At 33.2% G+C, this 115,343-nt stretch carries 91 protein-coding genes and 1 tRNA gene (2 of these 92 cut by a window edge); 33 read left to right on the top strand and 59 right to left on the bottom strand.

Annotation, left to right across the window (positions count from 1 at the left end; all coding sequences use genetic code 11):
* The 27 genes from ACUN3A_RS12745 to ACUN3A_RS12615 all read right to left on the bottom strand — a co-directional run.
* A protein-coding gene (locus tag ACUN3A_RS12745) for a hypothetical protein (protein WP_445551666.1) crosses the window boundary here: on the bottom strand, positions 1 to 314 show its 5' portion. Its footprint begins 88 nt before the window's first position; the window shows 314 of its 402 coding nt (coding positions 1-314); it begins with the start codon at positions 312 to 314; the stop codon falls past the left edge of the window.
* Between the two features lie 456 nt (positions 315 to 770).
* Positions 771 to 2,825, bottom strand: a complete 2,055-nt coding sequence (locus ACUN3A_RS12740; protein WP_445551665.1) for a family 2A encapsulin nanocompartment cargo protein cysteine desulfurase — start codon at positions 2,823 to 2,825, stop codon at positions 771 to 773.
* Positions 2,809 to 3,726 (bottom strand): family 2A encapsulin nanocompartment shell protein, encoded by a 918-nt coding sequence (locus ACUN3A_RS12735; protein ID WP_445551664.1) that lies wholly within the window; start codon positions 3,724 to 3,726, stop codon positions 2,809 to 2,811. Before ACUN3A_RS12735 ends, ACUN3A_RS12740 begins: the two co-directional genes overlap by 17 nt.
* A 140-nt stretch (positions 3,727 to 3,866) precedes the next feature.
* A complete protein-coding gene (cysK, locus tag ACUN3A_RS12730; RefSeq protein WP_445551663.1) occupies positions 3,867 to 4,787 on the bottom strand; it encodes a cysteine synthase A in 921 nt (306 codons plus the stop codon).
* Positions 4,788 to 4,956: 169 nt separating this feature from the next.
* Positions 4,957 to 5,781, bottom strand: a complete 825-nt coding sequence (gene epsC, locus ACUN3A_RS12725; protein WP_445551662.1) for a serine O-acetyltransferase EpsC — start codon at positions 5,779 to 5,781, stop codon at positions 4,957 to 4,959.
* A gap of 65 nt (positions 5,782 to 5,846) precedes the next feature.
* Positions 5,847 to 7,109, bottom strand: a complete 1,263-nt coding sequence (locus ACUN3A_RS12720) for a YeiH family protein (RefSeq protein ID WP_445551661.1) — start codon at positions 7,107 to 7,109, stop codon at positions 5,847 to 5,849.
* Between the two features lie 13 nt (positions 7,110 to 7,122).
* Positions 7,123 to 8,775 carry an arylsulfatase gene (locus ACUN3A_RS12715; protein ID WP_445551660.1) on the bottom strand — a complete coding sequence of 551 codons (1,653 nt, stop codon included), beginning with the start codon at positions 8,773 to 8,775 and terminating at the stop codon, positions 7,123 to 7,125.
* 22 nt (positions 8,776 to 8,797) lie between these two features.
* Positions 8,798 to 9,880: a formylglycine-generating enzyme family protein gene (locus tag ACUN3A_RS12710; protein WP_445551659.1), complete on the bottom strand. Its 1,083-nt coding sequence runs from the start codon at positions 9,878 to 9,880 to the stop codon at positions 8,798 to 8,800.
* Positions 9,881 to 10,140: 260 nt separating this feature from the next.
* A complete protein-coding gene (locus ACUN3A_RS12705; RefSeq protein WP_445551658.1) occupies positions 10,141 to 11,760 on the bottom strand; it encodes a sulfatase-like hydrolase/transferase in 1,620 nt (539 codons plus the stop codon).
* A gap of 441 nt (positions 11,761 to 12,201) precedes the next feature.
* On the bottom strand, positions 12,202 to 12,912 hold the full coding sequence (locus tag ACUN3A_RS12700; RefSeq protein WP_445551657.1) for a thioredoxin domain-containing protein: 711 nt from the start codon (positions 12,910 to 12,912) through the stop codon (positions 12,202 to 12,204).
* Between the two features lie 25 nt (positions 12,913 to 12,937).
* Complete coding sequence (locus ACUN3A_RS12695; protein ID WP_445551656.1) at positions 12,938 to 14,893, bottom strand: alkyl/aryl-sulfatase; 1,956 nt, start codon at positions 14,891 to 14,893, stop codon at positions 12,938 to 12,940.
* Positions 14,894 to 14,935: 42 nt separating this feature from the next.
* Positions 14,936 to 16,348: a DUF1254 domain-containing protein gene (locus ACUN3A_RS12690; RefSeq protein WP_445551655.1), complete on the bottom strand. Its 1,413-nt coding sequence runs from the start codon at positions 16,346 to 16,348 to the stop codon at positions 14,936 to 14,938.
* Between the two features lie 17 nt (positions 16,349 to 16,365).
* Complete coding sequence (locus ACUN3A_RS12685) at positions 16,366 to 17,436, bottom strand: sterol desaturase family protein (RefSeq protein WP_445551654.1); 1,071 nt, start codon at positions 17,434 to 17,436, stop codon at positions 16,366 to 16,368.
* A gap of 67 nt (positions 17,437 to 17,503) precedes the next feature.
* Positions 17,504 to 18,562 (bottom strand): sterol desaturase family protein, encoded by a 1,059-nt coding sequence (locus ACUN3A_RS12680; RefSeq protein ID WP_445551653.1) that lies wholly within the window; start codon positions 18,560 to 18,562, stop codon positions 17,504 to 17,506.
* Between the two features lie 202 nt (positions 18,563 to 18,764).
* On the bottom strand, positions 18,765 to 20,687 hold the full coding sequence (locus ACUN3A_RS12675; protein ID WP_445551652.1) for an arylsulfatase: 1,923 nt from the start codon (positions 20,685 to 20,687) through the stop codon (positions 18,765 to 18,767).
* Positions 20,688 to 21,023: 336 nt separating this feature from the next.
* Positions 21,024 to 22,928 carry an arylsulfatase gene (locus tag ACUN3A_RS12670; protein ID WP_445551651.1) on the bottom strand — a complete coding sequence of 635 codons (1,905 nt, stop codon included), beginning with the start codon at positions 22,926 to 22,928 and terminating at the stop codon, positions 21,024 to 21,026.
* Positions 22,929 to 22,995: 67 nt separating this feature from the next.
* Positions 22,996 to 24,564, bottom strand: coding sequence for an arylsulfatase (locus ACUN3A_RS12665; RefSeq protein WP_445551650.1), 1,569 nt, complete (start codon positions 24,562 to 24,564; stop codon positions 22,996 to 22,998).
* Between the two features lie 14 nt (positions 24,565 to 24,578).
* The gene (locus tag ACUN3A_RS12660) at positions 24,579 to 26,051 is read right to left on the bottom strand and encodes a RagB/SusD family nutrient uptake outer membrane protein (RefSeq protein WP_445551649.1); all 1,473 of its coding nucleotides are present in this window, start codon (positions 26,049 to 26,051) and stop codon (positions 24,579 to 24,581) included.
* 20 nt (positions 26,052 to 26,071) lie between these two features.
* The gene (locus ACUN3A_RS12655) at positions 26,072 to 29,203 is read right to left on the bottom strand and encodes a SusC/RagA family TonB-linked outer membrane protein (protein WP_445551648.1); all 3,132 of its coding nucleotides are present in this window, start codon (positions 29,201 to 29,203) and stop codon (positions 26,072 to 26,074) included.
* Positions 29,204 to 29,914: 711 nt separating this feature from the next.
* A complete protein-coding gene (locus ACUN3A_RS12650) occupies positions 29,915 to 30,070 on the bottom strand; it encodes a hypothetical protein (RefSeq protein ID WP_445551647.1) in 156 nt (51 codons plus the stop codon).
* A 73-nt stretch (positions 30,071 to 30,143) separates the two neighbouring features.
* Positions 30,144 to 31,577 carry a phytoene desaturase family protein gene (locus ACUN3A_RS12645; protein ID WP_445551646.1) on the bottom strand — a complete coding sequence of 478 codons (1,434 nt, stop codon included), beginning with the start codon at positions 31,575 to 31,577 and terminating at the stop codon, positions 30,144 to 30,146.
* Between the two features lie 12 nt (positions 31,578 to 31,589).
* The gene (locus tag ACUN3A_RS12640; protein WP_445551645.1) at positions 31,590 to 33,128 is read right to left on the bottom strand and encodes a hypothetical protein; all 1,539 of its coding nucleotides are present in this window, start codon (positions 33,126 to 33,128) and stop codon (positions 31,590 to 31,592) included.
* Between the two features lie 15 nt (positions 33,129 to 33,143).
* Positions 33,144 to 34,700, bottom strand: coding sequence for a hypothetical protein (locus ACUN3A_RS12635; RefSeq protein WP_445551644.1), 1,557 nt, complete (start codon positions 34,698 to 34,700; stop codon positions 33,144 to 33,146).
* A 28-nt stretch (positions 34,701 to 34,728) separates the two neighbouring features.
* Entirely contained in the window at positions 34,729 to 36,063 is a 1,335-nt protein-coding gene (locus tag ACUN3A_RS12630; RefSeq protein ID WP_445551643.1) for a hypothetical protein, read from the bottom strand.
* A 33-nt stretch (positions 36,064 to 36,096) separates the two neighbouring features.
* Positions 36,097 to 37,473 carry a RagB/SusD family nutrient uptake outer membrane protein gene (locus ACUN3A_RS12625; protein ID WP_445551642.1) on the bottom strand — a complete coding sequence of 459 codons (1,377 nt, stop codon included), beginning with the start codon at positions 37,471 to 37,473 and terminating at the stop codon, positions 36,097 to 36,099.
* A gap of 21 nt (positions 37,474 to 37,494) precedes the next feature.
* Complete coding sequence (locus ACUN3A_RS12620) at positions 37,495 to 40,533, bottom strand: SusC/RagA family TonB-linked outer membrane protein (protein ID WP_445551641.1); 3,039 nt, start codon at positions 40,531 to 40,533, stop codon at positions 37,495 to 37,497.
* 999 nt (positions 40,534 to 41,532) lie between these two features.
* Complete coding sequence (locus ACUN3A_RS12615) at positions 41,533 to 42,387, bottom strand: leucine-rich repeat domain-containing protein (RefSeq protein WP_445551640.1); 855 nt, start codon at positions 42,385 to 42,387, stop codon at positions 41,533 to 41,535.
* A gap of 184 nt (positions 42,388 to 42,571) precedes the next feature.
* Here ACUN3A_RS12615 and ACUN3A_RS12610 point away from each other — a divergent pair, with 184 nt between their 5' ends.
* Positions 42,572 to 43,060, top strand: a complete 489-nt coding sequence (locus ACUN3A_RS12610; protein ID WP_445551639.1) for a DUF1761 domain-containing protein — start codon at positions 42,572 to 42,574, stop codon at positions 43,058 to 43,060.
* Between the two features lie 56 nt (positions 43,061 to 43,116).
* On the opposite strand, the gene ACUN3A_RS12605 is transcribed toward ACUN3A_RS12610, so the two are convergent.
* From ACUN3A_RS12605 to ACUN3A_RS12560, 10 genes are all read right to left on the bottom strand, one after another.
* Positions 43,117 to 43,395, bottom strand: a complete 279-nt coding sequence (locus tag ACUN3A_RS12605; protein WP_445551638.1) for a 4a-hydroxytetrahydrobiopterin dehydratase — start codon at positions 43,393 to 43,395, stop codon at positions 43,117 to 43,119.
* 266 nt (positions 43,396 to 43,661) lie between these two features.
* Positions 43,662 to 45,449, bottom strand: a complete 1,788-nt coding sequence (locus tag ACUN3A_RS12600; protein ID WP_445551637.1) for a fasciclin domain-containing protein — start codon at positions 45,447 to 45,449, stop codon at positions 43,662 to 43,664.
* A gap of 779 nt (positions 45,450 to 46,228) precedes the next feature.
* The gene (locus tag ACUN3A_RS12595; protein WP_445551636.1) at positions 46,229 to 46,462 is read right to left on the bottom strand and encodes a YtxH domain-containing protein; all 234 of its coding nucleotides are present in this window, start codon (positions 46,460 to 46,462) and stop codon (positions 46,229 to 46,231) included.
* Between the two features lie 22 nt (positions 46,463 to 46,484).
* Positions 46,485 to 46,637 carry a lmo0937 family membrane protein gene (locus ACUN3A_RS12590; protein WP_445551635.1) on the bottom strand — a complete coding sequence of 51 codons (153 nt, stop codon included), beginning with the start codon at positions 46,635 to 46,637 and terminating at the stop codon, positions 46,485 to 46,487.
* 19 nt (positions 46,638 to 46,656) lie between these two features.
* Positions 46,657 to 47,097, bottom strand: coding sequence for a hypothetical protein (locus ACUN3A_RS12585; protein ID WP_445551634.1), 441 nt, complete (start codon positions 47,095 to 47,097; stop codon positions 46,657 to 46,659).
* Positions 47,098 to 47,254: 157 nt separating this feature from the next.
* A complete protein-coding gene (locus ACUN3A_RS12580; RefSeq protein ID WP_445551633.1) occupies positions 47,255 to 48,019 on the bottom strand; it encodes an MlaD family protein in 765 nt (254 codons plus the stop codon).
* A 14-nt stretch (positions 48,020 to 48,033) separates the two neighbouring features.
* Positions 48,034 to 48,771, bottom strand: coding sequence for an ABC transporter ATP-binding protein (locus tag ACUN3A_RS12575; RefSeq protein WP_445551632.1), 738 nt, complete (start codon positions 48,769 to 48,771; stop codon positions 48,034 to 48,036).
* A 4-nt stretch (positions 48,772 to 48,775) separates the two neighbouring features.
* On the bottom strand, positions 48,776 to 49,534 hold the full coding sequence (locus tag ACUN3A_RS12570) for an MlaE family ABC transporter permease (protein WP_445551631.1): 759 nt from the start codon (positions 49,532 to 49,534) through the stop codon (positions 48,776 to 48,778).
* 236 nt (positions 49,535 to 49,770) lie between these two features.
* Positions 49,771 to 50,244 (bottom strand): Dps family protein, encoded by a 474-nt coding sequence (locus ACUN3A_RS12565; protein WP_445551630.1) that lies wholly within the window; start codon positions 50,242 to 50,244, stop codon positions 49,771 to 49,773.
* A gap of 203 nt (positions 50,245 to 50,447) precedes the next feature.
* Positions 50,448 to 52,850 carry a glycosyltransferase gene (locus tag ACUN3A_RS12560; RefSeq protein WP_445551629.1) on the bottom strand — a complete coding sequence of 801 codons (2,403 nt, stop codon included), beginning with the start codon at positions 52,848 to 52,850 and terminating at the stop codon, positions 50,448 to 50,450.
* Positions 52,851 to 53,232: 382 nt separating this feature from the next.
* Between ACUN3A_RS12560 and ACUN3A_RS12555 the strand changes: the two genes are divergently transcribed.
* Positions 53,233 to 54,384 (top strand): 8-amino-7-oxononanoate synthase, encoded by a 1,152-nt coding sequence (locus tag ACUN3A_RS12555; protein ID WP_445551628.1) that lies wholly within the window; start codon positions 53,233 to 53,235, stop codon positions 54,382 to 54,384.
* Positions 54,385 to 54,391: 7 nt separating this feature from the next.
* Here the strand turns inward: ACUN3A_RS12555 and ACUN3A_RS12550 are convergent, their stop codons facing one another.
* Positions 54,392 to 55,261 (bottom strand): diacylglycerol/lipid kinase family protein, encoded by an 870-nt coding sequence (locus ACUN3A_RS12550; protein ID WP_445551627.1) that lies wholly within the window; start codon positions 55,259 to 55,261, stop codon positions 54,392 to 54,394.
* Positions 55,262 to 55,323: 62 nt separating this feature from the next.
* Between ACUN3A_RS12550 and ACUN3A_RS12545 the strand changes: the two genes are divergently transcribed.
* Positions 55,324 to 56,286 (top strand): App1 family protein, encoded by a 963-nt coding sequence (locus ACUN3A_RS12545; protein ID WP_445551626.1) that lies wholly within the window; start codon positions 55,324 to 55,326, stop codon positions 56,284 to 56,286.
* On the opposite strand, the gene abc-f is transcribed toward ACUN3A_RS12545, so the two are convergent.
* Positions 56,281 to 58,194: a ribosomal protection-like ABC-F family protein gene (abc-f, locus tag ACUN3A_RS12540; protein WP_445551625.1), complete on the bottom strand. Its 1,914-nt coding sequence runs from the start codon at positions 58,192 to 58,194 to the stop codon at positions 56,281 to 56,283. The two genes, ACUN3A_RS12545 and abc-f, sit on opposite strands and share 6 nt — an antisense overlap.
* A gap of 75 nt (positions 58,195 to 58,269) precedes the next feature.
* Between abc-f and ACUN3A_RS12535 the strand changes: the two genes are divergently transcribed.
* Positions 58,270 to 58,653 (top strand): DUF983 domain-containing protein, encoded by a 384-nt coding sequence (locus ACUN3A_RS12535; protein WP_445551624.1) that lies wholly within the window; start codon positions 58,270 to 58,272, stop codon positions 58,651 to 58,653.
* 2 nt (positions 58,654 to 58,655) lie between these two features.
* On the opposite strand, the gene ACUN3A_RS12530 is transcribed toward ACUN3A_RS12535, so the two are convergent.
* The 7 genes from ACUN3A_RS12530 to topA all read right to left on the bottom strand — a co-directional run bounded on the left by ACUN3A_RS12530 (position 58,656) and on the right by topA (position 68,537).
* Complete coding sequence (locus ACUN3A_RS12530; RefSeq protein ID WP_445551623.1) at positions 58,656 to 59,708, bottom strand: NAD(P)/FAD-dependent oxidoreductase; 1,053 nt, start codon at positions 59,706 to 59,708, stop codon at positions 58,656 to 58,658.
* 81 nt (positions 59,709 to 59,789) lie between these two features.
* Complete coding sequence (gene porN, locus ACUN3A_RS12525) at positions 59,790 to 60,779, bottom strand: type IX secretion system ring protein PorN/GldN (protein ID WP_445551622.1); 990 nt, start codon at positions 60,777 to 60,779, stop codon at positions 59,790 to 59,792.
* Positions 60,780 to 60,826: 47 nt separating this feature from the next.
* The gene (porM, locus tag ACUN3A_RS12520) at positions 60,827 to 62,386 is read right to left on the bottom strand and encodes a type IX secretion system motor protein PorM/GldM (protein ID WP_445551621.1); all 1,560 of its coding nucleotides are present in this window, start codon (positions 62,384 to 62,386) and stop codon (positions 60,827 to 60,829) included.
* Between the two features lie 51 nt (positions 62,387 to 62,437).
* Positions 62,438 to 63,070: a type IX secretion system motor protein PorL/GldL gene (gene porL / locus ACUN3A_RS12515; RefSeq protein ID WP_445551620.1), complete on the bottom strand. Its 633-nt coding sequence runs from the start codon at positions 63,068 to 63,070 to the stop codon at positions 62,438 to 62,440.
* Positions 63,071 to 63,120: 50 nt separating this feature from the next.
* A complete protein-coding gene (porK, locus tag ACUN3A_RS12510; RefSeq protein ID WP_445551619.1) occupies positions 63,121 to 64,524 on the bottom strand; it encodes a type IX secretion system lipoprotein PorK/GldK in 1,404 nt (467 codons plus the stop codon).
* Positions 64,525 to 64,790: 266 nt separating this feature from the next.
* Positions 64,791 to 65,942 (bottom strand): formimidoylglutamase, encoded by a 1,152-nt coding sequence (locus tag ACUN3A_RS12505; RefSeq protein ID WP_445551618.1) that lies wholly within the window; start codon positions 65,940 to 65,942, stop codon positions 64,791 to 64,793.
* Positions 65,943 to 66,017: 75 nt separating this feature from the next.
* Positions 66,018 to 68,537: a type I DNA topoisomerase gene (gene topA / locus ACUN3A_RS12500; RefSeq protein ID WP_445551617.1), complete on the bottom strand. Its 2,520-nt coding sequence runs from the start codon at positions 68,535 to 68,537 to the stop codon at positions 66,018 to 66,020.
* Positions 68,538 to 68,925: 388 nt separating this feature from the next.
* Here topA and ACUN3A_RS12495 point away from each other — a divergent pair, with 388 nt between their 5' ends.
* The 10 genes from ACUN3A_RS12495 (at position 68,926) to ACUN3A_RS12450 (ending at position 80,693) form a co-directional block, all read left to right on the top strand.
* The gene (locus tag ACUN3A_RS12495; protein WP_445551616.1) at positions 68,926 to 70,509 is read left to right on the top strand and encodes a glycerol-3-phosphate dehydrogenase/oxidase; all 1,584 of its coding nucleotides are present in this window, start codon (positions 68,926 to 68,928) and stop codon (positions 70,507 to 70,509) included.
* 411 nt (positions 70,510 to 70,920) lie between these two features.
* Positions 70,921 to 72,366 (top strand): tRNA (N6-isopentenyl adenosine(37)-C2)-methylthiotransferase MiaB, encoded by a 1,446-nt coding sequence (gene miaB, locus ACUN3A_RS12490; protein WP_445551615.1) that lies wholly within the window; start codon positions 70,921 to 70,923, stop codon positions 72,364 to 72,366.
* A 58-nt stretch (positions 72,367 to 72,424) separates the two neighbouring features.
* Complete coding sequence (locus ACUN3A_RS12485) at positions 72,425 to 72,559, top strand: hypothetical protein (protein ID WP_445551614.1); 135 nt, start codon at positions 72,425 to 72,427, stop codon at positions 72,557 to 72,559.
* Between the two features lie 70 nt (positions 72,560 to 72,629).
* Positions 72,630 to 73,892, top strand: coding sequence for a sigma-54 interaction domain-containing protein (locus ACUN3A_RS12480; RefSeq protein WP_445551613.1), 1,263 nt, complete (start codon positions 72,630 to 72,632; stop codon positions 73,890 to 73,892).
* A gap of 89 nt (positions 73,893 to 73,981) precedes the next feature.
* Positions 73,982 to 74,485, top strand: a complete 504-nt coding sequence (locus ACUN3A_RS12475) for an LptE family protein (RefSeq protein ID WP_445551612.1) — start codon at positions 73,982 to 73,984, stop codon at positions 74,483 to 74,485.
* 52 nt (positions 74,486 to 74,537) lie between these two features.
* A complete protein-coding gene (locus ACUN3A_RS12470) occupies positions 74,538 to 75,530 on the top strand; it encodes a tetratricopeptide repeat protein (protein WP_445551611.1) in 993 nt (330 codons plus the stop codon).
* A gap of 11 nt (positions 75,531 to 75,541) precedes the next feature.
* On the top strand, positions 75,542 to 75,886 hold the full coding sequence (gene secG / locus ACUN3A_RS12465; protein ID WP_445551610.1) for a preprotein translocase subunit SecG: 345 nt from the start codon (positions 75,542 to 75,544) through the stop codon (positions 75,884 to 75,886).
* A 138-nt stretch (positions 75,887 to 76,024) separates the two neighbouring features.
* Positions 76,025 to 76,300 carry a co-chaperone GroES gene (locus tag ACUN3A_RS12460; RefSeq protein ID WP_445551609.1) on the top strand — a complete coding sequence of 92 codons (276 nt, stop codon included), beginning with the start codon at positions 76,025 to 76,027 and terminating at the stop codon, positions 76,298 to 76,300.
* An 89-nt stretch (positions 76,301 to 76,389) separates the two neighbouring features.
* Entirely contained in the window at positions 76,390 to 78,018 is a 1,629-nt protein-coding gene (gene groL / locus ACUN3A_RS12455; RefSeq protein ID WP_445551608.1) for a chaperonin GroEL, read from the top strand.
* Positions 78,019 to 78,290: 272 nt separating this feature from the next.
* On the top strand, positions 78,291 to 80,693 hold the full coding sequence (locus tag ACUN3A_RS12450) for a hypothetical protein (RefSeq protein ID WP_445551607.1): 2,403 nt from the start codon (positions 78,291 to 78,293) through the stop codon (positions 80,691 to 80,693).
* 165 nt (positions 80,694 to 80,858) lie between these two features.
* Here the strand turns inward: ACUN3A_RS12450 and ACUN3A_RS12445 are convergent, their stop codons facing one another.
* From ACUN3A_RS12445 to xrtF, 6 genes are all read right to left on the bottom strand, one after another.
* Positions 80,859 to 81,545: a DedA family protein gene (locus tag ACUN3A_RS12445; protein WP_445551606.1), complete on the bottom strand. Its 687-nt coding sequence runs from the start codon at positions 81,543 to 81,545 to the stop codon at positions 80,859 to 80,861.
* 174 nt (positions 81,546 to 81,719) lie between these two features.
* Entirely contained in the window at positions 81,720 to 82,061 is a 342-nt protein-coding gene (locus tag ACUN3A_RS12440) for a heavy-metal-associated domain-containing protein (RefSeq protein WP_445551605.1), read from the bottom strand.
* A 57-nt stretch (positions 82,062 to 82,118) separates the two neighbouring features.
* On the bottom strand, positions 82,119 to 84,131 hold the full coding sequence (locus ACUN3A_RS12435; protein WP_445551604.1) for a TonB-dependent receptor plug domain-containing protein: 2,013 nt from the start codon (positions 84,129 to 84,131) through the stop codon (positions 82,119 to 82,121).
* Positions 84,132 to 84,197: 66 nt separating this feature from the next.
* Positions 84,198 to 84,614, bottom strand: coding sequence for an HYC_CC_PP family protein (locus ACUN3A_RS12430; RefSeq protein WP_445551603.1), 417 nt, complete (start codon positions 84,612 to 84,614; stop codon positions 84,198 to 84,200).
* Positions 84,615 to 84,875: 261 nt separating this feature from the next.
* A complete protein-coding gene (locus ACUN3A_RS12425; protein ID WP_445551602.1) occupies positions 84,876 to 85,319 on the bottom strand; it encodes an exosortase F system-associated membrane protein in 444 nt (147 codons plus the stop codon).
* Positions 85,309 to 85,845 carry an exosortase family protein XrtF gene (xrtF, locus tag ACUN3A_RS12420; protein ID WP_445551601.1) on the bottom strand — a complete coding sequence of 179 codons (537 nt, stop codon included), beginning with the start codon at positions 85,843 to 85,845 and terminating at the stop codon, positions 85,309 to 85,311. Before xrtF ends, ACUN3A_RS12425 begins: the two co-directional genes overlap by 11 nt.
* Positions 85,846 to 85,917: 72 nt before the next feature.
* On the opposite strand from xrtF, the gene ACUN3A_RS12415 reads away from it, so the two are divergent.
* The 19 genes from ACUN3A_RS12415 to ACUN3A_RS12325 all read left to right on the top strand — a co-directional run bounded on the left by ACUN3A_RS12415 (position 85,918) and on the right by ACUN3A_RS12325 (position 108,267).
* The gene (locus ACUN3A_RS12415; RefSeq protein WP_445551600.1) at positions 85,918 to 86,373 is read left to right on the top strand and encodes a GAF domain-containing protein; all 456 of its coding nucleotides are present in this window, start codon (positions 85,918 to 85,920) and stop codon (positions 86,371 to 86,373) included.
* Positions 86,374 to 86,409: 36 nt separating this feature from the next.
* The gene (locus tag ACUN3A_RS12410; RefSeq protein ID WP_445551599.1) at positions 86,410 to 87,348 is read left to right on the top strand and encodes an energy transducer TonB; all 939 of its coding nucleotides are present in this window, start codon (positions 86,410 to 86,412) and stop codon (positions 87,346 to 87,348) included.
* A 14-nt stretch (positions 87,349 to 87,362) separates the two neighbouring features.
* Positions 87,363 to 88,355, top strand: coding sequence for an energy transducer TonB (locus ACUN3A_RS12405; protein ID WP_445551598.1), 993 nt, complete (start codon positions 87,363 to 87,365; stop codon positions 88,353 to 88,355).
* A 419-nt stretch (positions 88,356 to 88,774) separates the two neighbouring features.
* Positions 88,775 to 89,740: an energy transducer TonB gene (locus ACUN3A_RS12400; RefSeq protein ID WP_445551597.1), complete on the top strand. Its 966-nt coding sequence runs from the start codon at positions 88,775 to 88,777 to the stop codon at positions 89,738 to 89,740.
* A 107-nt stretch (positions 89,741 to 89,847) separates the two neighbouring features.
* Positions 89,848 to 90,117 carry a 30S ribosomal protein S15 gene (gene rpsO / locus ACUN3A_RS12395; RefSeq protein WP_077374687.1) on the top strand — a complete coding sequence of 90 codons (270 nt, stop codon included), beginning with the start codon at positions 89,848 to 89,850 and terminating at the stop codon, positions 90,115 to 90,117.
* 219 nt (positions 90,118 to 90,336) lie between these two features.
* Positions 90,337 to 92,472, top strand: coding sequence for a polyribonucleotide nucleotidyltransferase (locus ACUN3A_RS12390; protein WP_445551596.1), 2,136 nt, complete (start codon positions 90,337 to 90,339; stop codon positions 92,470 to 92,472).
* Positions 92,473 to 92,589: 117 nt separating this feature from the next.
* Positions 92,590 to 93,857 (top strand): IS3 family transposase gene (locus tag ACUN3A_RS12385; protein ID WP_445550800.1). Its coding sequence is split into 2 segments (ribosomal slippage): positions 92,590 to 92,929 and positions 92,929 to 93,857, totalling 1,269 coding nucleotides; the frame shifts between segments, so codons are not numbered across the junction.
* A gap of 262 nt (positions 93,858 to 94,119) precedes the next feature.
* Positions 94,120 to 94,539, top strand: coding sequence for a hypothetical protein (locus tag ACUN3A_RS12380; RefSeq protein WP_445551595.1), 420 nt, complete (start codon positions 94,120 to 94,122; stop codon positions 94,537 to 94,539).
* Between the two features lie 75 nt (positions 94,540 to 94,614).
* On the top strand, positions 94,615 to 96,339 hold the full coding sequence (locus ACUN3A_RS12375; protein WP_445551594.1) for a tetratricopeptide repeat-containing sensor histidine kinase: 1,725 nt from the start codon (positions 94,615 to 94,617) through the stop codon (positions 96,337 to 96,339).
* Positions 96,340 to 96,629: 290 nt separating this feature from the next.
* Complete coding sequence (locus tag ACUN3A_RS12370; protein WP_445551593.1) at positions 96,630 to 98,852, top strand: peptidase domain-containing ABC transporter; 2,223 nt, start codon at positions 96,630 to 96,632, stop codon at positions 98,850 to 98,852.
* Between the two features lie 17 nt (positions 98,853 to 98,869).
* On the top strand, positions 98,870 to 100,159 hold the full coding sequence (locus tag ACUN3A_RS12365; RefSeq protein ID WP_445551592.1) for an HlyD family secretion protein: 1,290 nt from the start codon (positions 98,870 to 98,872) through the stop codon (positions 100,157 to 100,159).
* Between the two features lie 414 nt (positions 100,160 to 100,573).
* Positions 100,574 to 100,738 (top strand): hypothetical protein, encoded by a 165-nt coding sequence (locus tag ACUN3A_RS12360; RefSeq protein ID WP_445551591.1) that lies wholly within the window; start codon positions 100,574 to 100,576, stop codon positions 100,736 to 100,738.
* A gap of 159 nt (positions 100,739 to 100,897) precedes the next feature.
* On the top strand, positions 100,898 to 101,062 hold the full coding sequence (locus ACUN3A_RS12355) for a hypothetical protein (RefSeq protein ID WP_445551590.1): 165 nt from the start codon (positions 100,898 to 100,900) through the stop codon (positions 101,060 to 101,062).
* 159 nt (positions 101,063 to 101,221) lie between these two features.
* Positions 101,222 to 101,368 (top strand): hypothetical protein, encoded by a 147-nt coding sequence (locus ACUN3A_RS12350; protein ID WP_445551589.1) that lies wholly within the window; start codon positions 101,222 to 101,224, stop codon positions 101,366 to 101,368.
* Between the two features lie 449 nt (positions 101,369 to 101,817).
* On the top strand, positions 101,818 to 102,564 hold the full coding sequence (locus ACUN3A_RS12345) for a LytR/AlgR family response regulator transcription factor (RefSeq protein ID WP_445551588.1): 747 nt from the start codon (positions 101,818 to 101,820) through the stop codon (positions 102,562 to 102,564).
* A gap of 415 nt (positions 102,565 to 102,979) precedes the next feature.
* On the top strand, positions 102,980 to 103,219 hold the full coding sequence (locus ACUN3A_RS12340) for a hypothetical protein (RefSeq protein ID WP_445551587.1): 240 nt from the start codon (positions 102,980 to 102,982) through the stop codon (positions 103,217 to 103,219).
* Positions 103,220 to 103,589: 370 nt separating this feature from the next.
* Positions 103,590 to 104,453 (top strand): sigma-70 family RNA polymerase sigma factor, encoded by an 864-nt coding sequence (locus ACUN3A_RS12335; RefSeq protein WP_026707723.1) that lies wholly within the window; start codon positions 103,590 to 103,592, stop codon positions 104,451 to 104,453.
* A gap of 275 nt (positions 104,454 to 104,728) precedes the next feature.
* Entirely contained in the window at positions 104,729 to 105,391 is a 663-nt protein-coding gene (rpe, locus tag ACUN3A_RS12330; protein ID WP_445551586.1) for a ribulose-phosphate 3-epimerase, read from the top strand.
* A 197-nt stretch (positions 105,392 to 105,588) separates the two neighbouring features.
* Positions 105,589 to 108,267 carry an SdiA-regulated domain-containing protein gene (locus tag ACUN3A_RS12325; protein ID WP_445551585.1) on the top strand — a complete coding sequence of 893 codons (2,679 nt, stop codon included), beginning with the start codon at positions 105,589 to 105,591 and terminating at the stop codon, positions 108,265 to 108,267.
* Between the two features lie 180 nt (positions 108,268 to 108,447).
* Here ACUN3A_RS12325 and ACUN3A_RS12320 read toward each other — a convergent pair.
* From ACUN3A_RS12320 to murG, 7 genes are all read right to left on the bottom strand, one after another.
* Positions 108,448 to 108,521, bottom strand: a tRNA-Arg gene (locus ACUN3A_RS12320).
* Positions 108,522 to 108,577: 56 nt separating this feature from the next.
* Positions 108,578 to 109,027 (bottom strand): GatB/YqeY domain-containing protein, encoded by a 450-nt coding sequence (locus ACUN3A_RS12315; protein ID WP_445551584.1) that lies wholly within the window; start codon positions 109,025 to 109,027, stop codon positions 108,578 to 108,580.
* A 318-nt stretch (positions 109,028 to 109,345) separates the two neighbouring features.
* On the bottom strand, positions 109,346 to 111,295 hold the full coding sequence (gene ftsZ, locus ACUN3A_RS12310; protein ID WP_445552836.1) for a cell division protein FtsZ: 1,950 nt from the start codon (positions 111,293 to 111,295) through the stop codon (positions 109,346 to 109,348).
* A gap of 96 nt (positions 111,296 to 111,391) precedes the next feature.
* Positions 111,392 to 112,783 carry a cell division protein FtsA gene (gene ftsA / locus ACUN3A_RS12305; RefSeq protein WP_445551583.1) on the bottom strand — a complete coding sequence of 464 codons (1,392 nt, stop codon included), beginning with the start codon at positions 112,781 to 112,783 and terminating at the stop codon, positions 111,392 to 111,394.
* 6 nt (positions 112,784 to 112,789) lie between these two features.
* Positions 112,790 to 113,512 carry a cell division protein FtsQ/DivIB gene (locus ACUN3A_RS12300; RefSeq protein WP_445551582.1) on the bottom strand — a complete coding sequence of 241 codons (723 nt, stop codon included), beginning with the start codon at positions 113,510 to 113,512 and terminating at the stop codon, positions 112,790 to 112,792.
* Positions 113,499 to 114,848 carry a UDP-N-acetylmuramate--L-alanine ligase gene (murC, locus tag ACUN3A_RS12295; RefSeq protein ID WP_445551581.1) on the bottom strand — a complete coding sequence of 450 codons (1,350 nt, stop codon included), beginning with the start codon at positions 114,846 to 114,848 and terminating at the stop codon, positions 113,499 to 113,501. Before murC ends, ACUN3A_RS12300 begins: the two co-directional genes overlap by 14 nt.
* Before the next feature lie 44 nt (positions 114,849 to 114,892).
* A protein-coding gene (murG, locus tag ACUN3A_RS12290; RefSeq protein WP_445551580.1) for an undecaprenyldiphospho-muramoylpentapeptide beta-N-acetylglucosaminyltransferase crosses the window boundary here: on the bottom strand, positions 114,893 to 115,343 show its 3' end. Its footprint extends 638 nt past the window's final position; only the last 451 of its 1,089 coding nucleotides appear in the window; its start codon lies beyond the right edge, outside the window; the stop codon is at positions 114,893 to 114,895.

The following is a 115,343-nucleotide window of genomic DNA, read 5'->3' as shown; positions in this document are numbered from 1 at the left end:
TTTCTGGCTTTTTCATTTAAGATCTGTTGTGTTTCCAGAGATTCAAATCCGTCTCTAAAATAACAATTAATTTCTATTTGAAAACTCGGGTTAACAACTACAGCAGCAAAACCTATTACTTCATTTCCAGATTTTCCAAATACTAAAGGCAGTCCAAAATTTTCTTTTAGAGAAACGACATCACTTTGCAGCAAATCGGTATCCAAAGCAACTTTTGCTTTTACATTGTTGTAAATAGCTCCTACTTCTTGTAATTCGGTCAGGCTTACATCACCGTATTTTATTTCCTTCTTAATAATTGCTTGCTCTTTCATAACTGTTTTTCTTGAAATACAATATTAAGCACTTAATAAAAAAAGACACAGATACAGAAATACATTTATTTAAGGATACAGATTTGCGATTAACATAGAAAAGAGTAAAGTATAATTCAAAAATTAAAGTCTAATTTATGACATCTATCAATTTTTCACATCACGCTAAATTTGATTTAAATATCGAACATTTAAAAACAAAAAAGCTCAAGAACTAAATCCTTGGAATATTGGATTTTATTTCCCAGAGGGTTTCTTAAAAAAAATTGCAACACTTCATTTCGAAGTGTTGCAATTACAAAAAAAAAAAATCAAGTAAAATAAATTAACTAACTAATCTATACCGATAGAAGATGAGGCTTTTACTTCTTGACTTTGAATGTTTTTAATCATCCAAACTCAAATTATCAACCTCAGCAACTGTAATTTTATTTAAAATAAACTGAATCAGTTTTATTAACTTTTTATACTTTTCTCCGTCTTTAATTTCCATAGCGTTTCTATAAAAACATCCACATCTTGGGTCGTGTTATAAAAAGCTAAAGACGGTCTAACAGCGGTTTCTACTCCCATTCTTCTCAAAATAGGCTGAGCACAATGGTGCCCAGTTCTCACAGCAATTCCTTCTTTATTTAATGCCTGGCCAACCTCATCATTGGTAAAACCCTGCAAGTTAAAAGAAAGCACGCTTGCTTTATGGGCAGCAGTTCCTATCAATCGAACACCTGGAATTTGTTTCAGCAAATTGGTGGCATATTCTAATAAATAATGCTCGTATTGCCCGATTGCTTCTATCCCGATTTTCGAAACATAATCAATCGCAGCTCCAAGACCAATAGCATCGGCAATGTTACCTGTTCCTGCTTCAAAACGATTCGGTGCTTTGTGGTATTTAATCTCCTCAAAAGTCACATCCTGAATCATATTTCCGCCTGATTGATACGGTTCCATTTCATTTAGCAAATCTTCTTTGCCATAAACAGCACCAATTCCCGTTGGTCCAAATAATTTATGACCAGAGAAAACCAACCAATCAGCATTCAGATACTGAACATCAACTTTCATATGCGAAACAGATTGCGCTCCATCTAACAGCACTTTAGCACCAACGGCGTGAGCCATTTCGACCATTTGTTTGGCTGGAGTTACCGTTCCTAAAGCATTTGAAACTTGTGTAAAAGCAACTAATTTTGTTTTAGAATTTAGCAATTTAGCATATTCGTCCAACAGAATTTGTCCATCATCGTCCACAGGAATTACTCGCAATTTCAAGCCTTTTTTATCTGCTAGACGTTTCCAAGGCACAATATTAGCGTGATGTTCTAAATTACTAACGATAATTTCATCACCCGAAACCAAATTATGATCTCCCCAGCTTTGAGCTACTAAATTGATTCCTTCTGTTGCGCCGCGAACAAAAATAATTTCGTTTACGGATTTGGCATTCAGAAACACTTTCACTTTTTCACGAGCGGCTTCATACGCATCCGAAGCTCTCGCTGCTAATTCGTGTGCGGCACGGTGAATATTAGAATTTTCATGTTCGTAGAAATAACTCACACGGTCAATTACTGATTGTGGTTTTTGAGTTGTCGCTGCATTGTCAAACCAAATTAAAGGTTTACCATTCACCGTTTCTCTCAGAATTGGAAAATCTTTCTTGATGATATGCGGATTGAAATTCGTTCCACCAAAACCTTCAAATTCATTGTGACCTACAGGAGCAACATCTGCTTTTTTAGAATCAAACCCAAAAGGATTTTCATTTAAAAAATAATAAGAACCCGGAGTATCAATAATTCCCGGAGTTGTTACCAAAGATGGAATTCCAAAACTAGAATTAAGTGCTTCCAAAGCCGTTTTCAATTCCGCTTCAAAAGAAGTGTGTTCGAATTCAAATGGCAAATAATTCTGATTCAAATTTGTTGACGAATTACCGCCGCTATTTTTCAGATTCGGATCACTGAAACCTGTTTGCGGATCAGCCGCATTGATATTATTTCCGTTATTTACCGCAAAGGGATCGGCGCCAGCTCCTGAAACAGGAGAAGATCCAAATCCTTCGTTGATATCCACGTTCAAATCACCTAGTTGCGAAATATTTTCGATAGTTGGATCGGAAAAAGCATTGTTATACCCTCCAAAACCTGGCGATTTTCCATACTGTGCCACCGAAGGCGATCCGCCAAAACCACCAAACGAAGGCGGTGTTTGTACAGAACCTATCGGACTGGCTGAAACCGCTGGAGTTGCCAATGGTGCAAAACCAGATTGTCCCAACACCGTATCGTGATTGCTAACTGGAAACGCCGCTTCTACTCCACCTAAATTACCCGCTGCAAGCAGTGTTTCGGCAATTTTGGTAGCACGAGGATGTTCACTGGCATTTGGACTCAATGAAATTTCTTTTGGAAATTCATTGGGCAAAGCACTGAACAGCTCATTGGCTAACTTTTCCAAGTCATCAATATTAGGCAATCCCGTACCTGTTGTATTAATATTTGTACTCATGATACTTACCTATTTCTACATCCTCTAATACCGCGATAGCGTCATCAACAGTTACTGCCAATGAGCAATACAACGATACTAAATAAGAAGCAATGGCTTTTTCGTTTATTCCCATAAAACGTACAGATAATCCTGGAGATTGTTCTCCTTGTAATCCTGGTTGGATAAGACCAATTACACCTTGACGGCTTTCTCCTGTACGTAATAAAATGATTTTAGATTTACCATCTTTGATTGGCAATTTATCAGAAGGAATAAGTGGAATTCCTCTCCAAGTTAAAAATTGAGATCCAAACAAAGAAGTTGTTGGAGGTGGTACCCCGCGACGTGTACACTCACGACCGAAAGCTGCAATAGCTAAAGGGTGCAACAAGAAAAAACCAGGTTCTTTCCAAACTTTTGTCAATAATTCATCTAAATCGTCTGGAGTTGGCGCTCCTGATCTTGTTTTTATAATTTGAGAAGGCGCAACACTATTCAACAAACCGTATTCTTTGTTGTTGATTAATTCGCTTTCCTGACGTTCTTTGATTGTTTCGATAGCCAAACGCAATTGCTCTGAAATTTGGTTGTATGGTTTGCTGTACAAATCAGAAACACGAGTATGTACATCAACAATAGTCTGAACCGCTGCTAAATTATATTCTCTTGGATTGTCAATATAATCCACAAATGTATTTGGTAAAATACGCTCATCTCTAGCCGAACAATCTACTTCAATGTGATTGGCATCTTTTACTTTATTCAAACGATACACCCCAGATTCTACAGGAACCCAGTGTAATAGATGTGTAAGCCATCTTGGGCTTGTTGCCATTGTAGGTACCGAACGTGTAGCGATTGCTAATTGCCTTGCAGCTACGTCTCCTAACGCAGTTTGCTGTTTTTTTACTTCTGCCATTGTGTTTGTTTTAATTTATATTTATTTATACTTGAATTTTTATTTTAAAAAAATACTGTTACGCTAATTTAATGTATTACAAACAATTAACAACAATATCAATTCTTTATTTGATGGTTAAAAACAAACCACTTAAATCATTACAAAGCAGTATCAAATAGCTCATCTACAGATAAATATCTTTCTCCTGTATCGTAATTAAAGGTTAAGATTACTGCATCTTTAGGTATTTCACTTAATTTTTGACCAACCGCAGCCAAAGCCGCTCCTGTAGAAATACCCGAAAAAATTCCTTCCTCTTTAGTTACTTTTTTTGAAAAAGCAAAAGCATCTGATTTTTCAACCGTAATAATCTCATCTATATATTCTCTATTAAAAACAGCTGGAACAAATCCAGCACCAATCCCTTGAATTGGGTGAGGCGAAGGCAAACCACCACTTAAAACTGGTGATAAAGAAGGTTCTACCGCAAATGTTTTTAATTTAGGAAAATGTTGTTTTAGAATTTTTGAAACTCCTGTGATATGTCCGCCTGTTCCCACTCCAGTAATTAAATAATCAATACCTTCTGGAAAATCATTTAAAATTTCCAATGCCGTTGTTCTTTCGTGAACAGCAACATTTGCAGGATTATCAAATTGCAATGGCACAAACGAATTTGGAGTTGAAGCTGCTAATTCATGTGCTTTTTCTACCGCTCCTGCCGTTCCTTTTTCTCTTGGTGTTAAGACAAACTCAGCACCATACGCATTCATTATTTTTCTTCTTTCGATACTCATCGATTCTGGCATTACCAAAATCACTTTATATCCTTTAACAGCTGCTACCAAAGCCAATCCAATTCCTGTATTTCCAGAAGTTGGTTCTATAATAACTGAATCTGGATTTAGAAGTCCTTTTTTCTCAGCATCTTCAATCATTGCCAAAGCAATTCTGTCTTTGATACTCGAACCTGGGTTTGATTTTTCTAATTTAATCCAAACATTATGCGTTGGAAAAAGTTTATTCAATTTGATGTGGGGAGTGTTCCCTATAGTTTCTAAAATGCTTTGATATTTCATAGTAAATTATTTTTTTGCCACGAAGGTCGTCCGTTTCTTTTCACGCAGATTCCGCAGATTTTCGCAGATTTTTTAAAAAACATTTATTCGAATCACACAATCTGCTAAATCTGCGTGCTTATTTTTTTACAGATTTGTTCTAAAAATCTTTGTGTCAATTTTCAACTCCTTAAATCGAATAAAAAATAGGTTCCGGAAAAGGATTATTATCCTTGATCTTTATTTCATTTTTATGATATACTACTGAATTGGATGGAATAGTATAGGTAAGCCAAACATTTCCTCCGATAATAGAATCTCTTCCTACGGTTGTTTGTCCTCCAAGGATAGTACTATTGGCATAAATAATTACGTTATTTTCAATCGTGGGGTGTCTTTTTATAAAGGCTTCTTCTTTCTTTACACTCAAAGCTCCAAGGGTAACTCCCTGATAAATTTGAACATTATCCCCAATGATAGCCGTTTCTCCAATTACAATTCCTGTACCGTGGTCTATAGCAAAACCATCCCCTATTTGTGCTCCAGGATGAATTTCTATACTGGTTTTACTATGTGCATATTCCGAAATAGTTCGTGCCAAAAGCTTCAAATCCTGCTGCCATATTTGATGTGAAAAACGATAAATCGCTATTGCAAAAAAACCAGGATAGGCATATAAAACTTCTTCTAAAGATTTGGCTGCTGGATCTTTTGCAAAAATTGTTTTAGCATCCTTTAGAGCCTGTTTGTATAAACTTGGTAATGAATCGAAAAAAAATTTAGTCTGCTGCTGGCTTTTGTTATTATTGGGAGCAAAATCCAACACTAATTCAGAGAATTGTCTTTCTAATTCGGCAAACTTGTCTTCAATGATAGTTACATCACCAAAAGATTTTGACGTATTCGAAAACAAAACAGAAAACAACTCATCTATAAATTGATGGATTAATTTCTTTTTTGGCAAAATCAATAAATCTTGATGTTGTTGCGCTATTTCCTGATAAAAAGATTTCATAATAATTATTTTATAGTTGAAAGATACCTTTTATTAATCTTACTATTCTGATAAAAATACTAATTTTATTTACCAAATAATAAGAAAGCAATGATTAATGTAATAATAACATTAAACAACTGCGCTATCAAAAAAGCATACAATGGCTTTTTGCTGTTATTACTAAACAAATCCTTAAAATTGGTTTCTAAACCAATACTGGTAAATGCCAAAGCAAACCAAAGTCCCTGTAAATTCTTCAAACTATCTTTAACAGCATCTCTTGTCTCGGATGGAATTAGAAAAGAAAAAATCAACGAAGCAGCAATAAAACCAATGACAAACTTTGGGAAACGCTCCCAAATAATTCCTAAAGTGGGTTTCGATTCTACCGCTTCAGCCGATTTATTATGCGTGTAAGTCCAATAAACTGATATTGCAAAAGCAGCGATCCCTAATAAGACGTTTTGCGAAAATTTCACAATCGTACTGATTTTCAGCGCCGTTTCTCCAACCAATGAACCCGAAGCCACAACAGCTCCCGAAGTATCAATACTTCCTCCCAGCCAGGCACCAGTTACTTCTTCTGGAAAATTGAAATACTTAGCAATAATTGGCATAAAAATCATCATTGGAATGGCGGTTACCAATACCATCGAAATAACATAAGACAATTTTTTAGAATCTCCTTTGATCGCACCAGATGTAGCAATCGCTGCAGAAACACCGCAAATGGAAACCGCACTGGAAATCATCATCTTTAACTCATCATCTACTTTTAATTTTCCACACAGCCAGAAAGCAAAATACCAAACCGATAATACCACTACCAAAGCCTGAATCAATCCTAAAGAACCTGCTTTTAATATATCAGAAAAAATGACACTGGTTCCTAATAACACTAATCCAATTTTTACAAAAATTTCGGTTGAAAGTGCTGTGCGAAACCATTCTGGAAGTTTGAAAAAATTACCAATAGACAAGCCAATAGCTAAACTAAAAATAACTGCTTCCAAATTAAGTCCTTTTACAAATGTATTACCTGCAAGAATTAAGGCTATAACGGTTAACACATACACTACTGGAAAGCCTAATAAAAAGTTTTTAATTGATTTACCTACTAAAAAAGCACCTGTAAGTCCGATAACCAAAAAGTAAACAAATTGCAGAAAAAGATCAATTATATTACCATAACTAAATACCTCATTTCGTAAATCCGTACCATTCGACCACTTGAACACAGGAACTGAAGGCAAATAAATAAAGAGAGAGATTCCTATTATCAAAAATCCTAAGATTACTACTGTCCAATCTTCGTGAATGCTGAATTGTTTTGTTTGTGATGACATTTTAAAAAAATTATTAATTTTTACTGACTGCTCCTGGTATATTTTCATTTCCTGGGCTGATTTTACTAAACTCGACAACTCCTGTTTTATCTGCCCATACATTATACGCAGCAGAAAGTTTATTGACAATATCTGGGTTGGCATCGGCGATATCCTGAGTTTCTCCTCTGTCTTTTTCGAGATCATACAATTCCCATTTGTACTTTGGATAAATCGAAACAATTTTCCATTTTCCATCTCTTACCGCTCTGTTTCCTGCTCTTTCCCAAAAAATAGGCTCTCCTCTATTTACTTCCGAAGCATTTTCGAATAATACTGGCAAAAGACTTTTTCCAGCCAATGGATTTGTTTTTACTCCATTGTATTCTTTTGGATATTCAATGCCTGCCAATTCATAAAAAGTAGGAGCTAAATCGATAATATGCCCTGTTCCTTTTTCAATTCTTCCACCTTTAATTTTTGATGGAAACCAAGCTATGAAAGGAGAACTGAAACCACCTTCGTGCATATCATTTTTATATTGACGGTAAGGTGTATTCGATAATGAAGCCCAATTTTGCTCCTGATAATCGAATGAACCTGAAGTTCCTATTGGTCCGTCATTTTTTACTAAACCTCTTTTCAAAGGATTATATGTGTTGAAACCGCCTTGCGCTCCATTATCAGAAATAAATACGATGATGGTATTTTGATCTTTTTTCAAGTCTTTCAATTTCTTCAAAACCTTGCCGACGTTTTGATCCATATTATCGACCATCGCGGCATACACTTCCATTTTCGTTTTCCAAAATTGCTTTTCGTCATAGGTTAATTTATCCCATTCTGGCACTTCTGCATCTCTTTTGGAAATAGTTTGATTTGGCAGAATGATTCCGCTTTCTTTTAATTTTTGGATTCTGTTTTCTCTCAAAACATCCCATCCTTTATCAAATTTGCCTTTGTATTTGGCAATATCTTCCGGTTTGGCTTGCAATGGCCAATGTGGTGCTGTAAAGGCGAGATACAAAAAGAAAGGTTTGTTTTCTTTGTTTTGTTCATCCAAAAATTCAACTGCATTTTTTCCTATTTCATCTGTAAAATAATAAGAATCATCTTTTGGATTTTGCTTTTCATTATTTTTCAAAAGTGTTACTGGATATCCTGTTTTTCCAAAAGGCAAAGGTTTCGTATCAAAATAATTGGAAGCTCCTTTTAAGATGCCGTAGAATTTATCAAAACCTCTTTGGTTTGGCCATTGCGCCTGATCTTCAGAACCGACGTGCCATTTTCCAGACAATAAAGTACTGTAACCACCACTTCTAAAAACTTCACCCAAAGTCAAAGATTCTTTGTTCAAATAGCCCTGATAGGCTGGTAATCCTAAATTCACGTCAAAATAACCTACTCCCGCTTTGTGCTGGTATTGCCCCGTTAACAAAGAAGCTCTGGTTGGTGCACAAATAGAATTATTGTAAAACTCTCTCAATCGCAAACCTTCTTTAGCCAATCTGTCTAAATTAGGTGTACTGATTTCTGACCCGTAATTTCCCAAATCGGAATAACCCATATCATCCACCAAAATCAGAATAACATTTGGTTTTGAAGTTTGTGTAGTCGTTTTATTTTGAGCTTGCCCTAAAAAAGTAAATGCTAATAGCAAGTTTAGGGTTATAACTGTTTTCTTCATTTTTTAATCTTTAAAATCTTATTTATTTATCCTTCACACAACGAAATCCCAAGTGATTACAAGCACTTGTCGTTTCTCCTTTTCCTCTGCTTCCAGCCACATAACGGATACAATATTGGTCACTACATAAATAAGAACCTCCTTTTTGAACGTGCTTTTCTACTCCGGGCTCTTCAGGATCATTACTTGTTGAAGGCCCTTGTGGATTATCTTTAGCACTGCTTTTATAATAATCATCACGGTATAAATCATTACACCATTCCCATACATTTCCTTCCAAATCATAAATTCCAAAAGGGTTTTTAGGAAAAGATTTCACTGGAGCGGCACCTACAAAACCATCTTCGGCTGTATTGTTATTCGGGAAAGTCCCTTGAAAGATATTGGCAGCCCATTTTCCATTTGGTTTGAGTTCTGAACCCCAATAATATTTGGTTGCAGGTCTTGTTGCTCTAGCTGCAAACTCCCATTCTGCTTCTGTTGGAAGGCGTTTACCTGCCCATTCAGCATAAGCTTTAGCATCTGGATAACTAACCTGAACCACTGGATTATTTTCTAATCCAACAATGCTACTTTCTGGTCCGGTAGGATGTTGCCAACTTGCACCTGGAACATATTGCCACCATTGTTGCATATTCTCTAGAGAAACTTTCCCTGCGGGTGGCACAAATACTGCCGAACCTGGTACTAAATTCTCTAGCGGAACACCTGGATAATCCTTTGGATCTAATGGTCTTTCGGCAATTGTTACATAATTTGTTGCTTTTACAAAAGCAGCAAATTGAGCATTTGTTACTTCGTGTTCATCAATCCAATAGCCTTTTACAGTTACTTTATGGACGGGTTTAGCATCGGGATAATCAGAAGTTCCCATATTAAATTCACCACCAGCAACCCAGACCATTTCATTGGTTGAACCCGTTGGATTTTCTTTAGAAGTAGCATTAATTGATTGCAACAACAATGCTTTTTTGGATGTATTTGCCTTGCACATCGCAAGACAGTCAGTTGTAGAAATTGCTACAGTCTTACTTTCTTGACTGTAAATAGGAGTTAAACTTGTAAAACTAATTGCAACAATTAAATTATATATTTTTTTATACATGATTGGTAAGCTCAAAATAATCTGGAATCTATCTATTAAAATTTCAATAAGTAAAAAAACAACAACAGCAACAATACATCAGGCAAGGTATCCCAAATACCAAGTAACCTTGCCTTTTCTCGAAAGAGATGTATTGAATCGCCACCATTTTATTTTTTACTTTTTGTAAAATATAAATTCTACTTATTCCATAGAACAAAGATATATTAAAAAGACAAACTTCCAAATTTTAAATTAATTTTCTTTCAAGAAAATTAAAATCATAAATCGACAAAGTATTTTTGCTTCCCAAAATCAAATTCATAATACGTTAAGTTTGGCCATAATGGCTTGATCAAACCTTTTTCCCAATTTTGTAAAGCGACTTGTAATTCTTTTACTTTTTCTGGATTTTTTTGAGCAAGATCAGTAGTTTCAGATTTATCATTTGCCAAATTATAAAGCCATTGCTTGTGTGTTTTTCCACTAATGATTAATTTCCAATCACCACTTCGAATCGCTTTAGCATCTCCTGAACGCCAATACAAATTATGATGAGCCACTTTATTGTCATTAACAGTACTCACCAAATCTACCCCATCATAAACCCTATCTGTTGGTAGTTTTGAATGAATGGCAGCAGCTATCGTACTAAAGATATCCAAAGAAATAACAGGAGTATTATAGACCGTGTTTGGTTTAATCTTTCCTTTCCATGATAAGGCAAAAGGCACATTGATTCCACCTTCAAAATGAGAAAATTTTCCACCTTTAAAGGGAGCATTTGTAGTAGCGAATGTATAATCGGCACCACCATTGTCACTTGCAAAAAAGATAAGTGTATTTTCTTCTAAACCCTCTTTTTTAACCTTGGCTACAATTCGCCCAACAGCATCATCCAATGCGCTAATCATAGCAAAATACACTCGTTTGTTTTCATCTTTTACATTTGGAAAACGATCATAATACTTTTTGCGAACCTGAAAAGGAGTGTGAGGCGCATTAAACGGAACGTATAATAAAAACGGTTTTGTTTTATTTTTATCGATAAAAGCTTCTGCTTCCTCAGCAAATTTTTCTGTTAAATAGGCTTTCTCTTTTATGATTGTAGTATCTCTACGAATCTCACCAATTCCGACACGTCCATTTCCCCAAATCGTTTTATCAGTGAAATCTTTATGATGATGATTGATAATATCTGGATTATCATCTTCTGGAGTGTAAAGAGAAAATGCCTGATAAAATCCATAATGATAATCGAAACCTCTATCCAACGGAAAAAAACCTTTGTTATGTCCCAAATGCCACTTTCCGACAATAGCAGTACTGTATCCTTCTCTTTTTGCTAAGTCTGCAAAAGTAATCTCGGATTTTGGCAATCCCTGAGTTGCTATTGAAGCTTCATTTGGATATTCAATTTTTGGATTTAATTTCCAACTATTGGTATTAATCAAATACTTGAAACCATAATATTCTAAGTTATTTTTTGGATAACGATCGCCTGGCTGAAATTCGTGACCAAATCGTTCTTGGTACCTACCCGTAAGTAAACCTGCTCGCGAAGGTGAACAAATTGGAGCAGAAACATAACCATTGGTAAAAGTCACTCCCGAAGCTGCCAAAGCATCAATTTGAGGCGTTGGAGTTGATTTTCCTCCATATAACGAGATATCATATTTCCCTAAATCATCGGCCAATAAAATAATAATATTGGTTTTCTTTCCAGAATCTGCAGATGAATCTTTGGTAGCTAAAAACTCCTTTTTCCCTTCTGATAATTTTTCATCAACCTGAACCAGAGTTCCATTTGTATTTATGGGCCAAAATAAAAATGCTAGAACTATTAAAAATACTCCTAGAATCGGAAAAACTATTTTTTTATTTACTTTAAATTTTGCCATAATTTTTTATTGTTTTAAACTCAATTCTACAATAAACAGCATTTTAAAAACATTATTTAAACATAATAAGTCATATAAGTTTAATTAGAATAAAATGAAGTAAAAACTATAGTTCATTTAAGTAAAATCAAAGAACCTTACAAAGAACATTTTTAACTTATACTCCCTTTTAAACACTAATTTCACTAACTTTTTTTGACTTATATGTTTAAAATTATATGACTATCCGTGACTAGTACCATTTCACAGAAAAATTAGTTATTGAATGTTTTTCGCAAACTTTGTCCTTCCTATACTTTGCGTCTCCGCGTCTTTGCGAGCCAAATTTCACGCAAAGGCGCAGAGACGCAAAGCATGTTTTTAATATTTAGACTCTTGGTATGAGTTACGGACAGTCATATAAAATTAAATACTGTTTATTTTAGAATATAGTACTATTATCTAATGAGCTAAAGCCACATCAACATCTTTTTTCAAATCAGCCGAACCGTCTTTTTTGAAAACAATTTTGTTGTTTTTATATAAAATCAAAGTTGGAAAAACCTTTACCGTTTTTAAATCGGCTATGATTTGTGGATTATCTTCCAAATCAATTTCTACTATTTTTAAATTAGTCCCATAGTCTGCTCTGATAGTTTCTAAAACTGGTTTTACTTTTTTACAAGCTCCACAGTATTGAGATCCGATATCTACCAAAACAGTATTATTTTCGGCAATGATTTTTTTGTATTCTGCCAATGTCAATTTACTTTTTGAATTGGAATAAAACGGTTTTCCAGCACCTATCCAGGCTGCTATTCCACCCTGTAAATCGTTTACTTGAGAGAAACCATTTTTTAGTAATTCTTTTGCCAATTGTCCGCTTCTTCCTGAGGCAATCGAATATATAAATACTGGTTTTGATTTATCCAATCGAGCTACATATTCAGCATAATTCTTTGTCTCCAAATTAAAATTAACTGACCCATTAATATGGTTTATAGCAAACTCATCTGAACTTCGGGCATCAATTATCTGTGGATTTTTCTGCTCCTTAACTTTCGCATAAAACGAATCTATTGGTAATGTAAATGTGTTTTGATTTTGAGCAAAACCTGCAATTGTAAAAAGGAATACAAATGCTTTGATACTGTTTTTTAAGATTTTTTTCATAGTTATTTATTTGTTTGTTTGTTAATTATGGTGTTACAATATTCCAATGTGGATTCGCAGGTTCAAAAACACTTGCCAGTTCTCTGAATTTAAAAGGATCACCCTCAAAAATCACCCCTTCCGAAGTTAAAATTTCTCTTGCTTTATCTGGGTTTGTAAGCAAATCGGCAAATTTCAATTTTGAGATAGCCAAAGTAAATTCAGCTTTTTCATCTACACGAGTACTGCTTTGATGCAAAACGCCATTTTTAAGATAAACCAAAATATTTTTGTTTAATTCAGGGAAAAGAAAACGCAGTTTAATATCTTTTCCAGCAGCTTTAGTTCCATCAACAGTAACCGATAAGTAATCGAATATAGCTTCTGGAGTCAAATTGGCATAGAAATTATTGCTTCCACTCACTGGATTTTTAGGTGTACTAACATCCTGACGAAGCTCTTTGGCTCCTGATAAATATAAATCTCTCCAAATAGCCGATTCACTTTGATACGCAATCTGCTCGAAAGCATCTGCTTGTAAATTTTTAGCGGCTGTATTAGCTGGATTTGCAAAAACAACGTGTTTCAAAACTTCGGCAACCCAACGGTACTCTCCTTTATTATAACTTTCATTCGCTTTTTTCAAAACAGCCGCTTCACCACCAAACCATTCAACATATTTTTTGGCAGCTTCAACTTGTGGTAATTTGTCGTAATCAGCTGGGTTTCCATCCCACCAACCTAAATAAAATTGGTATGTAGCTTTAGCATTATGCTTTACTGTTCCATAAAAATCACGGTTGTACCATTCTTTGGCTAATTCTGCCGGGAGTTTTATTTCATCGGCAATCTCGTCTGGATTTAGACCTTTATTCGCCAAATGAACCGTTTGATCGTGAACGTATTTGTATAAATCGCGTTGTTTTTCCAAGAAAGTAATTCCTTTGTCGTGACCATAAACCGGCCAGGTATGAGAAGGAACTATGAATTCGGTTTTCCCTCCAAATAAATCAATGGCTTCATCCAAATATCCTGCCCAAGCTTTGGCATCTCTGGTTTTGGCACCACGAGGCGTTAAAACATTATGATAAGTATGGCTGGCAATTTCAGCAGAGAAAAATACTTTTTGTGCAGGAGCAAAAACCGTTAATTCGGCAGGTGCTTCAGAATTTGGCGTAAGCTGAAAAACTAATTCTAAACCATCAATATTAAGCGTTTGCCCTGTTTTTTCTATTTCGAAATTAGGCTGTAAAAGCGATGAACCTCCGCCTCCGCCAGAAAATGGTTTTCCGATACCAACATCTATCTGACCTGTTTCACTTTTTGGTAAACCTGCCCCAAATTGATAACCTGCTCTGCGTTTCATTACGTTTCCTAAAAGTACATTTTCGCTAACCGCTTCGTCATAAAAACCTTTTGGAGTGATGAACTTCACTTTACCTGATTTTATATCTTCGGCACTTATCAAACCTTCTAAACCGCCATAATGATCGGCATGACTGTGTGTTACAATTACAGCTAAAATAGGTTTGTTTCCAACATGTTTTTTTACTAATTCATAAGCTGCAAGTGATGTTGTGGCACCACTCAATGCATCAATAACTACGTAACCGGTTTTAGTTTCTATAAAAGAAATGTTAGCTATTGCAAACGAACGAACCTGATATACCCCATCGGTAATTTTGAATAATCCATGGATATTGTTTAGTTGTGCGTGACGCCATAAGGCTGGATTTACTGTTGCTGGAGACTTGCCTTTTATGAAGGCAAACTCATTTAGATTGACCGCAACATCTCCGTTTTTAGAAAGAATTTTTCCATCTTCCACCGTTGCTATAAATCCGCGTTTGGCATCTTCAAAATCAGCAGTATCATCAAAATTTAATTTTGAATAGACCGCTTCATTTGATTTTTGCGTAAAAGTTGATGCTGGCTTTGGTGCTTGTGCTCCTGCAACAATTGTACAACCAATTAGTAACGCAGTTATTTTATTTTTTTTCATTTAAGATTAGATTATTAGAGAACTCTTGCTACTTTTTTAGTACTAATTATTTTTTTGAATAGGAGGTTTTGTCCAATTTCCTGTTTTTAAATATTCCTCTTTAGGCCAATAAATGCGAACAGATAAATTAAATTCGTCTTTGGAAACAGGCAGCCAGTTACTATCTTTTTCAACGCCAGGACTGTCTTTTTGAACAAAAATATCCAATGAACCATCTGCATTGTATTTAAGATTACTTCTATCACCAATGGCATATCTTCTTATTGGATTTTCAACCAAATATCCTCCTTTATCATAAGGTGTAATTGACCAAAAAGCACGTGAAGGAGGTGTTTGATTCGGTTCAAAATGAATGACATATTTGTTTTGACCATTCAAAATTTGTCCTTCAGTATCTTGTGTGTAAGACAAGTAAGCCGCATCTTCAGGTCCTAATGCGCCTAAACCTAAATAAGCAACTGAAGCTCTTTTTAAATAATCAGTTCCAAAATGACCAATAGTGGTATCTGGTTTAGAATTTTTTCTAGTTGAAACAATGGAACGGAATTTATCTAATTCAGATAAAATTTGGGTTGGTAAAGCATTTAAAGCCGTTTTTTGATCGGCATTAAAACTAGTTAAAGAAAATTTCTGTCCTGCTTTTATTCCGATTTTGGCAAATTTTTCAATTGCGGGTTTATCGGCTTCTGTACTAGGATTCTTCACTAATAATTCATTCAGATAGTTAAAATATTCCTCAACAGAAAGTTGCTTCAAAGCTGTTACCACATTTTTATTTTCCAGCAAATACTTTCCAGCATTAGTTGATTCAACAGAATAAGTAATTTTTGAAGTTGCTACGTTATTTTTTACCACACCGTTTAACTGGCCTAACGGTGTAAGTGTTAAACCTTCTTGAATTGGACTAACAAAGTTTTTTCCGTCTTCTGGACTGTTTACTTGTATTCTTCCAATAATCCAGACTAAATCAGTTGGAGACTTCACTTCTTGAATACCAGCAGGCAATTTACCTTTCCATTTAGGTCCTGTAATAATATATTTTTGAGCTTTTGTGCCTGTTGTTCTTTTTCCAAATGATGCAAAAACATTTGTAAAAGCATCCGATAACGGAATAACTGCATACCTGTCTTTCAAATCTGGAATATTCAGAACAATTGGTTCATTTGCCAAATCTAAAAAAGCACTGGAATAAAACGTATCATTATTAGGTCTTACTACGGTTTTAAAAGTATGATCTGGAAACACTTTTAAATGTCCAAACTGATTAATATTTCCCCGAGATGCTAATCTTGTTAAATCAGTCAAAACAAGAGGTAAACCATAAATATAAGCCTCTTTAGCTGTAGTAATCAATTCGGAATTCTCTGCTGAATTAGATTGTGCAATAACTTCCTGATGGAGTGAAAAACTTAAAAACAGTCCTAAGAATATTTTGGGTAAATCGAAAATTTTCATTTTAAAATAATTATTTGTTATAACGACTGGACTGGCTCGTATCCATTTTGATTTGCTGGAACAACATCTTTCTTTTGAGAAAGTGGTATAGCCAAAACTCCTTGTGCCAAAGCGCTTCCTGCTTTTTTGGATTTGAATATTGGCCACAGAAATTGTGCGTACCATTCTTCTTGTTTGTATGATTTGATTCCATACGATTTTGGGAATTTTCGGGTAATCAAAGCGGTTCCGAAAATTATATCCCAAATGAAAAACATATTACCAAAATTCCCTTTGAAATGTCCTATTCCATCCCCACTCGTATCGGCGTGATGTGCGTGATGCGTTGCCGGAGTAGAAATAACACGTTCCAAAACCCAAGCAATTGGATGCAAGATTCTGTATTTGTAAAAAGGTTTGTCCCAGGCAATACTGGAATGTGCGCCAATAATGATGATACTTTTTAAAACTCCCACAAACAAAGCTGGTAAACCTAGTCCTAAATAGACCAAAGTAGCTGTCAAGTAAATTTGAGAGAAAAACACAGTGTAAATAAAGTTTTGTCTGTTCAACATCGCTATTCCCATATACGGAGCTGAATGATGCGTTCTGTGAAAACGCCATAAAAACGGAACTTGATGATGCAAACGATGGTACCAATATTGCGTTAAATCATCCGCTACTGCAATCAGGAAAAAGCCTCCCCAAAACGGAACCCATGAAAGTGTGTTTGCCAAACCTGGAATTAAAACAGGTAAAAGTGTTAAACTAAAAAAAGCAATAACAGGCGGAAAAAGTAATTTTGGAGCTAAAAAAGAAATAATATCTATTTTGCGTTCTTCACCTGTCCATTCGTCATCATATAAGCCTGCTACGAATTCGACAATTCCAATAACTATCATAAAAACGGGTAATCCCCAAGTTTGTAAATTGGTAAAAACTGGTTTTGCAAATTCTAAAAAGGAAGGTAATGTAAGGTGCGATTCTGCTACGATTCCATTATTTAGTTTGAAATAAAGGTAAATTGCCAATACTGGTAAGCTGTAAATTGCCAAACTGATACCTAAATCTCTTTTCAGCTTTTTTGTTGTTTTTTTTCCTAATGCCATGATGTATTACTTTAAAAACAGAGCTGTCAAATTGAATTTAACAGCTCTGAATAGTTTTATTTATTTTTTACGATTGAACGGGTTCGTAAACATTTTGATTCGTTGAAACAGTTTCTCTTTTTTGAGAAATTGGAGCAGAAAGAACACCTTCAGCTAAAGGGCTTCCTTCAATTTTTGATTTGAATATTGGCCAAAGAAATTGTGCATACCACTCTTCGCTTTTGTATGTTTTTGTACCGTATGATTGAGGAAATTTTCTCGTAATTAAACCTGTTCCGAACATCACATCCCATATAAAAAACATATTTCCGAAGTTTCCTTTAAAGTGACCAACACCATCTCCGCTTGTATCTGCATGATGTGCGTGATGAGTCGCTGGAGTAGAAATTAAACGTTCAAAAACCCATGCAATTGGATGCAATACTCTGTATTTGTAAAATGGTTTATCCCAAGCAATACTAGAATGTGCCGCTAAAGTGATCGTGCTTTTTATAACCAAAACAAACAAAGCAGGAATTCCTAATCCTAAATAAGTCAAGGTAGCTGTCAAATAAATTTGAGAGAAAAACACCGTGTAAAGAAAGTTTTGTCTAGAAGCCATCGCCATTCCCATGTATGGAGCCGAGTGATGTGTTCTGTGAAAACGCCATAAAAACGGCACTTGGTGGTGCAAACGGTGGTACCAGTATTGCGTTAAATCATCCGCAATTGCAATTAGGAAAAAGCCTCCCCAAAATGGAACCCAAGAAAGTGTGTTTGCCAAACCTGGAATCAAATATGGTAAAGCCGTTAAACTAAAGAAAGCTGTAACTGGAGGTAAAAGCAATTTTGGCGCTAAAAAACAAATAATATCTACTTTACGTTCACGTCCTGTCCAATGATCATCGTATAAACCTGCAGCAAATTCGACAATTCCCAAAACAATCGCGACTACAATAAATCCCCAGCTTCTTATGTTTTTAAAAATGGGCTGCAAAAACTCTAAATAAGATGGTAATGTAAGATGTGATTCTGCTACTATGCCATTATTTAATTTAAAATAAAGGTAAATTGCCAATACTGGCAAACTATAAATAAAAAGACTAATTCCTAAATCTCTTTTCAGTTTTGATGTATCTAATGCCATGATTTCTTATTTTAAAATTTGATTAACTAATGCTAAACCTCCAGCCAAAATGACTAACGGTACTAAAAACACAATTGCTCCTACAACAATTTTTTTTCCGATAATTTCAAAGTCTACTCGTTTCATAATTTTTATTTTTTATTGTTATTAAAAGATTTTAGGTCTTTTAATATTCTAATAAAAGACCTGAAATTTTGAATTCTTATTTACTACCTGTTTGGGATTCTCCTCCCTTTGTTATTTGTTTTGTCAATTCCTGAATGCTTTTATTTTTACCCGCAGCACTTTGAAGTCTTGAAAACACATCTTGCCAATCAAGCAATGGATATACATTATTTTCTTTGGCCTGCTCATCAAACAGTTTTTTTAGCTCTGCTAATTTTTCAGGATATTTAGCTGCCAAGTTGTTACGCTCGTTGAAATCTTCATTCAAATTGTACAATTCCCAAACATCATCATCAAACTTATTTGCTGATGGCTTCTGATTTTGTGTAGCCGTTTTTTGTCCTAAAAATGGATCAGGGTGTGCTGCTCCTGCTTTCCAGCCATCTTTGTAAATCGCTCTGTTACCAAAAATATAATAGTATTGTATCTTGTGTAAAGATTCGGCTTTGGCATTATTCAATGAAGTATAAAAAGAAGAACCTTGAATAATATCTTGCTTCACTTCTTTAATTTTCTCTGGTGCTTTGATTCCAGCAATTTCTAAAGTAGTAGGAAGAATATCCGTTACATGGCTGTATTGGTTTCTGATTCCGCCTTTGTCTTTGATTCCTTTTGGATAAAAAACAATCAAAGGATTACGAGTTCCTCCTTCAGATTGTGCATCTTGTTTCCAGTTTTTGAAGGGAGAATTGGTAGCTTGTGCCCATCCCAAAGGATAATTAGTATTCAAGCCTTTGGCAGTTCCAATTTCATCAATGTTCTTTAAATTGCTCTGAAGATTTTGCTCTTTAGATACCCCTTGAGAAAAAAGGCTTTGATTGATTGTTCCTTCGGTAGTTCCTTCTTTACTTGCTCCGTTATCTCCAATAGCAACAAAAATCAATGTATTATCCAACTGATTGCTTTCTTTCAAATAGTTAACCACTCGTCCAATTTCGTAATCCGTATAAGTCAAATATCCCGCATATACTTCCATGAATCTAGCATATACTTTCTTTTGGTCTGGAGTTAATTTTTTCCAATCCGTAATCAATGGATTTCGTTCTGGTAAAACGGCATTAGCAGGAATTACGCCTAATTTTTTTTGGTTAGCCAATACTTTTTCACGGTATACATCCCAACCTTCGTCAAATTTTCCTTTGTATGGTTCTACCCATTTTTCGGCTACTTGATGAGGCGCATGAACTGCCCCTGGCGCATAATACAAGAAGAAAGGTTTTCCTGGAGCCGCTTTTTGTTGTTTGGTGATATAACTAATTGCTTTATCAGTAATTTGCTCTGTTAAATGTCTTCCGTCTGGTGTTATGTGCGCTTGATCTTCAACTAAATCTGGTTTGTATTGATCGGTTTGTGATCCTAAGAAACCAAAAAAGTGATCGAATCCTTTTCCAGTTGGCCATCTGTCGAAAGGTCCTGCATCAGTAGCATCGTCATCTGGAGTTACTCCATATTTACCGACTGCAAAAGTGTTGTATCCGTTTTCTCTTAAAATCTCAGCAATCGTTCCTTTATCCGATGGAATTTTTCCGTCCCAACCTGGAAAACCTGCTGAAGCAAATGCATGCGAAAAGCCACTTTCATGAACTCTTCCTGAGTTTCTACCCGTCAATAATGCTGCACGAGTTGGTGCGCAAATCGCCGTAGTATGAAAATTAGTGTAACGCAATCCATTATTTGCCAAAACATCAAAAGTTGGCGTGTTAATCAAACCTCCAAAAGAACTTGAAGCTCCAAATCCCACATCATCTAACAAAATCCAAACTACGTTTGGAGCACCTGCTGGCGCTTTTACTGGCTCTATCCAATATTCTTTTGAATCAGCTAATGTTTTACCAATGACACCTTTATAATTTGGATCTGGAGTATTTTGGGCAAAAGTAAATTGGGCAACAACTAAAGCTGTTAATAAAAATCCCTTTTGAGGAGTTTTGAGTTTTGAATTAAGTTTAATTTTTTTCATTGTTTTTATTTTTTTATAGATTATTAATGAAGGCTTTATCAACCTTCTACCAGACTAATATTTAGTAATCAAAATATTTAAAAATCTTTTAATTCTATAGATTTAATATACTTTTAATTACTGTTTTTTATTAAATTTTTAAACTCCAGAACGATGAATAGCAGTTATTAATTTTGCCTTTTTACAGATATCCTTACCAATCTTTTTATAAAACGAATAACAAAAAAAGTATTCATCAAAATAAACAAGAGAACCAAATAAATAACTAGTCTAACTAATCTCATTTTTTTAATTATCAGAGCTACCAAATTAATATTCAATAGCTCTGAAATAGTTTTATTTATTTGCTTTAGTCAATAATTCCTGAGCAGATTTACCTTCCGTAGCAGGTGTTTGATGTATTTTTCTTTGATAAACATCAGACCAGTCAATTAACGGATACAGGTTATTTTTCTTAGCCTGTTGATCAAATAGTTTTTTAAGTTCAGCTAGTTTTTCTGGATATTTCTTAGCCAAATCTTTTCTTTCATTAAAATCTTCATTGATATTGTATAATTCCCAAACATCTTTGTCGAAATCAGCATTCAAAACACCTGCTTTTGTTTTATCAACCAAAGCTTCTTTTACATCGATAGAACTTTGATGTGCTGTTCCAGCTTTCCACCCATCGTTATAAATAGATCTTGCACCAAAAATATAATAATGTTGAATTTTATGCGAAGAAGCAACTTTAGCATCATTTAAAGAATTGTAAAACGAATATCCTTGAATGGTATCCTGCTTGATTTCTCTAATTGATTCAGGCGCTTTAACACCTAAAATATCAAGAGTTGTTGGCAAAATATCAATTACGTGGCTGTATTGAGTTCTGATTCCTCCTTTTTCTTTAATTCCTTTTGGATAGTAAACAATCAAAGGATTGTGTGTTCCTCCTTCTGAATTAGCATCTTGTTTCCAAGATTTGAATGGAGTGTTAGTCGCTTGAGCCCAACCTAAAGGATAATTACCATACGTTTGAGGAGTTCCAATTTCACCAATTCGTTTTAAATTATTTTGAAATACCTGCTCATCTGTTACTCCAGCTACATAAGTTTGTCTGTCGACAGCTCCTTGTAATGTTCCTTCTTTACTGGCACCATTATCACCTATTAAAACGAAAACAAGGGTATTCTCTAATTGATTTGATTCTTTTAAATAATTCACCAATCTTCCAATTTCATAATCGGTGTATGTTAAATATCCAGCATATACTTCCATAAATCTAGAATATACTTTCTTTTGATCTGGTGTTAATTTTTTCCAATCTGCAATAATTGAATTGCGTTCAGGCAATACCGCATTGGCAGGAACAACTCCTAATCTCTTTTGATTAGCTAATGTTTTTTCACGATACGCATCCCAACCATCGTCAAATTTTCCTTTATAAGCATCGCTCCATTTTGTAGCTACCTGATGTGGCGCATGAACCGCTGCTGGAGAATAATACAAAAAGAACGGTTTCTCTGGGGCTGCCTTATGTTGTCTGGTAATATAACTAATCGCTTTATCGGTAATTTGCTCGCTAAGATGTCTTCCGTCTGGAGTAACATGTGCTTGATCTTCTATCAAATCTGGTTTGTATTGATCAGTCGCTGAACCTAAGAATCCAAAGAAATGTTCAAAACCTTTCCCTGTTGGCCATCTGTCAAAAGGTCCCGCATCTGTGGCATCCTCATCTGGAGTAACTCCATATTTACCCACACCAAAAGTGTTGTACCCTTTGTCACGTAAAATCTCTGCAACTGTTCCGTTTTTTGAAGGTAATCTTCCATCCCAACCTGGAAATCCTGCAGACATTATAGTATGTGAGAATCCACCAACATGGACTTTATGAGAATTGCTTCCAGTTAGCAAGGCAGAGCGTGTAGGAGCACAAATTGCTGTCGTGTGAAAATTAGTATATCTCAATCCATTGTTGGCTAGACTCTCTAAAACTGGTGTATCGATCAAACCTCCAAAAGCACTTGAAGCGCCATATCCAACATCATCCAAAACAATCCAAACCACATTTGGAGCTCCTTTTGGGGCTGTAACTGGCGCTGGCCAATATTCTTTTGAATCGGCTAATGTTTTACCAATAACTCCTTTAAAATCTGAATCTGGTTTATTTTGAGAAAAGCCAAATTGTGCAGCAATTAAAGCAGTAATCAAAAGCCCTTTTTGTGAGCTTCTGATGATTCTATTATATTTTATATCTTCCATTTTGTATTATTGTTATGTTATTATTAGCATTCACTTATAGAATTTCTATAGTAAATATTTCATTACACTATTTTATTTTATTCCAATCTTCGACACCTACTTTTAAAGACCATTGCTGATGTAATTCAATCAGACTTTTAAGTAGTTTTGGTTCTAATTTTGCCACGTTTTTTGTTTCAGTTCGGTCTGTAGCAAGATTGTATAATTCCCAAGGCTGATTGTTTTCGGCTACCGCTTTCCACTGGCCTTTTCTTACTGCTTTGCTACCTTCATGCTCCCAAAACAAAGCTTCATGTGCATCAGATTGTTTTCCTTCAAATTCCTTTTTTAGGCTAATACCTTCTAAGGGTGTTAGATTTTTCCCTTCAAATGAATCAGGATATTGAAAACCTGCAAACTCCAAACAAGTTGGAAAAATATCAATTAAATGGCTTACTCTGTTACTTACTATACCTGGCTTAATATGCTTTGGATAATAAGCAATAAAAGGAGAAGCAATACCGCCTTCGTGGGTGTTCTTTTTGAATAATTGAAAAGGCGTGTTGCTTACATTTCCCCACGGACTTTCATAACTATCAATTGACGCAACCGAACCTGCTGTTCCATTTTTTTGTGTAACATAATTCCAATTTTTCACATCATCGGCACTTCCACCATTATCCGAAAGAAAAAGAACAAGTGTATTATCTTCTTCTCCCAAAGACTTTACTTTCTGCAGGATTTCCCCAATTCCAGCATCCATTCGGTCGATCATCGCGGCGTAAATTGCCATTCGGGTATCCCATTTGTCTTTTTCTTCGACACTTAGTTTTTCCCAGTCTGGCACTTTTTCAAAACGATTTGATAAGTCCCAATTTTTATCAATGATTCCTTGTTCTTTTAATTTTTTAAAACGGCTTGCTCTTAATTTATCCCAGCCTTGCAGGTATTTGCCTTTGTATTTTGCAATATCTTCTGGCAATGCCTGAATGGGCCAATGCGGCGCATTATAAGCAACATACAGAAAAAAAGGCTTTTGCTCATTTCGCTGTTTTTCTAAAGAATTAATAGCAAAATTGGTAATCTCCTGAGTCAAATAAGTAGATGTATCCTTGCGAATAATTTCTTTATCTCCTTTCAAAAATGTAACTTTTCTTCCATCGTTATACAAAGGTTCCGAGTTGAAATAACTGCTCCCATTGTTTTGTAAAGTAAAAGAATCATCAAACCCTCGATTTACCGCCCAAGCTGATGGTGCTAAACCAACATGCCATTTTCCAGAAACAATAGTCTTATATCCTGCCTGTTTGAGTGCTTGCCCAATCGTGATACAATGCTCGTTTAAATACCCCTGATAGGCAGGAACTCCCTTGTCTTGCACCATATCCCCAACACCTGCTTGGTGTGAATACAAACCTGTAAGTAATGAAGCTCGAGAAGGACAGCAACGCCCTGCATTATAAAACTGTTTTAAGATAAGCCCGTTTTTAGCGAGCTTATCCAAATTTGGCGTTTTAATTTCTGAGCCAAAAGCACCAATATCTGAGAAGCCTAAATCATCCGCCAAAATGACGATGATATTAGGTTGCTTTTTTTGTGCCAATAGCTGAAATTGTGCAACAACCAATAGGGCAATAATGAACAGTTTTTTAATCATTTTATTTACTCGTATTAATACCCAGGATTCTGTGGTAACCCAACTGGATCCAGATTTCTTTCGCTTTGTGGAATTGGATACAAGTTATTGCGTTCTGAAACAGTATTTTTAGCTGTTACTTTTTTCACTTCACTAACCAAAACTCCCCAACGCACTAAATCAAACCATCTTTGTCCTTCTTGTACAAATTCTTTTTTACGCTCTTCACGAATTGCAGCTCTTAACTGATCTGTTGTAAGTCCAACTAAATCAACAGTTGCATCAGGAGTAGTTATCGCTTTTCCAAAAGCTCTTCTTCTTATTTGATTTACATATTCAATAGCTTCTGGCGTTACCCCAGACTGCTCATTGATTGCCTCTGATAATGACAATAAGATATCGGCATAACGAATAATTGGGAAATTAATAGCGACATTACCTGGTGTAGCCAAATTGGTAACATCTAAGTATTTACCAAAAATAGGTTTCGGAAAAGTATATAGTGTTCCAGTCGCAGGATTTAATAATTGCTTTTTATAACTCACATCTCTCCTAGTATCACCTGCTGCATAAATATCATAGAACAAAGCTACATCCGAGATAATATCTGCTGGTTCTGTAGCGGTAAATCCTGTAAAAGATGTTCCTTGAAAAGAACTTCCGCTTGAACCATTACTTGCTTGATTTGGTTCGAACTGAACAGAAAAAATATGTTCTTTACCATTCTTTTTTGCTTTATTGAATACATCTGCAAAACTTTCAAAAAGTGCATATCCATAGCCTCCATTAATAACCTCTCTAGATTTAAGAATAGCATTTGCCCAATCTTTTCTTGTCAAATATACTTTCGCTAAAATCGCTTTTGCTGCTCCCGAAGTAGCACGCCCAGCATCATTGGCAGCATAAGTAGATGGTAAACTTTCTGCTGCTTTCAAATCCGAAATAATCTGTGCATAAACCTCATCTACAGTAGCTCTTTTTGATTTTAAGCTTTCAATATCGATAGAAGTTGGTTCATGTAAAACAATCGGAACTCCTCCCCAAAGACGAACTGCCTGAAAGTATAATAAGGCTCTAATAAATTTAGCTTCATTAATCAATCTTGTTTTTTTAACATCAGTTCCTGCTACTTTAGGAATATTATCAATAGCCACGTTCGCTCTATTAATACCGTTATAAATTTGGCGCCAAGCTACTTGAACACGATCTGATGTCGCATCATGAGTCAAACTACTTAATGCTCTTACCTGAGGATTCGTTGCCGAAACTCCAGCCGCAGCATAATCTGAAGCCATATCAGTTAGGAAATAAAGGTTTCTTCCGAATAAACTTTGCTCTCCTGGATCAATATTTAAAGAGGCATAGACAGCAGTAATACTGGCAGTGGCATCCGCCTCGGTTTTAAAGAAATTATCTTCAGTTATAAAAGAGGTAGGTGTGACCTCTAATTCTGTGCACGATACAAACAGACTAGCACTTAGTATGAATGTTATTATTATTTTTTTCATCGTTTGATTTTTTATTTTACTTAAAAAGTTACGTTCAAGCCCGTGATGAATGTTCTAGAATTTGGATAGGCACCAAAATCAATTCCGGGATATAAATTGTTTTGTTCATAAGAACTTACCTCTGGATCATAGCCAGTATATTTAGTCCATGTAATTAAGTTTTCAGCAGACACATATACTTTAATACTTTGTGTTCCAATTTTTGATGTAAAACTTTTTGGGAATGTAAATCCGAAAGTGATTAATTTCAATCTCAAAAAGGAAGCATCTTCAACATAACGCTCTGTAAGAATTCCTACTGGAGAGCTAGATGCTCTAGGGATTTCATTACTTGGATTTGTTGGAGTCCAACGGTCTACTAAAGCTTCGGCAGCATTAGTTCCAAGTGTAGAAATTTCTAATTGTTGGTTTAAGGCATTAAATATTTTACCACCGTAAGCCCCTTGGAAAGAAAAATTCAAATCGAAGTTTTTATACGAAAGTGTATTTCCAAAACTTCCAACAAATTTAGGCTGTGAACTACCTAGATCACCTTTATCTGCAGCTGTGATTGTTCCGTCTCCATTAGTGTCTACATATTTTCTGTCCCCTAATTTCGTATTCGCAAGACTGTTTATTTTAGGTTGTGTATTGATCTCTTCTTGAGTTTGAAAAATACCATTGGATTGGTAACCCCAGAAAGTTCCTAGAGGCAATCCAACTTTTACGATTACAGGTTGTTGCTGTAATAAAGTACCATTTGGAACTACTGGAAAAAATTGATCCACTCCATTTCCAATTTCAAGTACTTTGTTTCTATTAGCTGAAAACACAATGTTCGAATTCCATGAGAAGTTTTCTGTTTTTATATTTTCAGTAGTCAAACCAACTTCAACTCCTTTATTTTCAACTCCTCCAATATTTTGAAGAACTGTAGCATATCCTGAAGTCAATGGAACTGGTACATTGATAAGCAAATCATTTGTTTTCTTGTAGTACACATCAAAAACAAAATTTATTTTTCTATCCAATAACGATAAGTCTAAACCTAAATTATATTGATCTGTTTTTTCCCATCTCAAATCTGGATTTGCCAAACGTGTTGGTGCCAATCCTGTATATACTGTACCTCCAAATGCATAATTAACAGAACCAATAGAAGCTAGAGAAAGATAATTTCCAATTTCCTGATTTCCAGTTGTACCAGCACTTAACCTAAGTTTAGCATCACTTACTACACTTTTGATACCTTCAGCAAAATTTTCATCGGTAATGTTCCAAGAGAAACCAGCTGATGGGAAATACCCCCAAAGTGATTCTGAACCAAATCTAGAAGAACCATCCGCACGTGCTGAAACCGTTAAATTATATTTTCCTTTATAAGAATAATTTACTCTGGCTAACCACGATTTTAATATACTTTCGAAAGCATCACTATAAGGTTTTACTGCAACACCATCTTGTAAAGCGTTGTACGTATTAGCATCATTTACAAAAGTATTTGATCCTGCATTTACCACTTCCCCTTTTGTATATTGAAGTGTATATCCTGCCAAAGCTGAAAACTTGTGGTCTTCACCAAAATGTGTATTGTAGTTTACCGTATTTTCGTTTAATACAGTACCTACTAATCTATTACCAACTGAAGCAACTCCATTAGTACCAGCACCTGGTGTAGTTGTAGATGGAGCATAATAATTTTGTTTCGTATTAATCACATCTCCACTAACAGCTACTTTAGCAGTGATTTCTTTGTTTATTTTGTATTCACCAAACAAACTAGTCAGGATTCTGTCAATTTTAGTTTCATTGGTTGTGTTTTCCAAATCATTAATTGGGTTACCAATAATACCGTTAACAGCTGTTGAATAAGGATTATTCGTAAGATTATAACTTCCGTCAGCGTTTCTGATAGGAACAACTGGAGGTTGATACAAAGCAACAACTAATGGATTTGGTTGTCTACCACCACCGTTACCATTATTGGTTCCAATACCGTTTGTTAGTGAATTACTATAATTAACATTCACACCAAATTTGAAATTTTGAGAATAGTTTCTTTCATAATTAGAACGAAGAGAAATTCGTCTAAAATCAGAGCCAATTACAACTCCTTCCTGATCAAAATAACCTGCTGAAACAGCGTATCTAGAACGATCATCACCACCAGAAAATGTCAATTGATGGTTTTGAACTTGAGCCGTTCTAAAAGCTGCCGATTGCCAGTCATAATCACCTGAAGTTTTTAGTGCCTCTATTTGAGCTGCAGAAAAAGAAGGTGCTTGACCAATACTTGCTTGAACGTCATTACGCAAACTAGCCCATTCGCTAGCATTTAATAAGTCAATTTTTTTTGAAACATCTTGGAATCCAATATATCCTTGATACGAAATATGATCTTGTCCTTTGACACCTTTTTTGGTAGTAATAATAACTACACCATTAGCACCACGTGAACCATATATAGCTGTCGCTGATGCATCTTTTAAAACTTCAATAGATTCAATATCACCAGGACTAATTGTTGATAATACATTGACACCCGCTCCAGCATTAGATACTCCCGCAGTACCATTATTATTATCATTATAAATTAATATTCCATCTACAACATAAAGCGGTTCATTACCAGCGGTGATTGAGTTTCCTCCTCTAATACGAACACTAGAAGTAGCCCCAGGTCGTCCTGAACTTTGAGTTACAACTACCCCTGCCACTGCACCTCTTAATAAATTATCTGCAGAAGAAGTGACCTGATTTAGATTTGCTTTTGGAACTGAGGAAACTGCTCCTGTAATGTCTTTTCGTTTTTGAGTTCCATACCCTACTACTACTAATTCATTAAGTTCCTGAACGTCTGCTTTTAAATTGATGACTACTGGACTTCCATCAACAATAACTTCTGCTTTTTTATAACCTATGTAGCTCACAATTAAAGTATAAGGAAATCTTTGTCCAGTTTGGAAATAAAATTTTCCTTCTGAATCTGTTACAACCCCGTGTGTAGTTCCTTTTATATTTACTGAAACTCCTGAAAGTGGCTGGTTGGTTATTGCATCTTTTACTGTTCCGTCTAATTTAGAATTAATTAATGGCGTTGTTTTTTGCGCATAAATTCCAAAAGAGAATAGAAAAATGCCAAGCCACGAAAGATTATATAATATTTTTTTCATTACTTTGTTTTGGTTTAATAAATAAGGAGTCCGAAAGCTGATTTATCGACTTTCTATCCTTTTTGAGATGAACATTCTTTTTTTAAACTTCGCCATTTCTGTTGCCGCAGAAATGGCTTTTTTTTATCTACAACAACACATTTGTTTTTTCATTTTATTTCTATTTTTATTATTACTATTTAAATTATTTTTTTATCAGAAAGTCATATCACAAACACTCAAAATAATTTATATGTGTTATAATAAATTATTTTAAAGAGGATTATTTCGAAATGTAAATGATTATAAATTGAAAAGCTCTAACAGCAACAACACATTCGACTAAGAGTGTCGAACAAAAAGGATCCTTGCGTGATCAAAAAAGGGGTATTTTTGATTGTTTCCAAAATATTAGTATTAAGATTTATTATAGTTTTTTAAACTCTACTATTTCTATAGACAAAAGTAAGTTAAAATTTCAAACCACCAAAAAAAATCATAACTATTCACAAAAAAAATGTTAATTTAAAATTTACTCATATTCAAATACTTATAAATCAATAATATATGAATACAATATTTTTAATAATCTGAGAATATTTTTTTTTGTAATACCTGAAAATTATCAAATCCAAAACCAATTCTTACATAAAAAAAACAGCATTATCATTAATGATAATGCTGTCATACTATTTCTAACGAATACTATTGGTAGTCAATTAAAATTGCATTTTATTTCTTCTTTTTGTAATCTTTATGAAATCTTATATTATTGTTTACAGCGTTTTTTTCTAAAGCACCATCATCACTAGCCCAAGAAATTTTAACCGCCTTTTTAATAATTCCTACTTCTATAGGTGGAATTATATTACTATTTATTTGATTCATATTATTTAGTATTTAAAATATTATTTTGATATTTTTTAAAAAGAATTTGGAAACCAAAGACTCGAACCAAATATTACAATTTGATTTTGAATATATCATCCAAAGTTGTTTTAGCGGCATGATAACCGCACATTCCGTGAACGCCGCCTCCCGGAGGTGTTGAAGAAGAACAGATATAAATTCCTTTTGCCGAAGTTCTATAAGGAGAAACACGCAGAGCAGGACGAGTAAATAATTGCCCAATATCAATGATACCACCATTAATATCTCCTCCAATATAATTCGGATTATAAGCTTCTATCTGTGATGAATTCATTGTGTTTTTAGCCAGAATCTGATCTTTGAATCCAGGCGCAAAACGTTCTACCTGATTTTCAATAGCAGCCGTCATATCAACTGTCGAACCGTTTGGCACATGGCAATACGCCCAAGCGGTATGTTTACCTTCAGGCGCTCTGGTAGAATCAAATAGACTTTGCTGTGCCAGTAGTACAAAAGGTTTTTCAGGATGTCCGCCTGATGATGCCAATTGTTCTCCAGCAGCTATTTCTTTAAAGGTATTACCCAAATGAACGGTTGCTGCCTTATTGCATTCTGACGCAGCAAAAGGTATTGCACCATCTAAAGCCCAGTCAATTTTAAAAACTCCCATTCCATACCGATAGCGTTCCAATTGCCATTTGTACAAAGGAGAAAATTTCTCTCCAGCTATTTGCAGCAATTGTTTTGGCGTAACATCAAACAAAACTGCATCCGAAGAAGGCAATTGATCTAACGATTTTACCAAAAAGTTAGTTTCAATTTTTCCGCCAAGGGAAATAAAATAAGAAGCCAACGCATCGGCAATAGATTGTGAACCTCCTTTTGGAATAGGCCAGCCATGCAAATGCCCGACTGCTGATAAAACCATCCCAATTGCCGCAGAAGAATAATTCGTCAGAGGCTGTATCGAATGCGCTGTCATTCCTGCCCATAAGCCTTTTGCCTTTTCTGTTTCAAATTTTTTGGCAATCCAGCTCGCTGGCTGCATCGCTTTTAAACCAAACTGAGCCAGCAGCAAAGGATGCTTTGGAATACCCAAAGGTCCTAAAGTATCATCCACAATCTTAGGCCAGGATTCTACCAAAGGTTGGATAAGATCCAAATAAGCCTGTCCATCTTTGCCTAATGACTTAGCCGTTTCTTTAATAGAACGTGATAAAATAGCAGCATTGCCATTATCAAAGGGATGAGCAGCAGGCAATGGCGCATGAACAAATTCTAATCCATGTTCGTGTAAAGGCAGATTAGCAAAAAATGGCGAACCCATTGCCATAGGATGAATAGCTGAACAGATGTCATGCTTAAAGCCTGGCAAAGTCAATTCTGCAGTACGCATACCACCGCCAATAGTGGGTTTGGCTTCCACAATCAATACCGAGAGACCTGCTTTCTGTAAAGTTATAGCCGCAGACAAACCATTAGGTCCGGAACCTACTACTATGGCGTCAAAATCTTTTTTGCTCATGCTTTTAAATTTCTAAAATGATTTTATATCACTTTGTTTTCCTTCATACAAAGGATATTTCCTGTCTTTTTTATCCAATACTACATAAATGGAATCTTTATGTTCATTGATTCCAGAAAGAATTATTCTGGTTTTTGTCGGTCTTTCGTAATGAAGAATTTGCCTTTCCTCTTTGTATACCTTATTTTTATTAAACAAAGTAAGAACCTTTTTTATAGTATCTTCTTCATAATAGAAATGACGTCTTCCTCCACCAGTTCCTGCCGATTCATAAGCTCTATCCACATCTTTAAATTGTTTTCCTCTCCCCGCTTCTCCATGAATAGTAAAGGTATTGAATACTGAATAAGATATCGTTGACCATTTTTCGAAAGTTACATTTTGCCATCTCAAGGAATCCACAGGCGAATAAGCTAATGGTTTGTTATTCAATTTGAATTCTGAAACCTGATACAAACCTCTGGCATCAGTTAATCCAGGTCTTGAAGGAACTTTATACGAATCGTGTTTGTAATTGTACCAATGCAAATACCCACTCAAAATAAAATAGAAACCAAAAACAAAGGTTTTCAATCCAATGCGTAAGTACCTTTGCCATTTTTCTTTGAATGGAAATTGATACACATTTAAAGAGGTACTTTTCTCATTTACAATCAAATTCCAGATTTGCGGTAAATAACGCCACAACACAAAACCTCCTGCAATTACATAAAATGAAGCTGCCAAATGAATTCCTCCATCATAAGCGTGGTTGACAAAAGCAATATTGCCAATCATTGCAAAAGCTAAAGCCGCTCCCCAAAAACGGGTTTGCCTGAAAAAAAGCAAAGTCATAATCAAAAGCTCCGCAAGTCCTGCAAAAATTTCGTAATTATGAACAAAACTCAGCTGAATCCAATACAATTTCTGGGCTGTAAAATCTCCGTAATTAGTATTGAGTTGAGTCAGAGCCAATTCTGGCATTTGCGTTGGAAACACTTTTGCAAAAGTAAGTCCATTCAGTTTTATCAGCATCGAATAGCTTACTGCAACAGTAATAAAATAGTATAGTACTCTGTAATTCTTTGATTTTTTATCAAAAAGAGTCCATATTGCACCACCGACTATTCCAATTAAAAGCGCAAGCCCCCAATTGATGTAACTGGCGATACCAAATGTTCCGCTTTCGGCATTCAATTTTAGAAAACTCACATTCGACTGGGCTATCGAACCAATATCTCCAGCCCCTTTATTGTTTTCTACAATTTTAATCGGATTGAATCCGGAACCGCTTAATTCACCAATATTTCGAATGTGCAAATGACTCCAATCTGTTGTAAACCATTTGGTATAAAAATCAATATCCAAAGGAACTACCAGTAGAAAGAAAAAGATAAATGCAATTCGGAACGCAATTTTTTCAGTATTGGTCCAATCCTTATTTTCTTCGGTTGGATTATCGGAATTGTTCTGAATTTCTTCTTTTTGAGAAACTTCAACTTTATCAATAGAAGAATCTTTTTGCTTATCAGAATCCGATATTTCGTTTATATTTTTAATTATTTCAGACATAATCTTATTTTATTTTTAATGAAATTCCGGCACTGGTTTTCTGCCATCTTTAAGAAGCGGTAATACCGAATTGTCTTTATCTAAAACCACATAAATAGAATCTTTGAACTCATTGGTACCCCACAAAATAATTCTCGATTCCGAAGGTCTACTGTAATGCAAAACCTGTTTTTCCTTTTTGTCGGCCTTATTCTTATTTTGCAAATGCAATATGTGATTAATAGTATCAGCTTTATAATGATACCATTTTCTTTCGTTTCCAACGCCTGATAGTTCCCAATTAATACCTATATCTCTTTTGGCAGGATTGCGTTTATGTTTTTTATTACTGCCAAATCTTCTAACATCGCCTTCCCAGTTAAAACTCCATTTCCCATCATACACTTCTCCTAATCGAGGATAACTTCCTGCTGCAAACATTTCAATTTGCTGTGGTCTATTCACTACTTTAAAACTTAAAGAAGACCAGTCTTCAAAAGTGACATCGTGCCAACGAATTGAATCATTAGGAGAATACGGTACCACTTTTCCATTCAATTTAAACTCGGTTACATTATAATATCCTTTCGAATTTTCAAGGCCGGGTGTATTTGGAATTTTATAAAAATCATTGTGCGTAAAAGCATATACCTCTAAACCAAAAAACAGAATCACAAAAACAAAATTGAAACCATATTTTACAGTAAGTCTGGCATAATTTTGCCATTTTACCGGGAATGAAGGATAAAAAGTTTCGATTTTAACATCTTGTTGCTTCACGATCAATTTATAAATTCCGGGTATATAATACCAAAACACAAATAAGGCGATCATAGCCATACCAGCACTTGGAACTTGTTCTCCAATATCATAAGCGTGATTGGCGATTGCAATATTTCCGAATACGACGAAGGCCAAAACTGCTCCTACCGGAATTGTTTTTCTGAATAGTAAAAGAAACCCGGCAAGGAATTCTGCAAAGCCTAAAAAAACTTCATAATAAGGAGCAATTCCTAGTGATTCCCAATACAATCTTTTGGCAAAAAAATCAATAAAATCAGTATGCTCCAATCCTACATTTGGAAAAGGCATTTGCATGATAAAAAGCTTTTTGTAGCCCCACGCAATTCCCGCATAAGCAACACGATATCTGGCAAAAACCCGAACCCAATAATACAATACCTGATATTCTTTTTTACCTTTATCAAAGGCTGTCCAGATCAAACCTCCTATAATTGAGACTATCAAAACAAAAGGAAAATTGACGTAACTCTCCAATCCAAAAAAACCACTTGCAGAAAATATATTGATAAACTGCGGATTGTAAAAAGCCACAATTTCTGTAAGGTTTCCATAGCTTATATGAGCGTAATCCAGATTATATAAGAATTGGTAAAAACCCAAATCCCACGGAATACAAAATATGCTAAAGAAAATAAAAGCTATTCGGAATATGATTTTCTCCGAATTCGTCCATTCCCGTTTTGATGGTTTTGTTTCATCAATCTCCACTGCTGGATTTGATTCTACCTTTGTAAAATCAATCGGAATTCCCTCTGGATTGTTTTCTATATTTGAAATTAATTGAGACATAATCTTAATTATTTAAAGGATTTATCATCTACAGTTTTATCGGTTTTCTACGTCCTTCAAACAACAAATACTTTTTGTTGATTCGATCCAAAACAGCATAAACAGAATCCTTTTTCTCATTTATTCCTTTTAGAACAATCGTAGAATCATTTACCTGAGTGTAATTCAATACAAACTTTTCGTCCTGATGATGCTTGTTTTTATTTTCTAATAAAAGAGAATGCTTAGTACCACCAGTCTGATATGAAAAATAACGTCTGCCTCCCACTCCTGCTGATTCGTAGTTTCTGTCTTTGTCGTTTTCATGATATCCGTCGGTTGGCGAAGCATCAATTGTAATTGGTTTTGCGGTTTTGATACTAAGGGTTGCCCATTTTTCAAAAACTACATTTTGCCATCTGTCAGGATTGGTGTTAGAATATGGAATCACCTTATTGTTCAGCTTAAATTCACGTACATTATAATAGCCATAAGTTCCTTTCAATCCTGGAGTTACTGGATATTTATAAGATCCTCCTGTGTAGTTTGCGTAGGTTTCCAAGCCTAACAATACTACAAAAACTAGAGCAGCAGTTTTTAATGCAAAACGTGTTTTATAAAGTGTGTCCTTACCAAAATTGGGAATGAATTTATTTGCAATAGTGTACTTTCCTGAAAATAGTAAACTATTCAATCTAGGTAAATCATAAACCACTAAAAATAACGCAATTAATAACAAGAAAGCACTATAAACATCTTCTCCAATATTATAAGCGATGTTAGCTGCAAAAACATTTCCGATGAATCCAAAAATAAGTCCTGCACCAAAAGTGGTTGTTTTTCTGCACAACAAAAGCAATCCAGCCAATACCTCTACTGCACCAAGAAAACTCTCATAAACTTGGGTAATTCCTATGGTATGAAAATAAATTTTCCAAGGGTAAAAATCTCCATAGTTTGTATGCAGATTACTAAGCGATGGATAAGGAATCTGTAATGGGAATAATTTAATCAATCCATAAGCAATAACTCCAATTGCCAAACGATACCGTAATCCCACACGAAGCCAGTAATATAAAGTATCATAATCTCTTTCTTTACGGTCAGTGGCTGTCCATACATATGTTCCCAAAGCTGCAATAATCAACACAACTCCCCAATTGGCATAGCCTGTTAATGAAAAAAATTGTGGTGTATATCTTGTCAGATTAAACAAATCATAGAAATTAAGATGCAGCCAATCGATAGAGAACAGCTCGCGATAAAATTTCCAGTCTAATGGCAAAATTTGTAGAGCAAAATATAGAATAAAAAAGCGCAAGGCTATCTTTTCATAGTTCTTCCATTCGGAAGACGGATTATTTGAAATATTTAAAAAACTCATACTATTATATTTTAAATGATAAAATTCTAGTGATTAGTAAAAAGGATTTGGAGCCAGCAAGGGATCTAACTGCGTTTGAACTATTGGAATAGGAAATACCAATTCATAATCGGCCACTTTTGTATTTGGATCCAATGCTTCCAGTACCGTTTTGGCTCTGCCTGTTCTTACTAAATCAAACCAACGATGACCTTCCCAAGCAAATTCAACTCTGCGTTCATTTTCGATTGCTAATAAAATTTCGTCTTTAGTAACTGCTGTAGATGGCGCGATTTCAGCTCTGTCTCTCACTTTATTAAGATCACTCAATGCTCCTGTAGCTGCAGATAAATTATTCAATTGCGCTCTTGCTTCAGCTCTGATCAGGTACATTTCTGCAATTCTGAAAATGTAAGCAGGATCTGTAGCAGGAAGCCTGTAATATAAATTACCGTACCAAAGCGTTGTTCCTCCTTGAGTTACGCTTCCTATTAATGCTTTTCTTCCGCCAGAAAGAGCTGCATTATTTAAGAGCTGCACAAATTTGTCATTCGGCGCATAACGATAGGTTCCTCCTTGTGTTGGATGCTGCATTTGTGCACGGATTGTACTCGGATTGATAGCACTGTATTCTAATTCAAAAATAGATTCTGCTGTACCCACAACATTACCAGCAAACCAAGAACTGTAAGGTTTAAGCAAAGTATAATCTGCGGTTTTATCAATTAATTTAGTCGCATATTGTTCTGCTAATGCCCATTCTTTTTTATAAAGATGCAGTCTGGCTCTCAATGCCCAAACGGTTCTCTTGGTAGCTCTTATTCTGTTAACTCCATCTGGCAATAATACTTCCGCCTCTTCCAGATCTTTAAGAACCTGTGCATACGTTTCTGCTAAAGAACTTCTGCTTACTTTTTGTCTGTCCTCAAATGAATTAGTTGGCTCTAAAATAATCTGCACGCCCCCCCAGGCTCTCGCTAAATCGAAATAAGCCAAAGCTCTTATAAATTTTGCTTCGCCCACATATTGTGCTTTAAGAGCTGGAGTCAGCAATGGATCCTGAACACTAGGAACTTTGGCTATTACTTGATTTGCTCGATTTATCGTTGAATAAATAGCAACCCATGAAGTATTAAATAGCGGATCATCGGCTCTAAAGTTTACATTCACAAGGTTTGCCGCACCTCCGGTAGTAAGGTTTTTTACATCTCCACTAGGAAAATAACCTAATGTCACATAATTTTCACCATAATATCCGCTGGATGCCAATTGTCTGTAAACCCCTCTTAATGCTGTTTCGCTAGATCCTTTATCAAATATTGGATTTTCATCAGAAACTGCATTTAATGGTTCTGGTTCCAATATATCACTACATGATGCAAACAAAGAAATAGTTATTAATGCTAAAATGGTATGTTTTAAAGTTTTCATCTCGTAATTATTAAAATGTGATTAAAAAGTTAGATTTAAACCTAACTGAACAGTACGCGGCTGTGGTGGTGTTCCGTAATCGTACCCTTGAATGTTACCCGTCCCTAAATTTGACTCTGGATCTGAACCTGTATATTTAGTAAACATCAGCAGGTTGCTTCCTGTAAAATAAAGTCTGAATTTTTGGATTCTTAACTTGTTGCTAACTTCTTTAGGCAGCGTATATCCTACTGTAAGCGCACGTAATCTTATGAATGAACCATCTTCCAAAAAGCGGCTGTTTTCCTGTCTGGAATAGTTATCAGCAGTTAATCTTGGTGTATCTGTTATTTGGCCTGGAGTAGTCCAACGATCCAATTGGCTTGCCAATAAAACTCTGTTGGCATCTAATGTTCCTCCTGTTTCTCCTAACATTCTGTTATGGTTCCAAATTTCATTTCCATAGGAATAAGTAAAAAATACACCTAAGTCAAAATTTTTATATTGGAAAGTATTATTAAAACCTCCGAAGAATTTAGGCCATGTATTTCCAACAATCTGACGGTCATCTGCGGTAATTTTTCCATCTTTGTTGTAATCTTCAAAAACGGCATCACCTGTTTGAGGATCAACATACAATTGTTTGTAAAGCCAGTAAGAATAAAGTGGTTTTCCTTGTTGTAAACGAATCAAATCTCTTCCTGCAAAAGGAATATCTGCTGGAATTTTTTCGATTTTATTAATGTTTTGTGAGATATTAAAATCCGTTTTCCAAGTGAAATTTTTGTTTTGAATATTCACCGTATTAATTCCTAATTCAAAACCTTTATTACTTATTTCACCGTAGTTAGTTAAGTAAGACGAAAAACCGGTTGTTGCTGGAGTAGCAATTTGCAGTAAAACATCAGAAGTATATTTTTGATAATAATTAAACTCCAAATTTATTCTGTCGCTAAATAATCCTAATTCCAAACCAGTACTAAACTGAGCTGTTTTTTCCCATTTTAAATCTGGATTGGCGATTTGCAAAGGAGCTGTTCCTGGTCCTTCACTGCTGCCCACTTTATCTGAATAACCATATCCTCCATTCCAAAGTCCTTGTGAAGCAAAGTCTGCAATTCCAGTCTGATTACCTGTTAATCCATAGCTGATTTTGTATTTCAAATTGCTAATCTGCGATACATCTTTTAGGAAACTTTCTTCTTTAATTCTCCATGCAGCACCAATGGCAGGAAAATAACCCCACTTATTATTCTCTCCAAATCTTGATGAACCATCAGCTCTTATTGTAGCCTCAAGATAATACTTCCTGTTATAATTGTAATTTACTCTTGAAAAAAAGGATAATAATCCGCTATTAGTCGTAAACTGAGAAGCAGTTTGAGTAGCTGCAGAAGATATTTGTGTGTAGCTGTTGTTTGGAAAATTGGTTCCTGTTGCTGAAACATTCTTAAGTTCAACATTTTGTATGGTATTACCAATCAATATTCCTAAATTATGATCCCCAAATGCTGTATTGTAGTTCAGCGTCTGCTCATTAATAGCAGTAGTTGATTGTGTTACACTTTCAGATCCTCTACCGCCCGCAGCTCCTAATATTGTTCTTGTATCCCAATATTCATTTTCATCGTATAAATTATAATCTAAACCAAAACTAGAGCGAAATTTAAGCTTTTTGGTAAAATTGACATCTAAATAAGCGTTTCCAATATAATGATAACTCGTTGACCATAAATTAACTGTACTGGTTAACACATCAATATTATCAAAATTAACCCATTTCAGAGGCGTTCCATCCTGAGCAAAAATTGGCAGATAAGTTGGAATATTCAATGATGCCTGCAAGAGTGTTCCATTTCCGCCATTAGCAGGTCTGGCCTGATCTCTCTCACTTTTTGAGAAAGTATTACTAACACTAAAAGAAACACTATTATTAATTTTGTGATCTATATTAAATTTAAAACTGGCTCTGTCAAATGACATTGGTTTCCATATAGATTCCTGAAAAGTATAACCTCCTCCTAAATAGAATCGGGTAGTATTGGACCCTCCCTGAACAGCCAAATCATAATTGCGTAATTCTGCTGTCTGATTCAAATAAGCCATCCTATCGTAAGTAGGCTGATTTTCTGGTAATCCTCTTCCTGGAACTCCATTTATCACTACTGAAGCTGGTCTGAAAGGCTGAGCAGTACCCATATTTTTATTATATTCATTTACCAATAGTGCATGTTCTGGTCCGGTAGTAGTTTCCCAAATTTTATCTTTTGGAGCCCATGCAAAACCTCCTGAAGTATTGAACTCAATTCTTGTTTTTTGTTCAAAAGTCCCTCGTTTTGTAGTTACAATTATAACTCCATTAGCCCCTCTTGAACCATAAATGGCAATAGCACTCGCATCTTTAAGAATTTCAATACTTTCTATATCTGATGGATTAATATCGGCAAGTGGTGAGGTTGCTCTGTCCTGTGCGATATTCTGCAAACTAGCATTATTAATAAATACCCCGTCTACAACATACAATGGATCATTACCTGCATTAATAGAAGTAGCTCCTCTTACACGGATAAAAACATCAGAACCTGGCACCCCTGTATTCGTATTTACCTGAACACCTGCTGCTTTTCCTTGCAATTTTGCATCAAAACTAACATCAGGTATTACTCTAAGTTCTTCTGGATTTACTTTAGAAACGGATCCGATTAAGTTTTGACGTTTTTGTGTACCATAACCCACAATAACAACGTCATTAAGTTCTTTTACATCCTGCGATAATTTAATAAAAACAGGGCTTCCGTCAACTTGTACTTCTTTTTTCTTATAGCCTATATAGCTTACAATTAAAATATAAGGAAATTTTTGTCCGGTTTGGAAATAAAATTTTCCGTCCAAATCTGTTGAAACTCCATGTGTTGTTCCTTTTATAACTATAGAAGCTCCAATAATGGGTTCGTTTGTAATTTGATCTATTACTTTTCCTTCGAGTCTAGATTGAATAATGGGCTTCGTATCTTGCGCATGAATTACAAATGAGAATAGAAAAATACCGAGCCATAAAAAATTGTATATTATTTTTTTCATTACTTTGTTTTGGTTTAATAAACAAGGAGTCCGAAGGCTGATTTATCAACTTTCTATCCTTTTTGAGATGAACATTCTTTTTTTAAACTTCGCCATTTCTGTTGCCGCAGAAATGGCTTTTTTAACTACAACACATTTGTTTTTTTCATTTTATTTTTTTTAATTATTACTATTTAAATTGATTTTTTATCAGAAAGAAATATCACAAACATTCAAAATAATTCATATGAATTATTTTGAAGTGATTATTTCGAAATGTAAATGAGTATAAATTGAAAAGTTCTAACAGTAACAACAAATTCGACTAAGTATGTCAAATGAAAAGGATCCTTGCATGATCAAAAAAGAGATGTTTTTGATTGTTTTCAAAATATTGGCATTAAGGTTTATTATTTTTAAACTCTACTATTTCTATAGACAAAATTAAGTTAAAGTTTTAAACCACCAAAAAATATTATAACTTTTTATTAAAAAAATGTTAATCAGAATAATAAAATGAAATATACTTTTTTAAATAAAACACAAAATACTGAATATCAATTATTTAAATTAAAGTTTATTTTAATATAAAAAAGAAGTGCAAATCCCATTTTAACATAAGCTAAGATTTATATACAATTTTAAATCCCTATTTGTAATTATTTTTTAATTTAAAATAGAGTTTGACTTTAATTAATAGGAATTAAGAAGAAGTATCATATTGCCTTTAGTTTAATCGCGAAATTGCATCCAAAATCACTTTTATTCTCCATTTTCCAAAAAGACAGGTATTTAACATAGAGTTAAAATACAGATCAACAAAAAAATTCATGACATTATACAGATGATCCAAGTATCAATGTAGAGCAAACTTGTTTGATCATATCAATAAGACTCAGGTATTAGAAAGAAGAATTAACACACCTGATCACATGCAACAAATAAAAAAAGTGCAATGATTTTCTTCAAAATCATTGCACTTAAAACAAAACAAACTATACCTAATTTTGTTATCCTAATTTATTCATCTGCTGCCAAAATCCCTTTAGCAGAATCGGTGACTTTCATTTTAAAAGCTACACCAGATTCGTTTCTCATCATAAGACTAAAGCCTTCCTTTTTAGCCAATACATTTGGAACTGATCCCGAAAATGTATTATAAGCTAAATTTATATTATCTAAGTTTTGTAACTTAACAAGGGCAAAAGGTATTTCTCCACTCATTTTATTATCAAATAAACTTAAATTTGTTAATGAAACTAAATTTTCAACATTATTGCTAATATTTCCTGAAAATTGATTGCTACTCAACGCTAGTACTTTTAACTTTTTCAATTCATATAACGATGCTGGAAATTCACCTGTTAACTGATTATTGAATAAAGATAATTCTTCCAACTCCTTTAAATCCCCAATCTTACTTGGTAATTGACCAGAAAGCTTATTCATAAAAATCTTTAATGATTTTAAATGTTCTATTTTACAAATAGAATTTGGTATAGAACCAGTCAGTTTGTTAAACGATAAATTTAATTCTTGTAATTTTTTTAAGTTTCCAATGTTTTCAGATATTGTTCCAGAAATTTCATTTTTAAATAAATTTAATACTGTTAAATCTTTAAAATTTGTAATTTCTACAGGTAAAGTACCTACCAAATTATTATTAGATAAATTAATACCAACAATTTTTCCATTGGCTATTGTAATACCATGCCAAGTTTCAATTGGAGTATTCAAATCCCATTTTATAACCCATTGACTACCATTTGTATTTTGATATAATTTCATCAAAATACTTTTTTCGCTACTAGAGACATTTGCCAGTAATGAAACGGAAAAAAAAACAGTTAAAAATAATGTTATACAATTTTTCATGAGACCAAATTATTAAATTTCAACGTAGCAAAATAACGACTAATGACAATTAAATGCAAATTTAGTCGACAAACTACACTTTTTGAACAAAAATATAGCTATTATCTTATAATTATTCAAAATTTAACAACCTGTCAAAAAAAATAATTATATTTGAGACTATTATAACCTTAAAACCTAAATTATGGAAATGAATTGGATTGCAATTTTTGTAAGCGCATTAGTAACATTGATTGTTGGATTTATTTGGTACAATCCAAAAGTATTTGGAAGTATTTGGATGAAAGAAACTGGACTCACTCAAGAGGAACTCAGAAAAGGAAATATGCTGAAAATATTTGGTCTTACTTATATTTTCTCTATTTTTATTGTAACGGTAGAAATGGCCTTAACAATTCACCAAAATGGTGCAGTGGGAATGATCGGCGGGCCAATGAAAATTAATGAAGCGCTACCCTCTTTCCAAGCTTTTATGAAAGATTACGGTACCGCATACAGAACCTTCAAACATGGTGCTTTACATGGATTTATATCTGGATTGTTTTTTGCGTTTCCAATTATTGCAATAAATGGATTATTCGAAAGAAAATCTTGGAAATATATTTTTATTCATGCCGGGTATTGGCTACTAACCTTAACCATAATTGGATCTTTGATTTGTGGCTGGCTTTAATCAGCATATATAGAAAAAGCCTTATTTCTACATTTTCTAGAAATAAGGCTTTTTACTTAAAATAAATTTTCAATCTGTTGGGCCAATTCAATATCTTTTGTTGTAACCCCACCTGAATCATGTGTATTCAATCGGATATTAACTTTGTTATATACATTAAAAAGTTCCGGATGATGATTCATTCTTTCGGCCAAAACTCCAACTTGAACAATAAAACCAAGTGCTTGAGTAAAGTTTTTAAATTTGAAATCTTTTTCAATTGCATTTTCTTTAAAATGCCAATCCTTTAAAGTTTCCAAAAAAGGACTAACTGATTCTGCTGTAAATGTTTTCATTACTTATTTTTTTAAAGTGAATCCTATTGTACAATATGTTGAAGAATAGAACTAAAGTAACCAAAAACAATAAATATAACTAATTAAAAAACAAATATTTAACACCATACAAATTACATGAACCTCTAAAAGGTTTCTTATTTAATCCCATCCAACCCACTCCCTACAAGAACAATATCGAAGTTATGAAACAAAAGAGAGTGAGTCAGAATCAGATTGTTTTACATATTTAACAAACTCATTTTCAATTTATTAATTCTATAATTTTAATAACCACTATTGCTGTTATCGCCTTTCGTGGCTTCATTTCTTTGAACTAAATAACTTTTACCAGCAACTGGAACACCTCTTCTAAATTTTGGCCATAGTTGATCCATGTCTACTGGACGGAATTCTACCATATCAAACCTGTCTGCATCTTGTCCACCACCACCATTAGGAACATCTGCGGTAAATTTAATTAAATGTCTTCCTGTTGTGGTTACTTCTACAATACCCACCAATCGAGAAAGAACATTATCTGTTTTATCAAATGGAAAGAGGTAACGTTTGTAGCCTTGCGACTCATACACTCTGTCATTAATAGCAGTTAAGGGAATACTTGGATCATTTACAGTTTCTTTCTGATTGATAATTCTAGAGGTTTGCTCACCATCAAAAAACACTTTTGTTAGAGGTGAAGCTTTGTCCCCTGAACGGTAGGAAACCCATATTTTATAGCGCCCTTTAATAAGTACCGGAGTTTTAAATTCAATATCATTATTACCGTTAAGACTGCGGCGAAAACGAAAAATACTTAAAAGATCCCCATTAACTGCTCCATTGTAATTATTCCAGGTTAATGTTCCATTTCCAACCCAAGTTATCTCACTAAATGCTCCATTTGCAAGTGCAAAAGAAAGTCCTGAACTTTTCCTGTAATTCGCCACATCAGCAGCCATTTCCCTTTGATCACATAAATCAAAATAAACCGGACTTGCAGAACGTTTTTTAATAAAGAAGTTTTCATTCACATAATGTAATACTCCATTAGAAGCAGTAACATCGCTACTTTCTCTTATTATAGCAACGCCTTCTTCAAATACACCATTATAAACATCACGGTTCAAATAGATAACATCCTTCTCTAATTTGGAAGCAATCACTTCAAGAGGGGCTTTGGTTACAAAAACTGGTGTTGTTGCAAAATCAGCTAAGTAGCTTAATTGAGGCAATAAACGATATTGTACAAACAAATTCAAACTATCAGCTTCATTTTTAGGATCATTCAATTGACTGTATCTTAGTTTTAAATTATCCAAAGTGTTTAATTTAATCAAGTTGCCATTTGGCGTTTTCCATGTAGCCTTTTCAAACACATCATTAGTTTGTGCCAATACAGTCAAATAACTAGCTACTTTATTAGCATCATAAGTAAGTGGCTGATTTAATTTTTCATACCAACCAGTAGCTTTTAAAACTTCGGTAAACAAAGAAAGATTTGGATCCGCTTCAATCGTCTGTGCTAATGTCTTATTGGCAACACGAAGTACTTTATCGATAACCTGAATAATTCCGTTCCCGACTTCTACATTGGAAGTAACGATTCTGGATGTTTTATTAATTGTTATACTGGAAACTTCATTGATGTTAGTAGCGCCAGTTGTTAGATATTGGCCATACATACTTGGTGTCGCTATCTTTCCATCAGTAAAGGAACTTGTATTTACTTTCTTATCCAAAATATGTAGTTTAGCAATATTTTGTAAATCAACTAATGGCACATCCTTTAATGAAGTGGCACCTACGTCTTTCAAATATTGTTTCAGCGCATCATTAGTTGGAAGAAACAAAGTATAAGTACCATAGGTATTCATAAATGAAGCATAGTTGGTAATCTCTAGAATCTCCAAGAACATAGAATACTCAGGATTTTCTCTTAAATATTGAGTTATATTAGGGGTGTTATCTGTATTTTCTTTTATCTGCTCTTCAGCACAGCTTTGGAATATTAAAGCTATTAAAATTGCGAAAATAAGTTTCGAAAGGCTGGGGAATTGTAATAATGATTTCATTACTTTGTTTGGGTTTAATAAATAAGGAGTCCGAAGGCTGATTTATCAACTTTCTATCCTTTGTGAGATGAACATTCTTTTTTTAAACTTCGCCATTTCTGTTGCCGCAGAAATGGTTTTTTTTTAACTACAACACATTTGTTTTTTCATTTTTATTTCTATTTTATTTTTACATTTTAAATTGAAAAGCTCTAACAGTAGCAAAAACCTATTTGATTAAAAGTTTCGAATGAAAAGATCTTTGTGTAATCAAAAAAGAGATGTTTTTGACTGTTTTCATAATATTTGTATTATGATTTATATCGTTTTTAAACTATACTATTTCTATAGACAAAAGTAAATTAAAATTTAAAACCCCCGAAAACACGGGCTACTTTTATCAAAAAAATGATTAATTAGGATAAAAAAAAATATTGAATAAATAAATTAGATATAAATAATTGATACAATAATTAAAAACATATTTGATTAAATAAAAAACAGTTCAAGAACCATAAAATTCATTTAATTAAACGTGAATTATACACTAATTTAAAATCCTATGTTGTTATTTATTTTAATTTGAGATTAAGATTGACTTTAAACAAATAATTGCCCTTCGGTTTTAAAGAAAGATTTACCATAAACCAGATCGAATGGCATAAATAAAAAAGTGCAATAATTTTTAAAATCATTGCACTTTTTATTTTTATCGTTTGTAAGTTTTATAAAAAACAAAAGGACAAAGAATCGTAGATTCTTTGTCCTTTTGTTTTTAACTATTGAAATGATTTATTATTTCACTTCACATTTGCTGCAAATTTTTTAGACTTCTTTAAAAGGTCTTCGTGATTATTTGAAATGTCTTTATACAAATTTTCAAATTTTCCTTTTACTTCTCCAACTAAGTCTTTGCTTTTATTTAGAAATTTTTTCTTTGTGTTTTTACCACTATCTGGTGCAAATAAAATTCCCATTACTGCTCCCGCTGCAACAGCGCCTAATATCCCTACTACTAATTTTCCTGTGCTCATAATTTCTGTTTTTTTTTAATAATTAAACGCTTTTACCTTGGATAAGTCTTAATATAACAGCAATAAGTGCTATAACAAGAAGAATATGAATGATTGATCCTGCGCTATAAGCAAAGAATCCAATTGCCCAAAAAATAACTAAAATAACTGCTACGGTATAAAGTAAATTACTCATGATTTCTATTTTTTTAAGATTATTTTTTATTATTAACTGTAATATTGTTTAACGCATCTCCTAATCCTTCCATATCATGATTGAATTCTCTTTTAAAAGATTGCCAATCAGAATTAGCATCATTTTTATAGTCTCTCATTTTCACTTTAAGCTTTTCATTTCTTTCGTTCAAAGTGTCTATTTTTTTTTGATATTCTATATCAGCTGATTTTCCAGTATTTTTTATGTTTTGTTTTAATTCAGCAATACGAGCATCATTTTTTTCGATAACAGCATTCATTTCATTTTTGAAATTTTGCCATTCTTCTTCATTTGCTTGTTGCTTAGCTTCTGCCAAATCTTCTTTAGCTTCTTCTACATTTTCTTGAGCCGCTTCCTCTTTAGGAGTCGGTTTACAGCTTATAAACATTGTTGAAACAGTAAACAATGCAAATACGGGGATAAAGACTAATTTTTTCATTTTTAGTTAATTTAGAAAGTTATAATAATTTTTATGGCTGAAGTTTTAATCCAGCTTTAATACATTACAAAGATGTAGCCTTTTAAGTATAAAAAACTTATATAACTTTTAAAACAAATTACAGGATTCCCATTTGGTATATTTTAAATAAGAAAATTTATTTTTTGGAATTAGCTATGGAGTCCTTTTTTTTAGATTTCTCTTCCTGTATTTCTTTTTGCTTTTTTAGTTCCTCTTTCTTTTTTTCTTCAGCAGCTTTTTGTTTTTTATTGAAATAGCCTTTTAATAAAATATTATGTTTGGCAGCTTCCATATTTTCGCTAAGTCCTTTTGAACCTGTTTGAAGATTAGACATTGTGGCGTCTAATTTTGTTGCAAATTCTTTGTCGTTCATCAACTTAGCCAGAGCTCCATTTCCATGATTCATATTATAAGAGAAAAGCGCTAATTGAGTTGTAATTATCTCTGCATTATCGACACTTTTTTTGACACTTTTCATCAAATCCTCCATCTCTAATGGATTTTTTGAAGAAATAAAGGCATCATCCTTAATAATTTTATTAGAAGAAGTTCCTGGCGAAATAGTTAAGATTTTATCCCCCACCAATCCATCCGAACCAATACTGGCCTTCGCATCTGTTTTTATATATTTTTGCACTTCTTTTTGCAAGATCATAACCACAACTACTGTAGAATCATTTACGATTTCAATTTCATTAACAGTACCAATATTTATCCCAGAAAACCTCACATTATTTCCTACTTTCAAGCCACTAACAGTTTTAAATTTTGCTTTTAATTGAATGTTAGCTCCAAATAAATTTTGTTGTTTTCCAATAAAATAGACAGCGAGGATAAATAATACTAATCCTCCCATAATGAACATTCCTAATTTCCAATTTGATTCGGTTTCTTTATTCATAATACAAGTTTTAATTAATTAAAAAAGGAACGTACCCATTCATCTTTACTTTTTTCTAATTCATCATAAGTTCCTTCGGCAGTAATAACTCCCTCTTTCAAAATCAAAATTCTATTCCCTGTCATTTTTGCACAAGCCATATCATGAGTAATTATTATAGAGCTGGTTTTGTATTTTTTTTGAACAGACAATATTAATTCACTAATTTCCCTTGAAGTAATTGTATCTAAACCTGAGGTCGGCTCATCGTATAAAATAATTTCGGGTTTTACAATTAATGCTCTGGCCAATGCAATTCTTTTTTGCATTCCTCCAGATAATTCAGATGGCATTTTATTAATAGATTCTTTCAAACCTACACTATCAAGTGCCTCAATAATTTTACTTTCTATTTCTGATTCCGACAAATAGCGGCTGTGATGTTTTAATGTAAAGGCTAAATTTTGTCTAATAGACATAGAATCATACAATGCCCCATTTTGAAACATAAATCCGATTCTAACTCGAATTTCATTAAGCTCATCATTGTCTAATCCAGTGATATCTGTACCAAAAATTTCTATATTTCCTTTATCTGCTTTTACCAAACCAACTAAACATTTAATTGTAACCGATTTTCCAGAACCAGATCTGCCAAGTACCACTAAATCTTCTCCTTTATTTACGACAAGATTGACTCCTTGCAGAATTTTATTTTTTCCAAAGGTTTTATGCAAATTCTTGATTTCGATAATAGGTTTTTGCGTTTTCATAATTTTATAAAAATAAATCGGTTATCTGAACAGCCAGCATATCTATAATAAAGATGGAAAGTGAAGCCAAAACAACAGCTTCATTTGAGGCAACTCCCACACTAGCAGTTCCATTCGATGCGTTAAAACCTTTGTAACAACCTATTAAACCAATAAAATAACCAAAGACAAATGTTTTGATAAAAGCAGGTATTAAATCAATGTATTCGACATGTTCGATCATATCAGAAAAATAACGGTATAGCGTTATCTTTCCATGAATATTGTAACCAACATAACCCCCAACAATACCAATAAAATCAGCATAAATTACCAAAAGGGGCACCATAAGCGTTGTGGCCAAAATTCGAGTAACAACTAAATATTTAAATGGATTTATTGCCGAAACTTCCATAGCATCTATTTGTTCCGTCACTTTCATGGCACCTAATTCAGCACCAATTCCAGAGGCAATTTTTCCCGCACAAATTAAAGCCGTTATTACTGGAGCGATTTCTCTAATTAAAGATAACGACACCATACTTGGCAACCAAGATTCAGCACCAAACTTTAGCAATGTTGGCCGTGATTGAATCGTTAGCACCAAACCCATTATAAACCCTGTAATTGTTATTAATGGTAGCGTTCTGAATCCAACGGCAAAACATTGTCTGGTAAATTCTCTAAATTGAAAAACAGGTCTAAAAAGTTCTTTAAAAAACCTGAAAGCAAAAACAGAAATATTCCCAGCTTCTTCAAAAATATTTTTTATATAAATAGTCAAAATAGTATAGTTTTTACAACATTTAATTAAATCACAATACACTTAATTTCTACTATAAAAGTATATTCATTACCCTAAGAAAGCATTATAGAACTTTGACTATATTTTATACTATTCACACCTAAAATATTAGTTTTTAAACATTATATTAAACTAATTTTTAAACACAAAAAAGGCTGTCTTAAAAAAACAGCCTTTAATACTCGACTCAATAATAACCCAATTATCAATATCGATTATGCCAGATACCTTCTCAAAATCCAAGCAGTACTTTCGTGTTGCTGTAATACTTTCGTAAGCAAATCTGCTGTTCCTGCATCATGGTTTTCATCGGCAGACTTATCTATATCTTTTCGCAATTCGCTTATTAAAATTTCGTGGTCTTCAAGCAATTCAGAAATCATACTCTTTTGTACAGGGTATTTTCCTGGATTTTCTTTAACTCTGGAAAGCTTTGTAAACTCGTCCATTGTTCCAATTGTTTTGCCTCCTAACTTACCTATGCGCTCTGCAACTTCATCAATAATAGCTTCTAATGCGGTATATTGATCTTCAAATAATTTATGAAGTTCCATAAAACTTTCACCTGTCACGTTCCAATGAAATTTTCTTGTTTTGACATAAAGCGTCATTTCATCAGATAAAACAACAGAAAGTAAGCTATTTGCTTTTTTCAAATGATCCTCGGTAATTCCAATTTTTGGTATCATACTATTTTAGTTTATTATTTTAGAAATCATCAATGTCGTTTGTTAGGACCAAAAAATTATTTTTTGGTGATAGACTTCTTCTCTTGACTAAACAACATCGATTATTTTGTAATAAATTATTAATTTTTCTATATGTAAAATTGTAAAAAACTGTAGATTAAATCATTATAAGACTTTCTGCAAAAGTTATATAATTTACTGTTTCAGATACCTATTCGTAATGGCATTTTAACTCCAGTTTGCAGAGGGTAAAAATCGTTTTCTTTTTTCTTGCTCGAAAGCATTCGTTTTTCAACATTGGTTTTGCTTCTTTTGGACAAGTACTTTTCGACAGTAAATCTTGCCATTAAATAACTAACTGTTGATTCGGCACCTTGATTCAAGTTGATATAATCTTCTTCTAACCCATCATAACAACCTCCCGTACAAGGATTATAAATAATTTGGTTCAAATGATTATTTCCTAAAAACCAACTGAAACCAATTTCCATTTTTTTCAAATAATCTTCTTCTTCAAAAGCATCATAAAACTTTCCAAGGGCAAGAATAGTATAAGCTACATCAATAGGTTGCTCACCGCCCACTTTTTCATAATCCATCTCTTCACCAATTTTTAACCAACCTTTATTTGAAATCACTCTAATTCTATCCTCATTATAAATTTTTGACAATAAAAAGTCAAAAGTTTTCTTAGCGATCTCTTTATACGTATTTTTTCCTGTTGCTAAATAAGCACACAACATCGCTTCAGGCAAAATACTGTTGGCATAGGTTAGATAACTCTCAAACCACTGCCAGTTTTCTTTGTTTTCATGTTTATACATTTGAACCAATCTATTAGCCAAATGCTCAATTAAAGCTATATTTTGAATAGATTTATTTTTCAAATTACTATAATAAATACCTTTAATAATAAAAGCCATTGCCCGGGTAGAATGAATCTCAGTCACTTTAGACAAAGCATTTTGCATTAATGATATTGCATCTTCCTTTAGTTCTGAAGGCAAAATATTTCCTATAGAAATTAAATATCCTAAAGCCCAAATAGCTCTTCCGTTTGCATCGGCAAGGTTTTCGCTGTTTTGCTCCGTGAATTTTTTATTTTTTTCATCTACATAATTTAAAAAACTACCATCAGGTTGAAAACAGAATTTTATAAAAGTAAAATAACGTTTAATGTATTCTAAATCTTCATTGCTTTTTGTTAATTCAAAATGCTGGCACATTGCTACTAACGCTCGTGCATTATCATCTAAAGTATACCCTGATTTTAAATCTGGTTCATTGATTATTGAGAACTGAATCATTCCAAATTCCGTTGTCAATTGTTTTAAATGATAGAGATTGATTTTAGGCGTTTTATAATGTAAAGACATTTTTTTACCAGCAGATTTTTTAAACAATGTAGCATGAGCAATTGCTGAGTTTTCCCAGACAGTTGGTGCTAATTTATGAATACCATTTAAAGCAATATTTCTTCGCAATTGTTCATCTCCCAATAAATTAATAACGTTATCAGCTAATTGTTGTGGGTTTTCAAAATCTACAATAATTCCAGTTCCATTTTTTAATACTTCGACAGCGTGCGGAATTGGTGTCGAAATAATAGGACAACCAGAGGCTATCGCATACGAAAAAGTGCCACTTACTGCCTGATTTCTATCTTTTGAAGTAAAAAGATAAACATCAGTTAATTGTAAATATTCTAATAATGAATTTAATGGTAAATATTCATCAACGAATTTTACATTATTTTGCAACTCTAATTGTTTTATTCTGTCTTTCAGGAAATCTCTATATTTTTCTCCTTCGTGTTTTACAACAGTTGGATGTGTTTTTCCAAGGATAAGAAACAATACATCTGGCTCTTTTTTGACAATACTTTGTAAAGCATCTATAGTGGTTTCGATAGATTTTCCAGAACTTAATAATCCAAAAGTTGAAATAATTTTTCGCCCAGATAAATTATATTTTTCTTTAAGAACTTCTTTATTTGAATGTTTTACCAAATGCGTTCCATGCGGAATTACAGTTGTTTTTTCCTGTAAAACTCCATAATCAGTTTCTAATATTTTTGCAGAATTATGGGTCATTACAATGAAGGCATCAACAATTGTGTTAATTTCTTGAACATGTTTTTTAAATTTCTCGTCAGGACGAGGCAAAACAGTATGAAAAGCAACGATTATAGGTTTATTAATCGCTTTTAAAAATGATATAAAATCCTCTTCATTTCCTCTAAACAAACCAAATTCATGCTGAATTAGAACTATATCAATAGCTTTATTTTCATTACATTTTTTAGCTAATTCTGTATAAGAATTTGGATTATCTGTTTCCAAAACTGCGTATATATCCTCATTATAAGTATGCTTTTCATTTTGATTTTCTAAAGCAGCAATTTTTATAGCAAAAGATTTTTTAAATTTATTATTTAAAGCCAAAATTAAATCTTGTGAATAGGTTGCAATTCCACATTCTCTTGGCGGAAAAGTGGTAACAAATAAAATTTCACGCAACTTTATTTGACTTTTTTGAAAGCCTAATCTATTATCAGTAATCACTTTAAGATTTTTGTTTGTCGAAAATAAATGGATGTTTTTCATGTCAATTTTATTTTTTATTTTTTCATATTCACTAAAGATCAATTCCCCTTTTTGTAATAATTTAAGGAATTATAAAGTTCAACTTTATGAAAAAGAAGTAGTTACATTTATTTTATTTAAAGTTATAACATTCACACTTTTTCCTTTATAAACAAATGTTAATAATGAATTATTTATAAGAAAAAAATTGAAAAATATTTAAGTTGTTGCCAGGTATTACCTTTTCAGCATATATAATAGGAACTGATTGTGGATTTGCCTAAAATCAAAAGAAGGAATTAATCTTTGACATAATTTATAACCGATTTTTTCATAATTATTACTTAAACCAAATGGGGTGTTATAAATATTATCTAATTTTGAACAAATATGTCTTTCAAAATTGGATACTAACTATTCTTTCAAAATCTACGATAATACTTCATCATTGCCTATCGAATGGAATTCCATTTCTTCTGGCAATAATATCTTTCTAACTAGAGAATATCTCCAAGTATTAGAGCAATCGGCACCCGTAAATATGACGTGTCATTTTATCGGATTATTCCAAGGAGAAGAATTAGTTGGAATTGCGCTTTCACAATTTTTGAATTTAAACAAAATGGAATCTTTTGGAGATCGGGATAAATGTGTAAAAACTGCTATTCGAAACAGCGTTTTTAAAAACTTCACTTCACATATTTTAATTATAGGAAACAATATGCTCACTGGGCAAAATGCTTTTGTTTTTTCTGACAAAATCGACACTATTCAAGCTCTGAAAACTTTAAAAAAAGCTTCCGAAAAATTAAAAGTTATTTTTAAAAAGAAAGGAACTAAAATACATATTACTACTTTTAAAGACTTTTCTATAGAAGAAATAACTAATTTCGAAAGTGCAGGATTTCAAAATCACTTTCGCTTTTGCACACAACCCAACATGGTATTTGAGATTCCAAATCAATGGAAATCGGAACAAGATTATATTGATGCTTTATTAAAAAAATACCGTGACCAATACAAACGCGCTCGAAAAAAAGCCGACAGTATTGAAAAACGAAAAATGCATTTAGAAGATATTATTAAGCATGAAGAAACTATTTATGAGTTATACCATCATGTTGCCCAAAATGCTTATTTCAACACTTTTTTTCTAGCCAAAAATCACTTCCGAACTTTTAAAGAATTACTAAAAGACAAATTTCTTTTTTACGGATACTTTATCGACAATAAATTAATTGGGTTTAATACCTTAATTAAAAACGGAAACGTAATGGACACTTATTTTTTAGGATATGACGAAAGTATTCAACGCGAAAAAATGCTGTATTTGAATATGCTTTACGACATGGTAGCATACTCTATTAACAAAGGATTTAAGGAAATAGTTTTTGCCAGAACAGCCTTAGAAATAAAGAGTTCTATTGGTGCAAAGCCCAAAGAAATGTTTGGATTTGCACAACATACCAACTCTGTAGCCGATCTTGTTTTTGAAAAAGCCTTTAATTATTTGGAACCAAAAGTGGTTTGGCAAGAACGAAATCCATTTAAATAATACTAATCTATGGAATTGCAGTTTTCATTTGTTTATGCAAAATATGAATTTCTAATTCATTTTGAGCACCGCAATATTCACCATCAATTTGAAAATTAACTGGACGATCTGTTTTTACAAATGCTTTTTCTGTTGAAATAATTACAATATCATCAGAATCGATTGGCATATTTCCAGTAATAATCATCCCTAATAATACCAAATCAAGACTTTTTAAAATAATCAATTCAAATTTCCCATCATTCATACTTCCATTAGGATTGATCGTAACTCCAGTTCCATACTTTTGAGAATTAGCAATGACAATCATTCTGGCGGTATGTTCTACCGTTTGATTATTGGCGGTTACAGAAGCTAAAAAAGGCTCTTCTGAATCTTTTAAAGTAGTGTAAGCCTGCATAGCATAACCCCAAAAACCACGAGTATCACTTTCTTCATAATTCTTAACCAAATCAGCATTAATGCCAATATCACTCAAATGAATGCACTTTTTACCATTAATGCATATCATATCCATTTCAATATAGTGATGTAAAAAAGCAACCTTCAAATTTTCTTCAAGTGTTGTGGGCAAATTCAAATCTACTGCCAATCCATTAGCAGAACCAGCAGGCAAAATTCCGATAATAACATCGTGTTTTTCCATAGCTTCGGCTACCAATTTTATGGTTCCATCTCCTCCAGCAACGACAATTCGTTCTGGATTATATTCATCATAAAGCGATTGTATGGCTAAGACGTCTTTTTCTCCAACGGTTTCATAAATTATTAAACCAAAATTATTTACAACTGAAAATTCTTCTACAGCATTCAATAAATCAGATTTATCTAAATCACCCGAAATTGGATTCACAACGAAAATGATATTCTTTTTCAAAATTTTATCTTTAAAATCGATTAAAATAATTAATTTACATCTTCTATAAAAGTACACAATAAATGAAACCAATTTTACAATTATATCGAGGTTATGCCAATGAACAAGAATTGATTGTAATGGGGCATGTTTTTAAAACAGAATATGATTATGATTTTCAAAAGAAAAGCTTCAAAAATGCCACCTCTATTGTTCATCTATTTCGAGTAAAAACAATTGAAAATTTTGATATTTATCTTCAATATGGCGAGTCTGAAATTCATACCAAAACTTTAGATGATGGTTATTTCAAATTTTGCATTCCACTTGAAAAAGAATTTAATTTTGGATGGATGGAATATGAGGTAAGCATCAAACACGAAGATCAAATCATCACTTCAACAGGCAGTTTTATTAGGCCTCACAAAGGAAACCTTGGCATTATATCCGATATTGATGATACTTTTTTAGTTTCACACACACATAATTTCTTCAAAAAATTATACATTTTATTATTCAAAAATGTGAATAACCGAAGAGTTTTCAAAGACGTTGTTCCCCATTATCAAGCCTTAAGTTCGGCAGGAAGAAACAACAAAGACGAACAAAATGCTTTTTTTTATATTTCAAGTAGTGAGTGGAATTTGTATCGTTTTATTGTGAAATTTACTAAAATTCATCAACTGCCAAGGGCTGTTATTTTATTAAAAGATATTAAAACAGGCCTTGCTGATTTTTTCATGAGTGGAAGAGGCAATCACAATCATAAATTCGAAAAAATAAAACACGTTTTAGAGTTTTATCCACACCTTAAATATGTATTATTGGGCGATGATTCACAACACGATCCTATTTTATACGAACAGATTTGCAAAATATTTCCTGTTACCGTAAAAGCAGTCTACATTCGACAAACAGGAAAACATCAAAAAGAAACCACAAGATTAATCTTAAAGAACTTAGAAAATCTTGAAGTTTCTGTTTGTTATTTTAAAGATAGTAGTGAAGCTATTATGCACTCTAAATCTATTGGACTGATTTTATAGCCCAGCGTTTTCTATTTCCTCTTGAACAACTTCCCAATCCAAAAGCAGTTTATCTAATTCTGTTTTCTTTTTATTATAAGCACTAAAAAAAGAAGCGTCTTCAATATGTTTATCATAATTGGAAGCCAACATTTTATCATCGTGTTGAATATCTCTTTCCAATTGCTTGATTTGACTTTCTACTTTACTCAGTTTATTTTGTAAAGCTTTACCCTTTTTCTGATCTTCATAAGAAACCTTATTACTTTCTTTTGGAGCGGCCGCTTTTATAATATCCTTTTTCTCCACTTCACGCATATTTTCCAAATTGCGTTGTTCTAGGAAAAAGTTGATATCACCTAAATATTGCTTGATTTTTTGATCTTTAAATTCATAAACAAGATTTGACATTCCTTGAAGAAAATCCCTGTCGTGAGAAACCAATAATAATGTTCCTCCAAACTTTTGCAAAGCAGCTTTTAAGACATTTTTAGATTTGATATCCAAGTGATTCGTTGGCTCATCCATCAACAACACATTGATTGGTTGCAACAACAATTTACACAAAGCCAAACGGTTTCGCTCTCCTCCAGAAAGTACTTTTACTTTCTTGTCTACATCATCTCCACGGAATAAAAAAGAACCCAACATATCACGTACTTTCGAACGATTGGTATCTGTAGCAGCGTCTTCCATCGTTCTTAACAATGTAATTTCACCATCTAAATATTCAGCTTGGTTTTGCGCAAAATACCCCAATTGAACATTATGTCCTAATTTAATAGTTCCATCATATTCAAATTCATTAACAATAGCCTTAATAAAAGTAGATTTTCCTTGACCATTTTGACCAACAAAGGCAATTTTACTTCCTCTTTCCACTAATAAATCAATATCTTTCAGAATCACTTTGTCACCATAAGCTTTAGTAACATTTTCAGCTTCAACAACAACTTTTCCTGGTTCTTTTGAAACAGGAAACGAGATGTTCATTACTGAATTATCATCTTCATCCACTTCAATTCGTTCAACTTTATCTAACTTTTTAATCAAAGATTGCGCCATAGACGCTTTAGAAGCTTTGGCTCTAAATTTCTCAATTAATTTTTCCGTTTCTTCAATTTTCTTGGCTTGATTTTTTTGAGTTGCCAATTGCTTTTCACGAATTTCATGACGCAACTCCAAATATTGAGAATACGGTTTATTAAAATCGTACGCTTTTCCTAATGAAATTTCAATAGTTCTATTAGTAACATTATCCAAAAACATTTTATCGTGAGAAACGATAACAACAACACCTGGATAATTACGCAAAAAACTTTCTAACCAAATGATACTTTCAATATCTAAGTGATTCGTTGGCTCATCTAATAACAACACATCATTGTTTTGCAAAAGTAATTTCGCTAATTCAATACGCATTCTCCAACCTCCAGAAAAAGTTTCTGTTTGATTATTAAAAACATCTCTTTTAAATCCTAAACCTAAAAGAATTTTTTCCGTATCACCTACATAATTATAACCACCCAATAAATCAAAACGATGGGTATAGTCAGACAAATCTTCAATAATTTGGCTATACTCTTCACTTTCATAATCGGTACGAGTAACTAATTGATGATTGATCTCTTCAAGTTTTTTCTCAACAATTTTTATTTCAACAAACGCTTCATAGGCTTCTTCCAAAACAGTTCGTCCACGTTCAAAATCGATATCCTGACGCAAAAATCCCATACGAATGTCTTTCTCTTGAGAAATAACACCTGAATCAGGTGCAAAATCTTTTGCCAACATTTTAAGCATCGTAGATTTTCCAGCACCATTTTTTCCCACTAGACCAACACGGTCTCCAGCTCCTAAACGAAAAGTTACTTCCTCAAACAAATAAGAACCACCAAACGAAACCGATAAATTATGTATATTAAGCATGTATTAATTATTTTATTCCTTTATGTATTAGTAAATTTGGACATCATTAGATAGAACAAATTATTTATTTTGCAAATGTTAAAAAAAGGATCCAAATTATATAGCATTTTAACAGGAACTTGCCCTAAATGCATGAATGAGAGCATGTATGTAGATAAAAACCTATTACATATTGGTTCAGTTCTCAAAATGCATGAAAAATGCAGCCACTGTGGACTCAAATATCAAATAGAACCTTCTTTCTTTTATGGTGCAATGTATGTTAGTTATGGATTGAATGTTGCGATAGGCATTGCAACATTTATCATTTCCTATATGTTTTTTAAAACAGATATTCAAACCTCATTTATTGCAATCATTATATCTTTAATTTTTTCTTTTCCAATTGTCTTAAGATGGTCTAGAAATATTTACATCAATATGTTTGTCACTTACGATCCAAACACCAAAAATAAATAAATCTATTTTTTTCGCTTGTTAGTAAATCTTTTGATATCAATTTCCTTATCAAGCAAAATATTATATTCTATATTCTCAAAAAGTGCTTTAGCCATTGCTGGACCGAGCATTACACCTCTTGTTCCCAAACCATTCAAAACATGAATATTTTTGTAATTTGAATGGGTACCAACTAGTGGTCTACGATCTCTAACCGTAGGACGAACTCCAGCATTGTGTTCTATTATTTCAAACTCATAAGAAATAATTTCTTTAATTCTATCTATTAATTCAACTCTTCCTTCTTCTGTAGGCAAATCCGTTTTGTCTTTCCAATTGTAAGTTGCTCCCACTTTAAAAAAATCATTCCCTAATGGTAGAATAAAGACACTGGTATTCACAATTACATCAAGTTTTAAATCTGGTGCCTTAATAATAAAAAGCTCACCCTTGGTTCCATCCAGAGGTAGCTCATTAAAAAAAGGATTAGCATGCAAACCAAATCCTTCAGCAAAAACAATATGTTTAGCTTCAATCTCCTTATACGATATACTGTCTTCTTTAATAATTAATGCGTCATAATCAAAAGACTCTAATTTTAAAAGATTGACAGAAGCAAGATAATCTTGATATTTAGAAACCAACGATGCAGTATCAACATATCCAGTTTGCAATACTTCTCCATAACCAAAAGGAGATTCAATACCATCATACTTATCAAAGCATAAAGAAGTAGATAAAAAGGGTGCTAGGGCTTTTTTATCAGAAGCAGCAAACCAATTATTCTGTTCTTCAATTGAGAAAAACTTTCTTAAAATTGGTATTTTGAAATCAAACTTATGATTAATCTTATTATTCAAATTAGAATAAAAAACTGTCATTAATTCTAATTGTTCTTTGGCTTGCCATACTTCACTAAAACGCTTCAAAATAACAGGATTGTATAATCCTCCGGCAATTTTAGATGAGTTTTGAGAATCATTATTAAAAACAACAATACTTTTACCATTCAATAGTGCAATTTCAGAAAATGAAATTCCCGCTAAACCAGATCCTACAATGATATAATCAATCATGGTCAATACTATAAATTATTAAAAAATAAAAAACTCTTACTTTATATAAGTAAGAGTTTTTTATAAAACTACACTAAGAACTTAGTAGTTCCACATATCATGTTCAAAGTCACGAATTTTATCTTTAATTCTATCAGACTCCAATAATTGATTCAAAGCATTTTCATTCACATACTCTGTGATTAAACGATCTCCATAAACATTTTCTTCTTTGTATATAACACCACTAAATTGACGTGAATCTAAAATTCTATCAAAAGAAATTGGCATTGAAGAATTTTTCTCATTGAATGCTAAATACTGGTGTAAATAATCACGAATAGATGGATAAAAAATCCAAAACAAATCAATATAATCAGGATTTTCACTTCCAACCTCTCTAGCTTCAGGTGCAATTGGACAAATTCCTAATAGACGATATTTTAATTCACTCTGACGCTTATCAAAATACCAATATCCTTTTAATTTATATCCTGTGATATCTTGCGCTGTAAGCTCTCTTTTATCAATAAATTGAGGATCTAAAACTTTAGCATTGGGAACAGTAGCAGGTCCAACCACTTTTACTTTTTTACCTTTAACAGTTTTGTAAGTAATCGACGGTTTTGCTTTTGGGTAATACAAATCTCTATTTGCATTTACTTCTTCTCTTCCTGCATTGGTAGTATCAATGTAAGTAAAAGAACTGCTCATGTCTTTAAAGGTTTTTTTAGTATTAAAATAGTCATCAGCATACACTTCTGTTATTTTATTAGTTTTAATACCTTTAATTAAAACATCAAACAATGATCTTCTGTCTTTTCCTATGTTAGTAGAATCAACTGGAAAATAAAGCGGAAAATTAAATCTTTCATTCAAATCAACTATTTCCCAAGTAGTTTTTCCCATTAATATATCTCTATCATCAACATAACCATAAGCTAAAGGCTTATCATTATCAAGAGATACTTGAGATTTAGTTTTTACGCCTATTTGCTCAGGTGTTTTAGCATTAAGCAAATTAGACTGTGCAAATGAAGAAAAACTCCCTGCAACTAACGCAACAACAACTACTAAATTTTTAGTCTTCATCTTATTAATTATTAAGTTATCTAAGTAAGTTAAATTCTACTCAAATATTATTGTATTTCATAAATTACTGGTGCTGTTCTTGAAAGCATAATATCAGAACCAACTAATTTAGTTTTAATATCAGAAATCGTAACTTGATCACCTCTTGTTGCTCTTGCTAACGCAGTTTTACATTGAGCATTTACTCTGTCTCCAGAAACAATTACAGCAGCTTGACCTGTAACTTTCAAAGTAAATCCAACTACATTCAAATTAACATTAAAGTCAAAATCTGGCAATTTAGCAGAAACTTGAGAAACTTCTAAACGAGATTTAGCTCCTTTAACAATTCCCATTTCTCCTCCGATTGCACCAACTGGAGCTGGAATACCTTTAATTCTAAAAGATTTTTTATCAGAAACTTTTGAACCATCAGGCAATGTTCCTGTAACATTAATAACAACTTCAGAACCTTGACCAGGATTCATATTATAAGTACCTGCTTTACCCGCAGAAGATAATCCAGGAGCACTAGCACTAACTTTATCAGGAGAAATACCTGCAAAAGAAATAGTCATTGGGTTAATAACACCTCTATAAACTACATTCATTTTATCTGCAGAAATAGTAGCTGAATTTGGTTTTGGAACAACCACATAGTTTCCTACGATTGGAATAGCAACTGGCTTTCCGTCTTCCATGAAAGTAAAATTACCATTAATGTCGTGTTCTCCAACATTTCCAGCACCAAAACTAAAATCAACTTGACCATCATGTAAAGCTGACGCTAAATTTAAATTACCACCGTTAACAACAACTTTAGTTGGAACTGTCGATTTATCAAAACGACCTAATACAATCTTACCTTTCACAGCTTCACCAGCAAAGAAAGCTGATTTTTCAGGAATAACAATAGCAGTATAATTTTTCATAGATGCAGCAGCTACAGCTGTTGAACCAGTTAATCTTCCTAAAATTTGATTTTCAATAGTATTAACATCATTTTGAATAGCTGTTAATTTTGCAACTGAAGCAATTAATGGAAAATGTTTAAAATTATAATCTAAGTTATTCTTAGTAATACCTTCTTTATCCTTAACATCTCCTGTATTGAATTTAGTATTAAATTCAGTTAAGATATCTTTAAATTTAGGATCAGATCCTAAAGCAGATTTAATTTCAGATTTATACGTTTCAACAGCATTTACAACTTCTTTTCCTTTAGCTGATAAACCGTCTCCACTAAACCATGACTCATCTAATTTTGAAGAATTATCCATTTTTTCATATGGCAATTTTCCATCCTCTTCTTTTTCAACATCTTTAGTCAAATCTGATTTAAGAGACTGAACATATTTATAAAAAGTAGTCGTAGCTGCTGCTACCTTTTTTCCAATTTCATTAGGAACTTTATATTGCTCAGGTTTGTCTTGAGCTTTCATATCCAAATCTGCCAAAATAGCTTCATTTGAAGTTAATGCTAAGCCATTTGCAGTTTCGAATCTTTCGTTTATTAATCCAAAAGCAGATAAAACTTCTTTGGACATATTTAATGCTAACATTGCAATGAAAACCAAATACATCAGGTTAATCATCTTCTGTCTAGGGGTTAATTTTCCTCCTGCCATTTTTTCTAATTAGTTTTTATTATTAAAATTATATTATAGTTAAAAAACTAATTATCCTTTATTACTCATTGCAGAAAGCATTCCACCATAAACATTATTCAAAGAAGCAATATTTGCAGTCATTGATTGCATTTGCTCTTTCAATTTGCTTGCATTTTCAGCTATTTCTTTATTTGCTTCAGCATTTCTAGAAGCACTTTCTAATTGTACTTTATATAAACTATTTAAAGACTCCATTTGAGCAGCTGCAATAGATAATTCTTCACTGTATTTTTTTGTAGCAGCAATTGAATCGACAGCAGGAGAAATATTTCTTGAAGCATCTTCAAAATTACGGATACTTTTTCCTAGGCTATTCATTAATTCACCATCAATTTTAGCTTCTTTTAACAAAGCATCTAATTTAGTAGACAACAAACCATCAGCTTCATCATGATTAACTTTTTTTGCCTTAGTATTAGCAGCACCGCCAGCTAATTCAGGATACACTAAAGACCAATCCAACTCTTTATCTACAGGCTCGAATGCCGAAAGAGCAAAAATAAAAGCTTCAGTGCAAAGACCAACTACTAATAATGCACTTGCTCCAGGGTAATGTTGAATTTTAAAAAGCGCTCCAATAATTACTACTGCTGCTCCCATACCATAGGTAAAATTCATTGCTTTTTTGCTCAATAATGCCATTTTTTAAAAATTTTTAAGGTTATTTATTTAATTAATTTAGTAGGTTTTTTTTATTTTTTTCCGTTACCAGTAGTCTGAGTTCCCATATAATCCTGAACAGTTCTAAAACCGATATAACTTCTTGCTGAATCAGCATATTCAAATGCACGAGTACTTACTTGCAAGAAATAAGAAACATCTTTCCAAGAACCACCTCTTACAACTTTACGTTTATTAGAATTATCAATAATTGCTGGATTCATTGTAGACATGAATTCATATGAATTTGCATCATAAGCAGAATCAGTCCATTCAGAAACATTACCAGCCATATTGTACAAATTATAACCATTCCCTTCATACGATTTAGCCTCTACAGTATATAAAGCCTGATCTGCAGCATAATCCCCTCTATTAGGTTTGAAATTCGCTAAGAAACAACCTCTATCACTTTTCGTATAAGGACCTCCCCAAGGAAAAGTAGCTGATTCTAATCCACCTCTAGCCGCATACTCCCATTCTGCCTCTGTTGGCAATCTAAAAGAGTTAACGTTATCAAAATGATTTTTCTTAGATTTAATATAAATATTTTTATTCAAAGTTCTCCATTCACAAAATGCTTTAGCCTGATTCCAAGTAACACCAACAACTGGATAATCACCATAAGCTTTATGCCAAAAATAATCATTATGCATTGGTTCATTATAGGAGTAACTAAAGTCTTTAATCCAAACTGTAGTATCAGGATACACTTTCACCTCTTCGGTTCTGATAAAATCCTGTCTTTTACCCACTTTTGCTTTCGCTGCTGCTTGAATATCCATCCAAGTATAACGGAATTTAAGCTTATTCACATCCATAGTCCTTAAGCCATTGTAAGAAGCTTCTAAAGGCAAATACATAGAATCCATTACTTCTACATAATATTCATCTGGATATTTCTTAGCATCTTTTACAAGCTTAGCTTTTCTATTTAATCTTTTATAAGCATTTGGATCTTTATCAGTCCCGATGCTATAATAATTATCATACATATACTTATCGTATGCTGTCATTTTTTCTGGATCAGAATTACTAAATGAATAATCAGCTATACTCCCAGAATTCTTCCCTTTACCTTTTGCATCAGGAGCAGCCCCTTGACCACTTTCCTCAGCTAAAATAGCCAAACGCAAACGTATTGTAGAATCTTTTACCCATTCTACGAATTGACGATACTCACTATTTGTTATTTCTGTTTCATCCATATAAAAAGACCTAACAGTAACTGTTTTTGTTGGTGCATCACCAACATTTGCAATATCACCATCCGATTTACCCATGATATATGATCCACCAGGCACTAGTGTCATTCCATAAGGTTTCTCAGGATGCCACTTTGCTCCTTTTACACCAACCAACTCACCTTTGTCGCTTGATCTACCACAGCTAATCAACACTGTTAAAATTGCCGTAAATGCAATGAAATTTTTCATAAAAAATTGGGGATTATCTATTCATTATTATCAGACCGTAAACCTATTTATTTTTTTATTAAAAAACAATTCTTTTAGGGTCATAAATTATTTAGCCAAATGTATATTAAAAATTTAAAAAAAAAATATTTTATCGGTGAAGAGTTGAAAAATAACGGCAAAATACTCACTTTTGAAAGAATTGTAAGTATTACGCATTTAATTCAAATATTCACATAAAATTAACTCTTTTACTAAAAAACTATTAAGTTTAAAAAAGCAAAAAACTAAACAACATTTTTTCGTTGTGCTTTCCACCATCTTTCTGGCATTTCTTGATTACAAGCTGCCAAATATTCCTCATAGGAACACGGTAATAACGTGCTTTTCTTTAATTTATTGTTAGAACTTACAACAAATGGTATCTCGATCCACCATCTATCCGTTTTATCACTTTTATAAAAAACCAAATCCTCTTCTTCAAGCGGCACATTATATTTTAAATATTTTTCTCTGCTTCCAAAAGGATATTCATGAGATCTATAATGATACCCCTCTATAAAATACCAACAAATTTGTGCAATAAGCACTGCTTCTTGCTTTGAATTATTATGATTAAAAACACCAAATGAAGTCACCTTATCACTTATACCTGCATACCTAGACAAAGAGCATATTTCTTTACCATTAAAACCATTAGGATTAAAATCAATAAAATTTCCTGAATCCGAAGATTTTACTGCTTTTAAATCTATGCTTACTAAATCAGCATCTCTAAAAACTGGCTCAGCAATCGTAATATTATTAGAAACTTCTCCTAATCGATAAGCATCAAAAAACAATTTCTCTATTAAGTCAATTTCCTCTTGAGAATTATAGTAAGTTTGGTAGCCAATATTACAAAAATTAAACAAATTATTAGGCTCGTCTATAATTATTTTTGTTAAAAAAGAATCACAACTTATTGCTGCATTTTCTTTACCAAAATCAAACTTACTATCAATAGAAACTAAATTTACCATTTGCTCCAAATCATCATATGCTCTATAAATAGAATACGTAATATCCTGAGAGCCACCTATAATTATTGGAATTATTTTCTTTTTTATTAAACTAGCTGCAATCTTTTTAACAGCAAAATAAGTATCCTCTTTTGAATTACCCGCAAGTACATCTCCTAAATCGGCAATGCTTGCTTTCCAATTCCCTGGAAACATACTATACAACTCTTTACGAACAGCATTTAAATCAACATCCGTAGTTACATTTTGGTCTCCTCTATTATCCTTGACACCTATTATTGCAATATTAATTGTATCTAAATTTGGAGCAGAATCATTAGTATGTAAGACTATTTTACTTCCCAAATGCTGAGTAGACAATCCTTGTATAAACTTTAGAAGCTCATTATCTAATGGTACTAAAAAATCAAACTCCATTTTTATACTATTTCTTTACTTTCTTAATTCAAATATTACCTTAAAATAAAACTTAGAATAATTAAATCTAAGTTTTTACTTCTTTTTGGTCACTGCTTTTTTAGCAGCTGGCTTCTTAGTTGCAGTACTCTTTTTGGCTGCTACTTTTTTAGCTGGAGTTTTCTTGGCAATCATCTCTTGAACTTCAACTAATGTCAATTTGGTTGCATCAACATCCTTGCTTAATTCAATTTTTATTTTGCCTTTGGTTATTACAGAACGACCCCAACGCGCTTTTTCTACCAATATACCTTCGTCTTCCCAGTTATGAAGTACTTTATCAATATTCTTTTGTAATTTATCTTCAATTAAAGCTTCAATATCTGACTGAGAAAGATTATCAAAATTATACTTCTTACTTACATTTATAAAAATTCCATTCCATTTGATAAAAGGACCAAAACGACCAGTTCCTTTTTGAACACCTTCACCTTTATAAACAGCTATAGGCGCATCAGCAATAGCTTTTTCATCAATTAATTCCTGAGCTCGCGCCATAGACACATCCAAAGGATCTTCTCCTCTTGGCAAAGAAATAAAAATACTTCCATGTCTTACATAAGGACCATAACGACCATTACTTACTTCTACTTCTTCATCTTTATAAAGACCTAAATTTTTTGGAAGCAAAAATAAATTCAACGCTTCTTCTAAAGTAATAGTTCCAATATTTTGATCCTGTCTAAGACTAGCAAATTTTTTCTCTTCATCTTCAGCATCTCCAATTTGTGCCATTGGTCCAAATTTACCCAAACGAACCGAAACTGGTTTCCCTGATTCTGGATCAACCCCTAGTATACGCTCTCCACTTTCTCTATCGGCATTAGCTTCAACATCTTTCACTGTTGGGTGAAATTGATCGTAGAACTCCTGCATCATCTTTGTCCATTCGATGTTTCCTTCGGCGATTTCATCAAAATCATGCTCTACTTTGGCAGTGAAATTATAATCTAAAATGTTTCCGAAATTCTTAACTAAGAAATCAGTAACAATTGTACCAATATCAGTAGGAACTAATTTCCCTTTATCAGAACCTGTATTTTCTTTGAGTAACTTCTCCACTAACTTACCTGACTCTAAACTCAATTGCGTATAATTACGCTCCTGACCTTCCAAGTTTCCTTTTTCAACATAATTTCTGTTGATAATAGTAGAAATAGTTGGTGCATAAGTAGAAGGACGTCCAATACCAAGTTCTTCTAATTTTTTCACTAATGAAGCTTCTGTGTAACGTGCTGCAGCTCTAGAATATCTTTCAGTTGCTGTAATATAATTATTTTGAAGTTTTTCATTAACCTTTAAAGCAGGCAATAATCCTTCTTGTTCTTCTTCTTCATCATCATGTCCTTCAAGATACACTTTCAAGAACCCTTCGAAAAGTAAAACCTCACCCGAAGCCGTAAAAACTTCACTGTGATTATTCGCTTCAATTTTAACGTTAGTTCTTTCCAGTTTTGCATCACTCATTTGAGAAGCCAGAGTTCTTTTCCAAATCAAATCATACAAACGAGCTTGATCTCTATCAATATCTACAGTATGACGTGACATATCAGTTGGACGAATAGCTTCGTGCGCTTCTTGTGCTCCTTTGCTTTTGTTAACGAAAGTACGTGGAAATGAAAATTCTTTTCCATAAGACTTGATAATTTCAGCCTGAGCAGCATCCATCGCCTCTTTAGACAAGTTTACACTATCCGTTCTCATGTAAGTAATAAGTCCAGCTTCATATAAACGCTGAGCTAATTGCATAGTGATTCCAACAGGCAAGTATAGTTTTCTAGCTGCTTCCTGTTGCAAAGTTGACGTTGTAAAAGGAGCCGTTGGTGATTTTTTGGTAGGTTTAGTTTCTAAATCTGCTACCTTATATATTGAACCGATATTTTGTTTTAAGAAATCTTCGGCTTCTTTTTTAGTGTTAAAATTCTTTGGAAGCTTTGCTTTGAAAGACTTACCTGCCTCATTTGTAAATTCAGCCACAACAGAATATGTTGCTACAGCAGTAAAATTTTGAATTTCACGTTCTCTCTCAACTATCAATCGAACAGAAACAGATTGTACACGACCGGCAGACAAACCACCTTTGACTTTTCTCCAAAGTACAGGAGACAATTCATACCCAACCAAACGGTCTAAAACTCTTCGAGCCTGTTGTGCATTAACTAAATTATAATCAATTTCACGAGGCTTATCAATCGCTTTAAGGATTGCAGTCTTCGTAATTTCGTGAAAAACAATACGCTTAGTTTTTTCTTTTTTAAGTTTCAATTCTTCCGCCAAGTGCCAAGAAATAGCCTCTCCCTCGCGGTCCTCATCACTCGCTAACCATACCATATCGGCATTTTTAGCTAAAGTTTTTAATTTGGACACCAATGCTTTCTTATCTGAAGAAACTTCGTATTTTGGTTTAAATCCATTTTCGACATCAACACCAATTTCTTTAGAAGGTAAATCGGCGATATGTCCATAACTTGACTCAACCTGATAATCACTTCCTAGAAATTTTTCGATTGTTTTTGCCTTTGCAGGGGACTCAACTATCACTAAATTCTTTGCCATCTTGCTTTTGTTTGAATCGCAAAAGTAATTTTTTTTTTTAAATATCAGCCGTTCATTGATTTTAAAAACACTTAAAATCTCATAGAAAGCAATTCTTGACACACAAAACAGTATTTTTTTTAAAATTTTAGAAATCAACTTCAACAGCAATGGCAATTTCAAAAATCAATTTTAATATTGATGACAATAAATTTTTAATGACAATAATTAACAAACTATTCGCCTTTTTAATTTACAACTTCAACTTATTAATTGATAGTCTTTTTGAAATTGCCATTGTTTTTTATACCTATATATAATACCAAAATCCATAATTAGTTTTTCCAAAAGCAAAACCATTTAATTAATTTATTAAATTTACTACAACCAACCCCCAATCAAAACCTGAATGAATAGAACGGAACAACTAAATAAGCTGAAAGAAGAACAAGTTTGGGACATCATCATCATTGGCGGAGGTGCAAATGGACTGGGAACTGCTGTTGATTCTGCAAGTCGAGGTTTCAAAACAGTCCTTTTGGAGGCAGTAGATTTTGCAAAAGGAACATCAAGTAGAAGCACCAAATTAATTCACGGTGGAGTTCGGTATTTGGAACAAGGAAATTTAGCATTGGTTATCGAAGCTTTAAAAGAAAGAGGCTTGATGATGAAAAACGCCAAACATCTTTCAAAAAACGAATCGTTCATTATTCCAAATTACAACTGGTGGGGAGGAATATTTTACACTTTAGGATTAAAATTCTACGACCATTTAGCAGGTAAATTAAGCCTTGGAAGCTCAAAATATTTATCCAAAGAAAAAACGATAGAACAATTACCCTCAATAGAACAAAAAGGATTACGCAGCGGTGTACTCTACCATGACGGACAATTTGACGACTCTCGATTAGCTATTAATTTGGCACAAACTGCCGTAGAAAAAGGAGCTTATGTACTCAATCATTTTAAAGTCACACAACTATTAAAAAACAACAAAAATCAAATTATCGGAATCGTAGCCACCGATCAAGAAACTCAAAAAGAATATACCCTAAAAGGCAAAGCAGTAATTAACGCAACAGGAGTTTTTACTAATGCAATTATGAAAATGAATGACACTGTTTATAAAAAATACATTGTTCCCAGTCAAGGGATTCATTTGGTATTTGACAAGTCATTTTTATCTGGTGAACATGCATTAATGATTCCGAAGACGAGTGATGGAAGAGTACTTTTTGCAGTTCCCTGGCATGATAAAATTGTAGTTGGTACTACTGATACCTTAGTTAAAAAATCAGATATTGAACCAATAGCTTTGGAAGAAGAAATTGAATTTGTACTCGAAACAGCACAAAGATATTTAGCAAAAAAACCAACGCGAGCAGATGTTCTTTCGGTTTTTGCAGGATTGAGACCATTAGTAGCTCCAGAAAAAAATGGACAAAGCACCAAAGAAGTTTCGAGAAGTCACAAAATAATAGTTTCAGAAACTGGATTAATCACTATCACTGGCGGAAAATGGACAACGTATCGAAAAATCGCCGAAGATATTGTAGATAAAGCCATCGCAGTGCACAAATTACCAAAACGCAAATGCAAAACCAAACATTTGTCCATTCATGGAAATAAAAAAAATAGTGTTACTGATTTTGAAAACCATTTGTTTGTTTACGGAACGGATGCGGCAGCTATCCTCCAATTACAGGAAAACGAACCTGAATTAAAAGAAAAACTACATCCAAATTACGACTATACTTTAGCCGAAGTAGTCTGGGCTATTCGGCAAGAAATGGCTACAACTGTCGAAGATATTTTGGCGAGACGAGTTCGGTTGTTGTTTTTGGATGCCCGAGCTGCAATTGCTTGTGCCGAGAAAGTGGCTGATTTATTAGCCAGAGAATTAGGCCGTGACGAAAATTGGATTCAAAATCAATTGGTCGAATTTAAAACTGTTGCTAATGGGTTTTTATTGAAGGAGTTTCGGGTTTTATAAAACAGCAACACCAATTCTTTAAATAGAAATTTATTATGAAACCGAAAGTCCTAGCCCCGATTGAAGTGTAAAGCCCAGAGCAAAAAAAGTAAAAGTTTCCTGTTCTAGAAAAGCGACCAGCGGAAGCTCTTTCTGGAACTTTGGAAACTTTACTTTTTTTGTGAGGACTTGTAACGGAAAGCGGGAATTAGTTCCAAATGATTTAAGAATGAAGATTAACGATTTTTGATTTTTGGATATAATAATTAGCGAGAATACTCAAATAAATCACTTTTTAATTTAGTCTTCCAAAATCTTAAATCTACAATCGCTAATCTTCAATCTAAAATCCTTTAATTTTTGTTAATTCTTCGGCTGACATCTTGTCATATTTACTGTAATTGCCTTATCTTTGCACTTTGAAAATACCCAATGGAAAAGATAATTGAAGAAAGCAAACAAGGAAATAGCCTTGTTCTAGAACATAAACCAGAGAATACCAAAAAACTTTTTATAGAGAGCTACGGCTGTGCGATGAATTTTTCGGACAGCGAAATTGTAGCTTCGATATTGTCTGATGGCGGTTACAATACCACTTCAGTTCTGGAAGAAGCAGATTTAGTTTTAGTAAATACTTGTTCCATTCGGGACAAAGCAGAGCAAACAATTCGCAAACGTCTGGAAAAATATAATGCAGTGAAACGTACCAATCCGAAGATGAAAGTTGGAGTTTTGGGATGTATGGCGGAACGTTTAAAAGAAAAATTTCTTGACGAAGAGAAAATTGTAGACCTTGTTGTTGGTCCTGATGCTTATAAAGATTTGCCTAATTTATTGAGTGAGGTTGAAGAAGGCCGTGATGCAATCAATGTTATTTTGTCCAAAGAAGAAACGTATGGTGATATTTCGCCAGTTCGATTGATGAGCAACGGAATTACAGCATTGGTTTCCATCACCAGAGGTTGCGATAATATGTGTACGTTTTGCGTGGTGCCTTTTACCCGCGGACGTGAACGCAGTCGCGAACCACAAAGTATCATGAATGAAATTCAAGATTTGTGGAGCAAAGGTTTTAAGGAAATTACGCTTTTGGGTCAGAATGTTGACAGTTATTTATGGTATGGCGGCGGATTGAAAAAAGATTTTGTTAATGCAACCGATATGCAAAAAGCAACAGCGGTGGATTTTGATCAATTACTGGAAATGGTTGCGGTTGGTTTCCCAAAAATGCGTATTCGTTTTTCAACTTCGAATCCGCAGGATATGCACGAAAGTATTTTGCATGTTATTGCCAAATATCCGAACATTTGCAAACACATACACTTACCCGTTCAATCTGGCAGCAATCGCATTTTAAAAGAAATGAATCGTTTGCACAGCAGAGAAGAATACATGGCTTTGATTGATAAAATTCGTTCTATTATTCCTGACGGAGCGATTTCACAAGATATGATTTCGGGATTTCCGACAGAAACAGAGGAAGATCATCAAGACACATTGAGTTTGATGGAATATGTGAAATATAATTTTGGTTATATGTACAGTTATTCTGAACGTCCGGGAACTTTGGCTGGAAGAAAAATGGAAGATGATGTCTCTGAAGAAACCAAAGCACGAAGACTGCAGGAAATTGTGGATTTACAACAAAAACATGCTTGGTTACGTTCTGAGGAATTTATTGGAAAAACAGTTGAAGTTTTGGTAGAGAAAGTTTCGAAAAAATCAAAGGAAGAATTTTCTGGAAGAAATTCACAAAGTATTACAGTAGTTTTTCCAAAAGAGAATTATAAGATTGGGGATTTTGTAAATGTAAAAATTACTTCTTGCACCTCGGGAACTTTAAAAGGAGAAGCGGTAGGATTGAGTGACATGAATTAGAAATAAATAACCGCAGATTCGCAGATTTTTATTTTATATCTGTGGTAAAAACATAAAAATGAAACAAAAAATAGTTTACGCAATAATCGCATTTTTAGTCGCTTTTGGAACAACATTCTATGTGATTAGAACTTATTTTCCAAAACACAAAGCTGAAACTGCCATCCAAAAAGATACGCTTACAAAGCCATAACAATAGAAAACGAATCGAGCAGTTATTCAAACAAATACTAATTTGTATAATTCGAGACAAAAAACGCTAAATGGATACAGTACAATCAATAAAACAACGTTTTGAGATTATTGGGAATGACCCTAAACTTAATCGTGCGATAGAAAAAGCCATTCAGGTTGCTCCTACTGATATTTCGGTTTTGGTAGCTGGAGAAAGTGGTGTAGGAAAAGAAAGTATTCCAAAAATCATCCATTCTCTATCACACCGAAAACACGGAAAATACATTGCTGTAAACTGTGGAGCTATTCCAGAAGGAACTATTGACAGTGAACTTTTTGGCCATGAAAAAGGAGCTTTTACAGGTGCAACCAGCACTCGTGAAGGTTATTTTGAAGTAGCCAATGGCGGAACCATTTTCCTTGACGAAGTTGGAGAATTACCTCTTACTACTCAAGTACGTTTATTGCGTGTTTTAGAAAATGGAGAATTCATAAAAGTAGGTTCTTCACAAGTTCAAAAAACTAATGTCCGAATTGTAGCCGCTACCAATGTTAATTTATTCAAAGCTATCGAAAAAGGGAAATTCCGTGAGGATTTATACTATCGCTTGAGTACAGTAGATATTGTTTTACCTCCGTTACGAGAACGCAAAGAAGATATTCATTTATTGTTTAGAAAATTTGTTTCCGATTTTGCTGCTAAATATAAAATGCCTCCATTAAAACTTGATGAAAGTGCTATTTTGCTTTTGCAAAAATTTCGCTGGAGCGGTAACATCCGTCAATTGCGAAATGTTGCTGAACAAATATCTGTATTAGAAACCAATAGAGATATTACTGCCACTACTCTAAAATCATATTTACCATCTGAAGACAATAACACTTTGCCTTCGGTGATAAAAGATAAAAAGAACGACAGTGACTTTAATACTGAAAGAGAAATTTTATACAAAGTTCTTTTTGACATGAAAAGCGATTTACATGATTTGAAAAAATTAACTTTGGAATTAATGCAAAACGGCAATTCTAATGTTCAAGAAACCAATAAATCATTAATCAAAAAAATATACGGCTCTAAAGAAGAAGATAGTGAAATAGATTTTGAAGAAGAACCGAGAACTCAGTTTTTACCGAACTCAAACAGAGAAGAAGAATACGAAGAGCAAGACTCTAATAATTATCTTCTAGCTGAAACTATTGAAGAGGAAGAAATATTAAGGCTGGAACAAAAAGAAATCGAAATGATTAAAAAATCATTAGAGAAAAACAAAGGAAAACGAAAAGCAGCAGCTGATGAATTAGGAATTTCGGAACGTACTTTATATCGAAAAATCAAGCAATTTGATTTGTAAAAAGAACTAGAAAATTAAAAAAAGGTTACTTTTGAAAAATGGTTTGTATTTTAAAAAATTCTTCAAAAGCAGTATTTCACAATTAAAACATGAAAAAAACACACATATTATTACTCCTTGTTATCTTGACTATTACAAGCAGCTGTTCTGTATACAACTTTACAGGAACAGGTAAAATTGACGCCAAGACATACCAAGTAAACTTTTTTCAAAATAACTCAGATTTGATTGAACCGGGGATTGATAGAACTTTCACACTAACTTTACAAGACTTAATTCAGAATCAAACGAATTTACACTTGGTGAAAAATAGTGGTGATTTAACGTATGAAGGTGAAATTATAGATTACCGAATCAGTCCAATGACAGCAACCGCTGATCAAAAAGCTGCTCAAAACCGATTAAAAATAAAAGTAAATGTTAGATTTACTAATAAAAATAAAGAAGCAGACGATTTCGAAAAAACTTTCGAATTTTATTACGATTTCCCAGCAGCACAACAATTGACAGGAGCTACAAAAGACGCTGCTATCAAAGAAATCTTTGAAAGAATTACACAAGATATTTTCAACGAATCATTAGCAAAATGGTAACGTTTTTAATTTAAAACATTACAAAACATAGTAAAATACGAATACTTAGAAAATGAACATTAGTAGTTATAATTATTTATTGAATCAACCCGAAGACATCAACGATATCCAAACGGTGGCTTTAGAAAAAGTATTGGATGAATTTCCATATTTTCAAAGTGCCAGAGCGTTACGTTTGAAAGGACTTTACAATCAAAATAGCTACAAATATAATTTTGCTTTAAAAATAACTGCTGCACATACTACAGATCGAAGCGTTCTATTTGATTTTATTACTTCAGAATCATTCATAGCAATTCAAAGAAAAACGTACGATAAAAAAATAGAAGAGTTACTCAATATAACTGTTATTGACAGCCAGATTATCAAAAAGGAAGAAATTCCAACAGCCAAAAAAACTCCTTTGGAAAATTCTATTCTCACCTCTATAAAAGAAGCCAATATTAATAACGCACCAAACAAATCACTCTTTATTGATCAGGTAGAAATAGATAAAAATGTAGAACAATCTATACTTGATTCTATTAAAGAGTCAGTACCTGAGAAAACTGCAGATGAAATAACGGAAGTAAAAGAAATAACAGAAGCAGAAAAAAAATTAGAGATTGGAAAACCAATAGATTTTTCAAGATCAGAAACACATTCATTCCATCAATGGCTTCAAATTTCTAGGATGCAACCCATAATACGCGAAAATCCACAGATAGAAGACAAAAGTATGCCCATAGAACCCGAACAGCAACCCGAGCCAATCATTGACGAGGACAAAAAGAAAAAAGCAGAATTAATAGATAAGTTCATAGAAACCAGTCCAAAGATTTCGCCAATTAAGCCCGGAGCCGTTTTTACTCCAGTACTCGATATCAATAAAGAGGACAATTCTTATTTAATGACCGAAACTTTAGCCAAAGTTTATTTGGAACAAAAAAAATATCTAAAAGCGATACAAGCTTATGATATATTAATTTTGAAATATCCAGAAAAAAGTAGTTTCTTTGCAGACCGTATAAAAGATATTAGGATAATACAACAAAATAACAATTAACAATAAATAGTATGTTTTCAATTTTTTTAGTTTTAATTACAATAGTATGTTTTCTATTGATCGTAGTAATAATGGTTCAAAACCCTAAAGGCGGTGGGCTTTCTTCTACAATAAGTGGTTCTCAAATGTTGGGTGGTGTACAAAAAACTACTGACTTTTTAGACAAAAGTACTTGGACATTAGCAACTATATTAATTGCTTTAATCTTACTTTCAGGTTTAAGTTTTACAGGAACTTTGAGTGATTCTGATTCAAAAATCATCGACAATACTGAAACTTCAGCTCCAAAAACTAATGCTCCAGTTCAAAATGCACCTGCAGAAAACACACCTGCACCTGCAACTCCAGCAAAATAATTTATTTACATAAATATATAGAATGCCAGCCTGTCAAAGCTGGCATTTCTTTTAAGAAAAAATGTCAGTTTTTAACCCTTGGCATAATTTCTGAAATCCGATTCGCATCAATTAATAACAACAAAATATCATATTATTATGGCTTTAAATATTAAACCACTTTCAGACCGAGTCCTTATCGAACCAGTTGCTGCCGAAACTAAAACGGCTTCAGGAATTTTCATTCCAGATACAGCCAAAGAAAAACCACAAAAAGGAACAGTAGTTGCCGTAGGAAATGGCAAAAAAGACGAGCCTTTAACTGTGAAAGTTGGCGATACTGTACTTTACGGAAAATACGCTGGAACTGAATTAAAATTAGAAGGAAAAGATTATTTGATTATGCGTGAAGAGGACATTTTAGCAATCATTTAAATTTTGTTTCAAGTTTCAGGTTTCAAGTTTTGGATCCTGTAACTAAACTTTAAACAAAATAAACTTTAAACATTAAACAAAAAATTAAAATGGCAAAAGATATAAAATTTGATATTGAAGCACGTGACGGTTTAAAACGTGGTGTTGACGCATTAGCAAATGCAGTAAAAGTAACTCTTGGACCAAAAGGTCGTAACGTAATTATTGGAAAATCTTTTGGCGGACCAACAGTTACTAAAGATGGAGTTTCGGTTGCAAAAGAAATCGAATTAAAAGACCCATTGGAGAACATGGGGGCTCAAATGGTAAAAGAAGTAGCTTCAAAAACTAATGATTTAGCAGGAGATGGAACTACAACTGCAACCGTTTTAGCGCAAGCTATCGTAAAAGAAGGATTGAAAAACGTTGCTGCTGGTGCAAACCCAATGGATTTGAAACGTGGAATTGATAAAGCAGTTGAAGCTATTGTTGCTGATCTTGCAAAGCAAGCTAAAGTAGTAGGAAGTGACTCAGATAAAATAAAACAAATTGCTTCTATTTCAGCTAACAATGACGAAGTAATTGGTGAATTAATCGCTAATGCTTTCGCAAAAGTTGGAAAAGAAGGTGTAATTACTGTAGAAGAAGCTAAAGGAACTGATACTTACGTAGATGTTGTAGAAGGAATGCAATTTGACAGAGGATATCTTTCTCCTTATTTTGTGACCAATCCAGAAAAAATGGAAGCAGAATTAGACAGTCCTTACATCCTTTTGTATGACAAAAAAGTTTCTTCTTTAAAAGAATTATTACCTGTTCTTGAGCCAGTTGCTCAATCAGGAAAACCATTATTGATTATTGCTGAAGATGTTGATGGAGAAGCTTTATCTACATTGGTAGTAAACAAATTACGTGGTGCCTTAAAAATTGCAGCTGTAAAAGCTCCAGGTTTTGGTGACAGAAGAAAAGCAATGTTAGAAGACATCGCAATCTTAACTGGTGGAACTGTAATATCTGAAGAAAGAGGATATACTTTAGAGAACACAACTATCGAAATGTTGGGTTCTGCAAAAAGAGTAAACATAGACAAAGACAATACAACTATTGTTAGTGGTGCTGGTGAAGCTGACATGATCAAAAATCGTGTTAACCAAATCAAAGGTCAAATGGAAGCTACAACTTCTGATTATGACAAAGAAAAATTACAGGAGCGTTTGGCTAAATTAGCTGGTGGTGTTGCTGTTCTTTATGTTGGTGCTGCTTCTGAAGTAGAAATGAAAGAGAAAAAAGACAGAGTTGACGATGCACTTCATGCAACTCGTGCAGCTGTTGAAGAAGGAATTGTTGCTGGTGGAGGTGTTGCTTTATTAAGAGCAAAACAATCACTTGATGCTTTGAAAGCAGACAATGCTGATGAAGCTACAGGAATTAAAATTATTTCTCGTGCTATAGAAGCTCCATTAAGAACAATTGTTGAAAACGCAGGTCTTGAAGGTTCTGTTGTTGTAGCAAAAGTATCTGAAGGAAAAGGTGACTATGGTTACAATGCTAAAACAGATGAGTATGTTGATATGTTAAAAGCAGGTATTATCGATCCTAAAAAAGTAACTCGTGTAGCTTTAGAAAACGCTGCTTCAGTTTCTGGAATGATATTAACTACTGAATGTGCTTTGATCGATATTAAAGAAGAAAATGCAGGTGGAGGCCACATGGGTGGAGGTATGCCAGGCATGATGTAATAGCATTTCAAATTATATTTCAAAATCCGTTTCGATTCTATATCGGGACGGATTTTTTTTGCTTCGAATCCAGATCAACTTAAATCCATAAATTATCTTATATAAACATAAAACCTTTATTAACTACTGACTTACCAAAGGTTCTCGCATTAAATTTTAAGCAACACTTCCCAAAAGATTATGAATATTTTAACTCACTCAGATTACTTTTGCAATTAAATTTGGAAGCAGAATTTAACTACAAGTTATATTATCTTAACCTTTTTATTTACATGAAATCAATCTTCAAGATTTGCAGTTTACTTTTTTTCATTCACAGCTCTGCTCAAACAATCAGTAATCAAGAAAAAATCAAAAACTATATTGAGACTTTTTTTCAGCACGACAGAGAAATAATCCATGTTCAATTCAACAAGAATATTTATACAAACAACGAAAACCTTGCATTCAAAGGATATGTATGGAGTAAAAACAATAATGCCCCACATGCCAATACGACCAATGTAGAATTAACTGTATATAATGAGCAGCTGGAAATAGTGCAAAAACAATTGCTTTTTGCAAACAAAGGTACTTTCTCAGGAGGCATTCATTTGAATAACAAATTCAAATCAGGCAAATACACATTCCATTTTTACACCAATTACATGAATAATTTCAAGGAAGATGACTCCTTTACTCAAATAATTGAAATCATTAACAAAGATGAACCCTATAATTTAAAGTCTAACGAACCCAATTACAAATCAGCCGAAATAACTTTGTTTCCTGAAAGCGGTTCAATTATAAATGACATCAACAATACAATTGGTGTAAGAATAAAAGATTGTAACAAAAGAGGAATAGAAATAGCAGACGGAATTATTCTAGATTCTCACTCGAATGACGTTGCTCACTTTCGCACCAATAAAATGGGTAATGGCGCTTTTTATTTAATTCCTAAAATAAACGAAACCTATACCTTAAAAATAAATTCAGACAAATTAACAATTTCACAGCTCTTACCTAAAGTTAAAGAAACAGGAATTGCAATAACTTACAACAATAACCTCGGACAAAACAGACTACTCATTAACATTAAAACCAATGAGGACGGAATTAAAGCATATCAAAACAAAAAATTCACTTTAGTTATTCAACAAGATGGAAAATCAATTGAAAAAGAGATCACTTTCAATAATAAAGAAACTACGCAGGCATTAATTATTGACAAAGAAAAACTATCAGCCGGAGTCAATAGCATTCGGTTAATTGATGAAGATTTAAACGAAATCACAGAGAGATTAGTCTACATCTACCCTACAACTTCTGCTATTACAACATTCGACATAAAATCAACCGCCAACGATAGCATCGCCTTATCTGCAAAAACAGATATAAACCAAGCTAATTTAAGTATTAGCATTCTTCCAGAAAATAACATTTGCCTATCTCAAAAAAGATCTATTAAAGGCACTTTTTACCTTAATGCTTATTTAGAAAATCCTGAAACTGACGACTACGCCTATTATGATCTTGACAATAAGTATAGAAAACAAGACATGGACTTATTAATGTTAAACCAAAACAAAAGCAAGTTTCTTTGGGAAAACATAAAATCTAATCCTCCAAAAATGAATTACATTTTTGATAAAGGAGTAACAATAAGCGGTAGAGTAGACAAAGTAATCGCTCCAGATTCAAACTACAAAATCTCACTTGTCTCTCTAAAAGACAAAGTATTTGATGAAACACCGATAGATAAAAGTGGTAATTTTAAATTTGAAAATTTTTACGCTAAAGACTCAACCGTTTTTGTTCTACAAATGGTAAATGAAAAAGGTTTAGCAACAACAACCAAAATAACCGCTCGAGTTCGTCCGAACCAAAACATGTTCCCATTACCCTTGCAATTTAACACAACCATTTGTCCAATAGAAAAAACAGCAGAAAACAATTTTACATTTGCCAATCTAAAATTGGACAACAAGTCAATCAACTTAAAAGAAGTAATCATCAAAACCAATCCAAATGCAAATTTAAAACACAAAGCAGACATGAGTGGTTTTGCTTCGGCATATAAAATTCAACCTGGAGATTTTGGAAAAGTATTAGACTTTATTGGAAGAAAAGGCTATCGAACTGGTATTGATCCAACAACTAATGATGTATTTATCAGAAATGGACGAGATGCATACTTAGGTGATTCTTCAACAATGCCATCAGTGTATCTCGACAATGTGTTGGTCTATGACTTAAACTTTTTATTTAATCTTTTCTTAAACGATGTCGATGAAATCTATATTGATTCATCTGGATCTTCGGACATTACGAGTGTCGGAAATGGAACTATCAAAATCTTCCTAAAAGCGCTAAATAGCAACAATAAATACATAAACCCCAAATGCACTCCTATAATTGCAATCAATGGCTTTGCACAAGACATACAATTTGAAAACACACAATTTGCCACCGATAAAGAGTTCGATTATTTTGGAACTTTAAATTGGCTGCCAAATATTGTCAGTAAAGACAATTCAAATTACAAAATTGAATTCCCTAAAGGCAATCAAAAAGCATATCAGATTTCATTGGAAGGATTTTCGGCAGAAGGCCAATTAATATCTGAAATTAAAACGATTCCTATTCCAAGTTCCAACAATTTAGGAGCCGAAAATTCAAAACCGACAGAATAAAATCATAGATTTAAGATATCATTAAATAAAAAATCAAAGTTCAATAGATTGAACTTTGATTTTTTTTATTGGTTATTAAATTCTGATTTATCTAAACTCAAAAATAAATCCACAAAAAAACCGTCTTGTATTTTATAGTAAGACGGTTTATTTTTTTTTAAAATTCTAAGACTCTTGATGAACCACTTTTTTCTTAATTAATTTCAAGAAAACAGGCAATGTCGATACTAAAATAATTCCTATCACTATTTTCTCAATGTGTTCTTTTAAGTCAATTCCCCATTGATCTATACAAAAGCCATATAAATAATGACCCGAAAATATTAATATAAAAGACCATAAAATAGAACTCAATATATTAAAGTACATAAATTTTTTCTTGTCCATGCTCCCAATACCAGCAACTATTGGAGCAAAAGTTCTAACGATGGGTAAAAATCTAGCATAAATAATTGCTTTACCACCATGTTTTTCAAAAAACTCTTTAGACTGAATAAGGTATTTTTTCTTAAACAAAAAAGTATCTTCTCTATTGTATAAATAATATCCGCTTTTGGCTCCAAACCAATACCCAACCATATTTCCAAAAACACCAGCTAAAGCTACTAATGAAGAAAGTATAACAAGATTTACAATATCACTTTCTATAAAAAGTATATTCTGAATTAAATCACGACTATAAATTCCAGCAAGAAAAAGTAAACTATCACCAGGAAGAAAAAAACCAGCAAAAAGACCAGTTTCAGCAAAAACAATAAATAATACGATATACAAACCCAGTTGAATGCCACCAATTGTAAAAGTTATATAAAATTCAGGATTTACTAATTGGGTCCAATCAAAGTTATTCATAAAGACTTGTTTTTATTTAGGTCGTGAAAGTAAGAATAATTTAGGTGAACCACAATATTATACACTATTTTAAAGTTTTATTAACGATTAAAAAACAAAAAAAACACCAAAATTCACATATCATTTTGGTGTTTTTATTTTTATTCAAAAAACTTTGTATTTACTCTCAAAAAATTACAATCTCTCATATTGACAACACGAATGAAGTTTATCATAATCTTCCTTTGTAGATTTTAAACTATCTGTGTCATGCCCCACTTTGGCAATTGCTTTTTTTACATCAGTTATAGAACATTTCTCCTCGTTAATAACTACACTCAATTGATGAGTCTCAATATTCCATGAAGCCGATTTCACACCTGGAACCGAATAAGCAGCTTTTTGAATTCTCTTCTGGCATTGCTCACAATTCCCATTTACTTCGGTAGTATATTTTGCGTTTTTATTTTTATTTTCTTGTGCTGAAACTGACAGTCCAAAGAAAGTGAACAGTATTACTACTACAATATTTTTCATCTTTTTTTAATTTTAATATTTTTACTTTTTATTGATTTTTGAAATTGACATTAATAATTATTTTATTTTAAACCTCAAACCCGCATAATACATCTGCCCAAATACTGGTGCGTATAACATGGTTGCATCAAAATAGGTGCCAAAAGGATTTTGCGCATCCACAATGGCAGTTTTCTGAGTATAATTTCCAATATTCTCACCTCCTACATACGCTTCAAAAGTACTAGAAAACACTCTTGTAATTTGAGCATTCATCAAAGAATAAGCAGGAGACTGTTCTGGAAGTTGATAAGCAACAGGATTAGAAGCAGTGTACGGTAATTGTTGTTCACCTATCCAATTGTATGTAAAGTCAAATTTCCATTGTTGCCCTTTATCCAGAAGTTGAGTTTCATACCCCAAATTCGCAAAGAAACGATGTGCCGCCTGCAAAGGTCTTTGGTATTTTCCCGACAAATAATCAGTTTTGATATCATAATATTTGTAAGCAGAACGCAATTCTAAATGCTTAGCCAATTCGTAGTTAAACTCCAATTGGAAACTATTGGCATATGAAGCACCATCCAAATTATGAAAAACCACCGATTGTGGACTTTCCATAACATCTACCACAATTTGGTTTTGAAAATTGGTTCTGTAAAAATCGGCTGTCACATCTCCCTTTCTATTAAACAATTTGAATCCCTGCATAAAACTAAGACCATAATTCCATGCAATTTCTGGATCTAATCCATACAATTTGCCTCCAGCATTTACAACATCAAACATTCTGGAACTTGCAAACAAGTTTTGATTTTCTGCGAAAATATTAGCGGGACGTTTCCCTCTACCCACCGAAGCTCGCAATACTCCTTTCTCCCAAGGATTATATTTCAAATGTAGCCTTGGTGTAGCAAAAACTCCCAAACGATTTCCATAATCAACTCTACCTCCAAGGATCAGACTAAAATCATCCTGATTATCAAAAGTATATTCAAAGAAAGCACCCACAGTATTATCTATTCTACTATAATCCGTCGTATTAACAAACTCCGAATAATCATCATAGGTAAAATTCAACCCCGTTGCAAACTTGTTTCTATCATTATCAATTATCGAATTAAAAATCAAATTCGAATAAAAACTATTCTGTTTGATGGTATAGCCATTCAGCCCAAAATAAGAATCTTGATTATAGCTGGAAAATGCATTTTGAAAACCGATACTTTGAAATGGCTTATCCTTAAAAACATATCCAATTTTTGTAGAAACGTCAACTTTTTTGGTATCAATTTCCGAACCCCAAAAATTGGTTGTTCCTTTATCAGTATCAGGATTAAACTGCAACTGCCCCATTTGCTTTTTATCATCCATAAATTGGAAATTAATAAAACTCACCCAACCCGTTTCGGCATTATAATATTGGTAGCGATTGAGTAAATTAATTTGCTTTTGCAAAGGATTATCTAAGAAACCATCGTGATTCCTATCCATTTTAGAATCTCGAATATTGCCATGTAACAATAAACTAGTAGCCCATTTATCAGACAATTTAGTATTAAAATTACCATTTAACTCAAAACGAGAATCGGTAGAACCATAAGCATTCAATAAAACCGGACCATCAGTTAATGGTTTTACTAATTCGGTGTTAATTTGACCCGAAATACTTTCGAATCCATTTACAACACTTCCTGCACCTTTACTGATTTGAATACTTTCTATCCAAGGCCCAGGCGTAAAAGAAAGTCCAAAAGCCTGTGAAGCACCACGAACCGAAGGAACATTTTCTTGGGTTATCATCAAATAAGGACTTGTAAGACCTAACATTTTGATTTGTTTTGTCCCTGTCAAAGCATCCGAAAAATTGACGTCTATTGAAGGGTTCGTTTCAAAACTTTCGGCAAGGTTACAACAGGCTGCTTTTAGCAATTCCTTTTTAGTAACCAACGTAGAATTTGCAGTAAGGGTATATGATTTTTGCAATGCCTTTCTTTTGGATTGTACTTTTATTTCTTGTAAGGTGTCTTGAGAATAAGAACCAAAAGTAACCAACAAGAGCAACAAAAGTAATATTGTTTTTGTTTTCATGATGTATGTTATAATGATTAAAATATAGGTCAAACCATATAAAAAAGGTTCAACTTTAATTAAACATTACACTCGATCATAAAGGAGATATTGGCTGTACAGCTTATAAAGTGGAGGCGCATTAGCATCACAATAATACAAAAGTGACACATTATTTTTAAAACCAGTAACCGCATTAAAAACGACAGATTGATATTCAGTAACTAAAAAAACCGAATCAAACTGAAAAGAAATAGTTTTAAAAATCTTATCAATTGCCTTTTTCTGAACGATAATCTTTTTGTCTTTACAACAACTGTCTTTTTTACTTGTTATTTTTTGGCAACACCCCTTTTCATCTTGTAAACTTGACAATGATGTATTAGAGTTCAACGAAATTGAAGAAACTGTATCACCACAATAATGCACATAAAGTGCGAATCCTACATTGGAAACCAAAAATAGAATCGCCAAAAAGACACTTATATGCTTCTTAAATTTCATGTTACAAAATTAGCAATATTAATATATTAAAAGACCAAACTCTTGTTAAATATTACAAAGCCAAAACCTACCATTAGAACAATCAATTCTATTAGGGCATGACCCAAAAGGGTCGGGCTGTCCATTGTATCTTTTCTTTTCCTAAAGAAGGAAAAGAAAAGGATGCCATTTCCATCCCTCATGCAAATCAGGTTTCAAAACAGCTTTTGAGTAATTCAATCAATTTAAGTTTTTGAAACCACTTCTAAAAGAAAACAGAAGTTACTTTTTCAGCTTTTGAAAATAAAATGCAGGAATAAAAACAATAACAAACAAAGGCTGAATTAGAAAACGTCTTATATAAAAGAGCACAAAATTTTCGTGACTTTTAAAAAAATAAAGTACCGAAAAGAAAGCAATTATCAAGATCACGAAAAGCATTGCATATAAAACAGAAGCAAATAAAATCATCTCTTTATCTTTAAAAAGCAAATAAAGAATTCCTAACGAAATCACTGTATTCAAGAAGAAACGAAACAACAATCCTAAAAACAATGATCCAGCATTAAACTCTGGCAATGGCATCTCCAAATAATCGTGTTCAAAGTAAGCCAAAAAAGGATCATAAAATAATTGACTTTCAAATGCTCTTATAAACATTAAAAACCCAACCAATAGCATCAGAAAAAAAACAGCAGTTTTATTTTGGAATACTTTATTTAGCATATTTCGAGAATTTATTAACCCAAATTACCCATAGCATAAAAACGCTTCCATAAATGATCGCAGGAAACAAAACACCGTGTAATAAATGCATTTTTTCTGGAAAATGATGAAGTAAAACAATCAGAATAGCAATCCGAAGTACATTTAGAATATAAATTAACAGACTCCCGCCAAAAATAAAAAGTAAAGTATTTTTTAGACTTCCAGAAAAAGCAATAATAAAAGAAATAAATAAAATAATAACACTTATTCCGTTGCAACCTTCAACAATCTGAACAATACCTTTATTTTGAAAATACACCCTAACAAAAGGTTCGTTAGCTACATAAATCATTTGGACTGATTCTGTAAAAAACGAAATCACACTTTGAGTATTTTGCCCAACCACTTTTGTGATTGTATCTAATTTATCACTCTCGAAACCATTCAAAAAATACTGATAAAGCAACGTAAGCAAAATATAACAGCCAAAAAAACTAGCCAAAAAGACCAAAAAAGGTTTGTACTGTTGGAAATATTTTTTCAAAATTAAATTTTAAGCAAATTTATGCATTTAAAGAATCCGCTTTAAATACTTTTGTAAAAAAAATAACAGAATATGACTTTTCAAGAATTACAACCAAAAGTAACCGAGATAACAGCAAACACAACACTTAACAGAGACGAAAAACTTTTAGCAATTTGCCAACTTTTAAGCGATTCCATTTCTTACTATAATTGGGTAGGTTTTTATTTTGCCAATCACGAAACCAAAACACTACACCTTGGCCCATACGTAGGAGCCGAAACCGACCATACCGTTATTCCATTCGGTAAAGGAATATGCGGACAAGTAGCAGTTTCTAATTCGAATTTTGTAGTTCCTGATGTAAGCGCACAAGACAATTATATCGCTTGTAGTTTTACTGTAAAATCCGAAATCGTAGTTCCTCTTTTTGTAAACGGTGAAAACATTGGTCAAATCGATATAGACAGCCATGTAATTGATCCTTTTAATGAAGAAGATGAGCGCTTTTTAGAATTTGTGAATGAAGAGATTGCAAAGCTGTATTAAAAATATTACGTTTGCTTTCTAACCCAAAACCATTTTATGAAATCTATTTTACTTACTTTATTTTTCTTGCCTCTATTTATTTTTTCACAAAACAACAATGAAAAAAAGATTTATTTAGACTCCTTATGGAATGAATCAACTGAAGCAAATTATAAATATTACCAAATTATAGAACCTTATGATTTAGAAAAAAAACTATATAAAATCAAAAATTATTACAAATCCAGTGTCTTACAAATGGAAGGATATTCCAAATCAGGGAACTATCCAAATAATAAAGAAAAAGAATGTGTATTTTATTATGAAAACGGAAATAAAAAAAGCGTCGAAAATTATCATAATAATAGATTACTAGGAAAAGACGAGCAATGGTATAAAAATGGCACCAAAAAATCAGAAGGTGAATATTTTGAAGACGAAAAACACAATACCCAACATAAACTAAATCAATTTTGGGACGTGAACGGTATCCAGAAAGTCGTTGATAACAATGGTTATTTTGAAGACAAAGAAGAAAATGAATCTTCAAAGGGAGCAATAAAAAATGGTTTTAAAGACGGTGATTGGGAAGGCCAATTCTTAAACTTCAAATCTAGCTACAAAGAAACCTACAAAGACGGAAAATTAATTTCGGGTGAAAGTTGGGATAGTAATAAAAAATCTTACCTGTACACTGAAGTTGAAATTAGACCTGAACCAAAAGGAGGAATAATGGAGTTTTATCAATACATTGGGAAAAACTTTAGAACACCTAAAAACATGCCCAAAGGCACTAGTGGAAAAATCAATGTTAAATTTGTAGTTGAAAAAGACGGAACAATAACACAACCTATAATCATTAAAGATCTTGGTTATGGCACAGGCATGGAGGCTGTACGAGTTTTAACAAATTATAATGACTTTAATCCAGCCGAACAAAGAGGACAAAAAACAACATATATTTTTCAACAATCAATTAAAATTTCAGGTCAATAGCTAAAATAATTCCCATGAAACAAAAACTAATTCATACTTTATTTCTACTAATTACGATAGTTAATTATTCGCAATCAGAAAATGATAAAAAAATATCTTTGGATTCTAGTTGGCTCATTAGAATAAATTTAAATATTTATTCAATGAATGCAAACAATGAAACCCCTAATGAGAATCAAGCAAGCTATAGAATAATTCGAAATTATGAATTAAACAAATCTCCATATATTATTAATGATTATTACAAATCTGGAGTTTTACAATGCGAGGGAAAATCAATTGTTAAAGATATCTTGTGTAGACAAGGAGAATTTATTTTTTATTACGAAAACGGGAAGAAAAGAACAGTCGCTAATTTTAATTATGGTGTTCAGGAAGGCAAAGACTTAGAATATTATGAAAATGGAAACAAGAAAGAAGAAAGAACGTATATTCCCAATTCTAAAGATGGTAATTCTAAATACAAAATTGATCAATTTTGGGACATTAACGGAACGCAAAGAGTAATTGATGGCAATGGCGATTATGAAGAAAGTACCAAAAATTATTTTGGTTCAGGAAAATTAAAAAATGGATTAAAAGATAACGTTTGGCAAGGTTGGGATAGAAACCCAAACAATAAATTTACCGAAACATACGAAAATGGCAAGCTAATTTCAGGAACAATTATCGATGAAAACAATATCAAAACAGCTTATACTGTTCTAGAAAAAAGAGCGCAACCTAAAAATGGTTATCAACATTTTCATAAGTATTTAGAAGAGAATATTAGTGTTCCTAACAAATTTGATTATCTCGTAAATGAAACCTTTATACGATATGTTATAGATAAAGATGGAAAAATTACCGACCCAAAAATCATAAAATCAATGAATCCTAAATTAGATGAAAAAGCAATAAAAATTCTTTTAAGCTATGAAAATTGGATTCCCGCAGAGCAAAGAGGACAAAAAATAAAAACCACATCTAGTTTACCTTATTCTTATTTCATACTACATTCAAAGTAATGCGAAATAATTCACAATTGTCCATCGCTAATGCTCATTTATCCACTTTCCCTGATGATCGTCTGCAATGGGTATCTATATAAATTTGAAGATAAGCCGCAGCGTTGCTAATCTAACTAATTAAAACAGGGATAACTTTAAATAAGCATATTACTTCTTTTTTTATTACGATTCTTTGAAAAAGAAAATATTTGAAAAAGAAAATGTCTGGCATCCATACTTTGAAAAGCAGCGAAACATTTTGATAATGTGAATACAATAAGCAGCATTGCAAACGCTTTATTTAATTCACAGCAATAAGCAGTGCCTGTGACAAACGAGCACCAGACAAATTAAGTCCAATTACATTTTTTCCTTTAAAAAATAAAATAATATTTTTACAGAAAATATCTCAGCCTACAATATTAATTAAACCAATAATGAAATCAATTTTATTTTCTATTTTATTTCTTTTTGTTCCAAAATTAGCTATTTCACAAATTTCAGAAAACAGCAAAATTGTTCTTTCTAACAATGACAAGCTAATTTATCTTGACTCAATTCACCTTGAGACCAAACCAAAGGATTATAAATTTTTAAGAGTAATCAAAGATTACAAACTAGATAAACAAATTTACACTGTCCTTGATTATTATAAATCAGGTGCATTACAGATGCAAAAAACCTCAAAAAGCAAAGAAGGCTACACCACCGACGGAGACATAACTTATTATTACGAAAACGGCAATAAAAAATCTATTGCCAATTTCGTTAACAATATTCAGTCGGGCGACGATTTTGAATGGTATGAAAACGGAACTAAAAAACAATATCGTACATACATTGCAAAAAACGTTTATGACAAACCTACACACAAAATCAATCAATATTGGGACAGTAACGGAGTGCAAAAAGTAATTGATGGTAATGGCGATTATGAAGAAGTAAATGAAAAATATTTCGCCTCAGGAAAAGTCAAAAATGGATTTAAAGACGGTCTTTGGGAAGGCTACGACAAAAACATTGGATATACTTTTAGTGAAACCTACGAAAATCAAAAATTAGTCTCTGGCGTAAGCATTGACAAAGAAAGAGTGACCCACACCTATACCGTTATAGAAAAACATCCAGAACCGAGAAACGGGATGGCAGATTTTTACAAACATATTGGAAAAACATTTGAAACACCAAAAGTACAAGGCCTCGCAGGAAGAATATACGTGAAATTTTTTGTAGATAAAGATGGCGGGATTACTGAACCAAAAGTCATAAGAGACATAGGATATGGAACGGGCGATGAAGCAATTAAATGCATATCAAGTTATGGCAGCTGGACACCTGGAGAGCTAAGAGGAATAAAAGCAAGAGTCATGTATACCATACCAATTACCGTTATAGCAAGGTGATAAAATAATTCACAATTCATAATTCATAATTCACAATTTTTATTTACTTTTGCACCCGTCTTACAATAGCTGTTCGACATACATAACAATCATTAAATAATATTCGAATGTATTTAACTAAAGAGATTAAAGAAGAAATCTTCGCTAAACACGGAGGAAAAGCAGAAAACACAGGATCTGCAGAAGGTCAAATCGCGTTATTCACTTACAGAATCAGTCACCTTACTGAGCACTTGAAAAAAAATCGTCACGATTTTAACACCGAGCGTTCATTAGTACTATTAGTAGGTAAAAGAAGAGCTTTGTTGGATTACTTGAAGAAAACAGAGATCAACAGATATCGTGAGATTATCAAAGTATTGGGTATTAGAAAATAATCAATATAAAAAAAAGAGGTGCGAAAGTGCCTCTTTTTTTATTTACTCTTTAGATTTAAAAAAAATATTTTAAATTTAGAGTTTGTTATCAATTTTTAAAGAATTGACATTAAATTAAAAAAAGTTTGGTTTTTCATTGGGTTTTAGGCATTAACTACGCAACAACTACAACTAACAACACAACTAAAACCCATTGTATAATCAATTAGAAAAAAATTTATGATTCCACAATTATTTGTAGAAAGTATCGATTTAGGTGATGGCAGAAGCATCACAATCGAGACAGGACGTTTAGCAAAACAAGCAGACGGTTCTGTAGTAGTAAGAATTGGAAAAACTGTTATTTTAGGTACAGTAGTTTCCGCAAGAAAAGCAAGTCCAGGTATCGACTTTTTACCGTTAACGGTAGATTACCGTGAAAAATTTGCTGCAGCAGGACGTTTTCCTGGTGGTTTCTTCAAAAGAGAAGCTCGTCCAAGTGACAACGAAGTGTTAACAATGCGTTTAGTTGACCGCGTTTTACGTCCACTTTTCCCATCAGATTACCACGCAGAAGTACAAGTTATGATTCAGTTAATGTCTCATGACGATGAAGTTATGCCAGATGCATTAGCAGGTTTAGCAGCTTCGGCAGCTCTTGCATTGTCTGACATACCTTTTGAAACTTTAATTTCTGAAGCTAGAGTAGGAAGAATCGATGGTAAATTCATCATCAATCCATCTCGTGCTCAATTAGAATTATCAGATATTGATATGATGATTGGAGCTTCAACTGATTCTATCGCAATGGTAGAAGGAGAAATGAAAGAAATCTCAGAAGCAGAAATGGTAGAAGCCATTAAATTTGCTCACGAACATATTAAAGTACAAATTGCAGCTCAAGAAAGATTAGCAAATGCATTTGGAAAAAAAGAAATTCGTACGTACGAAAAAGAAAAATCGGATGATGCTATTTACGCTAAAGTAAAAGCAGCAGCTTATGATAAAATCTACGCTATTGCAAGCAAAGGTTCGGCAAAACACGAACGTTCAGCTGCATTTGACGCTGTAAAAGAAGAAGTAAAAGCATTATTTACTGAAGAAGAATTGGCAGAAAACGGAGACTTAGTTTCTAAATATTTCTACAAAACCAATAAAGAAGCAGTTCGTAATGTAACTTTAGATTTAGGAACTCGTCTTGATGGAAGAAAAACTACTGAAATTCGTCCAATCTGGTCTGAAGTAGATTATTTACCATCTGTTCACGGTTCTGCATTGTTTACACGCGGAGAAACTCAAGCATTGGCTACAGCAACTTTAGGAACTTCTAGAGAAGCAAACCAAATTGATTCACCATCAGAACAAGGTGAAGAAAAATTCTACTTACACTATAACTTCCCTCCTTTCTCAACTGGTGAAGCACGCCCTTTAAGAGGAACTTCAAGAAGAGAAGTTGGTCACGGAAACTTAGCTCAAAGAGCATTAAAAAACATGATTCCTGCTGATTGTCCTTATACAATTCGTGTAGTTTCAGAAGTATTAGAATCAAATGGTTCTTCTTCAATGGCTACTGTTTGTGCTGGAACATTATCTTTGATGGATGCTGGTATTCAAATGATTCGTCCTGTTTCTGGAATTGCGATGGGATTAATTACTGACGGAGATCGTTTTGCGGTTTTATCTGATATTTTAGGTGATGAAGATCACTTAGGAGATATGGATTTCAAGGTAACTGGAACTTCTGAAGGAATTACAGCTTGTCAAATGGACATTAAAATTGACGGATTGAAATATGAAATCATGGAGCAAGCTTTGGCTCAAGCTCGTGACGGACGTTTACATATCTTAGGAAAAATATTGGAAACGCTTGACAAACCTAATGCAGATGTTAAAGCTCATTCTCCTAAAATTATCACTAGAACAATTCCTGGAAACTTCATTGGTGCATTAATTGGACCTGGTGGAAAAGTAATTCAAGAATTACAAAAAGCTACTGGAACAACTATCGTTATCAACGAAGTGGATGAGCAAGGGGTTATTGAAATCCTTGGAACTGATCCTGCTGGAATTGAAGCAGTATTGGCTAAAATTAAGTCAATCACTTTCAAACCGCAAATGGGAGAAGCTTACGAAGTGAAAGTAATAAAAATGTTAGATTTTGGTGCTGTAGTTGAATATACTTCTGCTCCAGGAAACGAGGTTTTATTACACGTATCTGAATTAGCTTGGGAACGTACAGAAAATGTTACTGACGTAGTTAATATGGGTGATGTATTTGAAGTGAAATACTTAGGTGTTGACCCAAAAACTAAAAAAGAAAAAGTGTCAAGAAAAGCACTTTTGCAAAGACCTCCACGTGAGGAGAAAAAAGAGTAATCAGATCTTAGTTTACTAAAGGTTTAATTCATAGCAAACCCCGTTTCATGTACTTGGAACGGGGTTTTTCTATTAATTGTCTCGTCCTGAAAAAAGTTGACTATAATTACCTTAATTATGTCAACAGAAAGAAAAGAATTCAAAAAGCCGTTAGCTCCACAAACTTTCGGAGAGCTATTCAAAAAGCAAGTAGTAAAAGAATTTGAACAGGGATTATTTACAAAAGCGGAACTTCGCAGGCGCTATAATATTCGTGGTAACAGCTGTATACCCCGTTGGTTAAAAAAATATGGTAAATTTACCTATCAAGATAAACTAACCATTGGTCGTCCTATGAAAGATCCTCAATCTCAGCGCATCAAAGAACTTGAAGCACAATTAGCCAAGAAAGAACAAGAATTGTTGGTTTTTAAAAAGTTTATAGAAATAGCCGAACGAGAGCTAAAAGTTGAGATTGTAAAAAAGTCTGGTTCCAAGCAGTCCAAGAAATAAATCATATTTACAGGATTAGTCCTCAGGGAATATGTCGATTGTTTGGGTATAGCAAACAAGCTTATTATAAACGAAAAACACATCTGTTAAAATCAGGTTTAGACAAAGAGTGCCTAAACTCTTTAGTGATGTCAGTGCGTCAAAAACTGCCCAAAACGGGAGGTAAAAAACTATATTTTATGTTGAAAGATGATTTTAAGAAACATCAAATAAAGATAGGCAGAGATAAATTATTTGATTTTTTACGAGATGAATATTTATTAGTTCCGAAAGTTCGAAGATATTACAAGACAACCAATTCAAGACATTGGATGCGTAAATATCCAAACTTAATTAAAGAGATAGAAATCAAAAGGCCTGAGCAAATTTGGGTAGCTGATATTACTTACCTTAGAACTAAAGATAAAACACATTATTTACATCTGATAACAGATGCCTATTCGAAGAAAATTGTGGGCTATAAATTATCGGATAATTTAATGGCAGCTTCTACATTAGAAGCTTTAAAAATGGCTGTTATTAATAGAAAATACAGTAACAATCTTATACATCATTCAGACAGAGGCTTGCAGTATTGTAGCAAAGAATATACCGAATGTTTATCCAGAAACAACATTCGGATAAGCATGACGCAAAGTTATGATCCCTATGAAAATGCAATTGCAGAAAGGGTAAATGGAATTTTAAAAGAAGAGTTTGGATTATTTGAAATTTTTGAGAATGTTGAAAACTTAAAAAAGCAAGTCGAAGAATCTATTCTGTTTTACAATCAAATTAGAGTCCATTTGTCTATAAATATGCTTACTCCTAATCAAGCGCATTCTCAAAATAATATTAAACTAAAACGATGGAAAAAAATAAATCGGAACAGAAGTAATTCTGTCCCGATTTAACTAATTTTATAATATTAATCGAGTCAACCTTTTTCAGGACAACTCAAAAAAATAATTAGGACTGGCGAAAAATTATTAATACAAGGGATTTACTTTTCACAACCATAAACCTTATTTTTCTTACATTATAAAGAATATTAAAAGCGTTTTTAACAGAATAAATCAACATTAGTACAAAAAATAATAAAAACATTACATTTTATTCAAAGAAAAAAAATATCTTTAACGTGAAAAATATTAACAAATAACAAAAAATTAAATTATGGCATTTAAAGTTATCCAAACCACAAAAATCAACACCCAAGAATTTACATTCCTAGAACCAGATAATGTAAACTATCCAGTATCTCCAGCAGCTTCTACAAAATACTATACTCCTATAGGCGGTTCTCTAACTCTAAAAGTTAGAGCTACTTTATACATAAACTCTGAAGAATCTATAGCTCCAACTATAAAATCTGTTAAAGAAAAAGATGGAGTTTTGAAAATCAAATTCAATTCCAATTTAACAAAAAAAACTCCAGAAACATGTGATGTTTGGTATGTAGAACTAGATTACACTTCGGAAACAGTAGCAGATATAACAAAAGTCATTACGTACTTGATAGACAACAGTAGAGAAGACGGAGAAAATGATGACCCACCTGTATCAAGAGGCACTAGAACTGACTCACAAGATTAATTATCAACACAAGGTATCTCTTAATTTTAAAATAGTATTCATTTAAAATTAAGAGATATATTCATAATTTAATTTATGAACAATTTAAAAATCATACTTTTATTTTTAATTTATCCTTCAATTATTCTATGTCAAAATAAAACCTACATAGATAAATTTGAGTTAGAACTTAAAAAAAAAGCTATTGAGTATAAGAGCGAAATTAACTTCAACAAGGCAAAAGCCTTCTATTTAAATAAAAATTGGGACTCAACTTTAGTGTATTCCATGAAACAATTGAGTACTAATCATAAAACCCTTGCTGATTATTGTTTTTTTTTAAGAGGTATTTCATTTCGAAAAAAAGGATTATACAATCAAGCAGAAAAAGAGCTTACTTTGGTTTCTAACAAATTCATATTTTATCCATTAGTGAATTTTAATTTTGGTCTAATAGCGGCAAAAACAAATAAATACCAAAAAGCAATCAATTATTATCTAAAAGCAGATAGTGCTTTAATCAATAAAAACAATACCTCTCAAATAAATAAAATCAACATGAACATTGGTAATTGTTACATTCATTTAAAACAATACCAAAAAGCAGAAAAATATTTATTTAAAAACAACAACTTATTACTATCAAAAGGAGATAGTCTATCCCTTTTTGAATCTTATACCAATATTGCCAACTTATATTATGAACAATATAAAGATAAAGAAGCTCTTATTTATTTCGAGAAAGCTTATACATTGTCAAAAAAAATAAAAGATTTTGAAAAAAAATTCTTAGGTTCAATTAACATGGCAGTTTTTGAAGAAAATAGAGGCAACTACAAACAAGCATTCGTATATAGAAAAGAGTCCGAACAATGGAAAGATTCACTCAATAATCAAAACAAAATCTGGGCCGTTGCAGACTATGAAAAAAAATATGCGATAGCTCAAAAACAAAAACAAATCTCAGTACTCGAAGTAGAAAACAAACTAAAAGAAACACAGCGTAAAACTATGTTTTTTTCAGTATTAGGTATGTTATTGCTTTTGGTAGGTGGTATGTATGCGTATGCCCAAAAAGTAAAAAATGCTAAAATCATACTCTCACAAAAAGTAAAACTGGACGAACTCAATGCGACCAAAGATCAATTATTCTCAATCGTCAGCCATGATTTACGTTCTTCTGTAAATGCCTTAAAAACTAGTAATACCAAATTAACCAATTCCTTAGAAACCAAAAATTACAGCCAGCTAGACCAACTCTTGCAACAAAACAACTCCATTGCAAACGGTGCCTACAGTTTACTGGACAATTTGCTCCATTGGGCATTGCTACAAACCAAGCAATTGTATTTTAGCAAAGATTCAGTTCATCTTTTTTCTATTGTACAACAAATAGAATACAACTATAAATCCTTACTACTCGATAAAGCCATTACTTTTGAGAATGCAGTTTCGAAAAATAGTTTTATCTTCGTAGACCTCGATTCACTAAAAATTGTGCTTCGTAACCTACTTGACAATGCTATAAAATTTTCACATCAAAATGGACAAATTAGCATGTATACGGTGGAAACAAACAATGATTTTTGCCAACTCGTGATTGAGGATACTGGTTTAGGAATGTCTCAAAACACTATAAACGAGTTGCTTCAAGACAATGAATTATTAGCCAAGAAAAGCAATTCAGAAATTATAGGAACAGGACTCGGAATGCAATTGTGCAAACAAATGATTAAGAAAAATGGCGGTACGCTAGCCATAGAAAGCGAACCCAACAAAGGAACCAAGATTATCTTGACGTTCCCAAAAACAGCTGTTTAAAATCTTCTAAAAAATAGTTCCCTTCTTACCTCTCAATGAAACATCATAACTTCACTCTAACTTAGAGGAGCCGTGAGTCTTTGCGAGGAACGAAGCAATCACACTCAGCATATATAATTCTATATTTCACTTTTATTAACTTTTGTTAGTGCTTTTAATTCTTCCCGCAATAGTCAGCACAAAGTAATCATACGCAAATCCATTACACCTTTTAACAAAAAAAATGAATAAAAAAAGAAAAATAATTAGTAAGCATTAAACTATATTTACAGCCAACAAAACCAAACCGGATGAGAAAAAAATACCCCCATTATCATCAATATGATTTTATGGATTGTGGCCCCACCTGTATAAAAATGATCTGTAAATTTTATGCCAAGAACATTGATTTGGCCTATTTACGTGAGATTTCATTCATATCTGGACAAGGCACTTCGATGGCAGGTTTAGTTGATGCCTCTGAAAAAATTGGTTTTGCCACTATGGGACTTAGCGTTACCTATCAAACCCTAGCCGAAGATTTGCCTCTGCCATGCATTGTACATTGGCGACAACGCCATTATGCAGTTGTTTACGAAATCAAAAAGGATAAAGTAATTGTAGCTGATCCGGCAAATTTTGGACTGATAACCTATACCAAAAAAGATTTCCTGAAGGGCTGGCTCGCCGACAAAAAAAAACAGGAGGATTCAGAGGGCATCGTATTGTTGATGGAACCCACTCCCCTTTTCTATGAAGATGAAGAACACGTTACAAAAAAGACCAATTTATTTCCTTTTTTAAAGCAATACATGAGACCTCACAAAAAATACATTGCCCAGATTTTTTTGGGATTGTTTTTTGGCACGGTCATCCAATTGATATTTCCGTTTCTTACCCAGCAGATAGTAGATACCGGAATCAACACCCGCAACCTTAACTTCATCTATCTTATATTAATTGCCCAAGTGGTTTTGTTCGTTTCCCAGTCTGCACTTAGCGTTTTTCGCAATTGGATTTTACTTCACGTGACCAGCCGCATGAACTTAAGAATGCTGTCTGATTTTATAATGAAATTAATGAACCTTCCTATAATCTATTTTGACAGTAGAGCCACAGGAGACATTCTTCAAAGGTTAAAAGACAACTATCGCATTCAAGAGTTTTTGTCGACTACAACGCTAGACATTCTTTTTTCGACACTTACCCTTTTTGTCTTTAGTACCATTTTGGCCTATTTCAATGTGTACTTATTCTTGGTATTCATAGTTGGATCTGCTTTGTATATGATTTGGATTTTATTATTCATGAAAAAGCGTGCCGAATTGGATTTTCGTTATTTTGATCAACAGGCAAACTACCAAAATACAACTATCCAATTGGTGAACGGCATGCAGGAAATCAAGCTCAATGGTTCCGAAAAGCGCCGTCGTTGGGACTGGGAAGCCTTACAGACTACCCTCTTTAAATTAAATATAAAAAACCTTTCATTAAACCAAAGTCAGAATGAAGGTGGGCGTTTTATAGACCAAATAAAAAATATCTTTATCAGCTTCATTGCTGCCAAAGCCGTTATCAATGGTGAAATGACCCTTGGAACAATGCTCTCCGTACAATACATAATAGGACAAATGAATGTTCCTATAAATAATTTTTTAGGTTTTATAAGAAGTTATCAAGATGCCAAATTGAGTTTGCTAAGGCTTTCAGAAATTCATAACAAACCCAATGAAGAACCAGTTGACGGCGGATTCATCAATGAACTTCCCGAAAACAAAAGCATCAAAATAGAAAACCTCAGTTTTAGATACGGCAGCTCGGCTTCAAAAATGGTTTTAAAAAATATCAATATTACCATTCCCGATGGAAAAATTACGGCTATCGTGGGCGCAAGCGGGAGCGGAAAAACAACCTTACTGAAACTATTGTTAAAGTTCAATGAACCTACAAGCGGTCAGATCTATGTAGGCCCAACGAATCTAAAAAATTTAGGCTTCAATTCCTGGAGATCCAATTGTGGCGCCGTAATGCAGGACGGATTTATTTTTGCCGACACAATTTCCAGAAACATTAGCGAATCTGACATTAACGGGTTGATTGACCAAAAAAAGCTGCGTATTGCAACACATACTGCTAACATAACCGAATTTATAGAAGAATTACCTAATGGCTACAACACAAAAATAGGTTCTAGCGGAATAGGCATAAGCGGCGGTCAAAAACAACGCATTTTAATTGCCCGAGCGGTTTATAAAAACCCAGAATACATCTTTTTTGACGAAGCAACTTCGGCATTAGATTCCAACAATGAAACGGTAATTATGAAAAATTTAGACGAATTTTTCAAAGGAGATTCGGCTAGAAGCAAAACCGTTATAGTAGTAGCACACCGCCTGAGTACCGTAAAAAATGCCGATCAAATTCTAGTTCTCAACAAAGGAGAAGTAGTTGAGCAAGGCACACACAGTGAACTAGTGGCGAAAAAAGGATATTATTTTACATTGGTAAAAAACCAATTAGAACTTGGCGATTAATTTAAAAAAACAACGTTATGTCAAACACACCCGAAATAGATTCCAGCAGTGAAGCTATAAGAGATTATCTTGAGCAAATTCCAAACCGATTGATTCGCTGGGGAAGTATAGTGCTTTGTAGTGTTTTGTCAATATTATTTGCCGTCACTTGGTTTATAGAGTATCCCTCCATTGTTCGAACCGACTTTAAACTGATCTCGACCCAAACACCAAAACCCGTAATCGCAAAAGTAAACGGGCGATTGGAACAACTATTTGTAACAGACAGCCAACGCGTCACATTGGGACAAATCTTAGGCTATGTGGAAAGCACATCTAAACATGAAGAAGTTTTGAGTCTTGACAAAGAACTTAATCAATTGGTGAGTTTAGTCAATCATAAAGATTTGGCACACTTAAAACAATGGCGTTTGAAAAATTATCAAAATTTGGGAGATGTGCAAGCCGCTTATCAAGATTTCCAACAAGTATATGTGCAGACATTGGCCTTATTTAGTGATGGATACTATCAACAAAAACAAAATTTTCTAAAAGCCGATATTAGCGAATTAACAAGCCTGAGCCAAAATTTAAAAAATCAAAAACAAATTCTAAATCAGAATGCAATGCTACAGGAGAAGGAGTACCAGATGAATCAAACATTGTACAAACAAAATATAATAGCGGTCTCCGACCTAAACAAGGAAGAAAGCAAACTTTTGGACAAAAAAATACCGCTAAAAAATACAGAGACTGCCTTAATAAACAATACTATGCTCATACGGACCAAAGAAAAAGAACTTTTGGATCTGGACAAACTCGCCGTAGAACAAAAAGAAATGTTCAAGCAATCCCTAAACACTTTGAGAAGCGTGATTGCCTTATGGAAAAATCAGTATCTGTTAATAGCCCCAAACAAAGGCGTTATCAATTTTACGGGAGCTTTGCAGGCCAAACAAAACCTCAGAGCAAACAGTATTGTAATGTATGTTGCCGGCAATAAAAACGACTATTTGGGCGAGATAAAAATTCCACAGGATAACTTTGGGAAAGTAAAAATAGGACAGCAGGTACTCATTAAATTTAAAGGATACCCTTTTGAAGAATTTGGAGCCTCCGAAGGCAAAATAAAATCGATAGCGCAAATTCCAAGTCCAGAAAACAAAAGCTTTTATGCCATTGTTGTCTTACCCAACGGGCAAAAAACGACTAACAGCACCCAAATCATTTTTAGAAACGGCATGACTGCCTCTGCCGAAATCATTACCGAAAACAAAACTCTGGCAGAACGTTTATTTTACAGTTTCAAAGAATCGATAAGCAGGTAATCATACAGACAATTTATAAAAGAATATCGTACAGAACCGTAAACACTCGTAATTGCAATTTTTTTGACTTTTTTATATGCGAGTCTTGATTTTTTGGCTATATTTAACTTTCCAAAAAAATTAATACCACAAACAAAAAAATAGCTTTCGAGCACGCCCAAGCGAAAGCGGACGGACGAAGTAAATTCAGAATGATTTTAAATTGTATTGAAACAATTCGAATCATTTTGGAATTCTTTACTGTACCCTTAAACTTTCTTGGCGTCATCCTATAATTTCTTTATGCTCAAGCATATTGAAATAAATCCTGCTATTTTTATTCAAGCAAACAGCATTACCGTTATAACCCAAAAGTCATAAATCCCAAGTGACTCAAAAGAAATTGGAAATTACTATAATCTAAAACTAAAAATTATGAAAAACAAAACATCAAAAACCGAGAACACAGCAAAAACTGCAAAACTACAGAACCTAAAAACTCTTTCTAGAAAACAATTAGAGGCTATTTTTGGAGGAGACGGAGACGGTGATAAAACTACTGGTAGAGGTACTGAAACAGATCCTGACCATGACTCGTAATTATTAACAGAAAATATCTCTTAGTTTTAAAATCATATTCATTTAAAATTAAGAGATATTATCCCGATAGCGCGTATTTGCAATCCGTGCCCACAAAGTCATAAACCTCAAGTGACTCAAAAGAAATTGGGATATTTCTAAAAATTAAAATCTATTACCATGAAAAACAAAGCAACACAAACCTCAAACACAGCAAAAACTGCAAAACTACAGAACCTAAAAACTCTTTCTAGAAAACAATTAGAGGCTATTTTTGGAGGAGACGGAGACGGTGATAATACTACTGGTAGAGGTACTCATACAGATCCTGACAATGACGGGTAATTATTAACAGAAAATATCTCTTAGTTTTAAAATCATATTCATTTAAAATTAAGAGATATTATCCCGATAGCGCGTATTTGCAATCCGTGCCCACAAAGTCATAAACCTCAAGTGACTCAAAAGAAATTGGGATATTTCTAAAAATTAAAATCTATTACCATGAAAAACAAAGCAACACAAACCTCAAACACAGCAAAAACTGCAAAACTACAGAACCTAAAAACTCTTTCTAGAAAACAATTAGAGGCTATTTTTGGAGGAGACGATGATACTACTAGAGGTACTAAAACAGATCCTAACCAATAATTATTATAGGAAAATATCTCTTAGTTTTAAAATCATATTCATTTAAAATTAAGAGATTTATTACTTAATAAAATCTTCATCAAAAATCCTTCAAATTTTAAAGAAGGACTTCATTTTGTAAAATCGCAATCTTAATATTAAAAAAGATTGGGATTTTGCTTTGTATATCCATTAGTATGATAACGAAGATTATAGCTTATTATTAGAGTGGCAGTATTATTTTAAGAGCTGCAATACACTTAAATTCCATCGTGCAAAATGCAAAACACCATAAACCTTACCGTTTGATAAAACCATGACTTTTGAGAATGCCGTTTCCGAAAATAGTTTTATCTTCGTAAAAGTCGTTCCCTAAAAATTGTATTATACAACCTGTATAATAATACACATAGAAAGCGAACCCAACAAAGGAACCAAAATAATAATGACGTTCCCGAAAACACAACAAAATGGATAATATCAATGTACTTATAATAGAAGACACCAAAGAGCAAAGCGACGCGCTCAGCAAAGTCTTATTGGCTAACAAATACAACATTGTAGGCGTTGCCAGAAATTATACTGATGCACTGACTTTATTCTACCAAAACACTGTAGACATCATCGTTATCGATGTATTCCTCGACGGCAAACCGGACGGCATTACCTTTGCCGAGACTATCAACATAGTACCAAACGCCTCCAAGCCTTTTGTTTTTTTGACTAGCTCGCAAGATCGTCAGATTTTTGAAAGAGCGAAACTTACTAAGCCTTTTAGTTTCCTGATGAAACCCTTCAATGAATTGGAGATTCTCTATGCCCTTGAAATGGCTGTCGAAAAATTCTACGAACAAACCAATGTATTTCTGAGTGAAGATCAAGACACCGTAATCAGTAATGATTATCTGTTCATAAAAAAGAAAAACGCATTGAAAAAAGTGTCGCTCCGAGACATATTGTACATAGAAGTCGAAGAACGCTATTGCAATATTGTCACCGAAAAAGAAAAATTTGTAATTATGATTTCGCTGACAAAAATCAGCGCACTGCTGGACAAGGACAAATTCATCAGAACCCACAGAAACTCGATCGTAAACACCGATAAAATTGAGGAAATCATCTTGGCCGACAATCTGATCATTCTTCAAGGAAATCACAAAATAAACCTCAGCGATACCTATAAAGATTTTATCAAAAAAATGAACATCATATCGTAAGCGCCCGTTTTTAGCTTTGACAACATCTTCTATTGTATCGAATGTCTTTTTGTGTCTTTTCACCCAATAGTAGGCATTATTTCCAAAAAATAAATAGCCTAACTCTTTAACCCTGATGCAAGTGGCATCTCCCGATTTAGAAAAATAAGGCTTTTTAGCCGCAGTTTCCCTAAATCGGGAAATATAGCAAACAGCAGGAATCCATACCTCCCGATAAAGCCCAATCCTCCACTTCTTATTTTACTGATAACAAGTATCTTAAACCAAAACAATCCTTTATTCTATTCAAAAACATAAGTTCGTGTTTTCAGTCTCTCTTCTCATGACAACAAAAATCGTGTTCATGACATTTTTAAAAAAAAAAGTGATTTACACTTTAATTTTACTTCACTAAAAAATCAAAATAGCAAATAACATGAGACTCGAACTTAACAATCATACGAATATGCAATTCAAAACTCTTTTTATCAAAATCAATCCTTGGATTGGACTTCTAGCTGCATTGTGCATCATTGTTCCAAGTTTATATGACATCTTGGATGATCCTTTTCACCTTACTTCTGATCACTTAATTTTGGCAGTAGGTTTGTTTTTTATGATTTTATTTTTAAAACAAATTTTTGATAGAATTATCAATTTAGAAGGAATGGAATAAAACCCACCGTACGTAAAGTTATTAGTGAATAGCCTTTAGTAATTAGCTGAAAAACCATAGGATATTGTAAATAAAAATTTTATTTAGGAAAAATCAAATCATAAGATTCAGATTCTACCCTTTGGCTAATCACTCTTTACCAATCACTAATGACTAAGTAAATTATACATGCCTTTAGCGTTTTCTTCTATTAACTAGTTCAATTAACTAATCCTCCAATTAACAATTAAATTAGTTAGATTTACCTGTCTCAAGCTATTTGAGGCAGGTATTTTTATTTTATTTAAAAAAAGAATCGAACTATTGTAACTTTTTTGAAACCCCATACGTATAATCACTTGTACACTTAAAAAATTGAGGAGACAAAAACATGAGACAACTTAAAATCACCAAGCAGGTTACCAATCGTGAAACCGCTTCATTAGACAAATATTTACAAGAAATTGGAAAAGTTGACCTTATTACCGCTGACGAAGAGGTAGAATTAGCACAAAAAATTAAAGCTGGGGATCAAAGAGCCCTAGAAAAATTAACAAAAGCTAATTTACGTTTCGTTGTTTCGGTAGCTAAACAATATCAAAACCAAGGATTAACACTTCCTGATTTGATTAACGAAGGAAATCTTGGATTGATAAAAGCGGCACAACGTTTTGATGAAACTCGTGGTTTTAAATTCATTTCATACGCTGTATGGTGGATTCGTCAATCGATTCTTCAAGCTTTGGCTGAACAATCTCGTATCGTTCGTTTGCCTTTAAATAAAATTGGTTCTATCAATAAAATCAACAAAATGTATGCCTTATTAGAACAATCTAATGAGCGTCCACCATCTGCTGAAGAAATTGCAAAAGAACTTGACATGACCGTAAATGACGTAAAAGAGTCTATGAAAAACTCTGGTCGTCACTTATCAATGGATGCACCTCTTGTAGAAGGAGAAGATTCTAATCTTTATGACGTATTACGTTCTGGAGAGTCTCCAAATCCAGACAGAGAATTAATACACGAATCATTACGTACTGAAATTGAGCGTTCATTAGAAACATTAACTCCAAGAGAGGCTGATGTAGTTCGTCTATACTTTGGTTTAGGGGATCAACACCCAATGACTTTAGAAGAAATTGGAGAAACTTTTGACTTAACTCGTGAGCGTGTTCGTCAAATTAAAGAAAAAGCAATTCGCAGATTAAAACATACTTCTAGAAGTAAAATTTTAAAAACATATTTAGGCTAATTAGTCTTAAAGTTAGAAAGTTTATAAAGTCCTAAAGTCCCTTTTGACTTTTAGACATTTGACTTTCGACTAATAGTAAACAACAGTCTGATTAACTGTTCGTTTTTTGATTGATGATTGAAACTCCGGCTGATTACCGGAGTTTTATTTTTATCAATAAAACTCCGGTCTGTTCGAACTTCGTTCTCGGGTTTCCGGAGTTTTATTTTTTTATAATTACCTTTGCAAAAAATAAAAAGATGCATTGCTGTGCATCTCAACAAAATAACTACACAATGAAGAATACAATTATTGCACCGTCAGTATTGGCTGCTGATTTCGCAAATTTACAACGTGATATCGAAATGATCAACAACAGTCAAGCCGACTGGTTTCACATAGACATTATGGATGGCGTTTTTGTTCCAAATATTTCTTTTGGAATGCCAGTACTTCAAGCCATCACAAAACACGCAAAAAAAACAGTTGATGTGCATTTGATGATTGTAAATCCAGATCAATACATCAAAACTTTCAAAGATTTAGGTGCTGATATTTTGACCGTACACTACGAAGCCTGTACTCATTTACACCGTACACTTCAAGCGATCAAAGCAAACGGAATGAAAGCGGGTGTTGCATTAAATCCTCATACCAATATTGATTTACTGGAAGATGTAATCAATGATATCGATATGGTTTGCATCATGAGTGTGAATCCTGGTTTTGGCGGACAATCATTTATCGAAAACACCTATACAAAGATTAAAAAATTAAAAAATTTAATCATTAAAAAAAATGCTAGCACAATTATCGAAATTGATGGTGGTGTAACCAATAAAAATGCTTTACAATTAGTGGAAGCTGGCGCAGATGTGCTTGTGGCTGGAAGCTTTGTTTTTAATGCCGAAGACCCAATTCAAACAGTAGCCGATTTAAAAAAATTAACATCCTTCTAAAAATTAGAATAAAACATATTAAAATCCGAAGTTCACGCTTCGGATTTTTTTGATTATAAACTCAACTATTTCATATTACAATTTCACAACATTCACTTAATCTAAAACATACAAATAATTGATAATAAAGTAACTATTTCATTAAATGCAACCATCATCTGATAAATACATTTGTATGAAATTTAAAAAACTACTTTATGAAAGAATATCTACATTTAAAATTAAGAAACTCTTTTGCCCCAAAAATAACAATGGGATTATTTTCTATTACAGCATTGTTTTGCTTTAATCAAAATAGTCTAGCCCAATCTGTAGATCTTTCTACTTACGTTCGAGTGGGTCGATACGATTTACCAGAACCAACAAGATCAGCTCACCCAACTAATAATTTATTGGCTCAGGAAGCTTCTGGAGTAACTTACAATTGGGACACGAATACTCTTTTTATTGTTGGAGACGGAACTACCTCTGTTACTCAGGTTTCCCTAACAGGGCAATTTATCAATACGATGACACTAGCTCAGGGAAGCAGCCCGCAGGGAACCGATTTTTATGATTCAGAAGGGATTACTTATATCGGTAATGGTCAGTTTGTAATGACTGAAGAACGCGACAGACAAGTTGTTTTGTTTACTTATGCTGCTGGAACTACGCTTACCAGAAGCAATGCTAAAACGGTAAAACTAGGAACATTCGTAAACAACATCGGAACAGAAGGACTTTCTTATGACCCGTTAACTGGAGGTTACATTGTTCTAAAAGAGATAAGTCCTATGGGGATTTTCCAAACTGGAATTGATTTTAATGCAGGAACTGCTACTAATGGCTCAGCTACAACAGAAAACTCTACAAATCTTTTTGACCCAGCATTATTGGGAGTTACAGATGTTGCCGATGTTTTTGCGTTATCAAATTTACCAGCTCTTAATGGCACATCTCTATACAGCAACTTATTAGTATTGAGTCAGGAAAATGCAAAAGTCCTAAACGTAAATCGAAGTGGTGTAATTTTAAGTTCCTTGACTATCGTATCTGACCCTGGAAATCCTTTAGATGCTGCTAATCAACAACACGAAGGAATGACTATGGACCGTAATGGAGTATTATATATTGTAAACGAAAATGGCGGTGGAGATATTGATCACCCACAGCTTTGGGTTTATGCACCTTCGACTTCAGCAAATCAAGCACCTACAGCTATAGCCTTAACAAACACTACAAATACTATTTTAGAAAACACAATTACTACTCCAGCAGTTAAAATATCAGATATTTTGGTAACAGATGATGGTTTAGGAACCAATACTATATCAATATCTGGTGCAGATGCTAGTTCTTTCGAAATTATTAATTCTGCTCTCTACATAAAAGCAGGTACAGTACTAGATTATGAAACCAAAACAAGTTATGCTATCACTATAAATGTTGATGACAGCACTGTTGGTGCAACTCCCGATGCTTCGGTTAACTTTACCTTATCAATTACAGATGTTGTCAATGAGGTAGCACCAATTGCAACAGTAAGTATTACAGAAGTAGCACCTTGGTCTAGTAGCAATGCCTTAGTTGGTGCAGATTGGTTTGAAGTAACAAATAACGGAACTACCGCACTTGATATTACAGGTTGGAAAGTAGACGATGATTCTAAGCTATTTTCTGCAGCTTTAACCTTAAATGGAATCACAAGTATTAAACCAGGAGAATCTGTAATTTTCTTAGAAACAACTGCTGCTAATAATGCAACCGTTATTGCTAATTTCAAATCGGCTTGGTTTGGAAATAATCCTCCAGCTAGTTTACAAGTTGGTAGTTATACAGGTGGTTCAATTGGTTTAAGCTCAGGTGGTGATGAAGTAAATTTATTTGACGCAAGCGGAAATCTTAAAGCTAAAGTTACTTTTGGAGCTTCAACAACAAATAAAACATTTAACAACGGAGCTAGTCTTAACAACGCTACAATTTCAACAATAAGCCAAGCAGGAACTAACGGTGCATTTATAGCAGTGAATGATGCTAATCAAGTTGGTTCTCCAGGTTCTATTGGAAATCTAATTATTTCAGAAGTAGCACCTTGGGCTAGTGGAGACAGTCCTGTGGGTGCAGATTGGTTCGAAGTAACCAATACCAAAGCAGTAGCAATAGATCTTACAGGATGGAAAGTAGATGACAATTCCCAATCGCCTGCAGCAGCTGTTGCACTAAACGGAATCACTAGTATTAATCCTGGAGAATCTGTAATTTTTATTGAGACTAATGATTTAGCTGGCAAAAAAGCTTTATTTTTAAGCAACTGGTTTGGAGCAAATCCTCCTGCAAATTTAAGAATTGGAAACTATACTGGGTCTGGTGTTGGTTTGGGTTCTGGTGGTGACCAAGTAAATTTATATAATGGAGTAAGTAGCACACCAGTAGCTTCTGTATTATTTGGCACATCACCAACTGGTACTTTTGGAACATTTGACAATACAGCTGGACTTAACACTATAATTACTCCGATTACTAAGATGAGCACAGTAAGTTCTAATGGAGCATTTGTAGCTTTAAACAGCAGCAAAGAAATTGGTTCTCCTGGTGTTTTCGTAGCAGCCACAACTTACTTATCTGTTTATTCACCTTCGGAAATGAATGTTTCATTTAAAGTAATTGCTTATCCAGTTCCTGCAACTTCAACATTCCAATTGGATTTAGCTACAGCTAGTAATGATGATATCGAAATAAAAGTATATGATTTAAATGGAAAGTTAGTTGAAGCTCTTAAACTTAGTACTGACGAACTTAAAAATCAAAAATTAGGAAACGATTATCCATCAGGTTTTTTCATTATTAATGTGAATCAAGGAGAGAATACAAAAACACTACGTGTGATTAAAAAATAACACCAAAAATATCTCATTAAAAATCCTCGTCTGAGCAATCAGGCGAGGATTTTGTTTTAAAATTTTCATCAAAACCATACCATTATTGATATTTATTTTTTCAAAGCATTATAGTTTTTTAAAAGAAAATGCTTCAAAATAACCAAAGTAAACTTGGTTTTTTGAAGCATTTTTAATTTGTGGCCGAGACAGGGTTCGAACCTGCAACCCTCAGAGTCGAAATCTGATATTCTATCCAGTTGAACTACTCAGCCATTATAAGATTTATGATTGCAGACTTTAGATTTAAACCTGCAATCATAACTATTTTTTAAGTCAATAATTTCTTCACAATAGTAGAAATAGTTTTTCCTTCAGCTGTTCCTCCCAATTGAGCTGAAGCTAATCCCATTACTTTACCCATAGATGCTATTCCTGATGCTCCAGTTTCTGCAATGATTTTTGCAATTATTGCTTCTACTTCAGCTTCGCTTAATTGAGCTGGTAAGAATTTCTCGATTACTGCAATTTGTGCCAATTCTGGTTCTGCTAAATCCAAACGATTTTGCTCTGTAAATATCCTAGCACTTTCTTTACGGGTTTTAACCAATCTTTGAAGTAATTTAATCTCGTCATCAGCCGATATTTCTTCTTTTGAACCTGATGCAGTTTGCGCTAATAAAAGCTCTGATTTGATAGCTCTTAAAGCTTCTAATGCAACTGTATCTTTGGCTCTCATGGCGGTTTTGATTTCGTCCATGATTTGTATTGATAAACTCATATTCTGTATATTTTAGATTTTAGATTGTTGAATTTAGATTTCAGGAATTGACCTTAATCTTTATTTACATTTTTAATTCCTTTTAAAATAGAAATCAAAAACATCCTTATTTTGAAATGAAAACGTTTATTCAATTACAAATTAAAAATCTGCAATCTTAAATCTACAATCTCAAATCACCTTGTACAGCTGGATAAGGCCCGACAAATTTAGAAAATTTTACTGGCAATAACAACTACTTGCTTGATGCTTTGTAATCAAAAAATAGCCCGAAAATATATTTCAACTTTCGGGCTATTTTTAAAAAAAATGGCTTTGTTAATCTACATTGTCATGTAAATAAGAGTTATTAGAACGCAACTGCAAATCATTATTACTGTCTGTTCCTACTGATATTCTTGAAGTAGAATTATTGGTTTGTGAACTATTAAGGTCGATACCAAATCTTTTGTAAGCTGGTTCTCTTTCTAATTCATCTACTTTAGAAACGTTATCATGAAATTTATAATTAAAATCTTTTAATTTTCTTCTTCTTTCTTCAGCTCTAAATCGCAATGTTTCTTCGATAGTCATATCAATCGGAGAATTATTTTCTAAAACTGGAGCAACATCAGCAACTGGATTTACTACTTGTTTCATAGTAATATTCAATTCTGCTGGAATTACTTCCTCTTCAACTTTGGCTGCTGGTTTAGATTCTACCAAATCATTTTCAACGTCCATATATTCTTCTAATGAATATTTTATAACACCTTTATCCGATAATTCAGTTACAGGCACTAGTTGAACAGGTTGTACTACTTTGATCTCACGAGTTTCATTCGTCAATTCAAACAAGAAATTATTAGTTTCTTCTTGAGTCTGAACAGGTTCTGATTTAGCTAAAGGTAAATCAAAAGAAAAAGCAGTTTGCTCTTGAGTTTCTTCCAAACGAACTGGAGCTGTTTGTACTTCTCTAATAGATTCGATTACTGGTTTTTCAACAATAAAATCAATCTCTTTCATAGGAGAAACGATTTCAAATGTGACATCTAAGTTTTTAATAAACTCAGTCATTCCAATTAATTCATCTTCATTGATAGAAGAAATTACTGGCTCTGGAATTGCAACATCTTCTACTAAATCAAAAACAATTCTGTCTTCGGTTGTAGCAGCAACTGGTGTTTCACTATTCAAATTAAACCCAGCAACAGTCTTTGTAGATAAATCAAAAACTCCTTTTTGCTCATCTCCTAACGTGTGAATTATTTTTTTAGGCTCAACATTTACGATTTCGTTTTGTTGTTCCACATTAAAACCTGTAGCTATAATAGTTACCGCAATAGCATCTCCAAGCGTTTCATCTTCACCAACTCCCATAATAATATTGGCATTTGAACCCGCTTCGAATTGAATATGCTCATTGATTTCGGCAATCTCATCGATAGTAATTTCGTTAGTTCCAGAAACGATAAGCAACAATACGTTTTTGGCACCTGTAATTTTATTGTCATTCAAAAGTGGTGAATCTAAGGCTGCAACGATACCTTCCTTAGCTCTATTTTCACCAGAGGAAACAGAAGATCCCATAATAGCTGTACCACTATTATACAATACTGTTTTCGCATCACGTAAATCGATATTTTGTGTATAGTGATGTGTAATTACTTCAGCAATTCCTCTTGAGGCTGTTGCCAAAACTTCATCCGCTTTTGAAAATCCTGCTTTGAAACCAAGATTTCCGTAAACTTCTCTTAGTTTATTATTATTGATAACGATTAACGAATCGACTTGTTTACGCAATTTTTCGATTCCAATAAGCGCTTGTTCTTGACGCACTTTACCTTCAAACAAGAAAGGCAAAGTAACAATTCCAACCGTTAAAATATCTTTTTCTTTGGCTAATTGAGCAATAACTGGAGCAGCTCCTGTCCCTGTTCCACCACCCATACCTGCAGTGATAAAAACCATCTTAGTATTTGCATCCAATACTTTTTCAATATCGGCAACACTTTCGATAGCTGATTGATGACCTACATCTGGATTTGCACCAGCACCTAGTCCTTCAGTTAAATTTGCTCCTAATTGTATTTTATTAGGTACACTACTATTCTCTAATGCTTGAGAATCTGTATTACAAACGATGAAATCAACGCCTTTAATACCTTGTTTGAACATGTGATTTATAGCGTTACTACCGCCTCCACCTACACCAATTACTTTGATAACATTTGATTGATTTTTTGGCAAATCAAATGAAATACTTCCAAATTCTGTGTTGCTTGACATCATATGGGGTTTTAATTTTTTTATTAACTTTATCTTTCACTACTCTAGGCTTGGGGCAAAAAGGAATTCTGATAATTTTTATTTATTGCTATTTACTTATTCTGCGTTGTCTAAAAAATCTTTGATCTTATCTACATATTTATCAAAAAAAGATCTTCTAATTTTATTTTCTGTAGACTCTTCTTTTACAGGTGCTACATGAAGGACTCTTTCAGGTTCTACATATACCTCTTCTTGTATTTCTATTTTTTGTTCTACAACTGGCTCCCTATAATAAGTTACTTTTTCAGGCGCAACACTTACTTGCATTCTTACTGCACTTTGGGTTTTGTTTTCGATACTATTCATCACTAAACCAACCGCAGTTGCATATAACGGACTAGAAATCTCTTCATCTGAATTCCCTGCTAAATGCTCGTTTGGATAACCAATTCTAGTATCCATTCCCGTGATGTACTCTACTAATTGTTTGATGTGTTTTAATTGAGCACCACCACCTGTAAGAACAATACCTGCAATCAATTTTTTACGAGGATCCTCATGTCCATAAGCTCTTACTTCTGTAAAAACTTGTTCAATGATTTCAACGACTCTTGCATTTATTATTTTAGAAAGATTTTTTAACGAAATCTCTTTAGGCTCTCTACCTCTTAAACCTGGGATAGAAACAATCTCATTGTCTTTATTTTCTCCTGGCCAGGCAGAACCAAATTTAACTTTTAATAATTCAGCTTGTTTTTCTATAATAGAACAACCTTCTTTGATGTCATCTGTGATCACATTTCCTCCAAAAGGAATTACAGCCGTATGTCTAATTATTCCATCTTTAAAAATTGCCAAATCAGTTGTTCCTCCACCTATATCGATAAGCGCAACACCTGCTTCTTTTTCTTCTTGACTTAAAACTGCATCTGAAGATGCTAAAGGTTCTAATGTTAAACCTGACAACTCAATGCCAGAACTTTGAATACATCTCCCAACATTTCTAATAGACGATGCTTGTCCAACAACCACGTGAAAACTACTTTCTAGTCTTCCACCATACATTCCGATAGGTTCTTTTACATCCGATTGCCCATCGATTTTAAATTCTTGTGGCAATACATGAATAATTTCTTCCCCTGGCAACATGGCCAATTTATGAACTTGGTTGATTAATAAATCAATATCACTTCCACCTATTACCTCTTCTGGATTACTCCTACTGATGTAATCACTATGCTGAATACTTCTGATGTGTTGCCCTGCAATTCCAACAACAACATCTTTAATTTTATAACCTGAATTATTTTCTGCTTCAAGAATTGCTTGCTGAATCGATTGAATAGTTTGCGTAATATTATTTACGACACCTCTTGCAACACCTAAACTTTTAGATTTACCAACACCTAAAATTTCAAGTTTTCCATACTCATTCTTTTTGCCTATCATGGCTACAATTTTCGTTGTCCCAATATCTAGACCTACTGCAATGTTCTCTTTTTCCATTTTCTATTATTTTGTGCAAACCACTTGTTCCGTAAACCTGAGATCTATTTTTTTATATTTATACAATGTACTATCCAAACTTACTCTTTGAAAAAAAGCTTTATAGTTTTTAAATTTTCGTTCGATGTTTATCAAACCACCGAAATCAATTTGATAATTATAATTTCTATTCTGCATTAATAAGCTACCATTAGGCATAATTTGTATACCAATGATATTTTTTCGCAAAAAAGCATCATCATAAATTATTTTAAATAATCTGAATAAATCTTTGTTATTTTTCTTGTTTATATCCCCAGAAACAAGAGGAACTCTAGCTGTAAAATTAGCCGATAAAGGCATAGTATTTCCCTCGCTATCAATATAGAAAGAACCCTCATCATTAAAAACCCTTGCAATTGGCATCTTTTGTTTCACAACTGCTTTTAGAACACCGTCAATACTCACATACACATCTGCTTTCTCAATCATTTCTTGAGCATTTAACACTTGCTCCAATTTATTCAAATCTACCCTATCTTTTTTAATGGTTGAGGGGTTCGAATTATTTTCTATCAACAATTTATTAACCGTTTCTGTTTTCAAAAAAAGAGAGTTATCGCCTACAAAAACAACCGAAACCTTAGTCAATTTTCTTTTGGAATTTCTTTTAGAAGTAAAAGAAAAAAGAAAAATAACCAAACAAAACATTAATAATAATCTTATATTATTCCAATTAAAGACTTTCATACAATGCATTTTTTATCGACGGAACCATTTCTCCTAAATCGCCAGCTCCGATTGTTACAATTACAGTGGCGTCATTAGCTAAAATTTCGGCAATTAAATCTTCTTTACTTACTATTTTTTTATGTTCATTAGTCATTTTATCCATAAGCCATTGTGAAGTAATCCCTTCCATAGGCAATTCACGAGCCGGATAAATATCCATCAAAAAGACTTCATCAAAAGCTGATAAACTTTTAGCAAAATTATCAGCAAAATCCCTAGTTCTACTAAATAAATGTGGTTGAAAAATAGCCAATACTTTTTGACCTGGATATAATTCACTAACTGCTTGATGAACCGCATTTATTTCGGTAGGATGATGTGCATAATCATCAATATATACTAACTTTTCTTCTTTGATTTGATATGAAAAACGTCTCCTTATACCTTTGAAAGAATCTAAAGCCTTGGCAATAGCTTCAATCGGAGTACCGTATGTTACTGCCATTGCTAATGCCATTAAAGCATTCATCAAATTATGCTTGCCTGGTAATCCGAAACGTAGATATTTAATAATTCCGTTTGGAGTTTTTACATCAAAAACATAACTACTGTTTTCTATTCTAATGTTGAAAGCTTCAAAAACAGCTTCTTCATTAACCGCGCAAACTACACCTTCAATTGGTAATTCATTGGTTATAAAAAGCTTGCTCTTATCTTCAACTTTGTTTGCAAATTCAACGAATGAAGCTTCGATAGCATCACTCGTTCCATAAATATCCAAATGATCAGCATCCATTGAAGTAACACAAGCAATATTTGGGTGCAAATGCAAAAAAGAACGATCAAATTCATCAGCCTCGACAACTGTAACCGTTTTACCTATTCCAATTAAATTAGAATCGTAATTTTCAACAATTCCACCTATAAAAGCCGTTACATCTGCTCCGCTTTCATACAAGATATGCCCCAAAATACTAGAGGTTGTAGTTTTACCATGCGTACCTGCAACGGCAAAACAAAAAGTATCTTTGGTAATAATTCCTAAAACTTCGGCTCTCTTTTTTAATTCGTATCCACGTTCTAGAAAATAATTCCATTCTGAATGTTTAACTGGAACGGCAGGAGTAACAATAACTAGTGTATTCTCAATATAATAATCTTTTGGAATTGCATTAATATCATCTTCAAAATGAATATCAATTCCACTTTCAATCAACTCACTAGTAAGCATAGAAGGCGTTTTATCATAGCCCGAAACTTGTTTTCCGATAGCTTTAAAATAACGTGCCAAAGCACTCATTCCGATACCTCCAATTCCTATGAAATAGACGTTATGTATTTGATTTAAATTCATTTTGTATTATTTTTAATTTTCAAAATATCAATTCAATAGTTCTTTTATTTAATCAATTTAATGATTTCGTCAACAATTTGAATCGTTGCATTAGGCATAGCCAATTGCTTAATAGTATCCGACAATTGCTCTTGTTTTCCTTTATCTTTTATTAAAGACTCAAAAACCAAACTAAAGTCTTCATCCAATTGGGATTCTTTCAGCAAAAGAGCACCTTTCTTATTCACTATAGCTTGAGCATTTTTCGTTTGATGATCTTCGGCAACATTAGGAGATGGAATAAAAATGACCGGTTTCCCAACAATACACAACTCCGAAACCGAAGAAGCTCCAGCTCTAGAAATAACCACATCTGCTGCAGCATAAACCAAATCCATTCTTTCGATAAAAGCTACTACTTGAACATTATCTTTATTGTATTTTTTATAATCTTCTAAATAAAACTTCCCACATTGCCAGATAACCTGAACATTTAAAGAAAGTAGCTTATCTAAT

The sequence above is a fragment of the Flavobacterium sp. WC2509 genome (genome assembly GCF_052683105.1).
Note: the sequence above shows the minus strand (reverse complement) of the source record. Positions and strands in the feature narration are given on the sequence as shown.

What these genes read in the sequence shown, in the direction of transcription:
- ACUN3A_RS12740 (WP_445551665.1), bottom strand. Translation starts at nt 2,825, where the DNA reads ATGAGTACAAATATTAATACAACAGGTACGGGATTGCCTAATATTGAT.
- ACUN3A_RS12735 (WP_445551664.1), bottom strand. Translation starts at nt 3,726, where the DNA reads ATGGCAGAAGTAAAAAAACAGCAAACTGCGTTAGGAGACGTAGCTGCA.
- cysK (WP_445551663.1), bottom strand. Translation starts at nt 4,787, where the DNA reads ATGAAATATCAAAGCATTTTAGAAACTATAGGGAACACTCCCCACATC.
- epsC (WP_445551662.1), bottom strand. Translation starts at nt 5,781, where the DNA reads ATGAAATCTTTTTATCAGGAAATAGCGCAACAACATCAAGATTTATTG.
- ACUN3A_RS12720 (WP_445551661.1), bottom strand. Translation starts at nt 7,109, where the DNA reads ATGTCATCACAAACAAAACAATTCAGCATTCACGAAGATTGGACAGTA.
- ACUN3A_RS12715 (WP_445551660.1), bottom strand. Translation starts at nt 8,775, where the DNA reads ATGAAGAAAACAGTTATAACCCTAAACTTGCTATTAGCATTTACTTTT.
- ACUN3A_RS12710 (WP_445551659.1), bottom strand. Translation starts at nt 9,880, where the DNA reads ATGTATAAAAAAATATATAATTTAATTGTTGCAATTAGTTTTACAAGT.
- ACUN3A_RS12705 (WP_445551658.1), bottom strand. Translation starts at nt 11,760, where the DNA reads ATGGCAAAATTTAAAGTAAATAAAAAAATAGTTTTTCCGATTCTAGGA.
- ACUN3A_RS12700 (WP_445551657.1), bottom strand. Translation starts at nt 12,912, where the DNA reads ATGAAAAAAATCTTAAAAAACAGTATCAAAGCATTTGTATTCCTTTTT.
- ACUN3A_RS12695 (WP_445551656.1), bottom strand. Translation starts at nt 14,893, where the DNA reads ATGAAAAAAAATAAAATAACTGCGTTACTAATTGGTTGTACAATTGTT.
- ACUN3A_RS12690 (WP_445551655.1), bottom strand. Translation starts at nt 16,348, where the DNA reads ATGAAAATTTTCGATTTACCCAAAATATTCTTAGGACTGTTTTTAAGT.
- ACUN3A_RS12685 (WP_445551654.1), bottom strand. Translation starts at nt 17,436, where the DNA reads ATGGCATTAGGAAAAAAAACAACAAAAAAGCTGAAAAGAGATTTAGGT.
- ACUN3A_RS12680 (WP_445551653.1), bottom strand. Translation starts at nt 18,562, where the DNA reads ATGGCATTAGATACATCAAAACTGAAAAGAGATTTAGGAATTAGTCTT.
- ACUN3A_RS12675 (WP_445551652.1), bottom strand. Translation starts at nt 20,687, where the DNA reads ATGAAAAAAATTAAACTTAATTCAAAACTCAAAACTCCTCAAAAGGGA.
- ACUN3A_RS12670 (WP_445551651.1), bottom strand. Translation starts at nt 22,928, where the DNA reads ATGGAAGATATAAAATATAATAGAATCATCAGAAGCTCACAAAAAGGG.
- ACUN3A_RS12665 (WP_445551650.1), bottom strand. Translation starts at nt 24,564, where the DNA reads ATGATTAAAAAACTGTTCATTATTGCCCTATTGGTTGTTGCACAATTT.
- ACUN3A_RS12660 (WP_445551649.1), bottom strand. Translation starts at nt 26,051, where the DNA reads ATGAAAAAAATAATAATAACATTCATACTAAGTGCTAGTCTGTTTGTA.
- ACUN3A_RS12655 (WP_445551648.1), bottom strand. Translation starts at nt 29,203, where the DNA reads ATGAAAAAAATATTATATAATCTTTCGTGGCTTGGCATTTTTCTATTC.
- ACUN3A_RS12650 (WP_445551647.1), bottom strand. Translation starts at nt 30,070, where the DNA reads ATGAATCAAATAAATAGTAATATAATTCCACCTATAGAAGTAGGAATT.
- ACUN3A_RS12645 (WP_445551646.1), bottom strand. Translation starts at nt 31,577, where the DNA reads ATGAGCAAAAAAGATTTTGACGCCATAGTAGTAGGTTCCGGACCTAAT.
- ACUN3A_RS12640 (WP_445551645.1), bottom strand. Translation starts at nt 33,128, where the DNA reads ATGTCTGAAATAATTAAAAATATAAACGAAATATCGGATTCTGATAAG.
- ACUN3A_RS12635 (WP_445551644.1), bottom strand. Translation starts at nt 34,700, where the DNA reads ATGTCTCAATTAATTTCAAATATAGAAAACAATCCAGAGGGAATTCCG.
- ACUN3A_RS12630 (WP_445551643.1), bottom strand. Translation starts at nt 36,063, where the DNA reads ATGAGTTTTTTAAATATTTCAAATAATCCGTCTTCCGAATGGAAGAAC.
- ACUN3A_RS12625 (WP_445551642.1), bottom strand. Translation starts at nt 37,473, where the DNA reads ATGAAAACTTTAAAACATACCATTTTAGCATTAATAACTATTTCTTTG.
- ACUN3A_RS12620 (WP_445551641.1), bottom strand. Translation starts at nt 40,533, where the DNA reads ATGAAAAAAATAATATACAATTTTTTATGGCTCGGTATTTTTCTATTC.
- ACUN3A_RS12615 (WP_445551640.1), bottom strand. Translation starts at nt 42,387, where the DNA reads ATGAAAAATTGTATAACATTATTTTTAACTGTTTTTTTTTCCGTTTCA.
- ACUN3A_RS12610 (WP_445551639.1), top strand. Translation starts at nt 42,572, where the DNA reads ATGGAAATGAATTGGATTGCAATTTTTGTAAGCGCATTAGTAACATTG.
- ACUN3A_RS12605 (WP_445551638.1), bottom strand. Translation starts at nt 43,395, where the DNA reads ATGAAAACATTTACAGCAGAATCAGTTAGTCCTTTTTTGGAAACTTTA.
- ACUN3A_RS12600 (WP_445551637.1), bottom strand. Translation starts at nt 45,449, where the DNA reads ATGAAATCATTATTACAATTCCCCAGCCTTTCGAAACTTATTTTCGCA.
- ACUN3A_RS12595 (WP_445551636.1), bottom strand. Translation starts at nt 46,462, where the DNA reads ATGAGCACAGGAAAATTAGTAGTAGGGATATTAGGCGCTGTTGCAGCG.
- ACUN3A_RS12590 (WP_445551635.1), bottom strand. Translation starts at nt 46,637, where the DNA reads ATGAGTAATTTACTTTATACCGTAGCAGTTATTTTAGTTATTTTTTGG.
- ACUN3A_RS12585 (WP_445551634.1), bottom strand. Translation starts at nt 47,097, where the DNA reads ATGAAAAAATTAGTCTTTATCCCCGTATTTGCATTGTTTACTGTTTCA.
- ACUN3A_RS12580 (WP_445551633.1), bottom strand. Translation starts at nt 48,019, where the DNA reads ATGAATAAAGAAACCGAATCAAATTGGAAATTAGGAATGTTCATTATG.
- ACUN3A_RS12575 (WP_445551632.1), bottom strand. Translation starts at nt 48,771, where the DNA reads ATGAAAACGCAAAAACCTATTATCGAAATCAAGAATTTGCATAAAACC.
- ACUN3A_RS12565 (WP_445551630.1), bottom strand. Translation starts at nt 50,244, where the DNA reads ATGATACCAAAAATTGGAATTACCGAGGATCATTTGAAAAAAGCAAAT.
- ACUN3A_RS12560 (WP_445551629.1), bottom strand. Translation starts at nt 52,850, where the DNA reads ATGAAAAACATCCATTTATTTTCGACAAACAAAAATCTTAAAGTGATT.
- ACUN3A_RS12545 (WP_445551626.1), top strand. Translation starts at nt 55,324, where the DNA reads ATGAAACCAATTTTACAATTATATCGAGGTTATGCCAATGAACAAGAA.
- abc-f (WP_445551625.1), bottom strand. Translation starts at nt 58,194, where the DNA reads ATGCTTAATATACATAATTTATCGGTTTCGTTTGGTGGTTCTTATTTG.
- ACUN3A_RS12535 (WP_445551624.1), top strand. Translation starts at nt 58,270, where the DNA reads ATGTTAAAAAAAGGATCCAAATTATATAGCATTTTAACAGGAACTTGC.
- ACUN3A_RS12530 (WP_445551623.1), bottom strand. Translation starts at nt 59,708, where the DNA reads ATGATTGATTATATCATTGTAGGATCTGGTTTAGCGGGAATTTCATTT.
- porN (WP_445551622.1), bottom strand. Translation starts at nt 60,779, where the DNA reads ATGAAGACTAAAAATTTAGTAGTTGTTGTTGCGTTAGTTGCAGGGAGT.
- porM (WP_445551621.1), bottom strand. Translation starts at nt 62,386, where the DNA reads ATGGCAGGAGGAAAATTAACCCCTAGACAGAAGATGATTAACCTGATG.
- porL (WP_445551620.1), bottom strand. Translation starts at nt 63,070, where the DNA reads ATGGCATTATTGAGCAAAAAAGCAATGAATTTTACCTATGGTATGGGA.
- porK (WP_445551619.1), bottom strand. Translation starts at nt 64,524, where the DNA reads ATGAAAAATTTCATTGCATTTACGGCAATTTTAACAGTGTTGATTAGC.
- ACUN3A_RS12505 (WP_445551618.1), bottom strand. Translation starts at nt 65,942, where the DNA reads ATGGAGTTTGATTTTTTAGTACCATTAGATAATGAGCTTCTAAAGTTT.
- topA (WP_445551617.1), bottom strand. Translation starts at nt 68,537, where the DNA reads ATGGCAAAGAATTTAGTGATAGTTGAGTCCCCTGCAAAGGCAAAAACA.
- ACUN3A_RS12495 (WP_445551616.1), top strand. Translation starts at nt 68,926, where the DNA reads ATGAATAGAACGGAACAACTAAATAAGCTGAAAGAAGAACAAGTTTGG.
- miaB (WP_445551615.1), top strand. Translation starts at nt 70,921, where the DNA reads ATGGAAAAGATAATTGAAGAAAGCAAACAAGGAAATAGCCTTGTTCTA.
- ACUN3A_RS12485 (WP_445551614.1), top strand. Translation starts at nt 72,425, where the DNA reads ATGAAACAAAAAATAGTTTACGCAATAATCGCATTTTTAGTCGCTTTT.
- ACUN3A_RS12480 (WP_445551613.1), top strand. Translation starts at nt 72,630, where the DNA reads ATGGATACAGTACAATCAATAAAACAACGTTTTGAGATTATTGGGAAT.
- ACUN3A_RS12475 (WP_445551612.1), top strand. Translation starts at nt 73,982, where the DNA reads ATGAAAAAAACACACATATTATTACTCCTTGTTATCTTGACTATTACA.
- ACUN3A_RS12470 (WP_445551611.1), top strand. Translation starts at nt 74,538, where the DNA reads ATGAACATTAGTAGTTATAATTATTTATTGAATCAACCCGAAGACATC.
- secG (WP_445551610.1), top strand. Translation starts at nt 75,542, where the DNA reads ATGTTTTCAATTTTTTTAGTTTTAATTACAATAGTATGTTTTCTATTG.
- ACUN3A_RS12460 (WP_445551609.1), top strand. Translation starts at nt 76,025, where the DNA reads ATGGCTTTAAATATTAAACCACTTTCAGACCGAGTCCTTATCGAACCA.
- groL (WP_445551608.1), top strand. Translation starts at nt 76,390, where the DNA reads ATGGCAAAAGATATAAAATTTGATATTGAAGCACGTGACGGTTTAAAA.
- ACUN3A_RS12450 (WP_445551607.1), top strand. Translation starts at nt 78,291, where the DNA reads ATGAAATCAATCTTCAAGATTTGCAGTTTACTTTTTTTCATTCACAGC.
- ACUN3A_RS12445 (WP_445551606.1), bottom strand. Translation starts at nt 81,545, where the DNA reads ATGAATAACTTTGATTGGACCCAATTAGTAAATCCTGAATTTTATATA.
- ACUN3A_RS12440 (WP_445551605.1), bottom strand. Translation starts at nt 82,061, where the DNA reads ATGAAAAATATTGTAGTAGTAATACTGTTCACTTTCTTTGGACTGTCA.
- ACUN3A_RS12435 (WP_445551604.1), bottom strand. Translation starts at nt 84,131, where the DNA reads ATGAAAACAAAAACAATATTACTTTTGTTGCTCTTGTTGGTTACTTTT.
- ACUN3A_RS12430 (WP_445551603.1), bottom strand. Translation starts at nt 84,614, where the DNA reads ATGAAATTTAAGAAGCATATAAGTGTCTTTTTGGCGATTCTATTTTTG.
- ACUN3A_RS12425 (WP_445551602.1), bottom strand. Translation starts at nt 85,319, where the DNA reads ATGCTAAATAAAGTATTCCAAAATAAAACTGCTGTTTTTTTTCTGATG.
- ACUN3A_RS12415 (WP_445551600.1), top strand. Translation starts at nt 85,918, where the DNA reads ATGACTTTTCAAGAATTACAACCAAAAGTAACCGAGATAACAGCAAAC.
- ACUN3A_RS12410 (WP_445551599.1), top strand. Translation starts at nt 86,410, where the DNA reads ATGAAATCTATTTTACTTACTTTATTTTTCTTGCCTCTATTTATTTTT.
- ACUN3A_RS12405 (WP_445551598.1), top strand. Translation starts at nt 87,363, where the DNA reads ATGAAACAAAAACTAATTCATACTTTATTTCTACTAATTACGATAGTT.
- ACUN3A_RS12400 (WP_445551597.1), top strand. Translation starts at nt 88,775, where the DNA reads ATGAAATCAATTTTATTTTCTATTTTATTTCTTTTTGTTCCAAAATTA.
- rpsO (WP_077374687.1), top strand. Translation starts at nt 89,848, where the DNA reads ATGTATTTAACTAAAGAGATTAAAGAAGAAATCTTCGCTAAACACGGA.
- ACUN3A_RS12390 (WP_445551596.1), top strand. Translation starts at nt 90,337, where the DNA reads ATGATTCCACAATTATTTGTAGAAAGTATCGATTTAGGTGATGGCAGA.
- ACUN3A_RS12380 (WP_445551595.1), top strand. Translation starts at nt 94,120, where the DNA reads ATGGCATTTAAAGTTATCCAAACCACAAAAATCAACACCCAAGAATTT.
- ACUN3A_RS12375 (WP_445551594.1), top strand. Translation starts at nt 94,615, where the DNA reads ATGAACAATTTAAAAATCATACTTTTATTTTTAATTTATCCTTCAATT.
- ACUN3A_RS12370 (WP_445551593.1), top strand. Translation starts at nt 96,630, where the DNA reads ATGAGAAAAAAATACCCCCATTATCATCAATATGATTTTATGGATTGT.
- ACUN3A_RS12365 (WP_445551592.1), top strand. Translation starts at nt 98,870, where the DNA reads ATGTCAAACACACCCGAAATAGATTCCAGCAGTGAAGCTATAAGAGAT.
- ACUN3A_RS12360 (WP_445551591.1), top strand. Translation starts at nt 100,574, where the DNA reads ATGAAAAACAAAACATCAAAAACCGAGAACACAGCAAAAACTGCAAAA.
- ACUN3A_RS12355 (WP_445551590.1), top strand. Translation starts at nt 100,898, where the DNA reads ATGAAAAACAAAGCAACACAAACCTCAAACACAGCAAAAACTGCAAAA.
- ACUN3A_RS12350 (WP_445551589.1), top strand. Translation starts at nt 101,222, where the DNA reads ATGAAAAACAAAGCAACACAAACCTCAAACACAGCAAAAACTGCAAAA.
- ACUN3A_RS12345 (WP_445551588.1), top strand. Translation starts at nt 101,818, where the DNA reads ATGGATAATATCAATGTACTTATAATAGAAGACACCAAAGAGCAAAGC.
- ACUN3A_RS12340 (WP_445551587.1), top strand. Translation starts at nt 102,980, where the DNA reads ATGAGACTCGAACTTAACAATCATACGAATATGCAATTCAAAACTCTT.
- ACUN3A_RS12335 (WP_026707723.1), top strand. Translation starts at nt 103,590, where the DNA reads ATGAGACAACTTAAAATCACCAAGCAGGTTACCAATCGTGAAACCGCT.
- rpe (WP_445551586.1), top strand. Translation starts at nt 104,729, where the DNA reads ATGAAGAATACAATTATTGCACCGTCAGTATTGGCTGCTGATTTCGCA.
- ACUN3A_RS12325 (WP_445551585.1), top strand. Translation starts at nt 105,589, where the DNA reads ATGAAAGAATATCTACATTTAAAATTAAGAAACTCTTTTGCCCCAAAA.
- ACUN3A_RS12315 (WP_445551584.1), bottom strand. Translation starts at nt 109,027, where the DNA reads ATGAGTTTATCAATACAAATCATGGACGAAATCAAAACCGCCATGAGA.
- ftsZ (WP_445552836.1), bottom strand. Translation starts at nt 111,295, where the DNA reads ATGTCAAGCAACACAGAATTTGGAAGTATTTCATTTGATTTGCCAAAA.
- ftsA (WP_445551583.1), bottom strand. Translation starts at nt 112,783, where the DNA reads ATGGAAAAAGAGAACATTGCAGTAGGTCTAGATATTGGGACAACGAAA.
- ACUN3A_RS12300 (WP_445551582.1), bottom strand. Translation starts at nt 113,512, where the DNA reads ATGAAAGTCTTTAATTGGAATAATATAAGATTATTATTAATGTTTTGT.
- murC (WP_445551581.1), bottom strand. Translation starts at nt 114,848, where the DNA reads ATGAATTTAAATCAAATACATAACGTCTATTTCATAGGAATTGGAGGT.